Here is a 114,186-nt window from a genome sequence, read left to right on the forward strand (position 1 = left end):
CCAGGATGTCGTAGTTTTCGGCGGCGGCCTTGTAGCCGGTCATCATCGCGCCGCCGACACCTTGGTTGACCTCGTGGAAAATCACCGTGACGTTCTGGCCGCTAAATTCTTTCGCAATTATTTGACCGCTGTTTTGCGGGCATTTATCGTCGACCACAAAGATATGGTCTACTCGATCCTTCAAATTGCGTACCACAGTTTCAATGTGTGCCGCGACTTTGAAACAGGGGATTATGACTGCAACGGTCGGGCGCGTGTACTGCTCTTGAATTGTCGCGGGTTGAGAAGCCTCGGTCGCGCCCTGGAATTTATCTTGTGTCATTCATCTCATCCCTGTCAGTCGCTCCGACTGAACACATTGATCGATCTTGAACAATTTGGCGCCTGGAACACCTAGGTTCAGGACAAAACCTCAACGTCATTGGCCAACCCGCCAACGCCATCTCGCAGCATTCGGGTGCGATGGGCGCTGTCATGAAGAGCGCCTGTCATAACGTATCCTGCGTCTCCCGGACCAGAACAACGTCACGACTTTCCGGGACCAAACCCCTGCCTCCGGTTCGCATTGGTCGATCGAATATCTCGAACTCAACGCGCTTTGAAAGTCGCCCCGATCTATTTCTGAAGGCACAGGACAAAAACGCCGCCGCAAGTGTTGGACGCGATGCCGTGGTATGCCGACTGGATCAGTCGCCAAAAGGCCCTCGAAAAACCGATGGCCTTCGCGCGCGCAAGCACGTCCCAGCCTGGAAGTTCGAAAACCAGCGAACCTTCTTCGCTCATCGGATTGCCGTGCCACTCCGGTTCGGTCACGTGGACAAGCCGGCCGTTTTCCAGGCGCGCCTTAACGATCGAATCATGCTGGCCGAACAGGAACGGGCACGTCCCGACATGCCAACCCCCGGGCTTCAGAACGCGGAAAATCTCTGACAAGGCCCGATCGATGCCCGGCACATGTTCAAGGACTTCCGTGGTCAGGACAGCGTCGAAGGCGTCGGACGCGAGGGACAGGGCGGTTAAATCCTCGCTGTTGATCGGATAGAGCCAGTCCTTGACATGATGGTTTGACGCATATTCGGAGCCGATATACTTGGCAAAGCGACCCCTTAGGAGGAATGCGAGTTCGGTGATTGCTTCCGGCCCGTAGATCTTGGATTCGTAGCGGTCGAGGTTTGGTACACACTGAGACATGGCCAGAAGAGCGGCGCGATGGCGTGAGATCAGGCCGCCCGCCAGCCCCGACTCCCGGTAGTTGTCCGGGTTCCAATCGATCTCATCGGGAGCAAAGCGCCTTCCCGTCAGTGGCTCGACGATGCCGTTGGCCTTAGACCACTGCCTGATCGAGTCCGTGATCGCGTCGTCGAAGAAGCGCGGATTCGCAGCCCTCCAGGCAAGCCATTGGTCCAGGCTGCTGAAATCCACTTCCGTCGTGCTGCTCTCGGCGCTCGAGCTGGTCATCGGGACTTCCTAAACATGTTCGGTTTGCGGTCAATGATCTGAAACACGGCCGCGTGATCTCGCCACCTTGTCCAAATGGGCTCTAAGATCCCCATACGAAGCGGTAGCCGGAATTCCTGAGTCGGTCGCCCCGATAGACCCATGCCATTCCAAAGCCGCGATAGCGGACCACGAAATCCGGCGGAATGGTCGGAAAGGTCGTCAGCAATCCACCGACGACCAACTGCCGGTTCAAGACATAATATGTTCCGGGACTGGGCGACCAGGCATCATCGGCAAAGAAGCCGCCGCCGTGCTGTTTCACGCCCAATCGCGAGCCGGGAAACCACCTGCCATTATAGACCGACCAGATGCCGATATCCGCGCAGGCCACACCTGCTAGAGAGCCCTGCCTTGCGCATTCCCTGTCAAGAAACTTGCCTGCGAGGATCGTTTCCTCGCCCCACCCGGTCCAAGAGAAATTGAGGTGACCCGCGACGGGGCGATCTGCCTCAGGGTAGTCGATCGTTACAGGCCTGAATGCTGCGTAGAGTGGGCGGAATGGAGCGATCTCCGCGATGATCAATGCAAGGCCGACAGGCAGCGCCAACGAAATCCAGCGGCGCTTGTGCACGAGCGGCAGCCAGACGCTGACGATCCGGATCACCATCACGATCGCGGCCAGAACGATCGGCAGGTTGAGATAGCGGTTGAAGGTCGGCGTATTGAGGAGAGCCAGCAGCCCCGGTGTCACTACGGCTATCGCGAAGATCAGGTCAAAGAAGGGTGCCGCACGCGGCCGCCATGCCAGCCTCAAAGCCGTCGCTCCCGCGGCGGCGATCAACGCGGTGGGAAATGCCGCGACGAAAACGCCGTAGGCGAAGCCGATCGCTGCCACGCGGTGTGCTGTCGCGCTGGATGTCCCGAAATGCAGTTGCACCCCGTTCATCACGCCGATGCTCATCACCGACGGGTCGAGAGGAACAAGCGGCGCCCAGAACGGCGTGACGAAAACCAACCCTAAGACACCGACGATCACGATGAGCAGCATACCAATCGGGAAAACATATGCCGATGATAGCCGAAGCCCGCGCGGGATCGCGATGCGGTGGGGCCAAGCTGCGACCACGATCGCCGCAGCAAGCGGCAGCAAGGTGAACGTCAGTGCTGCTGCGACCCACGCGTATAGGAAGCGGGCGGCAGGGTCGGCAAGTGCGTTGCCGATGCCGAAGACGAAGCGCAGCGGTGCATAGATCCAGACGGTCAGCAGCTCCATGAAAAGCGGCAGAGTCTTGAGGAGAGTCTGCAGCGCCGGCTCTCCCAGCAGACTGATCGCGGCGATGCCGTAGGAAACTAGGCTTACGACAAGCGCCAGAGCCATTGCTTTTACCGTCGACAGCGCGGCGGTCGCTGCCGGCCGATGCCGCTCGGCGCTGCCCTCGATAACCCCGACGACGAAACACAGCACCAACAGGATCAACGACGCGTTGAGCTTCTCTTGAGCGGCGAGTGCCGCCACCAATAGGCCCAGCCGTAACAACCGCGGCTTTGCTTCGAAATGGCCCCGTGCGACGAGCAGGACACCCGTGATGCTGCCGAAAAGCGAGATCGAATCATAGTTCAGCGTCTTCAGGGCGAGATTGTCGACCGGCAGCAGCAGCAAGACGCCGGCCAGCGCCAGACCGAGCCAAACACGATCCCGCTCCTGCCCTGGGGCCAACGCCAGAAGATTGCCGATCATGCAGGCGATCAGCCCGATTCCCACCAGCCAGTGAATTGCCTTCAGCAAGGCATCTATCCTGGCGGCCGGAACCGACAGCAACTGGAGCGCCCGTGTGACGGGGATCCAGATCAAGTTGGCAGTATGGGATGCACCTTGCGACCAGTTTGACGCGATATTGCGGTCAGCAGGACTCCGCAGAACTTCGCCGAATGCCGTTTCATCCAGCGTCATGAACTGCGTCACTTCGCTGACCGAAAGCAGGAGCGCCAGCGCGATGGTGAGGCAACACAGCAAGACCTCGGGCCTGGTCCACACATCCTCCCGGGCGACGCTTGCGGACGCGGGGGCGATGCGAGCGCGACGAGCGATAAGGACAGCCGCCAGTATCACGAGCAGCGCGAGCGCTGTCTCGAAAGGATTGATCTCAGTCAGGAACTTCACCGGGCGCTGCCAAGGTCGGTCAGTCGCGGCGTCGGCGTCGCCGCTCGATGCGAAGCGGAGTCGTGCACAGCACTATGCGCCAGCCCGCCTGTTTCCGACGGCCATGACATCTGTCGAGCCGTAGTTGTCATGAAGTGCCCCTGGTCCCGCCCGTTCTCAAGACGCTCTGATAGACACTCGCACTGGCCATTGGCAATGCAGCAGCGGTGTGAGCCGGTGTGTCGATCCAAGAGGTGCGGATGCAGATGTTTTCAACGATGGTCGGCCGCGCTTAAACAGTCTGGGCGAGACGAAATGCGGTTTTTGCGCTACGCGATCCCGATAGACGCAAGCAGGCGCGGGATGCACCGATGAACTTCAAAAGCCGCTGGCACAACGCGTGCTCAGACACCATAGGCACGGACATGTTTTGGCGGATCGCCGTAGACCACCGATCTTTGGCCGATGAATTGCTGCCGCTCATTCAGACCTACACCAGAGGCATCGTGCTCGACGCTGGAGCAGGGCGGATGGCTTGGCGCTCCAGCTTGCGGCCCTTGGCTACCGAATATCTATCCACGGACTATATCGTCGAGCATACGGATTTGACCTTCTGCGCGGACCTTCAAGGGGCGGTTCCCCTGCCGGATAAGTCCGTCGATACGATTTTTTGCTGCTCGGTGCTGGAACATACCCCCGAGCCCTGGCGTGTGCTTCCCGAGCTTCACAGAATCCTGCGCCCAGGAGGGCACATCATCCTGTCGGTCCCTTTCATGTATTATTTGCATGGCTGGCCGCATGACTATTTCCGCTTTACGCGCTTCGGCTTGACCCGGTTAGCAGAACAAGCTGGGCTGCGGGTCGTTCGCCAGATCAATGGTGGGGGCTTCGTGCGCATGGCGTGCCAAACGGTTTCTATGGCGGTCACCGCTATGATGTGGACGCCATCCGCGCCGTGGCTTTCGACAATCCCGACTAGCTTGCTCTATCGGGTTGGTCGGCTGTTCGATCGCCTCGATCGCAATGGTTTGTTTTCGCAAAATATACACGTCGTTCTCACTCGCGACTGATAGAAAGCCCCATAGGCAGGTTCTATCAAAAAATGAGTGGTGCGATTTGCCGATTAATCGACGGGCGGTAACTGTCTTGCCAAGAATATCTCTATTTGTTGCAGGGTTGAAAGGTCTGAATCTTCTTCGGGGCCTGATCGTCGATGCGGAAATTGGCGCCGTGTGTTCATATGCGAGTAAGGGTACACTTTGCAATTCGTATGAAGAAATCCAAAATTTATGTAAACTACATGCCATCCCATTTGCGAGCAGGGATCAATTTCAACCAGATTCGCTTGATGGATCGGATTTGATCTTCTGCGCAGGCTGGCAATTCATCATGCACGAGATCGATTCGCGCTTCATCGTTTTTCACGACTCTCTGCTGCCGAGATACCGGGGCTTTGCGCCGACCGTCGCAGCGCTCATTGTCGGCGACACAAGGATTGGCGTCTCTGCGTTCCGGCCGGAGCCTGGCGTCGATACCGGCGCAATAATTGACCAGGAGCCGCTCGATATCGCCTACCCCGCCACGATCCGCGAGGTCTACCAGCAGCTCGGCGGCGCCTATGCCAATCTGGCGAGGCGGCTGCTAGCGCAAGCAGAACGGCATCCGCTCGCGGGCGTCGCGCAAGTCGACGCCCTAGCGACCTATTCGCTCTGGCGCGACGAGGACGACTACGCCATCGATTGGACCCAGTCGTCGACCCAGATCCGCCGCTTCATCGATGCGGTCGGCTGGCCTTATCTTGGCGCAAAGACTCGATATCTCGGTGAAGAGATCCGGATCGGCCAGGCCGAGCCCCTGCCGGACCTCACATTCGTCAACCGACAGGCCGGCAAGCTGTGGTCAATCGGACCGACACGATCGACGGCCGAGGTCGTTTGCGGCGATGGTGTGCTGCGCATTGCAGAGGCCAAATTCGCCGATGGGCGTCCTGTGCTTTTCACGTCATTGCGACAGCGTCTCGGGCGATAAGGCGCCTTTTACGGCCTCAGGACGCGCTTGACGACGTCGGCGACGATATCCACGTCCTCGCCGAGGCCGATCCAGAGCGGCAGTCGCACAAGTCGCCCGCTGAGATCGTCTGTCTTGGCAAGATCGCCGACGGCACGGCCGAAACGTCTACCAGCAGGCGCGCTGTGCAGCGGAATGTAATGGAAGACGGCGTTGATTCCCTCGGCGCGCAACGCCTTGATCAGCCCATCCCGCTTCGCCTGATCGGGCAGGAGCAGGTAGTAGATATGGCCGTTGGCGACGACATCATCCGGAACAATGGGTCGGCGCAATATGCCCTGCTGTTCCAGTTCCGCAAAATGCGCGTGATAGCGATTCCATAGTGAGAGCCTCTGGGCAGTCAGGTCCTGGGCAATTTCCAGCTGCGACCAGAGGAAGGCGCTGATGATCTCACTCGGCAGGTAGCTCGAGCCCAGGTCGACCCACGTGTACTTCTGGATCTCGCCACGCGCGAAAGCAGTCCGATTCGTTCCTTTTTCCCGAATGATCTCAGCCTTCTCAATGATGTCGGGATCGTTGATCAACAAGGCGCCTCCCTCGCCCGCGATGATGTTTTTGGTTTCGTGGAAACTGAGCGCGGCGGTCTGTCCGATTGAGCCGAGCGGCCGGCCCTTGTAGCTGGACAGGATTGCCTGAGCCGCGTCCTCGATCACCGACAATCCATGACGGCGCGCGATATCCATGATGGGATCCATCTCGCAGGCGACACCGGCGTAGTGCACCACCATGATCGCGCGTGTCCTTGGGGTGATCGCGGCCTCGATCAAACGCTCGTCGATGTTGAGTGTGTCTTCGCGAATGTCGACAAAAACCGGCACCGCGCCACGCAGCACCATCGCGTTCGCCGACGAGCTGAAGGTGAACGAGGGCATGATGACCTCATCCCCCGGCTGAAGACCGGTTAGGATCGCTGCCATATCCAGCGCGGACGTGCCGGAGGTCGTGAGAAGCGCCTTGCGGATCCCGAGATGGCTCTCAAGCCATTCATGGCACTGTCGTGTAAAACGGCCATCTCCCGAAAGATGCCCCTCCTCGCATGCATCGGTCAGATGCTTGATGGCCCTGGCGCCCGCCAGCGGGCGATTGAACGGAATCCTGTATGCCATCATCCTGCTACCGTTGCCTCGACACAGCTGCCAACCATTCAGCGTCCCCGGCTCGTCGACATATCTACTGTCACGCCGGTGGCCGAGATTTGGCCGGACAATGTCGCAAAGAGGCGCGCAGCGCCAGTGGGGAGAAGCAGGTGTGACAGCCGGGCCCAATGCCTGGCTCGCACGATTTGACACGATCAGGCCCGTTCTCCAGAAGGTGCAGCCGGCATCGCAGCCAATCACTCGTGTCGAGAGCCCACGCCCATGGCCATCGAAAAGCCCGCCTCGCGAAGGGGGCTGCGCAGTTGGAGCCAAGCGCGTTTCCAGCTGACTTTTCTCGTCGCAGCTACCGTGTTCGCGTTTTTCTACTATCGGGACGCCTACAGGCTAGGCTTCGACTGGGGCGATATGGGGTCCTATGCCCTGTATGTCCGCGAGCTGACACTCGGTGCGAAATTTGGCGATGCCGTTGGATATGGGCCGCTCTGGTACTTTTTGGGCGTCGGCGTATTCCGCGTTTGGGGCGTCGACTTCGACGCCTTGCTGGCAGTGTTCCAGCTGATCATCTTTGCATCTGCAGTCTTGATCTGGCTGGCGACACGCGAGGCGACCGGCAGCGCGGTTGCGTCCGCTGCCGTCTTTCTGTGCGTATTATGCGTTCCACCCTTCCACGCATCGACGATGCGGATGCTCAGCCTGGCCCTGTTTGCCTATCCGCTGATCTGTCTTGCGAAAGCTGGCGCCGGACGGGAATTACGGCCTCTCATCGCGACTTCGGCAGCCATCGGCCTGAATTTCGCGATGCGGCCTGATTTCGGCTACCTCTACAGTGCAGCGCTCGGGCTATTGTTGCTCGTGCGCGCCTGCCAGCTTCAAGGCGAACAGGGCAGAACACTTGGTCTTCCCGGACGCCTAGGGTCTTTGCTGCGCAGCATCGGCATCAGCGCGGCTGTGATCCTGCTAAGTTTGGCGCCAGTTGTGGTCCACGCGGCGCTAAAAGGCTATCTGGCGGCGTTCCTGTCAGACCTGCTCAGCTACCCGGCGCGCCTGCTGTTCTTTCTGCGTCAGTCCGGCGGCGTAGGGGATCTGCTCCAGGACTCGTCGACCGCCGCCACCTTCCTCCGAATCCTTCCGGTTTCTGCGCTGGTAACGGGCACATTCTCTGAACAGATTTTTGCGTTCCTGATCCATTCGACCATAGCAGTCACGGTCCTGTGTTGCATCGCGCTGCTCTATCAAGTGGCCGTTGCCCGGACGCTCGCGGCGACGGAGACGCGCCTTCGCCTGGCGGTCGTGATGGTCGCGGTGCTCCAGTGGCCTGGGTTCGCTCTCTTCCGACCAGACTGGATTCACTTCATCAGTTTTATGCACGCCTACCTGATCCTCGCGGGCTGTGTCGCGGTTTGGCTCACACGCGATTTGCCGAGGGCATCGACAACAGAAAGGGCAATCAGGACAGCAGGCATTGTCGTGGTCTTGGCCCAGATGGGTCTATTTGTGGGTTACGGCGTATTCATCGACCCCAATGGATGGGGGGCCAAGCAGTCCCGGCGTGATGCGATTTTTACAGCCCGTTACGGCATCTCTCAACGGGTCTCGCGCGACGAAAAGCAGCTATTCGACAACCTGTCGGATTTGATCGAGCGGAACTCGAAGGACAGAGACAGGATCGTCTGTGTGCCATATTGCGCCGGGTTCGCCTTTATGACGGACCGCCGGATCCTGTTTCGGGAGCACTATGTCGATGATGGCACGCCGCTGCTCTACCCAGGTTGGATCGACCGTGCGCTGGCCCTCACACAAGAGGTTCGCCCGCCCATCGTGATCGTGCTGGACTGGGCTCCGAACGGTTCGCAGGCCTCGCGTTTCGACATTTGGGCAGCGCGCTACATGGACTATGTGCGGCAGACCTACGCCCGTGCCGTGCCGATCGGCATTGGTACGGCCTGGCTTCGGGACCCGGCGGCGCCGATGCAGGAACGCCTCGAGACCGTCTTGGCGTATGGCCCCGAGCGTGCAACGCAAGGCGAGCCATTCAACGTTCAGCCAGGGGGCGAATCGGCCTTGTGGATCAAGCTGTCGGTTCCTGCGGGTATCGGCGCAACGATCGTGTTTGACGATCTTCCCCTCAAGACGGTAGCGGATGGAGCGGTGGTCACCGCGCTCGTGCCAGCTGAGCGGCTGTCCAAGCCGGGTCGCCACTGGCTGAAGGTCGTGAACACCGCCACAGGTCTCACGACCTCGCCTGTGCCGTTCGACGTCGTGGCTGGCCAACGCTGACACGGAGGCTTTGAGGGCATCAGATGCTGATAAACGTCCCGGCCGACCGCTGACGAACTGCAGCAAACCGCCTGAGGCGCATCGACAAGGCTCGCCGGTGGGATTACTGAGCCTCGTCCTGGCCTTTCCAACGGAAAGCCGGGCTGGTTGTCTTGGCCCGTTCGACTGCTCGCATTGAGAACACCGCTGCGGCGATAGAGCTCGGCCATCCCGTTCGACATCCGAGCAGAGCGATATGGCGGCGACGGATGTCGCAGGTACTTGATAAGTGGGGAAGTCTCGATGGTCACCGCGATTCCGGATGTTTTTGTCAAAGATATCGAGGCATTTCTCCACGACACCCATGTCTCGGATTTTTGCAAAACTCCCATCGACCGCCTCGCGCGCGAATTCCTATCCGTCGAGCGGAGCGGAGAGCAGGTGCGGGAACTCAGCCGCTTTGCTGCGATCACGCCGACATCCCGCGTTCTGGAGGTCGGATCTGGCTTTGGCACCTTCGTGTATTATTGCCGCGTGAACGATATTTGCGACTGTCACGGCCTCGAACCGGGCCTGCCGCCCTACGCGGCCACGCTCGACATCTCACGCCGCCTGTTGGACTCGGCGGGCATACCAGCCTCGGTGATCGAGGAAGGCATCGGCGAGTCGATGCCTTACGCTGACGCCAGCTTCGATGCGATCTATTCGGTTTCCTGCCTCGAGCACACTCAGGATCCCAAGGCTGTCCTGTCGGAGGTCGCGCGCGTCCTGAAGCCTGGCGGCGTCGCAGTGATCAATTTCCCGAACTACGGCTCATGGTGGGAGGGCCACTACAACTTCTTCATGCTTCCCCACACGCCGAAGTGGCTGTTCAAGATCATCGCCCGTCTTCGCGGCCGTTCCCCGGATTTTGCCGATACGCTCCAGTTCATTACATATGGCAAGCTTATGGGCTGGCTCGCGCCGCTAAAGGATAAGGTCGACATCGTCTCGACCGGCCAGGAAATCTTTCGCGAGCGGGTCAACGGCCTGCAATTCTCCGAATGGAACGGGCTGGGCGCTGTTAAGCAGGGCGTAGGCTTGTTGAAGCGCCTGCATCTCGATCAACTGCTGATCAGGATCGGGATCAAGCTGCATTGGGAAACACCTTTCGTGCTTGTGCTGCGACGCAAGGCCTGACCTGCATTTTTACAACGCCCCGCGATTGCTGCCGTCGCGTCGGATCCCGAATTAATCAATGCGTCTTATCCGAAGTCCCGCTTTCAAGATCCTGACGACACTTGCGTTCTTCGTGCTGATCAGCCTGAAGGTAGACGTGGCGGAGGCGGGGCGACGCCTGCTCTCACTGGATCCGTTTCTGGCCATCGCCGTGACGGGCATGTCGTTCTTCGCCTTGCTTGTCCAGGCTTGGAAAACCAGTCTTCTTCTGCGCGAAAAGACCGTCGCGTCCATTTTGCGTGTCAGCATCATCTCGCAGATCTACAGCGTGCTGTTCCTCGGACAGTTTGGTGGCGACATCGCCAAAGCGGGTTATCTCCTACGCTCGGCGAGCGAGTTGCACCGGATTGTTGCCGCAGTCCTGTTCGACCGCATCACAGGCTTAATCGGACTCCTGCTCATCGGGCTCGCCGGATTGCTAGTAGACAAGCAGCAATTTGACCCGGTTATCGCGCCTACGCTGGCTCTGGCGATGGCAGCTTTACTGATGGCGCTCCTGGCATTGTTCGTGTTGACCGATACAAGCAGCGCACGTCTCATCAAATGGCTGCCTAATCGCGTCGGAAGGCACCTTTTCGACATCATTGGAGCCGTTCGAGTGTTTTCGTCGAGCTTGCCGACGCTGCTCGCGTCTATTGCGATGGGAGTGGCTTTCCAGGGCGTCGTGTTGATCAACTGCTCATGGCTTGGTTCCGGCCTAGGCATCAATCTGCCGCTGTCGACGTGGGCGGTCGTCATTTGTGTGATGTCGCTGGTCCTGCTTCTGCCGATCTCGATCGGCGGCATCGGTCTGCGTGACGTCACCCTCGTCGGCCTTCTCGGCAGTTGCGGCGTCGCCAGTGACCTGGCTCTGGCACTTTCGCTTGCCTTGCTGGGACTCCAGCTTGTTATGGTTGCGGTTGGCGGCATCCTGATGCTCTTGCCGCAACCGGAACTTCCCCCTCCCTGACAGGCACGGCAATCCAGTGGTCATGGCGATTATCCGGGCCGGCACTACATTGCGGCGCGGGCTCAACAAGCAGGATACGCGGCTGTCCCGCAGCTTCCTTGCAATCGTCCAGTCAGTCTTCTAGTAGCCTCCCATCATGCAAAAAGAGCCGATGTCACATCACCTTGTCGCGCCAGATGCGGAGCCGCCGCGCGCGGCATATAATGATGGGACAACTTCCATGATTTCCGTCGTGATCCCGATGTACAATGAGGCGGAAAGCGTCGAAGTGCTGTGCGACCAGTTGCGCGCGGCCCTGTCGACCGCCCCTTGGAGTTGGGAAGTCGTCTTCGTCAATGATGGGAGTAGCGACGAGACGGTCGCGCGATTGACCGATCAGGTTCAGCGCTTCCCGGATAGGTTCCGCCTAGTCGATCTCCAACGCAATTTCGGCCAGACGGCCGCTTTGATGGCCGGCATCGATCACGCGAAAGGCGATATCATCGTCCCGATGGATGGCGATCTCCAAAACGATCCGAAGGATATCGCTCGGCTCGTTGCCAAGATCGGCGAAGGTTTTGACGTCGTGTCGGGATGGCGCCGTGATCGTCAGGATGCGAGCTTCAGCCGCGTGCTGCCAAGTCGGATCGCCAACAAGTTGATCTCAGTGATCTCCGGCGTGCATCTGCACGATTACGGTTGCTCGCTGAAAGCTTATCGGTGCGACGTGCTTTCGGGTTTCCGCCTTTACGGCGAGATGCACCGTTTCGTGCCGATCTTCGCGCGCTGGCAGGGTGCGAAGATCACCGAGATGGTGGTCGATCATCACCCCCGCAAATTCGGAACGTCGAAATACGGGCTTGAGCGGATATTCAAGGTTCTCCTCGACTTGCTGCTCGTCAAGTTTCTTACGCAGTACGACACCAAACCGATATATGTGTTCGGTGGGGTTGGGGCCATGTTCTTTGGCTTGAGTGGGATTGGCGCGATCTATGCGATCTGGCTGAAACTGTTCAACAACATCTCGTTCATCCAGACACCGTTGCCGCTCATGGTGATGTTTGGCGCCATGACCGGAATTATGTGCATTCTGCTGGGCCTGCTGGCCGAAGTCTTGGTGAGGATCTATTTCGAATCCCAGGGAAAGACGCAGTATGCCGTCCGTAGTGTCATCGGCGGTCATGACGCCGCCCGGCAACCGGGTGGCGAGAGGACAGTTTGAATGTGCGGCATTGCCGGCTTTATCGGGCGGGGGGACCAAGCCGTCCTGACGGCGATGACCAATTGTTTGGCCCATCGCGGGCCCGACGGAGAGGGACGCTTCGTCGACCACGATAACTCGGTTTATCTCGGACATCGCCGTCTCGCGGTGATCGACATTGCCCTTGGGCAACAGCCAATGTGGAACGAGGATGGGCTCGTCGGCATTGTCTTCAATGGCATGATCTACAACCACGGCACCTTGCGGACAGAGCTCGTGGCACGGGGCCATGTCTTTCGCAGCCACCACAGTGACACCGAGGTCCTGGTACATGGCTGGGAGGAGTGGGGTCTCGGCCTCCTCGAACGGCTGAATGGCATGTTCGCGTTTGCGCTGCTCGACAGGCGAACATCGCGGCTGATCCTGGCCCGCGACCGCTTCGGCGAAAAGCCCTTGTTTTACGCGAGCGGTTCTGGTGGGACGGTGTTCGCATCCGAACTGTCCGCGATCCTGGCGCATCCGGACTATACCGCCGCGCCGATGGATCCGGCCGCCATTCGCAAATACCTAGCCTATGGTTTCTTCCCCGCTCCTTTGACACCTTACCGGAGGATCGCCAAGCTCCCGCAGGGCCATGTGCTAGAGGTCGATATTAAGACACACGAGACGCGGCTGCACCGCTACTGGCGCTTCGCAATCGAGGCCGAGGCGGCGCCGGCCGGGAGCCCCGAGAGTTGGGCGGAAGAGCTCGACAGCCTGTTGACCAGTGCCGTTTCTCTAAGACTTGATAGCGATCGGCCACTTGGTATTTTTCTGTCGGGCGGCGTCGACAGCAGTACGATTCTCAGCCACGCGGCGCAACTGCGGCCGCCAGAGAGCATCGAGACCTTCGCTATCGGCTTCAACGAGGCAAGCTTCGATGAATCTCGTTATGCCACGCAGATGGCCGCCCACGTCGGCTCTCATCATAACACGGAGATGTGCGACCTAGACACTGTCCGCTCGCTCATGGCGGAGCTCCCTACGATCATCGATGAACCGTTAGGCGACAGTTCGATCCTCCCGACCTACATGTTGTGCAAATTCGCGCGAAGGCACGTCACTGTCGCCCTGTCGGGAGATGGCGGCGATGAACTCTTTGGTGGCTACGACCCGTTCAAGGTTCTCGGCAAGGCTAAGCTGTACAACCGAATCGTTCCAAGGCCCGTCCATGCCGCGATCGCTGCGATAGCTGCGAGGCTGCCTCCATCGGACCGCAACATGAGCCTCGATTTCAAGCTGAACCGAGGACTGCGCGGCCTTGGGCTCCGACCGGCTCTGTGGAACCCTGTATGGCTCGGCCCGGCCTCGCCGTCGGATATAGCCGCCCTCATGTCCGAGCCGGTCAACGTCGAGGAGCTTTACAGCGAAGCGGTGACAGCATGGGATAGCTCCGCCAGTCCTGGCCTCGTCGACCGAACGCTCGAATTCTATACGAACTTCTACCTGGCCGACGACATCATGGTGAAAAGTGACAGGGCTGGCATGCGCAATGGCCTCGAAGTCCGCGCACCCTTTTTGGACAACCATATTGCAGACTTTGCGCGGCGCCTGCCTTCCTCGGCAAAGCTTCGGCGTGGCGAGACGAAGTGGGTTTTGCGGCAATCGGCTGCGAACCGGTTACCGGCAAATCTGCTGGGGCGACGGAAGAAGGGCTTTGGTATTCCATTGTCGCGGTGGCTGCGCGACATGCCCGAGGCCGCAATCGGCCAGCCAGCTATGCTGGACGCCGGCACGCTGCACCATCTCTGGCAAGAACATCACGACAGGAAGCGCGACCACCGTGGCGTGCTCTGGTGCGCGCTGACACTGCGCTGATCGAGCGCTTCGCCACGACACATGATTGTCGGCGCTTGGCTCAATTTGCCAGATAGCACACTAAATTGCGGCGCGTTGATCGCAACGTCAAAAACCGGCTTTCGGGAATCTGATTTTGCAAAAGAGTGTCTGCTTCATCCTCGATCACCTCGGCGTCGGCGGTGTGCAGGAGTTCATTTTGAATTACTGCAAGTTCGTGCGCACCAGGATCCAGGTCACGGTCGTTTCGATCTTTGGCAATGACATCTATTCTGAACGGCTAAGAGCGGCCGGCGCCGAGGTGATCGTCCTGACCGGTCGTGCCTATGGCTATGCAGCCGTCCTAGACCCTCGCTCTTTCCAAGCCTTCTCAACCTTCTACCGCAAAAATGCCTCGCGTTTCGACGAGATTCATCTCAAGCTCTTCGCAGCATTCGCCTATGCGTCGCTGATGGGCCAGTGGCGTTCCCCCAAGGTTAGTGCAGGGCTCGATTGCAATCGCAGCCAGCTTCCGTTTCCGATCCAGGCATTGTTCTGGATCTTTGCGCGTCGCTATCGGCGGTTCTACCTCAGCAAGCTGCTTTGGAACGATTACTCCGCTTTCGGCCTGCGGCGCGATCGCTTGCGGGACCAGCAATATCCCGTTACGCGGCGCAACAGCAAAACGCCTCGCATCTACCCAAAGGGTTCAGCCTTTCTGTCGGTTGGACGCGGCATTCCCCAAAAGGGGCACGCCGAAGCGGCCGCGCTGTTCGCCGAGCTCCAGCGCAATCTGAGTGGAGACGCTTGCCTGGTCATACTTGGTGAGGGCCCGGCCATCGATGCACTCAAGGCAACACACTCTGCAGCAGGCGATGATGCGATCAGCTTTCCCGGCTCCGTCGATGACTATGACGACTGGCTTGTCGGCGCGACAGGAATCATTCGCATGGCCGTTGGAGAGGACACGAACTCGGTCATCCGGGAAGGTATTCTCGCAGGCAAAATAGTCGCGACAACACTGGAGGGCCCAGGTTGCCGTGAACTTGCAGAACGGGGCCTGGTCGTCGCGATCGATCGGAAGGACCTGCCTGCCAGTGCCGTGCGATTGGCCGAGGCGGTGACGGCCACGACCCCGGAGAAGCGCGAGCAACTCAAGCTCGCAGCACAGAAACTCTGGCCGGAAGAGCAGGCCTTTGCGATGTATGACTGAAATAGCGTCTTGAGGCCCAGCGTTGTAACGCTGTGGATTTCGCGTTCGTCGATCCACTCGCGAAGATCAGGGAATTGTTCGAGCCCGCCATCATCGGATTGACAAATATGCGCCTGGGTGGCGAGGCATTCGTGACATTCGGCTTGCTCTGTGGTCTGGCCAACCGCTAGCGGTTGGCGCCTGTTCACGGCCGCGGTTGTAAAGCTCGAGGAATAACTATGTCGGCCTTCTGGCGATCCATATCCCGGCCTCTCATCCTGGACGTGGTGGTGTTGGCTTCGCTTGCGCTCGTGGCCATGGGGCTTGCCACGACAGATGTGCTTTCGCCGGTAGGCTGGTCGGCAACGACGCTGAAGGCCCTCTACGCGGTAGGGGCTGTCGCGCTCGTTGTGGTCGCCGCCACGCAGCTCCTGCAGCGTCGGTTTTTGATCTCAAGTGGGATGGTTACCGCGCTCGCTGGCGTTTTTCTGGCGGGGGCGCTGTTTGGTCCGGCTGCGACTGCGATCGTCGCGATGCTCCTGGCGGCCTCGGCGATTGCCGGCACGGTTGTCACCGGCGCGGCGTCCCCGGTCGCTCCGGCCTGGCCGATGGCGCAGCGGCTGAGCATTGGCCTTGCCCTCGTCACCATTGCCGTCACGTTCCTGAGCCCTTTTCGCGTCAACTTCCCGCTGACGCATCTGGCCATGCTGGCTCTTTTCGCTGCACCCATCCTGCACGCCGATATCCGTAGGCAGCTCGGGGCGGACTGGGCGGACATGGTGCGTCCAGCGGTGGTCCCGCAGGACCGGACGCGCCAGGGTTGGGCGCCGCAAGGCTGGATGCTGCTATGGCGCGTCGCGGCGGTCGCCCTCGCGTTGTTCTTCATGCTTCATGCGGCATTGCCCGAACGGTATCACGATGCCTTGGCGGTGCATCTCTATGTAGCCTCCTATGTCGCGGCCCACGGCGAATGGTCCTATGATCCTGGCCTGTTCGTGTTCGCGGTTATTCCGCTCGCCGCCGATTTCCTTTACGCCCACGTTTATCTGTTCGCCGGGGAGCCGGCGGTCAAGCTTCTGAACTACGTGACGTTTCTGGTCATCGTCGCGCTGATCCGCGGCGCGGTCGCGCGGCGCTATGGCGCGTCTGCAGGTCTGATTGCGGCGCTGCTGTTCGCATCGATGCCGCTGACCCTCGTCGAAAGCGCGTCGAGCTTCATCGAAAATCCGCTGACGATGTGGGTGACGGCTGCTGCGGTCATCATCCTTGACCGAGGCCGCGGCCTGACCCTGCGGGCGATCGCCGGGATCATGATCATTCTCGCGGCAGCCGCGCTCAGCAAGGTTCACGGCGCTATCGCCGCGACACTGCTCGGCCTGTTGGCAACGAGCTTCTATCTCGCAAGGCGTCGCCGCGCGATCGAATTGCTGGGCCTCGCCGGTTGCCTCGTCGTAGCCGCAGTGACGGCCCTGTCGATCTACATCCATGCTTATTGGATCACGGGTAATCCCGTCTTCCCCTTCTTCAACAATGTGTTCAAATCTCCCTTCTTTCAGCCGATCCAATTTGTCGACGGGCGCTGGATCAACCGGTTCAAGCTCGATCTTCTCTATCAGGCGACATTCCACTCTGATCATTTTCTCGAAGCCTATAACGGGGCGCTCGGGTTCAGTCTGATGGCGTTCCTCGGCGCGGGGCTGGTCGCGGCCGTGATCTACAGGCAGATGCGCTGGCTGGCGCTCGTCTTCCTGGCTTTCATCTGTGCGATCGGCTTCAGCACGCAGTATCTGCGCTATTTCTATCCAGTCCTGCCGGTTGCGTTCCTGCTGATCGGGCTCGTGGCCTCGCTCTATTTGGCCCGCCCGCGCATGGCTCTCGTCTTCAACCTGGCCGTCGTCGTGGTCCTTTGCCTCAACGTCTACAAACTGAATGCCGGCGGCTGGATCATGGCGAGCTATGATTTCAGGGTCCTCTTCGATCCCGAGAAGGCCAAACGATACGAGCAGGCGTTCGTGCCGGAAAAATCGCTCTTGCGGCTGGTCAACCAGCTTCAGGGCCGAAGCTCGCGGGTGTTGCTCAGCGGCGTGAGTTCGGCCGCTCCGCTCGAAGGCACGGCGCTCTATACCTCATGGTACAGCAAGGATTTCTCCGACTCCGGCGCTGCGGCCAAATCCGGCGCCGATGTCGAGGCCTATCTACACCGCGTCAAGCCGACCTATATCGTTCATCGGTCGCCGCCGGAGCCGAGTTACGCATTCCATGGTCTGCTGGATGCCGAAATCGGCCGCTTGGGACGCAAAGTCGCCACGATGGGCTCGGTCACGCTTTACGAGGTCCGTCTCCCTTGACGGTCCTTGGGCGGAGGTTCATCAACGCGCCTCACTTCAACCGGAGCCTCTCCATGATGGGATTGACCGAATAATGGGACTCGCCGATCTCCTGCGAGAACCCGCCTTGGCCGGCATCGATGTCGACGGTGTCGAGCGCATGCGGGCACATCGTGCGATCATCGACCGCAAACCGATGATCCGCGCGGTTTTCACGGAGATACATCGGCTCATGCTGGGGCTGGAGGCGCAGCATCTGACGGCTCAGGGCGTGCGCCTCGAAATCGGAGCAGGCGTGTGGCCGATCCGCGAAAGCGATCCCGGCGTGCTGGCCACGGATGTCGTCCCGGCTCCCCATCTTGATCGCGTCGTGGATGCCCAGGCGATGGATTTCGCCGATGGCAGCGTCAGGAGCGTGTTCGGACAGCATTGCTTCCATCACCTGCCCGATCCCGAGGCGTTCTTCTCAGAATTGTCGCGCGTCTGTCCGCCGGGCGGCGGAACGGTTCTCGTCGAGCCCTATTGGAGCCCGGTCGCCAACCTGCTCTTCAAGCGCCTCTTTGCCAGCGAGGACTACGACAAGTCGGCGCAAGGCTGGATAACCAGCGGCAGCGGCGCGATGAGCGGCGCGAACCAGGCGCTGAGCTACATCGTCTTCGAGCGGGACAGGGAGCGCTTCGAGCGCTTATTCCCGCAACTCGAGATCGTGTATCAAGCGCCTGTCGCCAACCATGTCCGCTATTTGCTGTCTGGCGGACTCAATTTCCGGCAACTTGTTCCCGATGTCCTGACGGGGCCGCTCAAGGGTGTCGAAGCGCTGCTTGGTCCGCTGAACCGCATCCTGGCGCTGCATCACGTCATCGTCCTGCGCAAGCGCTAGGCGGTCGGATGAGGGCTGCCGCACTTTACGTCATCGTCCAGCTCCTCGCTTACGGGCTCGATATCGGGACGTTCGCTTTACTCGTCGAGCGCTTTGCCGTGGCGCCGCTCTGGGCGAACATCAGTGCCAAGGCCGTTGCCGGATGCTTCGCCTTCTTCACGCATCGCCACGTCACCTTCGATGCTGCTGCCGGCGGGCGCCTATCGGATCAGGCGCTGCGGTATGTTCTGCTCCTGATTGCCAACAGCGTGGCGTCGTCGGCGATGCTGGCGCTGTTCATGCGCGTCGTCCCTTCGCCCGTGATGGCCAAGATCATTGCAGACGTCATCCTGATCGCGGTCAGTTTCAGCCTGTCAAAGTCGGTGGTCTTCCGCGGCGCCAAATCCGGGCAGGGGAACTGACCACGTGGAACCGGTGAAGACGGTCGCCGTCACGGGCGCGAGCGGCTATGTCGGGGAGGCGGTCTGTCGCGCATTGACGAAACGCGGCATCGCGGTCCGGGCACTTTCGCGACGCGATCCCGGCATCGCCGGTACGCGCTTCATGGCCTACGATCTCCGGCATGAGCTCGAACCCGGCTTGCTCGCCGGTGTTGATGCCGTCATTCACGCTGCAGCCGAGACCTCGCGCGGCGCGGAGCCTGACATCGGGGCTGAAATCGCGGCGCTTCATCGCCTCGCAGACGCGGCCGAGGCTGCATCGGCTCGTCTGATCTTCGTCTCGAGCCAGACCGCGAGGTCCGATGCTCCAACCGGCTATGGCCGCCTCAAGGCAAGCGCCGAACGGATCGTGCTGGACCGTCTCGGGGCCGTCGTCAGGCCCGGGCAGGTCTATGGAGGCCCTGAAAAGGGGCTGTGGGGCACCCTGGCGTCTGTGGCGCAGCGCGCGCCCGCGATTCCCCGCTTCGTGCCCGAGCCGCGGGTCCAGCCGATTCATGTCGATGATCTGGCGGACGCCTTGGTCGTACTCGCCTGTGAGGCTCGACCGAGCCCGCGCGTCTACGCCATAGCGGATTCGCGCTCCGTCGCGTTCTCGCGTTTCATCCAATTGGTGGCGATCCGCCGGTTCGGGCGCCGGCCGTTCCGTCTTCCCGTGCCGTTGGCGCCGATTCTCTGGACTCTTCGCGGTGTCGAGAAACTGGGTGTCCGGCCGGCCTTCGCAAGGCGTCTTGCCTCGCTGAACGACCTGCCTGCGCTCGACAGTGCAGCGGACATGGCTGAGCTGATCCCGCATCATCGGCGCTTTCCCGACGGCGCCTGTCGCGGTGCGCTCTGCCGCCACAGGGACCTGATCCGGGAAGGGGCCGTCCTGCTCCGTTATGCGACGGGCAGGAAGCCTGGCCGGTGGCTGCTGCGCAGCTACGCGCGTGCGGTCTCGTCCGTCGGCGAAGCCGGGCCGCTGGAGTTGTCCGGCCTGACGCGCCTGCTGCCAAGGGGGTTGACGCTGTTTGACCAGCCTGCCGCCCGTCGCCGCAACGGCGAACAGGATGCCCTGTCGCGCCGCATCGATCTCGCGCTGCTTCTTGGCGAGAGTTCGGCGCAGCATGTCGACGGCTTTCTGATGTCGTCCCATACGCCGACACGGCTTGCCCAGATCTTGCAGCTTGGACTGGCGCTGCCGCTCGAGGCTGTGGGCCGGCTCGCCGATACCGTGGCCGGGCCGTGGCTCGATCGTGTCAGGCCCCGGCCGATCGAAGGCTCAGACCATGCCGCATGATGTCGTGATCATCGGCACTGGCCCGGCGGGCGTCTCGGCGGCATGGCCCCTGGTGCAGGCTGGGCGGGACGTGCTGATGGTCGATGCGTCAGTCGGGGCGGCCGGGGTGCCGCCCCATGGCGAGTATTTCGACCTCCGCCGGCATGACGGCCATCAGCGCGACTGGATGTTCGGCCCCGATCTCGCGGTCTGGATCGATCGGGCCGCAACCTCGCCGAAGCTGCGTGTGCCAACCCTGCGGGCGGTGTTCGATGGCTTTGCGGAGGCAAACCGGATCGAGACGGTTAATTTCGCCGCGGTCGGTTCGCTGGCGAGCGGAGGCCTGTCGAATGCCTGGGGTTGCGGCGTGGCGCGCTATGATCGTGATGAAATGTCGGAGTTCCCCTTCGCGCATGCCGATCTCGACGAATCGTTTGCAGCTGTCAGCCGGCGCGTCGGCCTCTCGGGGCGAGCTGACGATGATCTGAGCGGGTATTTTGGACTGGATGACTGGGCGGATCCGGCGCCGGCACTGGACAACAACGCGCAGGACCTGATGCGGCGTTACGATGCGTTGCGCGCCGGCAAGTCTCTGCATGGACTGCGTCTGGGGCGCGCACGCCTGGCATTGCTGGCATCGGATCGGGCGGATCGGCGCGCCTGCGATCTGTCGGGGCTCTGCCTTTGGGGCTGCGCGCGGGGCGCGCTCTATTCCGCGTCTCAGGACTTACCCGGCCTCGCGCGAGCGGGGGCCGGTTTCCGCAAGGGCTTCGTTGCCGATCACATCGAGAAGATCGAAACGGGCTGGCGTGTTCACGGCGTCGAACGGGATACGGGTGCGTCCGCGACGATCGACGCGCGGCGCGTCGTGCTGGCTGCGGGAACACTCGCCACCACGGCGATCGCCTGGCGGACGCTCCGTCATTTCGAGACGCCGCAGCGCGTCATGTCCAACCCCACAGCGGCATTCCTGCTCCTGCGAATGGGCTTGCCCGGTCGGGCGCCCGTGGCTGGTCCGGCATTCGCGCAGCTGTCCTTCGCCCACCAGTCCGCGGCCGGTCACCTTGCGCATGGTGCCTTGTTCTCGCCACGACACCTGCCGGCCTTCGAATTCATCAAGCATATCCCGACGTCGCGCTCTGCTGCACGTCTGATCTGGCGGCTGCTCAATACCGCCACTCTCGTCGGGAATGTCTTTCTGCCGGCCAGCCTGACGCGACACAGCGCCATCCTCGGCCGCGACGGCAGGTTGCGTGTGACCGGGAAGGCCGGCGACGATCTCCCCGCAGCCATTGCCGGTATCGCCCGGGATTGGCGAAAGGCGGCGAGACGGTTGGGGTTTCTCGTGATGCCCGGGAGTTTCGCCATGGGCGAGCTTGGCTCGGATATCCACTATGCCGGCACGCTGCCCATGCGCAAGGACCCTCGGATTGGCGAAACGAATGCTGTTGGCGAACTGGCCGGACAGCCGGGATTGTTCGTCGCCGATGCAGCGACGTTTCCGGAATTGTCTGCAAAGCCGCATACGCTGACGATGATGGCGATGGCGGACCGCCTCGGTCGCCATCTGGCGCAACTGTGAACAGCTCAAGCGATCGGTTCCAAGACCCTGGCGCCAATAACGGCTTGGTCTTCGCACCCAGCGACAATACCACAGCAGCCTCATCGGCTTGCCCGACACGAAGGTTGCGATAGTAGATGCCTCTGGAGGCCAAATGGTTGCCGACTACGTTCGCCAGCGAAAGTTTCTATGATGGATAAGATGTCAAAGAGCGGAGCTGTCGCGACGCCGATGAATGTCAGCGGCGAGAAGCTGCAATCGGCGAGTTCGGGTGAGGGGGTGATGGAGCATCATCGCTATTTCCTGGCGCGCGACTTCTGCAATGATCTTGATGTGCTCGTTGTCGCCGCCCGGGAAGGCTATGGCTCTGCGCTGCTGGCGCAGGTGGCGCGATCTGTGGTGGGAGTCGAGACCGACCCGACCATGGTAGACGCCGCACGCGCGGCGTTCGTTCGCCCCAACCTGCGTTATATTCAGGGCGATGCACGGGCAATTCCATTGCCGGACGCCTGCGTCGATGTTGCGGTGTCTTTCGAGACATTCGAGCATTTCGGCGAAAACGAACTCTTTCTGGCGGAGTTGCGCCGGGTCCTGCGCCCGAATGGGCTCCTCGTCATCGGCACGCCGGATCGCGACATCGATTCCGGCCCCGGGGCGGCGCGGAACCCATCACACGTCAAGGAGGTTGACCGGCCCGGGTTCGAGAACGCGCTGCTCGCCTATTTCGGGAATGTACGGATCGCGCGCCAACGTTCGCTGATAGGATCCTCCATTGAGGGGGATCAGGAGAGCCTACCCATACGACACTTCGAAGCTCCAGGCAGTGGGCAGGTTGAAGCGGGCGAAACGATGACGCGGGCGCCATATCTTATCGCCCTCGCCTCTCACGCTGCACTGCCATCGCTGCCTTGCAGCCTGTACGTCTATCCAAGCGACTTCGATACGGACTCGCAGGGCCGTCAAGCGGCGCAAGCCCAATTGCAGAGCGTCAAGCAGTCGCACGCAGCGACCATGGCGCGCGAAGCCGAGCTTCATCGGACGACCAGAGAACTCGAAATGCAGCTCGCGGCGTCGATCGCTGCATTCGACGGCGCGCAGCAACAACTGGCGCTGGTCAAAGCATCGCTCAGTTGGCGTGTCTCGGCTCCCCTGCGGTATGTCATGACTCGCTATCCAGGCCTCGCCCGCCGCCTACGCCAGGCTACAAAGCTCACCTACTGGACCGTAACCGGCCAACTCTTCCGGCGCTTGCGAGCGTCGATCGCTTACCGCAATTCGCCGCCATCCGCCGACATGGCGGTCCCAGCCAGCGCCCTGGGAGGTTTGTCGCACGACGGGCTGCCGCGGTTTCTGGCAAATTACCTGTCCAGCCGCTGGAGTGGGCGGGATCTCGGTGCGGTCAAGAGCGCCTACCGTTTCGTTGCCGAGCGGCCTGCGGGTCCTATCGGCGAAGCGGAGTTGTCGGGTGCCGAGCTTGTCGCATTGCTTGATCGCCTGCGCGTCTACGCCGAAGAGCCGGCCCAGGCACCACGTCCCGAAGTGTCGATTATTGTTCCCGTCCACAACGCTTTGGCCCACACCCTGGCCTGTCTTTTGAGCCTGCTGGCGCAACCGACCAGGTACAATTTCGAGATACTCGTCGCTGACGATGTTTCGAACGATGCTACCGCGGCCGCCATATCTGCCATCGGCGGCAAGGTCCGTCTCGTGCGGCAACCGACGAATCTCGGTTTCGTCCGAAACTGCAATTCCGCAGGGGCGGAGGCGCGTGGCACCGTCCTTGTTTTCCTGAACAACGATACGATCGTCCTTCCCGGTTGGCTGGACGAACTGGTCGCCCCCCTGCAAGCGGATGAAGGCATCGGCTTGACCTGCTCTAAACTGCTCAATGCGGACGGCACATTGCAGGAGGCCGGCGGCATTTTCTGGCAGGATGGCTCGGCCTGGAATTACGGCCGGAGCGCCGATCCTCGTGCCTACCCGTTCAATTTCGTGCGCGATACCGACTTCGGATCCGGTGCGGCCATTGCGGTGCCAAGCCGCCTCTGGAACGAGGTCGGCGGCTTCGACGACAGGTTTGCCCCAGCCTATTGCGAGGATGCCGACCTCGCTTTCACGCTTCGGGCGCGCGGTTACCGCACGGTCTACATCCCGTTCGCAGAGGTGATCCACCACGAAGGCGTCAGCCATGGGCGGGACGACCGCTCTGGCATCAAGGCCTACCAGGTAACCAACCTCGCGAAACTCAAGGAAAAATGGTCCTCGACGCTCGCCGGCCATTTCCCAAGCGGCAGCAACCTTGCCCAGGCGGCCTCACGGAGCAGGTCCAAGACCCGCGTTCTAGTGATCGATCACTACGCCCCGCAACTCGACCGGGACGCAGGCTCGCGCTCCATGGATTGCTATATCCGCTTGCTGCTCGAAAGCGGTTTCCATCTCACATTCTGGTCTGAAAACCGCGCCTTTGATCCCGTCTACACCCCGCTCTACCAGCGGCTGGGAATCGAAATGGTCTATGCCCATCCAGGGCGCATCGAGTTCCGGGACTGGATCGCCCAGCGTGGCGGCGATTTTCAATATTGCTTCGTCAGCCGGCCACACGTGGCCGAACCCCTTCTCGCCGATCTCAGGCGGCTCACAACGGCCAAGCTCCTCTTCAACGGCGTGGATGTTCATATCATGCGGCTGCGAGCGGAGCGGGACTTGCGTGCATCCGCAGAACTCGACCAGGAAATCGCCAGGGTTGAGGCCATGGAACGCGCCGTTTGGGGCGCTGCCGATGCGATCTACTACCCGTCACAGGAAGAAGTCGACTTCGTCGTATCACAAGGTGTCAAAGTTCCCGTGCGGTCACTGCCTCTTTATCTCTTTGAGGAGAGCGACATTCGGCTACGCGATATCCGTGACAGCAACGGAGAAGGGCATTTGCTGTTCGTCGGCGGCTTTTCCCATCGCCCCAATGTCGACGGCATACTTTGGTTCGTCGACCAGGTCTGGCCCATGGTCAAGGAACGGCTTCCAAAGACCAAGCTTACGATTGCAGGGTCGAATCCATTGCCGGAGATCGTCAAGCTCGGCTCAGACGATATCAAGGTCGTGGGCTTCGTGAGCGACGAGACCCTTGCCCAGCTCTATGACGAGGTTGACGCGGCGATTGCTCCCCTGCGCTTTGGAGCCGGCGTCAAGGGCAAGGTGCTCGAGGCGCTAAGCGTCGGAACTCCCATCGTCATCACCTCGGTCGCAGCGCAGGGCATACCTGACATTCGCGACGTCTGCCCGGTGACGGATACTGCCGAAGCATTTGCCGAGGCCGTGATCGCCTTGTTGGAATCGCGAAGCTTGCGCGTGAGCACGTCCCGCAATGGCCAGGATCTCATCCGCCGCCATTTTTCGATCGACGCGGTGCGTGATGTTTTCTCCCGAGACATTCCCGAAATTCGACTCCCCAGCGCGAAGGCTGCTCCACCAATGCCATAGTCGATCGGCGGAGCCGTTGGTTTGAGTCATCGGCCAGCGGCTTCGCTCAATCGTGACTGCCGGCCTTTGGGTGAGCCGGCTTGGCCGGCTTGCGCTCGATGCCCTCGGCTATGCAGGCAGGTTCGAACATGCGCGCCATGACCGAGCGACGATCCTGCAGCGCAAAGAGCAATCTGCATATCAAGCTAGCCATCACGCCGTCCGTGCCGAGCCCGATGCCGGCAGCGCGAGGCTTGCGCAGCGGCCTGTGACCCCGTACGGATGTCGCGGAACAAGCCACAGCGCCATTTTCGATCAAGAGGGCGTGAATAGACGGTAGAAACGGCATGAAAAAGCGCGCACTGATAACCGGAATTACTGGCCAGGACGGCGCCTATCTGTCTCAGCTTTTGCTTTCAAAAGGATATGAGGTTTCCGGCCTTGTCCGGCGCTCGAGTACGGCCGACGTCAATGACGTTCGCTTGAAGTGGCTGGGGATTGCTGACAAGGTCAATCTGATCGATGGCAACCTGCTTGACCTGTCGGGGCTGATAAGGACGCTGCGGGACGTCAAGCCTGACGAGATTTACAATCTCGCAGCACAGTCCTTCGTGAAGTCGTCGTGGCAACAGCCGATTTTGACCGGCCAAGTGACCGCGCTTGCGGTGACGAATGTCTTGGAGGCGATCCGCCTCGAATGCCCGCATGCCCGTTTCTACCAGGCGTCATCCTCCGAAATGTACGGCCTGATCCAGGAAAGCATGCAATCTGAATCGACGCCATTTTACCCTCGCTCCCCCTATGCCGTCGCCAAGCTTTACGGCCACTGGATCACTATCAATTACCGCGAAAGCTATGGCATTCACGCGTCCAGCGGCATTCTATTCAATCACGAGTCGCCCTTGCGCGGCATCGAGTTCGTGACCCGGAAAGTCACGGATGGCGTGGCGCGCATCAAGCTCGGCCTCGCCAAGGAACTCCGGTTGGGCAATATCGACGCCAAGCGCGACTGGGGACACTCGCGCGACTATGTCGAAGCGATGTGGCTCATGCTTCAGCAGGACGTCGCTGACGACTATGTCGTGGCGACCGGCAGGACGACGACGGTGCGTCAGATGTGCCAGATCGCGTTCGACCATGCCAGGCTGAACATAGACGAGCATCTCATCATCGATCCGCAATTGTTCCGTCCTGCCGAGGTTGACGTTCTGCTCGGCAATCCGGCGAAGGCGAAGGCCAAGCTGGGCTGGCAGGCTACGACTTCGCTGGAGGACATGATCGTGGAGATGGTCGAGGCCGATCTCAAGCGTCTCTCCTGAGCTCTGGCGCCTCGCTGAAGACAAGCTCGCAGGACACACGGAGCCAGCGATGAACTCCAGACCTTGGCGGATTGCGGTCACGGGCGCCGCCGGCTTCGTGGGCTCCGTTTTTCTGAGGCATGTCGCCGAACTGGATATGCCGGGTATCGAAGCCGTTTCGATTTTCGGTTCTGCCGCCGGCGACATCCGAGATTTCGGGCAGGTCTCGCGGGCCATTGCGGCCATGCGTCCAGATGTCGTGCTGCACCTGGCCGCGGTTGCAGCGCCATCGGCTGCACGCGCTGACCCCAGCGAGGCTTGGCACGTCAACGTGATGGGCACTCTCCATATTGCGCAGGCCATTCGCGAGCAGTCGCCAAAGACCCGCCTCTTGTTCGTCGGCAGCTCCGAGGCCTATGGCGGCAGCTTCCTGACGTCGCCTTCCCCTGTCGCCGAGACGGCTGCCCTTTTGCCGCGCAACACCTATGCCGCAACCAAAGCCGCCGCCGACCTGATGATCGGACAGATGTCCGTGGATGGGCTCAATGCGATCCGGTTTCGCCCGTTTAATCACAGCGGACCGGGCCAGACCTCGGAATATGTCCTGCCGGCGTTCGCGCAACAGGTCGCCCGGATCGAGAAAGGGCAGCAGCCCCCGGTCCTCAATGTCGGCAACCTCGATGCCGAACGCGATTTCCTCGACGTTCGTGACGTCGTTCACGCCTATTTTCAGGCTGCGCTCCCGGAGACGCAGATTCCGATGGGCGCTGTGTTCAACGTTGCGACAGGTCATCCCGTGCGCATCGGGCAGATACTGAGCCTACTCCTCGATCAGGCGAAGGTGCCGATCGACGTCAAGCAGGACGCCGCCAAGTTCCGGCCCAATGATATTCCGCGCGCGTCTGGCGATTCGCGAGTGGTTCGCGAATCCTTGGGCTGGTATCCCACGATAACGCTCGAGCAAACCGTCGCCGATGTGCTGGAGTTCTTCCGGAGCCGGCCTTGACATTGATTGGGTGCTGGCCTGCCCAAGCTGAATTCGTCCACTCGAACACCCTGTCGTGAAGCGAGCGATTGCGCGGGCGATGGGGATGTGGGCAACCGGCCTGGCATCGGCCATTTCGGCGCGCGATAACCATGTCGATCACGCGGGCAGGTTTCTTCGGCTGTCCTTGGCATCAATTCAGGTGGCGAATGGACCAGTCGTGGCGAGGCTGGAGCGCAACTATCGTTCGGCTCGGATGGCGATCTGCCGAACAATGACATGCGAAGGAGCCAGCCTCGATCGGTTAACTTGAGCGAGTGCCGCGGAGGGCCTGCGCCAACGCCCGGAGCGGCCGCGTAATTTTCCAGCTGGTTGACTGCAGGAGGCGCTCGACATTTTGTTGTTCGTCTTCGAGAAGTGACTTAATTTCAAGTATCACGGATTTTAGGTGATCTTGCTCTCTGCGGTTATCTGCGTTTTGATCGCGAATAACACCCAAGAGATGCTCGTGTTCATTCTGAGCGCGCCCCAGGTCGCCCTCTAGTCGAAGTGTCATGCCTGTCGCGCTACACGCCGTGCCGAGCCGCTCGAAAAAGCTTTGAATGAAAGTCCAGCTGTGGGCGTCCTTCGTCAGAAAATTCTTTACGTCTTCGTCGAGAGAAGCTCCATATCCAAGTATGCCAAGTCCATTGCTATGCGTAAATTCTTGCGTGGGATACTTTGGCGACAGCTCGTCCCATAGCTTCCAGACCCCAAAATCCTTTTCTCGAATCTGCGTATCGTGAAATAGAACGACTGAGCGACTGCTCAATTTTGGTTTCCAGGTTTCAAAATCAGATTTTACGGCTTCATAAGTATGGAGTCCGTCGATGTGAAGTAGATCGATCGAATTGTCGTCAAATTTCTCTACCGCGTCTTCGAATCTTGCGCGCAGCAACGTCGAGAAATCGGAAAAGTTTTCAGAATTAAACTGAGACAAAGAATTGTAAATCTCGTCGCTGTATTGCCCCGCGTGGTCGTCGCCCTGCCAAGTATCGACCGCAAAACAGCGTGTCTGCATGCCGAGCGTCTGCACCGTCTGGCAAAATGCGCTGTAGGAATCGCCTTTATGCGTTCCCAATTCGACAAGCGTATGGGGCTTCAGCAAACTCACGAGAAAGTATGCGAATGGGATATGTCCCTGCCAGGACGGCACATCGCTCAGCCTGAGAGGCTTGGCAAAAACGTGCTCGCGGATGAGACTGCCAATCACTTTTTCGAACTCGCCTTGCATCCGAAATCCTATCGATTGTTAACGCCACGGTGGCGTGTGGAGCTTATCGGAGTCTGAGGCGGGCTGTCTCAAAACCGTGCAATCGAGGCAATCTGCGCCGCGGCAGAAAATCTGCATGAACGGATATCTTGAGAAAGGCGCAGAATTGGCGCTCAAACGCAATGCAAAGCCGTCCATATGCAGAGGAGGCGTTGCCATGCCGTTGAGTGACAGTTTCGAAATTCCGACGTAGTGCTTCTGTCATTTGCGGGCGTCGCGTGCGACCTGCAGGAGATACTTGCCATAATCCCCCTTTGCGAGCTTTTCTCCGAGCGCGGCGATCTGTTCGCGCGAAATCCACCCGTTCCGGTAGGCGATTTCCTCAGGGCAGGCGATACGTAACCCCTGCCGCGATTCAAGCGTGCGCACGAACTCACCGGCTTCGAGCAGGCTGTCGGGCGTGCCGGTGTCGAGCCAAGCGAAGCCGCGTCCCATGGTTTCGACCGAGAGTTCGCCGCGCTCGAGATAGACCCGGTTGACGTCGGTGATCTCGAGTTCACCACGCGGCGAGGGCTTGAGATTCCCTGCGATCTCGACGACCTGGGCATCGTAGAAATACAGCCCCGTGACAGCCCAGTTCGACTTCGGCACCTTCGGCTTCTCTTCGATCGAGTTCGCCTTGCCGTCGGCGTCGAAATCGACCACGCCGTAACGCTCCGGGTCGCGCACATGATAGGCGAAGACGCTGGCGCCCTTGGCGCGCGCGGCGGCCGAGGCCATCATTTCCGGGAGCGTGTGCCCGTAGAACAGGTTGTCGCCCAGGATCAGCACCGAGGGTTCGCCGGCGACGAAGTCGGCGCCGATGATATAGGCCTGTGCCAGCCCGCCGGGGTTGGGCTGCTCGGCATAGCTCAGCGTCATGCCCCAGTCCGAACCGTCGCCGAGCAGGCGCTTGAAGTTAGGCAGGTCGGTCGGGGTCGAGATGATCAGCACGTCGCGGATGCCCGCCAGCATCAGCGTGGTGAGCGGATAATAGATCATCGGCTTGTCGTAGACAGGCAGGAGCTGCTTCGACATCGCCAGCGTCATCGGGTGGAGCCGCGTTCCGGAACCGCCGGCCAGGATGATGCCCTTCATCGTCGTTTATCCCGTCTGTTCTGTCATGAGCCGCGTCAGGCAGCTCGAAAGCGATCCGCGCCACTCAGGCAGCGTCACGCCATGGATGGTAGCAAGCTTGGTGCAATCGAGCCGCGAATTTGCCGGGCGCGTTGCTGGTGTCGGATAGTCGCTGGTCGCGATGCGCTTGACCGCAACCGGGGCGGCCCCCATGGCGGCGCGCTGCGCGAAGATCGCCTCGGCGACATCGGCCCAGACGGCTTCGCCCTGGGCGCTCATATGGAAGACGCCGCGCAGGCGCCCATCCTGCGGCTGGGCCAGCAGGTTCCTCGCAACAGTGAAGACGGCGTCGGCAATGTCGAGCGCATTGGTCGGACAACCCCACTGATCGGCGACGACGCCGACTTCGTCGCGGGTCTCGGCCAGGCGCAGCATGGTGCGGACGAAATTCTTGCCGAAGGGGCTGTAGACCCAGGCCGTGCGCAGGATGGCGTGGTTCGAGGTCGCGGTCGCGACGGCCACCTCGCCGGCGAGCTTGCTGCGGCCGTAAGCCGAGATCGGCCCGACCGCGTCATCCTCGCGATAGGGCCGGTCCAGCGCACCATCGAAGACATAATCGGTCGAGATCTGGATCACCGGCACACCGAGTGCCGCAGAGGCCCTGGCCACCTCGCCGGCAGCCTGTCCATTGATCAGCATCGCGGTCTCGGCCTGGCTCTCGGCGAGGTCGACGGCGGTGAAGGCAGCGGCGTTGACGACGATGTCGGGGCGGCTGGCCGCAATAGTTGGCGCGATCGTCTCGATCCGCTCCAGGTCGAAGCCGGGGCGGCCGAGCGGGATGACGACATCACCTGCCGGCGCCCGCTCCAGCATGGCGAGCACGATTTGGCCGGCCTGTCCGGTGACAGCGATCCTCATGGCGCCTCAGCCGAAATAGCGCGGCAGGTCGGCAAGGCGCGGATGCTTGCGGTCCTTGTCGGACAGGACGAGCCGATCATGGGGGATGCGCCAGTCGATGCCCAGAGCCGGATCGTCGAAGGCGATGCCATGGTCGTTCTGCGGGCCATAGAGCGCGGTCACCTTGTAGAGCACTTCGGTATCCGGCTCGAGCGTGATGAAGCCATGCGCGAAGCCGACCGGGACCAGGAGCTGCTTCCAGTTCTCGGCCGAGAGCTCGACTGCGACATGGCGGCCAAATGTCGGCGAGGAGGCGCGGATATCGACGGCGATGTCGAGGATGCGGCCCTTGGCGACACGCACCAGCTTGTCCTGTGCGAAGGGCGCCGATTGGAAGTGCAGCCCACGCAGCGTGCCGACGGTCGCGGACAGGGAATGGTTGTCCTGCACGAATTCGAGGTCGATGCCGGCTTCCTTGAAGCTCGCGCGGTTATAGGTCTCGGAGAAGAAGCCGCGATGATCGCCGAATTTCTTCGGCGAGATCAGCTTCACATCCGGGATAGCGGTGGCTTCGACGCTCAACATGGGCCGGGTCTCGATCCTGTTCGTGGCTGAAATCAGGCCTCGCCGAGGCGCTCGCCGCGATAAACGCCACTGCGTATGTCTCCCCACCATCCAGAATTGGCCAGATACCATTCGACGGTCTGGCGCAAGCCGGTCTCGAAGGTCTGCTTCGGCTTCCAACCGAGTTCGCGGCCGATCTTCCCGGCATCGATCGCATAGCGCGCATCATGGCCAGGCCGATCGGTGACGTAGGTGATCAGGCGCTCGCGCGAACCGGCGGGATCGGGCCTGAGTTCGTCGAGCAGGGCGCAGATGCCCTTGACCACGTCGATATTGGCCATCTCGTTATGGCCGCCGATATTATAGGTCTCGCCGACGACGCCCTTTTGCGCCACCGTCAGCAGCGCGTCGGCATGGTCGTCGACATAAAGCCAGTCGCGCACATTCAGGCCGTTGCCGTAGACCGGCAGCGGCTTGCCCTCGAGCGCGTTGATGATCATCAGCGGGATCAGCTTCTCCGGGAAGTGATACGGCCCGTAATTGTTCGAGCAATTGGTCATCAGCGTCGGCAGGCCATAGGTGTGGTGCCAGGCCCGCACGAGATGATCGGACGCCGCCTTCGAGGCGGAATAGGGCGAGTTGGGCTGATAGGCCGTATCCTCGCGGAAGAAGCCCTCAGTGCCGAGCGAGCCGAAGACCTCGTCGGTCGAGATATGGTGGAAACGGAAGGCGGCTTTACGTGCTTCGTCGAGACCGCGCCAGTGCCGCAGCGCCTCCTGCAACAAGGCGAAGGTGCCGACGATATTGGTGTCGATGAAGGCCGAGGGGCCGTCGATCGAACGGTCGACATGGCTCTCGGCAGCCAGATGCATGACGATGTCTGGGTCGAAATCGGCGAAGATCGATCGCATGCGCTCGCCATCGCCGATATCGGCCTGTTCGAAGCGATAGCGATTGCTGCCGGCGACGGGAGTAAGCGAAGCCAGGTTGCCGGCATAGGTCAGCTTGTCGACGACGCAGACATCATGCCCGGTCTCGCCGATCAGCTTGCGGACGACTGCCGAGCCGATGAAGCCGGCGCCGCCGGTGACAAGGAATTTCAGTGACAAACCGTTTCGCTCCGGGGGCAGAGTGTTGAATACACGCCATCAGGCGCAGGGAAGAAACAGCCCCCCTATGATCTGTCAAGCATTTGCCGTCGCCGCGGCCGGTATCGGAAGTTCTGCGCTTCAATCCGTGCGGTCATTTTGTCGGCCATCGATCGAGTGCGATCGCACTTTGACCGAGGGCGCGAGCGATTGCGGCCCAGAGCGGCGCGTCAGTGCGCGTTCAAGCCACGCCCGCGGGGGCTGGGCCAAGCCGGCCCCTGAAACCATCGATGATCCCGGCGCGGACAGGGCATAGCGACCGTGGTGGACCTTTGAGCGCGAGCAGGCTGATCTGGGCGACGAGCCCTGCGCATGATTTGAACCGCCAACCCAGCGGCACATGGCGAAGGCGCGCCGTCGCGATCACATTGCGGGCGTAGTAGTAGTTGCGGATCGGCGTATGCCGTAGGATCTGGGGCTTGCCCAGCTCATCCTGGCCGACGCTTTCCCCCCACCGATGCGGGACCGCGAGATCGGTTGCGACATAGGATCCCCAGCCGCGATCCCAGGCCCGGAAGCCCCATTCGACGTCGATGCCGGCGATGAAGAAGTCATCCCTGAAGGGGCCGATCGCCTGATAGGCGGCGACACTGACCAGCGAGCCGGAGGTTGGCGCGAAGTCGACTGCGGCAAGCCCAGTCGCGTCGGCCTTGCCGCGCCATTCATAGCGGATTTGCTTGTAGAAACCCTCCTGCGGTGGGACGAGGTGAGGGGCCAGAACGGCAATCATGTTGCCCTGACGCTCCAGCGCGAGGGAGCGTTCGGTCAGCGTTTCTAGAATGCCGACCGGCGGTTCGCTATCCTGGTCGAGCAACATCACATGGGTGAAGCCCTGCTCCGCAGCCGCTTCCATCACGGCATTCAGGCCTCGCCCCAGGCCGACATTCTCCGGGCTGGATATCAGCCGCAGATCGGTCGGCGCCAGGGCCGCAATGGCATCGGAATCGACGGGCCCATTGGCAAAGGCGAAAAGGGCGCACCCGCGCAGCCCCTCGGCCTGATGCGCGAGCAAGACCGTGTCCGGGTGGTACAACACCACCGCCGCGCAGGCCCGCCCGCCGCGCTTTTGCACCTCTTGCGGTGTCATTCTGCCGTTATCCTTGTCGAGAGCATCACGCCATATCCCCATCCGCCACGCGACATCAACCTTGCCGCGCCACGCATTGAAGACGGCGAGGGCTTGCGCGCCTGCAGGGGACAGCGCCTCTCATCAACCCTTCGCGGTCTCGGGTGAGAGCGAGGTTGATATGGAGCGCGCAATCAGCGCTAACCACTAACGCTGCTCTTTGAGCCACTTGAATTGCCAGCCGCGTCCGCGATCGACAGATACTCCGGTGCAGCCGCTTACCGCGCCGCCTGCGCGACGCCCGATAATGGGCGGCGGCTGCCCTTGCCCGGCCGCTCCTGCCTGCGCGATAAGATATTCGGCCTTGGGCTCTCTGCCTTGGCGGATTGGATCGGCGATGAGTTTCTTCAACATTCACACCCATGGCTTCGTGCGCATTGCCTGCGCTGCGCCGCGCCTGAAGGTCGCCGATCCCGCCTTCAATGTCGCCGAGACGGTCCGTCTGCTGCGTCGTGCCGATGCGCAGGGCGCTGCGCTTGCTCTGTTTCCCGAGCTCGGCATCAGCGCCTATGCGATCGACGATCTTCTGCAGCAGAACGCTCTGCTCGATGCCGTGCTGGCGGCGCTTGGGGTGCTGGTCGAGGAGAGCCGTTCGCTGCAGCCTGTCGCCGTCGTCGGCGCGCCGCTGCGCATCGACGGGCGGCTGTTCAATTGCGCGATTGCGATCCATCGCGGCCGTATTCTCGCAGCCGTGCCGAAGACCTATCTGCCGAACTACCGCGAATTCTATGAGCGCCGGCAATTCGCCTCGGGCGAGCGGGCGGCGGTGGAAAGCGTCGTGCTCAATGGCCAGGATGTGCCCTTCGGCACGGACATCCTGTTGAAGGCCGCCGACATTGCCGATTTCGCAATTCATATGGAGATCTGCGAGGACGTCTGGACGCCGGTGCCGCCGAGCTCGTTTGCGGCCCTGGCCGGCGCGACCGTGCTGCTCAATCTCTCCGCCAGCAATGTCACCATCGGCAAGTCCGATTGGCGTCATGCCTTGTGCAAGGCTCATTCCGGCCGGTGCATCGCGGCCTATGCCTATTCCGCGGCGGGGCCTGGCGAATCCACCACCGATCTCGCCTGGGACGGCCAGGCGATGATCTATGAGAGCGGGGTGCTGATGGCCGAGGCCGAGCGCTTCGCGGCCGAGCCGCAGCTTGTCGTCGCCGATATCGATCTCGAGCGGCTGGTGATGGACCGCATCCGCCAGAACACTTTTGGTGACAATGCCGACGCGCTGCGCGACCGGTTGAATTTCCGCACCGTCAGCTTCGAGCTCGCTCCCGATCGCGTCTCCGACCTCGGCCTGGAGCGCACTATCGAGCGCTTTCCCTTCGTGCCGAATGATGATGCGCGGCTGAACGAGCTCTGCTTCGAGGCTTACAACATCCAATCGCATGGCCTGCGCAAGCGGCTGGAGAGCGCACGCGTCGAGAAGATCGTCATCGGTGTCTCGGGTGGCTTGGATTCGACGCAGGCGCTGATCGTCGCCGCGCAGACTTTCGATGCGCTCGGCCTTCCGCGCAGCAACATCCGCGCCTACACATTGCCGGCCTTTGCCACGAGCAAGGGCACCAAGGCCAATGCCTGGCGATTGATGACGGCGCTCGGTGTCTCGGCGCAGGAAATCGACATGACGCCGGCCTGCCGGCAGATGCTGGTCGATATCGGCCACCCCTTCGCCAAGGGCGAGCCCGTCTACGACATCACCTTCGAGAACGTTCAGGCCGGCGCGCGCACCTCCGTCCTGTTCCGCCTCGCCAACCAGAATAACGGGCTCGTGCTCGGCACGGGCGATCTCTCGGAACTGGCGCTTGGTTGGTGCACCTATGGCGTCGGCGACCACATGTCCCACTACAACGTCAACGGCTCGGTCTCGAAGACCCTGATCCAGCATCTGATCCGCTGGGTGGCGCAATCCCAGCGCTTCGGCGCGGATGCCTCGGCCGCAATGCTGGACATCCTTGCGACCGAGATCTCGCCCGAGCTCGTGCCGGGCGAAGGCGACGGGCCGAGCCAGAGGACCGAGGATTTCGTCGGCCCCTATGCCCTGCAGGACTTCAACCTGTTCTACATCACCCGCTTCGGTTTCCGGCCGAGCAAGGTCGCGTTCCTCTCGCAGCACGCCTGGTCGGATGCCGCGCGCGGCGACTGGCCGCCCAATATCGAGGCGGATAAGCGGGTTGGGTATGACCTGCCGACGATCAAGCGCTGGCTCACGGTCTTCGTGCGGCGCTTCTTCGAGACCAGCCAGTTCAAGCGCTCGGCCGTGCCCAATGGTCCGAAGGTGTCCTCGGGTGGCTCGCTGTCGCCGCGTGGGGATTGGCGGGCGCCCAGCGATGCATCGGCTGCCGCCTGGCTCATGGATCTCGATCGCATTCCGTGATGCGTGCTGACGACGCGCTCGCTGAGTGCCGATCAGGGTAGCTCTCCTGAGCGGAGGGCTTTCGGGTGCGCGCGCTTTGCCCTTGTGCAGCGCAATGCTAGAGCAGGATCCGAAAAAGTGGGAACCGGTTTTTCGCAGTGATCCGGCTCTAGACCCCTTGGAAATTCTGACCAGCCGCCGGGACTGACCGGTGCGCGGCGTTTGGGAGATGGTGGATGCGCCTTGTCATGGTGGGGTCGGGCTATGTCGGCCTTGTTTCGGGTGTCTGCTTCGCCGATTTCGGCCATGACGTGGTTTGCGTCGACAAGGATCCCGCCAAGATCGCGCGGCTGAAGAACGGCGAGGTGCCGATCTTCGAGCCGGGTCTCGATACGATGCTCGAGGCGAATATGCGCGCCGGGCGTCTCTCCTTCACCACCGATCTCACTGAGGCGGCGCGCGATGCCGATGCGATCTTCATCGCTGTCGGCACCCCGACGCGTCGCGGCGACGGCCATGCCGATCTGACCTATGTCTATGAGGCGACCCGTGAGATCGCGGTGCTCGCCGCGGAGAACGCCGTCATCGTCACTAAATCGACGGTGCCGGTCGGCACCGGCGACGAGGTCGAGCGGATTCTGCGCGAGGTCCGCCCCGGAGCCAATATCAGCGTCGTCTCCAACCCCGAATTCCTGCGCGAAGGCGCGGCGATCGAGGATTTCAAGCGCCCTGACCGGATCGTCATCGGCACCGACAGCGACCATGCCCGCCATGTCATGACCGAGATCTACCGCCCGCTCTACATCAACCAGGGTCCGCTGCTCTTCGTCAGCCGCCGGACCTCGGAGCTGATCAAATACGCCGCCAACGCCTTCCTCGCGATGAAGATCACCTTCATCAACGAGATGGCCGATCTCTGCGAGAAGCTCGACGCCGATGTCCAGGACGTGGCGCGCGGCATCGGCCTTGATAATCGCATCGGCGCAAAATTCCTCCATGCCGGCCCCGGCTATGGCGGCTCCTGCTTCCCCAAGGATACGCTCGCGCTGGTCAAGACTGCCCAGGACGCGAAGAGCCCGACCCGCCTGATCGAGACGGTGGTCGAGGTCAACGGCAGACGCAAGAAGCGCATGGCCGAGAAGATCATCGCGGCTTGCGGCGGCTCGGTCGTCGGCAAGCGCATCGCCGTGCTGGGGCTGGCCTTCAAGCCCAACACCGACGACATGCGCGATGCGCCCTCCCTCGACATCATTCCGGCCTTGCAGGCGGCAGGCGCGGAGATCATCGCCTACGACCCTGAGAGCATGGAGCAGGCGCGCCAGGTTCTGAATGTCGGCTTCGCCGAGGGGCCCTATGACTGTGTCGAGGGGGCTGATGCTTTGGTGATCATCACCGAGTGGAACGCCTTCCGCGCGCTCGACCTGAAGCGCGTCAAGACGTCCCTGAAGAGCCCGGTCGTGGTCGATCTGCGCAACATCTACCGGCCCCAGGAGATGAAGGCGCTGGGCTTCACCTATCACGGCATCGGCCGCGGCGCCTGACGCTTCCGCGCAGGACGCTTGCCGTCATTCCCGGCTCTTCGCGGAGTTTATCCTTGGGCCGACCAAAGGTCGGACCCGAGGGCGAAGCCCCGGAATGACAGGTGAGGCGCTCCAAGCCAACAAAAAGCCCGCGGCATCGCTGCCGCGGGCTTCTGTTCTTCACGGGGCTCGGAAAGTTCAGGCGGCGATGCCCTGCACGGTGGGCTTCTCCCACTCCTCGCCCCAGATCATCACGGCGTGACCGGGCGAGACTTCGCGGTACTGCCGGATCGGCGGGATATAGTCGGCCGCGCGCACCGGGCTCTTGATCTCGTCGTTGGAGACCGGGTTCTTCTCGTGACGGCGCGTCGGATCGGCGATCGGCACGGCGGCGAGCAGGCGCTTGGTATAGGGGTGCTGCGGATTGCCGAAGATCGCCTCGCGCGGGCCGATCTCGACGATCTCGCCGAGATACATCACCGCGACGCGATGGCTCACCCGTTCCACCACCGCCATGTCGTGCGAGATGAAGAGATAGGCGAGCTTCATCCTGGCCTGGAGCTCGAGCATCAGGTTGATCACCTGCGCCTTCACCGAAACGTCGAGCGCCGAGACCGATTCATCCGCCACGATCAGGCGCGGCTCGACCGCGAGCGCGCGGGCGATGCAGATACGCTGGCGCTGGCCGCCCGAGAATTCGTGCGGGAAGCGGCTTGCCATATCGGGCTGAAGGCCGACGCGGCGCAGCAATTCGGCGACCTTGTCGCGCGCTTCCGAGCGGGTCGCGAGCTTGTTGATCAGCAGGGGCTCCGCGATCGCCGCGCCGACATTCATGCGCGGGTTCAGGCTCGCGAAGGGGTCCTGGAAGATCATCTGCATGCGCTTGCGCTGCTCGCGCAGGTCATGCTGGTTGAGCTTGAGGACATCGACGCCGTCGAGCAGGACGGAGCCCGCCAGCGGCTCGATCAGGCGCATCACCGAGCGTCCGGTCGTCGACTTGCCGCAGCCGGACTCACCGACCAGGGCCAGGGTCTCGCCGGCCTGCACGCTGAAGGAGACGTTCTCGACCGCATGGACGCGGCCCTGGACCTTGCCGAGCAGGCCGGAGCGGATCTCGAAGCGCGTGGTCAGGTTGCTGACCTCGATCACCGGCCGCTCGCTCGCCTCGACCGTATCGGGCGTCTCGGTCGGCACATCGGATTCGCCGGTCAGGCGATCGACGACGGGGAAGCGCATCGGCCGCCGACGCCCGGTCATCGAGCCGAGCTTCGGCACGGCCGAAAGCAGGGAGCGGGTATAGGGGTGGTGGGCGCGGGCGAAGATGTCTTCCGTCGTGCCGGTCTCGACCGCTTCGCCATTATACATCACCACCGTGCGGTCGGCGATTTCGGCGACGACGCCCATGTCGTGGGTGATGAAGAGGACGGACATGCCTTCCTCCTCCTGCAGCAGCTTGATCAGCTCGAGGATCTGCGCCTGGATCGTCACGTCGAGCGCGGTCGTCGGCTCGTCGGCGATCAGGAGCTTGGGCTTGCAGGCCAGCGCCATGGCGATCATCACGCGCTGGCGCATGCCGCCCGAGAAGCGATGCGGATATTCGTGGAAGCGCGACTTGGCCGCCGGGATGCGGACCTTCTCGAGCAGGCGGATCGTCTCGGCCTCGGCTGCCGAGCGCGACAGGCCGCGATGCAGGATCAGCGCCTCGGCGATCTGGAAACCGATGGTCAGCACCGGGTTGAGCGAGGTCATCGGCTCCTGGAAGATCATCGCGACATCATTGCCGCGGATCTTGCGCATGTCGGCGTCCGGCAAGGTCAGCAATTCCTGCCCGCTCAGCTTGATCGAGCCCTCGATGCGGCTGTTGCCCGATGGCGTCAATCGCATGATCGAGAGCGCCGTCACGCTCTTGCCCGAGCCCGATTCACCGACGACGGCCAGCGTCTCCTTCGGCGCGATATCGAACGAGACGCTCCGCACGACCGGCTTCCACAGACCCTCGACGCGGAAGGACGTGGTCAGGTTGCTCACGGACAGGATGGGAGGGGTTGTCATGAGGGCTGCCTTCTAAGGTTTGTGTCAGATGACGCGGCGCGGATCGAGCGCGTCGCGCAGGCCGTCGCCGATGAAGTTGATCGAGAGCACGGTGAGGAAGATCGCAGCACCCGGGAACAGAGCCCAGTGCGGAGCGGAATCGAGATGGTCCTTGGCGTCGAAGAGCAGGCGCCCCCAGGTCGGGATGTCGGGCGGGAAGCCCAGCCCTAGGAAGGAGAGCGTCGATTCCGCGATGATCGCCGAGGACACCTCGATGGTCGCCGCCACGATCACGGGGCCGAGCGCGTTCGGCAGGATGTGGTGGACCATCTGCCGGAACCGGGTCGCGCCCTGGGCGCGCGCCGCCTCGACGAACTCCTTCTCGCGCAGCGACATGAACTGGGCGCGCACCAGCCGCGCCACCGGCATCCATTTCAGCCCGCCGATGACGATGACGATCAGCACGAAGACGCCGCCCTCGACGCCGAAGGCCGCCTTGAGCTGCTCGCGGAAGAGATAGATCACGAGCAGCAGCAGCGGCAGCTGCGGCAGCGACAGGAACAGGTCGGTCACCCACATCAGGAAGGAGTCGACATAGCGGCGCGACATGCCCGCCAGCGCGCCGACGACGACGCCGACGAAGGTGGCGACGAACATGGCCGCGAGACCGACGGCGAGCGAGATGCGGCCGCCATAGATCATCCGCGCCAGAATGTCCTGGCCGAGATCGTCGGTTCCGAAGGGATGGGCCCAGGACGGGGTCTGGAGCTGGGCCGAGAAGTCGATCTCGTTGATCGCAATCGGCCAGAGCCAGGGGCCGATGACGACGCCGAGCACCAATATGGCGAGCACCACCGAGCTCGCCATGGCGAGCCTGTGGCGACGGAAGCGCCGCCAGGTCTCGCGCCCCGGCGAGACCGCAGCGCTCGTTTTCGCTGCCACCACCACGGGTTCAGCTGAAGGAGATGCGAGGGTCGAGCCAGCCATAAAGGAGATCCGCGATGAGATTGAAAATGACGACGAGGCAGGCGAAGACGAAGGTCACGGCCATGATCACAGGTGTGTCGTTGGCGAGGATCGCGTCGATCAGCAGCGAGCCGATGCCTGGAATGCGAAAGATCTGCTCGGTGACGATGGCGCCGCCGAACACGGCCGGCATCTGCAGGGCAACGAGGGTGACGACCGGGATCAGCGCATTGCGCGTGATGTGGCGAAGCGTCACTTTCCTCTCGCTCAGACCCTTGGCACGGGCGGTGGTGACGTAATCCAGCCGGATGACGTCGAGCACCGCCGAGCGGACATAGCGCGTGTAGGAGGCCGCCTGGAACAGGCCGAGCACCATGATCGGCATGATCGCCTGGCGGAACATCTCCCAGTACCAGCGCCAACCCGTGGCGGCGATGTCGGAGCGGTACACGAAGGGGAACCAGTCCAGCGCCACCGAGAAGACCAGGATGAAGAGCAGGCCGGTGAAGAAGGTCGGCAGCGAGAAGCCGACGAAGGCCAGCGTATTGGCGATCTGGTCGAACACCGAATAGGGCCGCGTCGCGGCATAGATGCCGACGGGCAGCGCGATCAACAGCGCCAGGATCTGCGAGGAGCCGACGACGAAGAGGGTGGTCGGCACGCGCTGCAGGATCAGCTTGTCGACATTGATGCGGCTGGCGAAGGAGAAGCCCCAGTCGCCCTGCATCATCGATGTCAGCCAGCGCAGATAGCGCACCATGATGGGATCGTTGAGGCCGAAGCTGGCGCGCAGCGCCTCACGCACCTCAGGCGGCACGTTCGGGTTGGTCGCCATTTCCGAGAACGGGTCGCCCGGCGCCATCGCGAGCACCGTGAACAGGATAAGGCTGATCCCGAGCAGGCTGGGAATGGCGATCAACAGGCGCCGGAGCAGATAACTGGCCATGAAATGGTCTCTGTGAGCACGCGGTTGGCCCGCGGACGAAAATGGCTCGCCGCCTGCCGGCACGCTGGTGCCTGCAGGCGGCGAACAGGCCCTTCACGAAGCACTAGCTCCGCGAAGGACCAGGGTCTCAGCTACGATACCAGGCCGCGAGGTTCCAGGTGTCGACGTCCCAGCCGCTGTGATCGTGCACGAGATTATGCACGGACGCGGCGACGCGGGTGCGCGACAGCAGCGGCAGGATCACATTGGCCTCGCAGAAGATCTCGTTGACCTTGATCAAGAGCGCTGCGCGCTTGGCCGGGTCGAGCTCCTTCTGGGCGGCCTTGAAGGCCGCGTCCGCTGCCGGATCGGAGTAGCGCGAGACGTTGCGGCCCAGCCACTTGTTCTCCTTGTTGGCGATCTCCTCGGTGGTGAACTGGTTGAGGAAGCGCTCCGGATCGGGCTGCGGCTGCGTCGTGGTGTACATCTCGATGTCGACATAGAGCTTGGTGTAGGTGTCGGGGTTGGCGACGTCGGAGGAGAAGAACACCGAGGCGGTGACGGACTTCAGCTCCAGCTCGATGCCGGCGCGCTGGCAGGCCTGCTTGATGATGGCCTGGGTCTTCTGGCGCGGGGCGTTGATCGAGGTCTGGTAGACGTATTTCAGCTTCTTGCCATCCTTTTCACGGATGCCGTCCGCGCCGCGCTTATAGCCCGCGTCGTCGAGGATCTTGTTCGCCTTGTCGACGCTGAACTCGTATTTGAGCTTCTGCGACTTGAACATCTTCGGCTCGTTCACGAAGCTCGCGGTGGCGACGCCGCCGCGGCCATAGATGAACTTCTGGATCGAGTCGCGGTCGATCAGCAGGTTGATCGCCTCGCGCACCTTCGGGTCTGACAGCGTCGGGTGCTTGGTCTTGACGCTCGAGCGTTCGCCATCGACTTCGGTCCACGGATCGGTGGTGTTGAGGATGATGAACTCGATGTCGCCGGATGCGACGGCGCTGATCTTGCCGCGGCCGCCGGTCTCCATGCGCTTGAGGACCTCGTCCTCGACCTGCAGGTTCCAGGCATAGTCGAATTCGCCGGTCTGCAGCACGGCGCGAGCCGCCGAGACCGCGTCACCGCCGCCCTTCACTTCGAGCGTGTCGAAGTGCGGCTGGTTCTTGACGTGATAGTCGGTGAAGCGCTCGCCGGTGAGAATGTCGCCCGGCTTGAAGTCGACGAATTTATAGGGGCCGGTGCCGACAGGCTTGAGGTTGGCCGGCGCATCGCGCGACTTGGCGCCGATATAGTCGGCGAAATGATGCTTCGGCAGGATCTGGCCGGCCGTGCCGACGAAGGGGTCAGCCCAGAACGGCGTCGCCTCCTTGAAGATGACCTTGATGGTCAGGTCGTCGATCTTCTGGACAGTGATGTCCTTGTAAGAGCCGGTGGTGTAGGCGGCGGTCGCCGGATCCTTGGCGTATTCCCAGGTGAAGACGACGTCGTCGGCCGTGAACGGCTTGCCGTCATGCCACTTCACGCCAGGCTTCAGCTTCCAGATCACTTCCTTGCCGTCGGCGGAAAGACCGCCATTGGCCTTGCTCGGGGTCTCGGCCGCAAGCTGCGGGATCAGGTTGCCTTCCTTGTCCCAGCCGGCCAGCGGCTCGAAGAAGATGCGTGAGGCGATCTGGTCCTTGGTGCCGCTGGCGAAATGCGGGTTCAGCAGCGTCGGCGCCTGCCAGAGCAGGATCTTGAGCGGCCCACCGCCGCCAGCCTTGCTCGGCTTGTATTCAATGGTGGCGTTCTGCGCCATCGCGACGCCGTTGAATCCAAGCAGCTGGTTCGCGAAGGGAGCTGCCAGGCCGACAGCCGCCGCCTTCTTGATGAAGGATCGCCGCGACAGGCCACCGGTTTTGACCCCCTCGATCAGTCGTCGCAGATCATGATCTTTCATTCGTTACCTCCACTTCAAACGACAGAAATCGACAGGCGGCGCTTACCGCACCGCTCTTTCCCCGATCGCCCTGAGCAAGGCATGTGCCAATCGATGCGTCAACCGTGCAGCGCAACGGCGGATGCGGAGGACGCTGCCTTCGCGCGGAGCGCGCATGTCATCGCATGCGCGGAACGCTGCGATACGTTCGCGATTAGCGGGGAAAACGCAATTTTATGCCGCTCAATCGGTGAAGACGACGGTCTTCTTGCCATTGAGGATGACGCGATCCTCCAAATGATGGAGGACGGCGCGCGCCAGCACGCGCCGTTCGATGTCGCGGCCCTTGCGGACCAGATCGTCGGGCGTATCGCGATGCGAGATGCGCTCGACGTCCTGCTCGATAATTGGGCCTTCATCGAGATCGGGCGTGACGTAATGCGCTGTCGCCCCGATCAGCTTCACGCCGCGCTCATGGGCCTGGTGATAGGGCTTGGCGCCCTTGAAGCCGGGCAGGAAGGAGTGATGAATATTGATGCAGCGGCCGAGAAGCTTGGCCGAGAATCCGTCAGACAGGATCTGCATATAGCGCGCGAGCACCACAAGATCGGTCTTGGTTTCCTGGACCAATCGCCAGATTTCGGCCTCCTGTTCCATCTTGGTCTGGCGCGTCACCGGCAAGTGATGGAACGGTAGATCGCCGATATCGGTCGAGGCGATGCTGTCGCGGCCGTGATTTGAGACGATGCCGGTGATCTCCATCGGCAATTCGCCGATGCGCCAGCGATAGAGCAGATCGGCCAGGCAATGGTCGAATTTCGAGACCAGCAGCATGACGCGCTTCTTCGCTCCGCGCTCGCGCAGCGTGAAGGCCATGCCGAAGCGCTTGGCCAATTCGTTGACCGAGGCGGCGATCACTGCGGGCTGTTGCCCGTCCTCGAGACGGTTGAAGACGACACGCATGAAGAAGCGGCCGGTCTCGGTGTCGTTGAATTGCTGGGCATCGAGGATGTTGCAGCCGGCCTCGAACAGCAGGGTCGAGACGGCGGCGACGATGCCGGGGCGGTCCGGGCAGGAGAGGGTGAGGATCGCGGTACGGTCGAGCATGATTGACGCCGCCGGGCGGCGGCCCTTCAAATCGAAACAGGAATGGCAGGAAGAGAATGGGGAGAGGTGAGGCGGGCTGCGCGCGACGCGCTGCGCTCAACCTCGTCCGACGTGAACCGAGTAGCCGAACTCGGCCGCGGAGGCGGAGAACCAGGACCAGAAACTGCCCGCCATGCTGCGCGCGACCATGAACTCGAAAACCGCCCCGTTGGGACCATTGTCGGCCCGCCAGAGATGCACACCGATATGGGCGATGCTTGTCAAGGCCGCGCTGCCGACCGGGAAGGCGGATGGATGCAGGTCGATCATGCAGCCCTTGGCCAGCGCGGTGCGGATTTTGCCGCCCGACAGGGTCAGGACGGCGCGTCCGTCGCTCTGGTCGGCGATCGCAGCCAGCCCCGACAGCGCCTGAAGATCGCTGGCGAAACCGGTCCGGTTCTCCGTCACGAGCAGCCATTGGCCCGGGCCGGCCCAGACCAGCGCGCGGCCGGCTAAGACGACTGTCCGAGGCGTTGTCGGCAGGTCGAGCCCGAAGCGCGTCTTGACGACCTGGCTCAAAGCCGCTTCGCCGTCCTCCGGCGCGATCAGGCTGGCGATGCCGAGGTCTTCCCTGGCGGTTGCGGTAACGCCTGCCGGCCCCTTCGCGCCGAAAGACCCTTCGGACAGGATGCCGGCCCAGGCGCTCCTCGGCGTCCAGCCCGGCTTCATCGCTGCGTCAGACTTCGTCGCTGCGTCAGACATGCAGGCGCGTTCCTTCGGGATCGACGAAGACGGGCGAGCAGATCTCGACCTCGATATCGCCGTTGCGGACGGGGTCGACCGCGCGGATGCGCTCGCCGATGCGGCTCGCGCCGTTCTTGAGCAGGCCGAGCCCCATCCAGTGCTTCAGGTTCGGGGAATAGGCGACCGAGGTCATGTAGCCCTCGTCGTTCTCCATCGTGGCGGGCCGGCCGATCGCGATGAAATGCGCTCCGGCGCGCAGTCGCTGGCCGGGGTCGACTGCCTTGAAACCAATGAGGCCCGGCCGTTCCGCCTCGACCAGCGCCTCGCGCTTGGCCATGACACGGCCGATATAGTCCTTTTTCGAGGACATCATCTTGCCAAGGCCGAGATCGCGCGCCGTGGTCTGGCCGCTGAGCTCATTGCCGGCGACATGGCCCTTCTCGATGCGCATCACGCCGAGCGCCTCGGTGCCGTAAGCGCAGATGCCATGCGGCTCGCCCGCCGCCATCAGCGCCCGCATCATCGCGTCGCCGTAATCGGCCGGCACGGCGAGCTCATAAGCGAGCTCACCCGAAAACGAGATCCGGAACAGTCGCGCCGCAATGCCGCCGCCGACCGTGATCTCCCGCGCCGCGAGATAGGGGAAGGCCTCGTTCGAGATGTCGTGCTGCGGATCGACCACGCCCTGCAGCACCTGGCGCGCCTTGGGGCCGGCGATCGCCGCTTGAGCCCATTGCTCGGAGACCGAGACCATGCGGACATCGAGCGAGGGCCAGAGCACCTGGTGGCAGAATTCGAGATGCTGCATCACCTTGCCGGCATTGGCCGTGGTGGTGGTCATCAGGAAATGCGTCTCACCCAATCGCGAGGTCGTGCCGTCATCCATGACGAAGCCGTCCTCGCGCAGCATCAGCCCGTAGCGCGCCTTGCCGACAGGCAGGGCCTTCCAACCATTGATGTAGACACGCTCCAGGAATTCGGCGGCGTCCGCTCCCTGGATATCGATCTTGCCCAGCGTCGAGACGTCGCAGAGGCCGACGCCGTTTCGCACCGCCAGAACCTCGCGGTTCACAGTGGTCAGCCAGTCGGTCTCACCGGGTTTGGGATAGTATTGCGCCCGCATCCAGGCGCCGCTCTCGACGAAGATCGCGCCCTGGTCCTGCGACCATTGATGCGTCGGAGCGAGCCGCGTCGGCCTGAAGTCGCGGCCGCGATGATGGCCGCCGAGCGCGCCGATCGCCACCGGCGTATAAGGCGGGCGGAAGATTGTCGTGCCCGTCTCGGGGATGGTCTTGGCCGTGAGCTCGGCCATGATCGCGAGGCCAGCGATATTGGAGGTCTTACCCTGGTCGGTCGCCATGCCCAGCGTGGTGTAGCGCTTGAGATGTTCGATCGGCTTGAAGCCCTCGCGCGCGGCGAGCTCGACATCCTTGTCGGTGACGTCGTTCTGGAAATCGACGAAGGCTTTGCCTTTTCCGTCCTTCACCCGCCAGACGGGAGAGAGTGCGAGGCCTTCCGGATCGGTCTTGCGTGGCGGAGGCTCCGCTTTCGCCGCAAAACCGCAATCGACGACGGCCTCAACGCCCAGCCGCGCGCCGTCCTCCAGCGCCTGCGCCAGCGAGAACCGCCCGGCCGCACTGCCGGCGACAGAAAGGCCCGCCGGCATCTGGCCCGGTACGAAGGCGTGGATGGCCTCGTCCCAGACCGGTCGCGTATTCTGGTGCGAGGTCAGGTGCAGCGTCGGGTTCCAGCCATTCGAGACTGCAAGCAGGTCGCAGGCGATGGTCTGCTCGCGCCCCGAAGCATCCCGGATGGTGACGCGGTTGAGCGCTCGGCCGCCCGAGGCACTGCTGACCACGCCGCTCGCGAACACGCGCGCGCCGATCTGACCTGCCAGCGCCATCAGCCCGGCATCGATCTCGGCGCGCGGATCGACGATCGCTGCGACCTTCGCCCCGGCTGCCGCGAGGTCGCGGGCTGTGACCCAGCCATCGTCGCCGCTGGTGAAGACGACAGGCTCGCGCCCGGGCAGCACGCCATAGCGGTTGAGGTAGGCGCGCACTGCGCCGGCCAGCATCACGCCGGGCGTGTCGTTGCCGGCGAAGACGATTGGCCGCTCGATCGCACCTGCCGCCAGAATCGCGCGTTTGGCGTTGATGCGCCAGGCGCGCTGGCGCGGCTGATGTGCTGGCGGGACCGGCAGATGGTCGTTCACGCGCTCGACCACGCCATAGATGCCATGGTCGTAGACGCCGTAGACCGTGCTGCGCGGCATGATCGTCACATCCGGCAGGCTGGCGAGTTCGGCCAGCGTCGCCGCGAGCCATTCGGCTGCCGGCTTGCCGTCGATCTCGCGCTTTTCGGCAAGCAAGGCGCCGCCCAGCCGGAAATCCTCGTCGCAAAGGATGACGCGCGCGCCGCTGCGCCCCGCTGCCAGCGCGGCGGCAAGGCCTGCCGGCCCGCTGCCGATCACCAGCACGTCGCAGAAGGCGAAGGCCTTCTCGTAATGGTCGGGATCCTCATGGGGCGCGGCCCGCCCGAGCCCTGCCGCCCGGCGGATCAGCGGTTCGTAGAGCTTCTCCCAGAAGGCCGCCGGCCACATGAAGGTCTTGTAGTAGAAGCCCGCGACCAGGCCGGCGCCGAAGAGCGAGTTGACCGAAAGCAGGTCGAAGGCGAGCGAGGGCCAGCGGTTCTGGCTGCGCGCCTCCAGCCCATGATAAAGCTCGGCGACTGTCGCGCGAGTGTTGGGCTCGCGCCTTGCGCCGGCGCGCAGCTCGACCAGCGCATTGGGCTCCTCCGCTCCGGCCGAAAGGATGCCGCGCGGGCGGTGGTATTTGAACGAGCGGCCGACGAGCCGGACGCCATTCGCCAGGAGAGCCGAGGCGAGCGTGTCGCCGGCATAGCCCTCGTAGCGCTTGCCGTCGAAACGGAAGGATTGCGCCTGCGTGCGGTCGATCTGGCCGCCGGTGCCGAGACGGAAGGGTTGCGTGCTCATGCCGCGGCTCCGGCCTTGGTCGGCTTCGCCGGCTCGGCGGCCTCGATCGCGTGGGTTCTGGTGTCGCGCGTCACCACGAGCCAGGCATGGCAGCCGGCGCCGTGATACCAGAGCTCGCGAAGCCGGCCAGCCGGGTTGTCGCGCAGATAGACGTAATCGAACATCGCCGCTTCGGTCGCTTCCATCCCGTCGGGACGCTTGGGATTGGCGTCGCCGAGATAGGTGAATTCCTGGGCGTCGCGGGCGCCGCAATGGGGGCAGGGGATTCGCATGGCTGTGTCTGGGACCCCGTCAGTGCAGGTTCGGCTGGGCGCCGACGCCCTTTTCGTCGATGACGCGGCCCGTAGTGAAACGGTCGAGCCGGAAGGCGGCAGCATTCGGGTGGGGCTCGTCGCGTGCGATCAGATGGGCGAAGCACCAGCCTGAAGCCGGCGTCGCCTTGAAGCCGCCATAGCACCAGCCGGCATTGAGATAGAGCCCGTGGATGGGGGTGTGGTCGATGATCGGCGATCCGTCCATCGACATGTCCATGATGCCGCCCCAGTGCCGCAGCACACGCAACCGTCCGACACCGGGCCACAGCGCCATGGCCGATTCCATCACATCCTCGATCACCGGCAGGTTGCCGCGCTGGGCGTAAGAGTTGTAGCCGTCGATGTCGCCGCCGAAGACGAGCCCGCCCTTGTCGGACTGGCTGACGTAGAAATGGCCGGCGCCATAGGTCACGACATTGTCGATCAACGGCTTGATGCCCTCCGAGACGAAGGCCTGCAGCACATGGCTCTCGATCGGCAGGCGCATCCCCGCCATGGCGGCGAGCCGCGAGGAGTTGCCGGCGACCGCGAGCGCGATCTTCTTCGCCTTGATCGGCCCGCGCGAGGTCTCGACCCCGGTGATGCGGCCATTCTCGATCGAGAGACCCGTGACCTCGCAGTTCTGGACGATGTCGACGCCGCGCTGGTCGGCGGCGCGGGCATAGCCCCAGGCGACGGCGTCATGCCGGACCGAGCCGCCGCGCCGCTGCAGCAACCCGCCCTGGATCGGGAAGCGTCCGGTCTCGTAGTTGAAGAAGGGGACCATGGCGCGCACCTGCTCGCGGTCGAGCAGTTCGGCATCGACGCCGGCGAGCCGCATCGCGTTGCCGCGCCTGGCATAGGCGTCGCGCTGTGCATCGGAATGGTAGAGGTTCAGCACGCCGCGCTGGCTGACCATGGCGTTGTAGTTGATGTCCTGCTCCAGCCCTTCCCAGAGCTTCATCGAATGCTCGTAGAAAGGCGTGTTGCCGGGCAGGAGATAGTTCGAGCGGATGATCGTGGTGTTCCGGCCGACATTGCCGGAGCCGATATAGCCCTTCTCGATCACCGCGACATTGCTGATGCCGTGCTGGCTGGCGAGGTAATAGGCCGTCGCCAGCCCGTGCCCGCCGCCGCCGATGACGAGCACGTCATATTCGAGCTTGGGCGCGGCGTCCCGCCAGGCCGGCTTCCAACCCTTATGGCCGGCCAGCGTCTGGGCGAGCAGCGAGAAGACGGAATAGCGCATGAGCGGTCAGGTCCGGAGGATTTGTCCGGCGGCCAGCGGCACTCCGGACTTGTCTTCCTGAGATTGACGATCATAGGCTGGTCAACATGACCGCCAGCGACGCAAGGTTGACTTTTAGCGACGGGGCGCAGGGCCAGGGCCCGGCCCATATCGGCTTCCTGCTGATTCCGGATTTCGCGCTGCTCGCCTATGCCTCGGCGGTCGAGCCCTTGAGGGCGGCCAACCGCCTCTCGGGGCGCGATCTCTATCGCTGGAGCCATGTCTCGATCGACGGTCTGCCGGCGCCGGCCTCGAACGGCGTCAGCATCCAGGCCGATTATGGTCTGGGGGACGAGATCCGCTTCGACTATGTCTTCGTCTGCGCCGGCGGCAATCCGGCCGCCTTCCAGCATCCGGCGACCTTCGCTTGGCTCAGGCAATTGGCGCGGCGCGGCGTCAGGCTCGGCGGCGTCTCGGGCGGGCCCTATATCCTGGCGCGGGCGAACGTGCTCTCCGGCTACCGCTTCACCTTGCATTGGGAGCATGCCCCGGCCTTCCTCGAGGACTATCCCGATCTTGATCTGCGCCGCTCGCTCTACGAGATCGATCGGGATCGTCTGACCTCGAGCGGCGGCACTGCACCGCTCGACATGATGCACGCCGTCATCGCCCGCGAACATGGCAGCGAACTCGCGCTCGCGGTCAGCGAATGGTTCCTGCAGACCCATGTCCGGGAAGGCGAGGGGCCGCAGCGCATGCCCCTGCGCGAGCGGCTCGGCATCGCCCATGCGCCGCTCCTGCGCGTCGTCGCCCGGATGGAGCAGAACCTCGAGAATCCCGTCCCCCGCGCCGAGCTCGCCCGCACGGCGAATGTCTCCCTGCGTCAGCTGGAGCGGCTGTTTCGGCTGCATCTTGGCCGCTCGCTCGGCGAGCATTATCTGGCATTGCGGCTCGACCGGGCCCGCGACCTGCTGCGCCAGACCAGCCTCTCGGTGCTGGAGACCGGGCTTGCTTGCGGTTTTGCCAGCGCGAGCCATTTCTCGCGGGCTTATCGGTTGCGTTTCAGCCATTCGCCGCGCGCCGAGCGGGCTCCGGAGGCGGCGCGCATGCCGCGCTGAGGCGCGGCTGGCTCGCCTTGCGCCAACCGCAATTCCGATGCGCAAAACTTCACCGATCCTGCCGCATTGTCAGCATGTTTTGCCGTCATTAAAGATAAGTTGGCTAATGAAAAACTAGGAATTTTGCGCTATAGTTTTGGCCTGAATCGGAGAAAGACCCCACGGCGATGACAAGCAGCGAGAGCGCCACCACAGTCCTGATCCACCTCGCCGGCGGCGTCGCGCTGCTGATCTGGGCGGTCAGGCTGGTGCGCACGGGCGCGATGCGGGCTTTCGGGGCCTCGCTGCGTCATGCCCTGGCGAGCTTCACGCGCAATCGCTTTGCCGCTTTCGGCAGCGGCATCGCGGTCACCATGGTGCTGCAGAGTTCGACGGCGACGACGCTGCTGGTCTCCTCCTTCGCCGGTCGCCGCCTGATCGTGCCGGCAATGGCGCTGGCCGTGTTGCTCGGGGCCAATCTCGGCACTTCGCTCGCCGCTTTCGTGATCTCGATGGATCTGGGCTGGATCTGGGGCCTTTGCCTTGCGATCGGCGTCGCGCTTTATCTGGCCAACGAGGCGATGGACCGCGCCCGCAATATCGGCCGCGTCTTCGTCGGCATCGGGCTCATCCTGCTCTCGCTGATCGAGCTGAACGCGGCCGCAGCTCCCCTGGCCCAGTCGCCGGTCTTTCGCACGCTCCTGGGCGCGATCGGCCATGAGCCGCTGCTGGCGGTCCTCGTTGCGGTCGCCGCGACCTGGCTGACCCATTCCAGCATCGCCGTCATCCTGCTGATTGCGACCTTCGCGGCGTCCGGCCTGTTTCCGCCCGCGACCGCCCTGACCCTGGTCATCGGCGCCAATCTCGGCAATGCGCTGATCCCGGTGCTGGACCAGCTCGGCGCGCCCGCGCTGCAGCGTCAGGCGGCCGTCGCCAATCTGTTCACCCGGCTCGTCCTGGCGCTGCTGGTGCTGCCTTTCGTCGCGCCTCTGGCAGGCTGGCTCCAGACGCTGCCGACGCTCGATTCGCGGCTGGCCATCGAGTTCCACGTCGCGCTGAATCTCGTCGGCGCGCTTGTGTTCCTGCCCTTCGTCGCGCCGGTGGCGCGGCTGGTCGAGCGCTTGATGCCGGGCAAGGAGGCGCCTGACGCGACCGTGCGGCCGCGCCATCTCGACCCCTCCGTGCTCGACAGTCCCTCAGAAGCTCTGGCTTGCGCGATGCGCGAAGCGCTGAATCTCGGAGACCGCGTCGAATTGATGCTGCGCGATACGATGACGCTGCTTGAAAAGGACGAGTTGAAGCTCTCGCGCGCCATCGCCCAGGCCGATGACGGGGTCGATGCGATCCATGAATCGATCAAGCTCTATCTCGTCCAGGTGTCGCGCAACGAGTTGACCGAGGAGGAGGGCCGCCGCCTGCTCGAGATCATCACGCTGATCACCAATCTCGAGCATATCGGCGACATCATCGACAAGAACCTGCGCGAACTCGCGGAGAAGAAGATCCGCAAGCGCTATGCCTTCTCGCCCGAAGGCCTGGCCGAGATCCGCGACTTCCACCAGCGCGTCTCGTCGGGCCTGGTGCTGGCGCTCAACGTCTTTGCCAGCCGCGATCTCGCTTTGGCGCGCCAGCTTTTCGCGGAGAAGGCGACGATGCGCGATGCCGAGCGGCGCGCGACCGAGAGTCATTTCCAGCGGCTGCGCAGCGGGCGGGCTGAATCGATCGAGACCAGCGCAATCCATCTCGACATCATCCGCGACCTCAAGCGCATCCACGGCCATGTCGCTTCGATCGGCTATCCCATCCTGGAAAGCGCCAATGCCCTGCGCGAGAGCCGCCTGCGGGAAGCGCAGGAGGCGCAGGCCCAGCAGGAAGGGCGATTGATGCCGGCCCCGCAATCGGGCCTCTGATCAGCCCTGTACTGGTGCGGCCAGCTTGCGGATGGCCGTGCTCAATTCGGGCTCGTCGACCAGATCGGCGGCGTCTTCGGGCTTGAACCACTGACTGCGCCGCTGGCCCTGCTCGGCCCAGCTTTCGAGCTGCCGCTCGACTTCGAGCAGATAGAGCTTCACCGTGCACAGCACGAAATGGTCGCGCATGCGCTTCCAGTAGATGTAGCGGCCAGCCGGCTTGGGGCTGATCTTGCCGATCACCCCGGCTTCCTCAAAAGCCTCGCGCGCTGCCGCCTCATGGTTCTTCAATCCCTTGATCGGCCAGCCCTTGGGCACAATCCAACGCTGCGTCGTGCGCGAGGTCACGAGCATGATCTCGGTCGAGCCGTCGTCCATGCGTCTGATCGGCATGGCAGCGATCTGTAAGCGAGCCTCGCCGGGCGTGCGCTTGGCCTTCTTCATCGTGGGGTGGCGTCTCCATGGCTGCGCGAAATCAAGAGCGCCCAGCGCGAATCAGGCGCGATCGAAGCCGGCAGAGTGTCACGCATCCCAGGCCGATTGGCGACGCCCTCGGTTCCAGTGCGGCCATTCGACAACAGCTTTGTTGTATCTGCCGTGGCAAGGCCCGCCAGGGGCGGATCTGGCGATCCTTTGCCGGAGCAGGATCGCGTGCGCGTTTGCGGCGCTTCAGCCGCTCACGGCCTCGACACCGCACCATTCCGCCACGAACAGCGCCATCGATCCGGTGATGCGCTTCAGCGAGGCCAGGCTGACGCGCTCGTCGAAGGCGTGGATGTTCTCGCCCATCGGGCCGTAGCAGAGCGCCGGAATCTTGTCGTAGAGCGCGTGTACGCGGGTATCGAGATAGGCTGCCGTCATGAAGCTCTTCAGCGGCGCTCCGAGCGCGGCCTCATGCGCGCGGCCGAGCACGGCCTCGGCTTCGCTGCCGGGCGCGAGCACATAGCCCTCCGCCCAGAAGCCGTTGAAGGTCACCTTCGGCGGGTTGTTGGCGAGGAAAGCATCGGCCCGCGATGCGGCTCGGATACAATCCTCGATGCGCCTGGCGGTTTCTTCCGCGGTCACGCCGGGATAGAGCCCGACGCGGCAATCGACCCGGCACCAGCACGGCACCGAGGACGCCCAGTCGCCGCCCTCGATCTTGCCGATATTGAGGTTGATCGGGTGGGGCTGGTCCTCGAAATGCTCGCGGCCGGCCTTCTCGGCGTTGAACTCCTCTTCCAGCTTGCGCAGCGCCGCGACGACGCGGTAGGCGGCGTCGATGGCGTTGGCGCCAGCGCCCATCTCGCGCACATGCACCGGCACGCCGCGGACCTCGAACTGGAACCAGAGCACACCGGCATTGGCCCGGGCCAGCATCTCGTATTCGGGCTCGGGGATCAGCGCCGCATCGGCGCGGTAGCCGCGTAAATGCGTCATCAGCGCGCCGTTTCCAGTCGATTCCTCCTCGACGACGGACTCCAGATAGAGCGTCGCCGCCGGCTGCAGGCCGATGCGCTTCAGCGCGTCCAGGCAGTAGAAATTGGCGCCGGCGCCGGCCTTCATGTCGGCGCTGCCGCGGCCATACATCCAGTCGCCCTCGATCACCGGGTCGAAGGGGGCATGCGTCCACTGGTCGGCAGGGCCGGTCGGGACGACGTCGACATGCGCCTGCAGGATCAGCGAACGGCCGGTCTCGGCGCGCGGATGATGGATGCCGACGACGATCGGTGCATCGGAATGCGTGTCGGAGAAAGGCGCGCCGCCGGGATGGGCGGCGATCGCCGCCCTGTCCATCGCAAAGCGGTCCATGGTGAAGCCGCGATCCTTCAGCGCCCGGAAGACGAAGTCCTGGCAGGTGTGTTCCTGGCCCCGCAGCGAGGGAAAGCGGATCAGTTCCTGCGTGAAGGCGATCTGCTCGGCAAAGCCGGCCTCGACGGAGGCGAGAATTTTCTCACGTAGCGCGGGATCGAGAGGCATGGGCTGGGCTCCGGAGGCTGTTGCCGTCATGCTCGGCCTTGTGCCGAGCATCCACGTCTCGCGACGCGGGTGAAGGGAAGACGTGGATGGCCGGGACAAGCCCGGCCATGAGGAGGAACGGGGCTGCAATCTCTCATCAATGCCCGAACCGCCCGCCGCCGGGAACGGCCGCCAGCAGTTGCCGCGTATACTCGTGCTGCGGGGCGGCGAACAAAGCCGCCGTCGGGCCGGTCTCGACGATGCGGCCGCGCTGCATCACCGCGATGCGGTCGCAGATCTGCGCGGCGACGCGCAGGTCGTGGGTGACGAACAGGATGGCGAGACCGAGCCGGCTCTGGATATCCTTGATCAGCGACAGGATCTGCGCCTGCACGGAGACATCGAGCGCCGAGACCGCCTCGTCGGCCACCAGCACATCGGGCTCGAGGGCGAGCGCACGGGCAATGCCGATGCGCTGGCGCTGGCCGCCGGAGAATTCATGCGGGTAGCGGTCGACCGCATTGGCGGAGAGGCCGACGAGTTCGAGCAATTCGCGCGCCTTCATCAGGGCGGTCACGCGCGCCACGCCATGCGCCACCGGCCCGTCGGAGATGATGCGGCCGACGGTCTGGCGCGGGTTGAGCGAGGCGAAGGGATCCTGGAACACCATCTGGATGCGCTTGCGGTGCTGGCGCAACGCGGCCGGGCCGAGATCGCTGAGCACGAGATCTGCCGAGCCTTGGCCGCTCAGTACGATCCGCCCGCTATTGGGTTCGATCAATCTGAGGCAGCAGCGCCCGACGGTCGATTTGCCGGAGCCGGACTCGCCGACGAGCCCGAGGGTCTCGCCCCGGACCAGCGAGAACGAGATGTCCTCGGCTGCCCTGACCTCGCGCCCCGTGCCGAAGAAGGAGCGCTTGCGATAGATCTTGCCGAGCCCCTCGACGCTGAGCACGGGCGGGCTCTCTGGCAAGGCCGGTCGCACGGGCGGCACGAGCGAGGGCACGGCGGCGAGGAGTTTTTGCGTATAGGCATGGCGCGGGGCGCCCAGCACCTGGTCGGCCGTGCCTTCCTCGACCAGCACGCCCTTCTCCAGCACGGCGATGCGGTCGGCGATCTCGGCGACGACGCCCATGTCATGGGTGATGAACAGCACCGCCGTGCCGTGCTTATGGCGCAAATTATCGAGGAGCTTGAGGATCTGCGCCTGTGTGGTGACGTCGAGCGCGGTCGTCGGCTCGTCGGCGATCAGGAGCCTGGGTTCGAGCGCCAGCGCCATCGCGATCATCACGCGCTGGCGCTGCCCGCCCGAGAGCTCGTGCGGATAGGCCTTGGCGAGGCGCGGCGGGTCGGGCAGACCGACCTCGGCCAGGAGCGCGATGGCGCGCGCGCGCCGTTCGGAGGCCCCGTGCAGCCCATGCGCCTCGAAGGTCTCGATGATCTGGTCGGCGACCCGCATCACCGGGTTGAGCGAGGTCATCGGTTCCTGGAAGATCATGCCGATCTCGCGCCCGCGGACATCCTGCATGGCCTCCTCGTCGAGGCTGAGCAGGTCGCGTCCGGCGAGCCTGATCGCGCCGCCCACAGGCTTCACCGCCTTGGGCAGGAGGCCCATCACGGCATGGGCGATCATCGATTTGCCCGAACCGGATTCGCCGACGACGCAGAGCGTCTCCCCGGGCGCGATCGCAAGCGTCACGCCCTCGACCGCATGCGCCCGGTCGGCCAGCGCCGGCAGGGCCAGCGTCAGGTTCTCGATGGACAGGACGGGCGGGGCCTTTGGAGGGATATCGCTCATTCCCGGCCTCGTGCGAGGCGCGGGTTCAGCGCGTCGTTCAAACCTTCGCCGGCGAGGTTGAGGGCGAGCACGGTGAGAAAGATCGCGAAACCCGGGAAGAAGCTGATCCACCAGGCGTCGAGCAGGCGGGTGCGCCCCGCCCCCACCATATAGCCCCAGCTCATCAGGTTGGGGTCGCCCAGGCCCAGGAAGGAGAGGGCGGATTCGAGCAGGATCGCCGAGCCGATCATCAACGAGCCCATCACGATGATCGGCGCCACCGTGTTGGGCAGCACCTGGCTGAAGATGATGCGCGGCGTCGATTGGCCGATCGTGACGGCCGCCTGGACATATTCGCGCGTCCTGAGCGAGAGCACCTCGCCGCGCACCAGCCGCGCCACCGGCGGCCAGGAGACGACGCCGATGGCGAGCACGATCGAGCTCAATTGCGGCTGCAGGATCGCAACCAGCACGATCGCCAGCGCAAAGGAGGGAATGGTCTGGAAGAACTCGGTGAAGCGCATCAGCGCGTCGTCGACGAAGCCCCCGGCATAGCCGGCGACTGCCCCGAGCGGCACACCGATCAAGAGCGAGACGATCGTCGAGACGACGCCGATCATCAGCGAGACGCGTGCGCCATGGACCATGCCTGCCGCGATGTCGCGGCCGAGCGTGTCGGTGCCGAGCGGGAAGCGCTCCAGCGCGAAGGGCGCCATGAAGGGCCGCCCGACCATGCGCCAGGGCGAGCTCGGATAGAGCGAGGGCGCCAGCAGCGCGAAGGCGACGACCGCGAGCAGGATCACCAGGCCGAGGACCGCGCCGCGATTGCGGCAGAAGCGTTTGAGGAAGTTCATGCTCCCGCCTCGATGCGCGGATCGGCGATGCGGTAGACCAGATCCGTCAGGATGTTGAAGCCGACGACCATGGCCGAGGACATGAAGAAGACGCCGAGCAGCACGGAATAGTCTCGCTGCACCAGCGCGTCGAACATCAACCGGCCGATACCGGGCCAGGCGAAGACCGTCTCGGTCAACACCGCCCCGCCGACGAGCTGGCCGGCCTGCAATCCTGCCAGCGTCACCACGGGCAGGATCGCGTTGCGTGCCACATGCCGCCGCGAGACGATGCCAGGCGAGAGACCCTTGGCCCGCGCCGTCTTGACGAAATCAGCCCCGGCGACCTCGAGCATCGAGGCGCGCATCATCCGGGCATAAAGCGCGGTGAAGAACAGGCCGAGCGTCAGCGCCGGAAGGATCAGGTGGTGGCCGATGTCGAGCGCCCGCGCCAGCCCGGTGTAATTCGCGCCAATCGTCTCGTACCCCACATTGGGCACGAGGCCGAGCTTCAGCGAGAAGACGATCTGGCTCATCAACGCGATCCAGAACAGCGGCGTCGCGTAGAAGACGAGGGACAGCGTCGTGATCAGGCTGTCCGACCAGCGCCCGGCCCGCCTTGCGGCCAGCGCGCCCATGACGATGCCGAGCGCGAGCGAGACGACGAAGGCCGCTCCTGTCAGCAGCAGCGTCGCGGGCAGCCGGTCGAGCACGAGGCTGAGCACGGGCTGCTGCTGGCGATAGCTGAATCCGAGATCGAAGGTCATGTAGCCCTTGATGTAGATCCAGAGCTGCGTCGTGATCGGCTCGTTCAGCCCGAAACGCTGGCGCAACTGTTCGAGCAACTGGGCATCAGCGGCGCCCGCTTCGCCGGCCAGCACCTGGGCCGGGTCGCCTGGTGCTGCGCGGATCAGGAAGAAGTTCAGCACGGCGATGGCGAAGAGCACGAGAACGCCCTTCGCCAATCGGCCGGAGAGAAAGTGGAGGAGATTCATTCAGCGGTGTCCGGAATGGCGTGCTTCCCTTCTCCCCTGGCGGGAGAAGGTGGCGCGAAGCGCCGGATGAGGGGGCGCCGTGTCCTTGGTCAATGTGGCATCTGAGATGTCGCGAGACCCCTCATCCGTCAGCGCTTCGCGCTGCCACCTTCTCCCGCAAGGGGAAAAGGGGCGCGGCCCAGGTCACTCCTTCCACGCATCCCGGAAGCCGTCATTCACGCCGACCGCGCTGTTGACGAGGTTCTTGATGTTGCAGCGATAGATCGTCGGGAAATCCATCTCGAGCTGCCAGAGCACGGGCACATCGTCGGCGAGGATCTTCTGCACTTTCGTGTAAAGGTCCTGACGAGCGGCGTCCGAGGGCGCGATCGCGGCGTCGGCGAAGAGCTTGTCGACCTCGGGGTTCACATAGGCGCCCTGGTTGCCGAAGGGGTTGCCCTTGACGATGTTGGTCGAGATGTAGTTGCGCGCCACGCCCGTCGCCGGGTCGCCGAGCTGGTAGAGATAGTTGAAGGTCATGTCGAAATCGCCGTTGCTGGCCTTCTGGGTCCAGCCTGGCACGTCGGTGGTCTCGATCGAGACGTTGACCCCGGCATCGGTGAGGTTCTGCTTGATCGCCTCGGCCCAGCGGCTCCAGACCTCGCCATAGGGCAGGGCGAGCAGCTTGATCGGCTCGCCCTTATAGCCCGAGGCCTTGATCAGCTCCTTCGCCTTGGCGACGTCGTAGGTATATTTGGGCACGTCGGCCGAGTAGAACTTGGTCTTCGACGAGATCGGCCCGGTCGGCAGCTTGCCGAGCCCGCCCCAGACCACGTCCTTGCCGAATTCGCGGTCGATCGCGAACATCATGCCCTGGCGGAACTGCTTGTTGGCGAGCGGGCCGCCCTTGGCGATGTTGGGCGTCAGCCAGGCATGGGGCGCAAACATCTCCCAGCCCTTGGTGGTGACGCAGCTATTGGGCAGCTTGGAGAGGCGGGCGACGTCGTAGACGTCGACCGAGCCGCCGGTCAGCACATCGATCTTGCCGGTCTCGTAGGCGACGGCGCGGGCAGCCGCATCGGGGATGATCTGCCAATAGATCTCGTCGAGGTTCGGCTTGCCCTTCTGCCAGTAGCTCTCGTTCTTGACGAGGTGGATATAGGAGCCCTTCTTCCACTCCTTGAACTTGAACGGCCCGGTGCCGATCGGCGTGTTGTTGGCCGGGTTCGCGCGGTAATCCGTGCCGTCATAGATGTGCTTGGGGATCATCGGCGCGCCGCCGACCTCCTGCGACAGGATCAGCGGGCCGAAGGGCTGCTTAAGGGTGATCTTGACGGTGAGGTCGTCGATCTTCTCGATCTTTTCGACCTGGCCGTTGGCGATCGGGCGCCAGCGTGGATGCACCTCGCGCAGGAACTTGTCGAGCGAGAACACCACATCGTCGGCGGTGAAGGGCTTGCCGTCATGCCAGGTCACGCCGTCCTGCAGCTTGAAGGTATAAACCTTGGAATCCGGCGAAATCTCCCAGCTCTTGGCCAGCGAGGGCTGCGGGTTGAGCTTCTCGTCATAGCGCAGCAGCGATTCGTAGATGTTGCCCGCGACCATGTTGGTCGGGCCGTTCTGGTTCAGCCCCTGCATCAGCATCGGCGGTTCCGGCTGCACCACGACGTGGATGCTGCCGCCCGTCTTGGGCGTCTGTGCCGGCGCCATGGACGGCGCCAGCACGAAGGCTGCAAGCGCGGTCGTCACGGCGAGATGCCGGCGGAATGCTGAACTCGTCATCATTGTCTCCCACTGCCTCGATTGTCTTAATCGTCGGTCGCATCTTTTTCGCGATCCGCCCCGCCTCGAACTAGATCATAGCTTGGTCGTGCCGCACAGGGTCTGATCGGCCGCCGGCATCGGATATGAGAACTCCTCGCGGATGGCCTCCAGGGTCCAGCTCGCAAGGGAACGATAACGAGGCAGCACTTCGATCGTCCAATAGCCTGTGCCTATGTTACCGATAGCCGCCCGAGCGGCCTTTGCAGGCAGTTGCGGCGGCTTTCTGCCCGCTGCGATGCAGCTGCTGTCGTCCCTGTCCATTTTTGCCGCAATGCAGGCAGGAAAACAGGAACGATGCCGCAAGCCGTCCGCCGTCAGCCTGTCAGCGATAGCGCGAAGGCGCCCGCCGCATCCGCCGGCATCGCCTCGCGCAGAGCGGTGACGAAGCCCGGCTGCGCGATCACCGCCAGCGCCTTCATCGCATCGGGGCCGGTCTCGCGATCCTCGACCAGCATCGGCACGCTCTCGCGGATCGCCTCGTAGAGCACGCTGGTAGCGGGGGCGAGCCGGGGCCGCTTGCCGATATCGACGGCCTGGGCCGCGACCACGGCCTCGATGGCAAACAGCATGCGCAGGGGCACGAGCTGCTCTTCCAGTTTGCGGACCGTCAAGGCCGTCTGCGGCGCATGGTCCTCGACGCTCTCCGAGACCGGCAGCGCATCGCAGCTCGCAGGCGCTGCCTTGAGGCGGATCTCGCCATGCAGATAGGAGGCGGTCTTCTGCAGCGAGTTGTAGCCGTTCGAGGCGCCGCCGATCGGCGAGAGATATTTCGGCAGGCCGGAGAGATGGTGGTTCATCATCTTGATGGTGCGGTAGGCCGAGGCTGTCGCCAGATGCGTGTTGACGATCGCCATCATGTCGAAAGCCAGCGCGATCGCCGGCGTATGAAAATTCGCCGTGGACAGGATCAAATCGTCATCGGTCATGACCAGCGGGTTGTCGGCCGCCGCGTTGATTTCGGTCTCGACGCTCTCGACCGCCGTCTCGAAGCTCGTCAGCGCCGGCCCGTAGATCTGCGCGAGCACGCGGAAGGAGAGCGCGTCCTGGATCGAGCGGGCCGCGCCTTCGTCATGGAGATAGCTGCCCGCGAGAACCGCGCGGAACATCGCCGCCGCCCGCTCCTGGCCGCCGGCGGGCCGCGCGGCTGCGAGCCTGGCGTCGAATATCTGCGGATTGGCGGCATAGCCCTCATCCGTCAGACCTGCGATCGCGACGGAAGTGAACAGGATGTCGGAGAGCTCGGCCAGTACCTTGGCGGCGTGGCCGCAGCTGACCGCGCTCGCATTCAGGATCGCGAGCCCGTCCTTGGCGGCAAGCGTCGCCGGCTGCAGCCCGGCCGAGGTGAGCGCCTCCGTGGCGGGGCGCTTTTCACCCTTCACGAAGATCTCGCCGAGCCCGATCACCGCGGCGCCGAGATGGGCGCAGAGCCCGAGATCTCCGGCGCCGATCGAGCCGCGTCCGGGAATGACCGGCGTCAGCCCGGCATTGAACATCGCCACCATCGTGTCGAGCACAGGCGGGGAGATACCCGAGCCGCCCTGGGCCAGGCCGATCAGGCGGCACAGCCACATCGCGCGCGCCGTCGCCTCGGGAAAAGGCTCGCCCATGCCGATGCAGCGCCCGCGCACCATCTGGACCTGGAACGCCTCGATCTGAGCCTTGTCCAGGCGGAAGGCGACGTTGCCGCCGAGCCCGGTGTTGAGCCCGTAGATCGGCGCGTCACCTTGCGCATAGCGCTCCACCACCCTGCGTGCCGCGACCACCTTGTCGCGCGCTTCAGGCGCAAGCGCGACCGTCGTGCCGGGTCGGCTGGCGGCCATGACGAAGCCGAGCCCGACCGGCGCAGCGCCCAGAAGGAATTCGCTCACGCTGAAGGATCTCCGTCGATGTCTGGCGATGTGCAGGCGGTGGCGTGCGGCGCCGGCGGCGCTACAGCTGGAACGGTAGCCGCAGCCTCAACAGCGGCGCAACAGGCCTCTCATCCGCAAAAGGCGCGAAGATGTGAGCACTGCCGTTGCGATTGCTGACAGAACTGGCAGCGCGGCCCTTTACCTCACCCCTCGATCCGGCTGACGATGGCGGTGAGGGGGATCTTCCCGACCGCCTGCTCGTTTGACGACGGACGCCGTCTGAAGATCGATGGACAGAGGAGAGCGATGATGCAGAACGATCTGGAGCTCAGCGTGTCCCGGCGCGCCTTCGTGGCAGGCTCGGTCGCCGCCACTGCAAGCCCTCTGCTCGGCGCGATGCCGGCCCTGGCGCAGGCCAAGACCAGCATCGCCGTGCGCATCGAGCGCGACATCACCGTGCTCGATCCCGCCTTCCGCGGTGGCCCGCATGACGCCAATGTCATCCGTTGCGTCTATCAGCGCCTGATCAAGCAGAAGGACGGCTCGGTCGAGACGGAGCTCGATGCCGCAGCCGAGCTGAAGCAGGTCAGCCCGACCCTGATCGAGTTCACGCTCAAGCCTGGGCAGATGTTCACCGACGGCTTCGGCGAGATGACCGCCGAGGACGTGAAGTTCTCCTTCGAGCGCTTCGCCGTCGCGCCCGTCGACGGCAAGATCTCACCCTATAAGGGCGACTGGACCGGCCTGACCGGCGTCGAGGTCACCGGTACGTATACCGGCAAGATCAACCTCTCGCAGCCCAATGCCGGCCTGCTCGCCATCGCGATCGCCGATGCCTCGGGCTGCATCGTCTCGAAGAAGGCGGTGATGGCGCGCGGCGTCGAACACAACACCAAGCCGGTCGGCTCGGGGCCCTATCAGGTCGTTTCGGTCGAGAAGCAGCGCGGCGCGGTGCTGAAGCGCAATCCGACCTATTCCGGCGCGAAGCCGACCTTCGAGGAGATCAAGGTCAACTTCATCCAGGACCCGAAGACGGCGGAACTGGCGCTGCGCTCGGGCGAACTCGATTTCGCGGTGCTGCCGCCTTCCGTCGCCGAGCCGATGCGCTCGGCGCAAGGCATCGTCGTCGATCAGTCGCCGGGGCTGGCCTATGTCTGGCTCGGCATCAACATGGAAAAGGCGCCCTTCACCGACCTGCGCGTGCGCCAGGCGGTCAGGCTCGCCCTCGATGTCGACCAGATGCTGCTCGCCGGCTTCAACGGCAAGGCGCCGCGACTGAACACGCTGGTCATGCAGCCGATCCTCGGCGCCTGGACGGAGGCGCCGGTCTACAAGCGCAATGTCGCTGAAGCCAAGAAGCTCCTGGCGGAAGCTGGCCAGACAGCGATCAAGACCCGCATCACCATCCTGAACCAGCCGGCCTACCAGACGATGGCGCTGGTGGCGCAGGCGCTGCTGAAGGAGGTCGGCATCACCGCCGAGCTCGATGTCCAGGAAGGCGGCACCTATTGGGACGCCGGCAAGGGCGATGCCGGCAAGAATCTCGATCTGTTCATGATGCGCTTCAACGGTAAGCTCGACCCCAACTTCCTGATGCAGTGGTTCGTTTCCAGCCAGATCGGCACCTGGAACTGGCAGCGCTTCAACAGCCCGGAATTCGACAGGCTTTATCAGGAGGCGATCGTCGAATCCGATCCGGCCAAGCGCGCCGCGATCGTCATCAAGGCGCAGCAGGAAATGGACAAGTCGGCCGCCTTCGTCTGGCTCACCAACGACGTCGCCTTCGCCGTGCGCCGCGCCTCGGTGAAGCCGGCCTATCTGCCCGGCGCGCTCGACTGGCAGCTCGACCGCTTCACGAGCGTTTGAGCCGCAGTTTTGGAAACTGTGCCGGTCGTTTCAACCGCGCCGTCATTCCGGGCGCAGCGAAGCGGAGACCCGGAATCCATCGGAGAGCGCTGCCGCCCTTCGATGGATCCCGGAGCGGCGCGGCTTTGCCGCTTGTCCGGGACGACGGTGGTGGCTCCGCTGTGAGGGGGCTATCGCCGCCATGAGCGATACCGCGCGCTACCTCCTGAGCCGTCTCGTCACGACGCTGCTGATCGTGCTCGGCGCGATGCTGCTGCTGTTCACGCTGTCGGCGATCGTGCCGGGTGATCCAGCAACCGCTCTGCTCGGTCCGCAGGCGACGCCTGAATATGCGAAGCGCTTCATCACCGAGATGGGGCTCGACCAGCCCTGGTATCGCCGCCTGCCGACCTTCCTCGGCCATGTCCTGACTGGCAATCTCGGCACCGACGTGCTGTCGGGCCGGCCGGTCGCGGGCATCGTCGGTGCGGTGCTGCCCTACACCTTCATCCTGACCTTCGCCTCGATCGGGCTTGCGGTCGTGATCGGCGTACCGCTCGGCTGTTATGCCGCGACGCATCGCGGCTCGGCTCTCGACCATGCGCTGGCTTTCGTCAGCGTCGCCTTCATCGCGATCCCCTCCTTCGTCATCGCGATCTTCCTGCTGCTGATCTTCTCGATCTGGCTGGACTGGCTACCCGTGCTCGGCGCCGGCCAGCCCGGCGATTGGCTCGACCAGGCCAAGCGCCTGATCCTGCCGACGACAGCGCTGAGCGTCGGCTGGATCGGCTTCATCGCGCGCCTCATGCGCAGTTCCATGCTGGAGGTGATGGGCGAGAACTATATCCGCACGGCGCGCGCCTACGGCCTGCCGAACCGGATGGTGACCTATAAATACGCGCTCAAGAACGCCTGCATCCCGACCATTGCCGTGCTCGGCATGGGCATCGGCCGTTTGCTCGGCGGGGCCGTGCTGGTCGAGATCGTCTTTGCGCGGCCGGGCCTCGGTCGCCTGATTTTCGATGCGATCGCGACCCGCAATTTCCCCGTCCTGCAGGGGGCCGTGCTGGTCGTGGTGCTGATCTTCGTCGTCACCAACCTCCTCGTCGATCTCAGCTATTCCGCGATCGACCCGCGCATCCGCCGCGATGGCGCTCCACAGGCGGCCGGGCAATGAATGCGCTGGCAGTGATAGCCGGCACCGTCCGGCGCATCGGTTCGCATCTCGGCGGTGCGGTCGGGCTCGTCATCGTCGCGGTCGTGGTGCTGTCGGCCGTGTTTGCGCCGCTGGTGGCGACGCATGATCCCGATGCGCTCGACGTGCTGAACCGCTTCTCCGGCCCCACAGCCCAGCACTGGCTCGGCACCGATCATCTCGGGCGCGATCTCTATAGCCGCCTCGTCCATGGCGCGAGCGTCGCCATGGCGGTGGCTTTGACCGCGATCTCGACGGCGCTCATCGCCGGCACGCTGCTCGGCATCCTTGCGGCCTCCCTGCCGACGCGCTCCGAGCGCCTCATCCTGATCCTGTTCGACGTGGTTTCGTCCTTCCCCAGCCTCGTATTGGCCCTGGCGGCCGTCGCGGTCTTCGGCCCCTCGACCATGCTCGTGGTGATCATCGTTGCGGTCACGCTGGTCCCGCATTTCGGCCGTGTCGCCCGCGCCCAGGTGCTGACCGTGCGCAATGCACCCTATATCGAGGCCGAACGGCTGCTCGGCGCCTCCTCCTGGCGCATCGTCTTCTCGCATATCCTGCCCAATATCGCCGGGCCGCTCGTCGTGCTCGCCTCGATCGACATTCCCGTGGTCATCACCATCGAGGCCGGGCTGTCCTTCATCGGGCTCGGCGTCAGGCCGCCGCTCGCGAGCTGGGGCACGCTGATCTATGACGGCTATGCCTATCTCTCGGATTCCAAGCTCCCCGTGGTGATCGCCAGCAGCGCGCTCGGCCTCGCCACCCTTGGCTTCACGCTCTTCGGCGAGGCGCTTCGCGACGCGGTCGATCCGCGCCTCGACGGGGAGCGCTGACATGATGGTGTCGGTCCCCGCTGTCATTCCGGAGCAGGCCGCAGGCCTGAACCCGGAACCCACGACCGGCCGAGCGTTTTTCGGTTGCCGAACCGTGCCACCCGGTCGTGGGTTCCGGTTTCTTCGCGGAGTTTATCCTTGGGCCGACCAGAGGTCGGACCCGAGGGCGAAGCCCCGGAATGACAGGGGAGGGCGGCATGACTGACGCATCTCCCCTGGTCAGCATCCGCAAGCTGACGCTCGACGCCACGACCGAGAGCGGTCCGGCGCATATCCTGCGCGGGCTCGACCTCGAGATCGGGCGCGGCCGCATTCTCGGCGTCGTCGGCGAATCCGGTTCCGGCAAATCGACGCTCGCCTCCGCCTTGCTGCGCTTGCTGCCGAGCAATGTCAGCCGGCTCGACGGCGAGATCCGCTTCGACGGCATCGATCTGCTCGCGCTCCCGGCCAATGAGATGCAGGCCTGGCGCGGTGTACGCATCGCCATGATCTTCCAGGATCCGATGACGGCGCTGAACCCGCTCTTCACCGTCGGCACCCATATGGTCGATGTGCTGCGGCGGCGCTTTCCCGAACTCTCGCGGCGCGAGGCGCTGGCTCGCAGCGAGGCGATGCTGGTCAAGGTCGGCATCGCCGATCCGCATCTGCGCCTGAAGGCCTATCCGCACCAGCTATCGGGCGGCATGCGCCAGCGCGTGATGATCGCCATGGCGCTCTCGGTCGAGCCCGACCTGCTGCTTGCCGACGAGCCGACGACGGCGCTCGACGCCACGGTCGAAGCCCAGATCGTCGCGCTGTTCGACCGGCTCAGGCAGGATTTTTCCGGCTCGATCGTCTTCATCTCGCATCATCTCGGGCTCGTCGCCGAGCTCTGCGACGATCTCTGCGTGATGTATGGCGGCGCGATCGTCGAAACCGGCCCGGTCGCTGAGGTGCTGCGGGCTCCGCGCCATCCCTATACCCGCGCGCTGCTCGACTGCGAGATCGAGGATGGTGACGAGGGCAGGCTCGCGACGATTCCCGGCGAGGTGCCCAATCCGCTCAGCGAATTGACGCAATGCATCTTCGCCAGCCGCTGCGCCCACACCGCCGATATCTGCCTGGAGCGGCATCCGCCGCTTGTGGCCATGGGACAGGGCCGGCAGGCGGCCTGCATCCGCTCAGCCGAGGTTCTGCCATGCGAGGTGCTGCCGTGAGCGCACCAGGGGCAGAGCGCGCGCCATTGATCGCCTTCGACGATGTCTCGCTCGTCTATGATGGCAAGGTGCGGGCGCTCGACGGCGTCTCCTTCGCGATCGAGCGCGGCGAGATCGTCGGCCTCGTCGGGGAATCCGGCTCGGGCAAGACCACGCTCTGCCGTGTGCTGATGGGGCTGCTGCCCGCCTCATTCGGGCGCATAGCGATCGCCGGGGAGCCGTTGGCGGCGCGGCTCGCGCGCGATCCGCTCGGCTTCCGCCGGCAGGCGCAGATGCTCAAGCAGGAGGCGGTCGCCTCGCTCTCGCCACGCATGCGCATCCGGGCGCTGGCCGAGGAGCCGTTGAAGATCCACCGATTGCCGATGACCGAGGGCCGCGCCCGTCTGCTGCGCCTCCTCAAGCGCCTCGGCCTGCCGGAGGCGACCCTCGACAAATTTCCGCATCAGGTCTCGGGCGGACAGGCGCGCCGCGTCGCGATCCTGCGCGCTTTAGTGCTGGAGCCTGAGATCATCGTCGCCGACGAACCGACCGCGGGCCTCGACGTTTCCGTGCAGGGCGAACTGCTCAATCTGATGCGTGACCTGCATGAAGAGTTCGCGCTGACCTATCTCGTCGTCAGCCACAACCTCAATGTCGTGCGCCGGCTGACCGACCGGACGATCGTGATGTATCTCGGCCAGATCGTCGAGGAGGCGCCGACCCGGGCGCTGTTCGAGGCTCCGGCCCACCCCTATGCGGCAGCCCTGCTCTCGACCAATCCCTCGGTCGATCCGGCCAGGCGCCGCGAGCGCATCATCCTGAAGGGCGAGATCCCGAGCCCGGTCAATCCGCCGTCCGGCTGCCGCTTCCATACGCGCTGCCCGCAGGTCGCGGAGCGCTGCAAGATCGAGATGCCGGAGCTGCGCGAGACGGGCTCGGGCCGCCGCGTGCGTTGCCATTTCCCGCTGACCGAATCCACCGGTCGAACGGCCTGATCCCGAGGAGCAAGAGCCATGTCCGCGCCCGCTGCCATGCCGCCGATCTACATCACCTATATGAACCGCCTCGACATCGAGGCGCTTGCCATCACCGATGACGAGATCCTGGCCGCGATCGAAGGCTCGCTCGCGACGCAAGGGCGCGGCGAGGCGGTGATCGAGCCGCGCATGCATCTCGAGCCCAAGGCGGCGAACGGCCATTTCAACGTGCTGCGCGGCGCGCTCGGAGGCGAGATCGACGCGGCCGGCGTCAAGGTCGTCGGCGACTTCGTCGAGAACTACAAGATCGGCCTGCCGTCGGAACTCGCGGTGCTGACCCTGTTCGACCGCTTCAATGGCAGCCCCAAGGCGATCCTCGACGCGTCGGGCATCACCGACATGCGCACCGGTGCGGTCACTGCCATCGGCGCGAAATATCTCGCCCGCAAGGGCTCCAAGGTGCTCGGCCATATCGGCGCGCGCGGCACCGCCTATTGGAATGTCCGTCTGCTCGATCATCTCTTCGACTTCGACGAGATCCGCGTGCATTCGCGCCGGCCCGAGAGCCGCGACGGTTTTGCAGCAAAACTCTCCGCAGATCTCGGCAAGCGCGTCATCGCCACGCCGGATTGGCAGTCCTGCGTCGAGGGCGCCGATATCGTCGTCGAAGCCTCGCGGCTCGACCAGCCCGAGCCGATGCTGAAGACGCAGTGGATCAAGAAGGGCGCCTTCGTCGTGCCCTATGGCACGATGAGCGCGGTCGAGTTCTCGCTGACTGACATCATGAGCAAGCTCGTCGTCGATGATTGGGGCCAGTGCAAGGGCGGCAAGTTCGGAAGCCTGCGTGCCCATGTCGAGGCCGGCAAGCTCTCGGAGGCGACACTGCATGCCGAGATGGGCCAGATCGTCGCCGGGCTGAAACCTGGCCGCGAGAGCGAGGACGAGACCATCCTGTTCTGGCATCGCGGCCTGTCGCTGTCGGATATCGCGCTCGGCCACGCCATGCTGGAGAAGGGCAAGCGGCTGGGCATCGGCCAGCGCCTGCGCTTCGCCTGAGCGGGATCAGGCCGGTGCTCGTCGCCAATGCGCGGATGTATGCGGTCAATGCCGGTGTTCGCGCCGCCTGGGCGAAACTGTTTGCTCTCGTCTCGCAGAAGGCCGGCGTGCCGCTCGCAGTGATCGAGCATGCCGCGCCCGCGCCGCTTGAAGCGCTCTGGCGGCGCGAGGACCTTGGCCTCGCCTTCATCTGCGGCTTTCCCTTCGCCGGTGGCGGCTTTTCCTTGCAGCCGATCGCGGCCCCCATTCCCGCAAGCCCGCTCGCATCCGGAAAACCTCTCTACGCCAGCGATCTGATCGTGCGCGCCGACAGTCCGCTCCAGACGCTGCAGGATACGTTTGGTGGCCGCATCGGCTGGACGACCAGGCATTCGCAATCCGGCTTCCAGGCGCTGCGCCGGCACCTGCTGCCTTATGTCAAATCTGGCGCATCGCTCTATCGCGAGAGCATCGGTGAATTGATGACGCCGCGCCGGGTGATCGAGGCCGTGCTCGACGACCGCATCGATATCGGGCCGCTCGATTCCTATTTCCACGATCTACTGAAGCGGCATGAGCCCGGGACGGCGGCAAGGCTGCGCGTCGTCGCGACGACGCAAGCAACGCCGATGCCGCTGCTGGCTGCTTCGAACGGGATCGACCCCGCGATCGTTGCAGCCTTGCGCGGCGCGTTGCTGGCGCTTGGTGCGGCCTCGGCGGCAGAGCCTGTCCTCGCCGAATTGTGCCTCACCGGCTTTGCCACTGTGGCGCTTGACGACTATCGGCCTTTGCTGGCGCAGGCCGCAGCCCTCGACGAATCCGGATATGGCGAGCCGGGATAGGGCGCGCTCAGTCGTTCCAGAGGCCGCCGGTGATGCTGATCGTCTCGCCGGTGATGTAGTCGGCTTCGTCAGAGGACAGGAAGGCGACGGCCTTGGCGATATCGTCGGGAACGCCCGGCCGCCGCAGCGGGATCGCCTGAGCACGCTCATAGGCGTCGGGCAGTCCCTCGGCCTTGCGCTTGATCTCGGATTCGTCGCGCATCTTGGTGTCGACAATCAGGCCCGGCCCGACGGCGTTGACGCGCACGCCGTGCTCGCCGAGTTCGGTCGCGAGCGATTGGGTGATGCCGATGATCGCGAATTTCGAGGCGCAATAGGCACTATAAGAAGCCACTCCCGATTTTCCCATCCAGGAGGCGATGTTGACGATGGCGCCCTTGCGGTTCGCAACCATTTCGGGCGCGACGGCGCGCGTCATGTGGAAGAGCCCGTCGACATTGACCGAGAAATGCGCCTTCCAATCCGCCTCGCTGGTCTCAAGCAGCTTGCCGACCTTCAGGATGCCGGCATTGTTGACCAGGATGTCGATGGGGCCGAGCGCCGCGCGCAGCTTTTCGACGGCGGCCTCTACCTGAGCGCTCGACGAGACGTCGCCGGCCGCGACCGCGACCTTGCCGCCATCCTTGCGCAGGCTTTCAGCCGTCGCCTCGGCGGCCGCGAGATCAAAATCCAGGATGCCGACATCGCAGCCCTCAGTGAGCAGCCGCGCCGCGATGGCCCGGCCGATGCCATGGGCGGCGCCGGTGACGATCGCCTTGCGTCCTTCAAGTCCGTACATGCGCGGAAATCCTGTCGATCGGAGTCTGGAGAGCGAGCCGCTCTCTATAATATATCAGCGTGCTGTCCAACCACCATCGGCAACCAGCGTCGTCCCCGTGCAGAACGACGACTCGTCGCTGGCGAGAAAGAGCATCGCCCTGGCGATCTCGACGGGCTGCCCCAGTCGCTCCATGGCCTGGCGCTGCTCGAGGCCGCGTCGGAGTTCGGCGCCGTCGGGTCCGCTCAGGATCTTGGCGAAATAGGGCGATTCGATTGTGCCCGGCGCGACGCAGTTGATCCGGATCTTCGCCGCGACATGGTCGATCGCCATCGCCCGCGTCAGCGCGGCGACCGCGCCCTTCGAGGCGACATAGGCTGCGCGGTCGGTGATGCCGACATTGGCGACGGCGGACGCCGTGTTGACGATGACGCCGCCGCCCTGCTTTTCCATCACCGGGATCGCATGCTTGCAGCCGAAGAACACGCCCTTGACGTTCACCGCCATCAGAGCGTCCCAGTCGGTTTCCGAAGTGGTGACGACCGTGCCGGCGAAACCGAAGCCGGCATTGTTGACGAGGATGTCGAGCCGGCCATGATCGGCGACGACCCTGTCGATCATCGCCTTGATCTCGGCTTCCTTGCTGACGTCGACAGTATATGCGGTCGCCTTGCCGGAAACCCTCTCGATCTCGGTCGCGACGCGTTCCGCGGCGGCCCCGTCGCGGTCGGCGACGATCACGACTGAGCCCTCTGCCGCGAAGAGCTTCGCCGCCTCGTGGCCGATGCCTGAACCGCCCCCGGTGATGATCGCGATCTTGCCAGCAAGCTTCATCCTGTCCGTCCTTCGTCTCGTCACGGGATTGCGCCGTATTTATATATCAGGTGCGAAAGGCCGTCACAGCATCATCACCGGAGCGAAGAACTGCTCGATCGCCGCCAGCAGCGAGCGGCCGACGATCCAGGAGGATTTCGGATTGCTCGGCGAGGGCCGGTTGGCGATGGCAAGATGCATCGTGCCGAATTCGCTGCGCGCGGTCACGACATGGGTGTTGCCGGTCGCGGCGGGGTCGCAGATCACATCGACGCCGGTCGCCTCGAAGCCCGGCCCCGCCAGCGCCAGCGCGGCCGCGACATTGAGGTTTTGCGGATAGGCCGCCGCCGCCTCGCGCGCATTGCCCGAGAACAGGGTCACCGGGGCATCGAGCCTGTCGGGATCATGGCCGAGCGCCTTGAGCTCCGCGCTCCAGGCGGCGGGAGGCTTGCGCGATTCATAGCGCAGCGTCAGCTCGCTTGCGTGCCGAACCGCGCGGACATAGTCGAGCGCACCGAGCGCGCCCGAGGGCAGCAGCAAGCGCCCGCCATGCTCGCGCGCCGTGGCGACCAGGCTCGCAAGCAAGGCCTCGTCATGCAAGGCGCCGATCGAGGAGATCAGCACGGGCAGGCCAAGCGCAAGACAGCCCGGAACGTTGCCGCGCACCGCCTCATGTCCCGCGGCCTCGACGACGAGGTCGGGGGCAAAGGCGGTGAGCTCGGCGAGGTCCGAGAGCGGGGTACAGCCCTGCGGCAGGCGCTGGCGCGAGGCCGATCCCGGCCTCAGCAACACACCGAGCGCATAACCCGGCTGCGACGCGTCGAGCAGCGCAGCAGCGAGATCGCCGGCGATCGCGCCGAAGCCGATCAGGACGAGGCGGCGCGGCTTCATAAGAGCTCGCCGATCCATTCCGCGACATTCGCGGTGAAGGCGTCGGGCCGCGAGACCGGGAAGAAATGCCCGCCCGTGTCGAGCATCGTCTTGCGCGATCCAGGCAGTGCTGCCGCCAGCTCCTCCTGCAGGAAGGCTGGCACGATCATGTCGTCGCGCGCGCCCAGGACCAGGATCGGCATCATCAGCGAGGCGGTGCTGGCGGAGCCGTCGAAGGACATCAGCGCGTCGATGCGCTCTCGCACGACCTGCCGCGCCTGCGCCGTCACCGGGGCGGTGGCGAGGGCGGCCTCGTAAGTGCCCCAATTCGCCTCGATCCAGGCTGGCGGATAGGCCATCAGCGCAGCGGTCGCGGCATAGGCATGCGGGTTCTCGTCGAGGATCGCGCGACGGGTGCCGAACAGGCTGGTCATGTAGCGGCTGGGCTTGAGCCAGGTCGCGCTCAGGATCAGCCCGTCCAACCGTTCGGGCGCGAGCCGGCCGAGCGCCTGGCCGATGCAGCCGCCAGTCGAATGGCCGAGCAGGACAGTGCGATCGGCGCCGGCGGCATCGAGCACGCTGAGGCAGTCCTGCGCCAATTGGTCGATGGTGCAGGCGGCGGTGCCGCGCGTGCTCGCGCCGATGCCGCGCTGGTCGAAGCGGATGACGCGGAAGGAGCGCGCCAGCGTCGCGGCATTGCTCTTCCAGAAGCCGGCTGTGCCGCCCAGCCCGCTGACGAGCAGCAGCGTCGGGCCCTGGCCCTCGCTGGTCACGTGCAGTACGGCGCCGTCGGGAGTCTCGGCGGTGAAATGTCCGGCCATACCGGATTGCGATGCGGTGCTCATTGCAGTGGCGAATAGGAAACGGGGGTGAGGATGCGCGTGTTCTGGATGTCGATCAGCCCATCGACACGCTTTAGGTAGTCCTGCCAGCGCGGATCGGCCAGCATCGTCTTGCGTTTGGCCGTGCGCTCGTCGAGGCTCTGATAGCTCCAGAGCGCGACGACATGGTTCAGCTCGCCGATCTCGGTGGTGAAATAGGCGATGAAATTGCCCAGATGTTCCTTCTGCAGCGGCAGGCCGTGCTCGCCATAGATCTTGACGAATTCGCCGAGCTTGCCGGCCTTGATGCGATAATCGCGCTCTTCATAGATCATCGGGCGATCCTCCCCTCTCGCGCATCGGGCATGAGGATTTGCACCCTCGTGCTCATGCGTCTGCTGCATCACGCTGAGCCGTTCGCCGCAACTGCGGCGTCGGTCATGCCCGCTAAGCATGGCCTAGCTGGCTCGCCGCCGCCATGCACGCAAAGACGGGGCCGGGACGCAGGCCATGCAGGTCACCGGTCGGGAAGCAGGGCAGGCGGCGGCCCGGCTAAGACCGTCGCAGAGCCCGGTCTGGACTGCGTTCTCGGGTGGGAGCGGCTGTTCCGGAGCGGCGGCGGCAGCCTTACGCGGCGTGTCGTCGGGTCATTTACGGCTGTGGACCGGCCGGCGAAGCCGGGGCCGCGGGGATCTCACCGGTGGCCGGGGCAGGCGCGTTGGGACCTTCGAGCCCGACCAGCGCGATCTTGAGATAGCCTGCCGCGCGCAGCGTGTTCATCAGCTTGACGACCTCGCCATAGGAGACCGACTGGTCGGCGCGCACAAAGATGCGCTGCTCGCGGTCGGACTTGGTCTGGGCGTCGAGCGCCTGGGCGAGCTGCTCGGTGGCGACGGGTTGTTCGCCCAGCACCATCGCGAGATCGGCCTTCAGCGTCAGGAAGACCGGCTTCTCCGGACGCGGCTGAGGCTTGGCGGTCGAGACCGGAAGCTCGACTGGTGCGTCGACGGTGGAGAGCGGGGCTGCGACCATGAAGATGATCAGCAGCACCAGGATCACGTCGATGAACGGCGTGACGTTGATCTCGCTGGCCTCGGGCAGGTCGTCGTCGCCGAAGCCGCCATTCGCATTGATGCCGCCGGCCATGGCCTCACTCCGCCGCGCGCTGCAGCGCGCTGCGGCCGCGGTCGAGATCGCGCGAGACCAGCCGCGCCACGGTCGCGGCGGCGTCGCCGACCTCGGCGCGGTAGCCGGCAATACCGCGGCTGAACAGGTTGTAGATGATCACGGCGGGAATGGCGGCGACGAGGCCGATCGCGGTGGCGAGCAGCGCCTCGGCGATGCCCGGAGCGACCACGGCGAGGTTTGTGGTCTGCGCCTTGGAGATGCCGATGAACGAATTCATGATGCCCCAGACGGTGCCGAACAGGCCGACGAAGGGCGCAGTCGAGCCGATCGTCGCCAGCCAGCCCGTGCCGCGCGCGATCTCGCGGCTGGCGGCGAGCTCGATCCGATGCAGCCGCGAGACGACGCGCTCCTTGATGCCGTCCTTGTCATAGGCCTGCTTGGAAGCCTGCATCTCCTCCACACCGGCCTCGATCAGCTTGCGGCCGAGCCTTTGCGCCTTGCCGAGCGCCAGCGAAGCCTCACCGAGGGTGGTCTGCTTTGCCAGGATCCGGGTCGCCTGCCGCAGCCGGCGCTTGGCGGCGCTCAATTCGAGCGTCTTGGCGAGCCCGATCGTCCAGGTCACGACCGAGGCGAAGGCCAAGCCCACCATCACCGATTTCACGACGATATCGGCGGCCATGAACATCGACCAGGGCGAGAGGTCGTGCGGCATGGTCGAGGCCTGCGCATGGGCAAAAGCGGGGATGAACAGGAACGTCACAGCGGCTGCGAGGCGCAGCGCCCGGCGATGTCCGGTGGTTGATTGGCGCGTCATGGTCACATCTCGGCCCAGTGGCGAATGAGGTTGTGGTGGCTTCCCGTCAGGCGGCCGCTGGCCCACGCCGCGGTGGTTGCTCGGGTTCGGCGATCTGGGTGGCCGGGGGAGCCGTGGCGGCCTGTCGCGAACGGGCTTGTCTTTAAGGCGCGATGTTGGCGAGTCAATGGCTCGAATGCAATGCAGCATGCGAAATATATATTCAATATCAGTATCTTAGAGAGATTCTAAGGAAAGGCCGAGCGGCCGGGAAGGGGACTTGCGTGGGCTGCTTTCGTTCATCGGCCGTTCATGTCAAGTTCATTCGGTCGCGGCTAAGTGTCTGTTAAGGCTCGCTTGCGGCGGGACGATCCGGTTGCGTGGTCTGGGGGGATCCGTCGCTGTTGCCGAGCTCGGACGACATGCAAGGCGTGGCCGGGCTGCCGAGTGACCGGCAGGTCGCCTGGCGTTTCGCAGCGTTGACCGGCGGCTTCTGGCGAGGCGCGAGCGCCCGCCGCGCCTGGTTCTGGTCGCTCCTCCTCGCAGCTGCGATCATTCTCTCCGTTTTCGCCAATGTCACCGTCAATCGCTGGAACGGCTGGTTCTTCGACGCGCTGGAGAAGAAGGACAGCGAGAGTGCGCTGATTGCGATGGCGGTCTTTCCGGTGCTGGTTCTGATCGCGGCCGGGCTCGGCGTCGTCATCCTCGTCGCCCGCGAGACCTTCCAGGTGCATTGGCGACAATGGGTCACGGGCAAGCTGGCCGATGGCTGGATCAATGAGCGCCGCTTCTTCCGACTAGGCCTCTCCGGCTACGAGCCGGCCAATCCCGAATACCGCATCGCCGACGATGTCCGCTGGGCGACCGAGCCGGTGGTCGATTTCGCCATCGGCCTGCTCACGGCGGTCATCACCATCATCACCTTCATCGAGATCCTCTGGGAGATCGGCGGCGCGCTGCAGATCGCGACCAGTGGCGGCCGGGTCACGATCCCCGCCTATATGGTGCTGGCGGCGATCGTCTATGCCGTGCTCGTCTCCCTCCTCATCAGCATCGTCGGGCGCCGCCTGCCGCGCCTGATCGCGGCGCGCAATGAGGGCGAGGCGCGATTGCGTTTCTCCCTGATGCGCATCCGCGACCATGGCGAGACGATCGCGCTCGCCCGTACCGAGCCCAGCGAGCGCCGCGCCGTGGCGCAGACCTATGACGGTCTCGTCAGGCGCTGGCTTGCGATGATCCGCCAGCGCGGCCGTTTGACCTGGATCACCAATGGCAGCGGTGCGCTCGTGCCGGTGGTGCCGCTGCTGCTGGCCGCGCCGAAATACCTCTCCGGCGAGATGTCGCTCGGTGGCGTCGTTCAGGTCGCGGCGGCCTTCGTGGCGGTGCAGAACGCCTTCAACTGGCTGCTCGACAACTTCATGCGCATCGCCGAATGGCTTGCGGCCGCAAGGCGCGTCAATGAACTCGCCGATGCGCTGCAGCGCGTCGACGGCGAGCCTCCGGGCGACCATCTCAGCGTGACGCCGAGCTCCGACGGTCTGCTGCGGCTGCATGAGGTCACGCTGATCGACCGCGACGGCCGCACGCTCGCCGCAGATATCGGCCTGTCGCTGCCGCCGGGCGCGACGCTGCATCTCTCGGGCGAACTGGGCCTCGGCAAGGCCGCCCTGATCCAGGCGATCGCCGGCCTCTGGCCCTGGGGACGGGGCGAGATCGCGCTGCCGCGGGAGGCGCTGGTGACGGTCGTGCCGCAGAAACTGCATCTGACCGAGGGCAGCTTGCGGGCCGTGCTCGATACCGGGCTGACCCGGCCCTCCGAGCCTCTGCTGGAGGCCCTGCGCCGCTATGGCCTGTCGGCTCTCGCGCCGCGGCTCGACGAGATCAGCGACTGGGACAAGGAACTCGCGACCGGGGACCGGCAGCGCCTCGCGCTCGCCCGTGCCGAGCTGGAGGCGCCCGACATTATCCTGCTCGACGAGGCGACGAGCGCGCTCGAGACCGACATGGCGCTGGAGCTGATCGAGGAATTGCGTGCGGCACGGCCGGACGCGATCATTCTCGCCTTCGGCCAGAGCGCCGGCTTCGCCGAGGCCGCGACGCATCGTCTGGTTCTGAAGCGGGCCGGCGGCGTCGTGCGCATGGCCGGTGCCGACAAGGCGCGTTCGGGCGCGCATGCCGAACTGGCGGAATAGGGCGCGCGATGAACCTCCTCCCGTGCCTGCGACCCCATCCTTCCCCAAAGCCGCCGGTGGGAGCGCCGGCGCTCATGCCAAGGAGCCGACATCGATGACAGCCGCGACGATGAACATCTGGGACGTCTATTGGGGCCTTCGCGTCGACCAATGCCCCTGCGACGTGCATTTCGTCGAATGGCTGGAGGAGGAGGGGCTCACCGACAAGCGCATCTACCATTTCGGCACGGGCGGGCATCATTATGTCGGCATCCGCTGCGCCGAGCCGGAATTGAACAACACCGTGCTCGGCATTACCGCCTCGCCCAAGGAATATGACGCCTTCGTCAAGCTGGCGACGGCAAGCCCGACCATCACCAAGACCTATTCAGCCTATTTCGGCGACATCTACACGAGCAACGCCAAGCTGCTGCCGCGCTTCGACATCGTGACGCTGTTCCATGCCTGCGAGTTCAGGACGCAGGCCAACGACGCCTATGGCGCGCTGACCGACCGCGAGGTGATCGACCTCTTCACCGCCCAGACCGATATTGGCGGCTATCTCCTGTTCTACACCGGCTCCTTCGCCTACGCCTCGGCCGAGCCGATTATCGCAGACTGGGCCGCCACCGCGCAGGTCGACGAGGTCGCGAGCTTCAAGACGCTGCGGGTGTTCCGGAAGACCGGCTGAGGGAGGTGAGGGCGGGTGCGGAGCACAACGCCTTCAACGAACCAGGGCGTCATTCTCGGGCTTGTGCCCTGAGAATCTCATGACCAGAGTGCTCTGATTTACGAGATGGTGGGTCAAGCCCGACCATGACGCGCTTCGGATCCCGGATCAGCGCCGCGGAGCCTGTCCTTGGGCCGGCCGAAGGCCGGACCCGAGGGCGGCTTGTCCAGGATGACGGCGTGGTTCCGATCCAGGACAACATGCCCGAAGCGGTAAGGATTGCTCACGGCGGCGCGTGGCGTTACGTTTGTTCTGCAACTCGTCGAGAAAGGAGGGCCGCGTGATCACGTTTGTTCGTCACCATCATACGCGTGGCCCGGTCAACGCCCTGCAAAGCTGTTTGCAGGGCTGACCAGAGACGATTGCTTCACGGTTCTCTTCCCGGTCTGCCCTTCGTGGTAGCGCGGCGTTGAGCCTGCACAGGCTCGCGGCCCGCGCCTCTTCATACCATACCGAGCTTGGGAGGCTGCGGCCCCCAGTCCCGCATCGCGCGGCAGCAAAACGGCCTGCTGCGCATGCGGCCACGGCTCGGGCAGAGCAGAGGCCGACAATGGCATTGATCAATCTGAGGAATCTCGGCGTCACCTTGGGCACGCCGCTCTTTTCGAATCTGGACCTGACGATCGGGGCGAATGACCGCCTCGGCCTCGTCGCCGCCAATGGCCGGGGCAAGTCGACGCTCCTGCGCGCTATCGCTGGCGGGTTCGAGCCCAGTACGGGCGAGATCACGCGCTCGCGCGGCTTGCGCGTCGGGTATGTCGAACAGGACATTCCGGCCCGGTTCGCAGAGACGGCCTTCCATGACCTCGTCCGCCAGGCCTTGCCGGCGGAGCAGGCCGACAGCGAAGGCTGGCGCGTCGATGTGGTGCTCGACTCGCTCGAGGTTCCCGAACTGCTGCGCCAGCGTCCGCTCTCGCATCTGAGCGGCGGCTGGCAGAGGCTGGCGATGCTGGCGCGCATCTGGGTGACCGAGCCCGATCTGCTGCTGCTGGACGAGCCGACCAACCATCTCGATCTCGCCCGGATCAGCCAATTGGAAGACTGGCTCAACGCCCTGCCGCGCGAGGTGCCCGTGGTCATTTCGAGCCATGACCGCGCCTTCCTGGACGCGACGACCAACCGGACGCTGTTCCTGCGCCCGGAGCGCTCCCAGGTCTTCGCCCTGCCCTATACGAGGGCGCGCATGGCGCTCGACGAGGTCGATGCTTCGCAGGAGCGCCGGTTCCAGCGCGATCTGAAGACCGCCCAGCAATTGCGCCGGCAGGCCGCGAAGCTCAGGAATATCGGGATCAACTCCGGCAGCGACCTCCTGGTGGTCAAGACCAAGCAACTCAAGGAAAGAGCCGAGCGCCTGGAGGATGCCGCCTTGCCCGCGCATCGCGAGCGTTCGGCGGGGGCGATCAGGCTCGCCAATCGCGGCACCCATGCCAAGGTCCTGGTCACGCTCGACGATGCGGCCATCGCGGCGCCTGACGGGACGCTGCTGTTCAAGACAGGCAAGCGCTGGATCAACCAGGGCGATCGCATCGTCCTGCTCGGAGCCAACGGGACCGGCAAGTCGCGCCTCGTCGGCCTGATCCGGCGCGCGATCGTGGAACCTCAGGGAGCGCCGGAGGCGATCAGGGCGACGCCGTCCCTGAAGCTCGGCTATAGCGACCAAAACCTGTCCGAGCTTGCGCCTGACGATACGCCAGGGGCGGCGATTACCCGGCGGTTCGATGTCGGCGATCAGCGCGCCCGCTCGCTGCTGGCCGGCGCGGGCTTGACCATCGAGATGCAGGACGGCCCCATAGGCCGCCTCTCCGGCGGCCAAAAGGCGCGCTTGATGATGCTGGTCCTGCGCCTGGCCAATCCCAACTTCTACCTGCTGGACGAACCGACCAACCATCTCGACATCGAGGGGCAGGAGGCGCTGGAGGGCGAGTTGATGGACCATGAGGCGAGCGGCCTGTTGGTCTCGCATGACCGCAGCTTCGCCCGGACCGTCGGCAATCGCTTCTGGCTGATCGAGAAGCGGCGCCTGGTCGAGGTCGAGGGGCCGGATGCGCTCTTCGCGTCCGTTGCCAGGCGGGATGCTTGATGCATGGCACCAGGATCCTCGCGCTATAAGGCGGCCGCAAAGGCGGCCTCATAGCGCGGGGCCGTGTCCCGGAAAAGCCGCCGGGCGCGACCTGCGTCAGCCTCATGGCGCGCATTCGCCGCGCCGTTCCGGCTTGTGCATCCCGGTCGAGGCGTTATCTGTCGGGCAAGGTCGCGTCCTGTGGCCTGTCGCCCCGCCCCGGGGATCTGGCGCAGCAGTGCGCGGTCCCGATTAGCCTTCGAGCGAGTTCGCATATGTCCTTCGGCCCGCATGAGCCAGGTATGCCCTTGCGCAGGCGCAGCCGTTGGTGGTGGCTCGGCCCGCTGGCGAGCGCGACGATCTTTGCCGCCTCGCTGGTGGTGCTCTGGTTCATCATCCGGGAGATCGAGCCCGGCGCGCTTGCCGGGGCCTTCGCCAATGCCAGCCAGCGCCAGCTCGGCCTCGCGCTCGGCTTCACCGCGCTGAGCTATCTCCTGCTCACCGGCTATGACGCGCTGGCGCTGAAGCGATTGGGGCTCTCCATCCCCTATCGCACCACGGCGCTCGCCTCCTTCACCAGCTATTCCGTCTCCTTCACGCTCGGCTTCCCGATCGTGACCGGCGGCACGGTGCGCTACTGGATCTATTCGCCCAAAGGCGTGCGCGCCTCCGAGGTCGCGAGCCTGACGGTGATCGCGGGCCTGACCTTCTGGCTCGGCCTCGGCGCGATCCTGTGCGCCTGCCTGTTCTACGATTCCGAGGGCGTCGCACGGCTGGCGCGGACCTCGCCGCTGGTGGTGCAGGGCGTCGGCGCGGCGGTGGCGCTCGGCACGCTGGGCTATCTCGCCTGGATCGCGAGCGGTGAGCGCACCATCCGCGTCAGCGGCTGGAACCTGCCGCTGCCGGGCTTGGGGATCACGCTCGGCCAGATGTGCCTCGGCGCCTGCGAGGTCTGTGCGGCGGCGGCCGTGCTCTTCGTCCTGCTGCCGGGCGGGCACAATATCGACTATCCGAGCTTCCTTGCGGTCTATGTCTTCGCCTGCCTGATCGGCATCGCCAGCCACGCACCCGGCGGCCTCGGCGTCTTCGAGGCGACGATGCTGGTCGCGCTGAGCCGCCTGCCTTACGAGGGCGTGCTCGGTGCGCTGCTGCTCTTCCGCATCATCTATTACCTGCTACCCTTCATCCTGGCGCTGGTTCTGCTGGCGCTGAACGAGATGATCAGGCGGATCAGGCGGCGGGAGCGCTGAATCGCTCCAGCCTTCCTGGGTGTCGCCTATTTCTCCCCGCCCTTGTCGAGATAGCGCGTCGCGCTCAGCGCGATCTTGTGGTCGAGTTCGCCGATCGCCGCCTCATCCTTGTCCTTGTAGGGAATGGCCTGGAGCACGAGGCGGATGGCGTTGAGCCGGGTGCGGAACTTGTCGTTGCCGCGCAGCACGCTCCAGGGCGCCCATGCCGTCGAGCTGCGCTCCAGGATCTCGTCGAAGGCCTCGGAATAGGCGTCGAAGCGCGGGATCGCCTCGAAATCGATCGGTGACAGCTTCCAGCGCTTGAGCGGGTCGTGCCAGCGCGCATGCAGCCGCGTCATCTGCATCTCGCGGCCGATGGTCAGGAAGATTTTTATCATGCGGATGCCGTCGCGCGTCAGCATGCCCTCGAAGACGGGGGCCTCGCGCAGGAAGGCGTCGGTCTGGTCGGGCGTGCAGAAGCCCATCACGCGCTCGACACCGGCGCGATTATACCAGGAGCGGTCGAAGAAGACGATCTCGCCCGCCGCCGGCATCTCCGCGGCGTAGCGCTGGAAATACCATTGTCCCTTCTCGGTGTCGGAGGGCTTTGGCAGCGCCACCACGCGCGCCTGGCGCGGGTTGAGATGCTGGGTGAAGCGGGTGATAGCGCCGCCCTTGCCGGCGCCGTCGCGCCCTTCGAGCACGATGGCGATGCGCTCGCCGCTCTCGCGCACCCAGGCGAGGAGCTTCTGCAATTCGATCTGCAGCGGCTCCATCTCCTTGTCGTAGTGCTTGCGCTTCATGCGCTTGTCATAGGGGTAGCCGCCGCTGCGGAAGGCGGCGTCGATGATGTGCTGGGGCAAGGTCTCCGCTTCGATGTCGAAGGCGTCGGATTTGTTCGCCGGTTTATCCGAGGCGACCCGCTTTTTGGCGGAGGCCTTGGACCGCCCCTTCGCCTTGGGCGGGAGCTGGATGGCCCCCTTCAGCTTGTATCCGGAAAAGCTCTTCGCCATCTGTTTTCTCCTGATCCTTGGCTGGCAAGCTAACCCGTGCGCGCGGTCAGGGGAATTGACGTGCGCCGGCGATCCGATCAGGAAGGCTTCCTCTCGCATCGTCCGGCTCTCGCGCCTGCCTCGGTGGCGAGAGGACAGCGCAAGGTGCCGCGCCCGATGTTCGAGACTGTCGACCCCAATGCCCCCGCCACGCTTGCCCTGATCGGGGCGCTCGGCTCGGCCGTCGTCCTGCTCGATGCGCAAGGCGTCGTCCAGGCGCTGAGCCCGGCGATGAACGCGCTGATCCCGGCGCTCGACAAGGGCCGGCAGCTGACGCTCGTGATGCGTGATCCCGATCTGATCGGGGCGATGGAGCAGGTCTCGAGCCAGGGTGGGCGCCGCGTCATCGAACTGGTCGAGCGCGTGCCGGTCGAGCGCACCTTTCGGATCCATATTGCGGCGTTGCGGACTGCGGGCGGGCGCCGCTCCTTGCTGCTGACCTTCGAGGATCTCAGCGAGCAGCGCGTCACCGAGCGCATGCGGGTCGATTTCGTTGCCAATGCCAGCCATGAACTGCGCACGCCTTTGGCCTCGCTGCTCGGCTTCGTCGAGACGCTGCAGGGCCCCGCCCGCAACGATGCCGGCGCGCGCGACCGCTTCCTGACGATCATGCGCGAGCAGGGCTTGCGCATGGCGCGCCTCGTCGACGATCTGCTCTCGCTCTCGCGCATCGAGCTGCGCGCCCATCTGGCGCCTGAAACCCCGGTCGATCTCGCCGGTATCTCGCGCGAGATCGTCGATTCGCTGACGCTGATGGCGCGCGAGCGCAATGTGAATCTGCGCCTGTCGCTGCCCGAGCAGCCGGTCAAGGTCGCCGGCGACCGCGACGAATTGCTGCGGCTGATGGAGAATCTGGTCGAGAACGCCATCAAATATGGCCGCAAGGACGGCGAGGTCGCGATCGATGTCATCGACGGCGCGACCGAGGCCAGCGTCAGCGTGCGCGACGACGGGCCCGGCATCGCGCCCGAACACCTGCCGCGCCTGACCGAGCGCTTCTACCGGGTCGACACCGCCGCCAGCCGCGAAGCGGGTGGAACCGGCCTTGGCCTGGCCATCGTCAAGCACATCGTGCTGCGCCATCGCGGGCGCCTCACCATCGAGAGCCTGCTGGGGCAGGGCGCGACTTTCAAGGCGATCTTTCCGCGCCTCGGCCCGGCGCCGCGGAGCGCGTCCTGAAGCGTTTGTGACAGCTTTGATGACAGGATGTCATCCGTCTGTCACACAGAAGGTGTTCTGACGGGGCCGCTGAACGTGCGATCCAGAGAGGACATCTCAATGCGCAAAATTCTCATTCTCGCGGCCGCTTCGATCGGTCTGTCCGGCGCCGTCCAGGCTGCCGACATCACCGGCGCCGGCGCTACTTTCCCCTTCCCGATCTACGCCAAATGGGCTGAAGCCTATAAGAAGGAGACCAATATCGGTCTCAATTACCAGTCGATCGGCTCGGGTGGCGGCATTCGCCAGATCAAGGCCAAGACTGTCGCTTTCGGCGCCACCGACGCCCCGCTGAAGGGCGAGGAGTTGACCAAGGAAGGCCTGATCCAGTTCCCGACCGTGATGGGCGGCGTCGTTCCCGCGATCAACGTTGCCGGCATCGAGGCCGGCAAGCTGAAGCTCACGGGCCAGCTCATCGCCGAGATCTATCTCGGCGACATCAAGAAGTGGAACGACCCCAAGATCGCCGCGCTCAATGCCGGCGTGACCCTGCCCGACGCCAGCATCAACCCGGTCTATCGTTCGGACGGCTCGGGCACGACCTTCGTCTGGACCGATTACCTGTCGCGCGTCTCGCCCGACTGGAAGACCAAGATCGGCGCCAACCAGTCGGTCCAGTGGCCGGTCGGCATCGGCGGCAAGGGCAATGAGGGCGTCTCGGCTTCGGTCAAGCAGGTCGCGAACTCGATCGGCTATGTCGAGTACGCCTACGCCAAGCAGAACAAGCTCGCCTTCGCGCTGGTCCAGAACGCCGACGGCAACTACCCGGCCCCCGACGACAAGGCCTTCCAGGCCGCTGCCGCCAACGCCAACTGGAACGAGGCTCCCGGTTTCGGCATCTCGCTGAACAACCAGAAGGGCGCGCAGGCCTGGCCGATCACCTCGGCGACCTTCATCCTCGTCCACGCCAAGCCCGAGAAGCCGGAAGAGGCGCAGGCCGCGCTGAAGTTCTTCGACTGGGCCTATAAGAGCGGCGACCAGCTCGCGACCGGCATCGACTACGTGCCGCTGCCGAGCAACGTCAAGGACATGGTCCGCGCTGCCTGGAAGGGCGTCGTCGACAACTCCGGCAAGCCGATCTTCTGATCGCTCGCCGTCATGGCCGGGCTTGACCCGGCCATCTCATTCAGGAGGCGCAGCCCCGGGCTTCTCGGGTCTGCGCTTCGCTCCGCCCAGGAATGACGGACAACCCACGCTACCGGAGCCCCGCGGATGACCGCCGTGACCCAGATGATGCCCACTGCTGCTGCGCCGCTGCGCAAGACCCCCAAGGGCACGTTCGACATCGTCTTCCGCAATGCCAGCTTCCTGGCTGCGCTGTTCGTGCTGGTGCTGCTCGCCGGCATCATGCTGTCGATGGTCATCGGCGGCTGGCCGGCCTTCCGCGAATTCGGCTTCGGCTTCATCACCTCCAGCGTCTGGGATACCCAGAACGACCAGTACGGCGCCTGGCCGGCCATCGTCGGCACGCTCTCGACCGCGCTGATCGCGCTCGTCATCGGCGTGCCGCTGTCGCTGGGCATCGCGGTCTACCTGACGCAGCTCGCCCCGCCCTGGTTCAAGCAGCCGGTCGCAACCGCCATCGAGCTTCTCGCCGCCGTGCCCTCGATCATCTACGGCATGTGGGGCCTGTTCGTCTTCGTGCCGCTCTTTGCCGCCTATGTTCAGGTGCCGCTCTCCAACATCGTCGAAGGCTTGCCGCTCGTCGGCACGGTGCTGTATTCGCGCTCGCCCTCGGGGCTCGGCATCTTCACCGCCGGCATCATCCTCGCCTTCATGATCATCCCCTTCATCGCCTCGATCACGCGCGACATGCTGGAGCAGATCCCCTCCGTGCTGCGCGAGAGCGCTTATGGAATTGGGGCGACCACCTGGGAGGTCGTGCGCCATGTCCTGGTGCCCCAGGCCGGCGTCTCGATCATCGGCGCGGTCATGCTCGGCCTCGGCCGCGCGCTCGGCGAGACCATGGCGGTGACCTTCGTCGTCGGCAACGCCAACCGGCTCTCGGCCTCGATCCTGGATCCGGGCTCGACCATTGCCTCGCGCATCGCCAATGAGTTCAACGAGGCGCTCGGCCTGCAGCTCAACGCGCTGATCGCGCTCGGCTGCATCCTGTTCTTCGTCACCTTCGTCGTCCTCGTCATCGCGCGCATCCTCGTCTCGCGCGTCAAGACCTACTGATAAGGCAGGCCGATCATGAGCATGACGACCCCCTCCATCGCCTCCCAGACGCCCCATGCCGAATGGGGCCGCGTGCGCCCCGCGCGCCGCACCGCCGACAGGGCGATGAAGCTGATCGCCTCCGGCTTCACCTTCCTCGCCATCTTCGTGCTGTTCTGGATCCTCGGCATGCTGATCGTGAAGGGCGTCGGCGGGCTTTCCCTCACGACCTTCACCCAGGTCACGCCCGGCCCCGGCTCCGATGGCGGCGGCCTTGCCAACGCCATCGTCGGCTCGATCGTGCTGACCTTCCTCGGCATCGCGGTGGCGACGCCGATCGGCGTGCTCGCCGGCACCTATCTCGCCGAATACGGCAAGGGCTCGCAGCTCGCCAATCTGATCCGCTTCATCAACGACATCCTGCTCTCGGCGCCTTCGATCCTGATCGGCCTGTTCGTCTACGTCATCCTGGTCGAGCCGTTCCGCGGCTACTCCGGCTGGGCCGGCGGCGCCGCGCTCGGCATCATCGCGATCCCGGTCATCGTGCGCACCACCGAGGACATGCTGCGGCTGGTTCCGGGGCCGTTGCGCGAGGCTGGTGCTGCGCTCGGCGCCCCGCCCTCGGTCGTCATCACCAGCGTCACCTGGCGGGCGGCGAAATCGGGCATGGTCACCGGTATTCTGCTGGCGCTCGCCCGCATCGCCGGCGAGACCGCACCATTGATCTTCACCGCGCTGAACAACAATTTCTGGTTCTCGCCGACGCTCTCGGGCGGCGTCTCGAACCTGCCGGTGACGATCTACCAGTTCGCCTCCGCCCCTTACGAGAACTGGCAGCAGCTCGCCTGGGCCGGTTCGCTGATCATCACCGTCTCGATCCTGCTGCTCTCGCTGATCGCGCGCCGTATCGTGCGCGGCAGCAAGTGAACGGCTACCCTGAACCCTCGTCGCGTTCGATCTGAAGGAAGAAGTCGATGCTTTCGACGCTGGAACTGAGCCCGCAAACGCTCGATGCCGAAGCCCCGGTCAGGATCGCGGTCAAGAACCTCGATTTCTACTACGGCGAGCACAAGGCGCTGAAGAACGTCAATCTCGATTTCCGTGACCGTCACGTCACGGCGCTGATCGGCCCCTCGGGCTGCGGCAAGTCGACCCTGCTGCGCATCTTCAACCGCATCTATTCGCTCTATCCCGAGCAGCGCGCCACCGGCGAGGTCATGCTCGACGGCCGCAACGTCATCTCCAACGATGTCGACGTGAACGAGCTGCGCTCGCGCATCGGCATGGTCTTCCAGAAGCCGACGCCCTTCCCGATGTCGATCTACGACAATGTCGCCTTCGGCATCCGGCTCTATGAGAAGCCGCCGAAGTCGGAGCTCGACGACCGCGTCGAGGGCGCGCTGCGCCGCTCCGCCCTCTGGGACGAGGTCAAGGACAAGCTCAAGATGTCCGGCATGGGCCTCTCGGGCGGCCAGCAGCAGCGCCTGTGCATTGCGCGCACCATCGCGCAGAAGCCGGAGGTGATCCTGTTCGACGAGCCGACCTCGGCGCTCGATCCGATCTCGACCGGCAAGATCGAGGACCTGCTGGAGCAGCTCAAGACCGATTTCACCATCGTCATCGTCACCCACAACATGCAGCAGGCGGCGCGTATCTCGCAGTACACCGCCTTCATGTATCTCGGCGAGGTGATCGAGTTCGCGCCGACCAACACCATCTTCATGAACCCGCACAAGAAGCAGACGCAGGACTATGTCACCGGCCGCTTCGGCTGACTGTCGAACCCTGTTTTCGCTCCCAGAGGATCCGCCGCGATGACCGAACATATCGTCCGCTCCTACGACGCCGAACTCGAGGGGCTGCGCCGCAGCCTCGCCGAGATGGGCGGCATGTCCGAGCGCATGCTCGGCGATTCCACCGTGGCGCTGGTGCGCCGCGACACCACGCTCGCCCAGAAGGTGATCAGCGCCGACCAGCGCCTCGACAACCTCCAGCGCGATGTCGAGGAGCGCGCGGTCCTGACCATCGCCCGGCGCCAGCCGCTGGCGAACGACCTGCGTGAATTGATCTCGGCGATCCGCATCGCCGCCGACATCGAGCGCGTCGGCGATCTCGCCAAGAACATCGCCAAGCGCGCGGTCGCGATCTCCGGCCAGTTCCAGCCGCCGCACCGCGCCGTGGTCGGGCTCGAGCATATGAGCCGGCTCGTCCAGGCCCAGCTCAAGGACGTGCTCGATGCCTATGCCGCGAGCAACGAGCAGAAGGCCATGGAGGTCTGGCGCCGCGACGACGAGATCGACGCGCTCTACACCTCGCTCTTCCGCGAATTGCTGACCTATATGATGGAAGATCCGCGCAACATCACCTTCTGCACGCATCTCCTGTTCTGCGCCAAGAACGTCGAGCGCATCGGCGATCACACCACCAATATCGCCGAGACGATCCACTATCTCGTCACCGGCGAGTCGCTCGACCTCAACCGCCCGAAGCTCGACACCACCGACATCAATGTCGAGGCCACGGCCGGTCAATAACGTTCGTCATCGGAAACGCACATGCCCGCACGCATCCTGATCGTCGAGGACGAGGAGCCGCTCACCCTGCTCCTGCGCTACAATCTCGAAGCCGAGGGTTTCGAGGTCGACAGCGTCGCGCGCGGCGACGATGCCGAACTGCATCTGCGCGACCACACGCCCGACCTCGTCCTGCTCGACTGGATGCTGCCGGGCCTGTCGGGCATCGAGCTCTGCCGCCGCCTGCGCACGCGCAGGGACACGGAGCGCGTGCCGATCATCATGCTGACCGCGCGCGGCGAGGAGACCGAGCGCGTGCGCGGCCTCGCCACCGGCGCCGATGACTACGTGGTCAAGCCGTTCTCGCTGCCTGAACTGATCGCGCGCATCCAGGCGCTGCTGCGCCGGGCGAAGCCTGGCCATGTCGCGGGGCTGCTTGCGGCCGGCGATCTCGAGCTCGACCGCACGACGCGCCGCGTCCGCCGCTCCGGCGCGGAACTGCATCTCGGCCCGACCGAATTCCGCCTGCTCGAATTCCTGATGCAGGCGCCTGGCCGGGTCTATTCCCGCGCACAGCTTCTCGATGCCGTCTGGGGTCGCGACGTCTATATCGACGAGCGCACGGTCGACGTTCATGTCGGGCGCCTGCGCAAGGCGATCACGCCCGGCGACGCAAAGGACCCGCTGCGCACGGTGCGCGGCGCGGGCTACGCTTTCGACGAGACCTTCGCGCGGGGGTGATGCTACGTCATTCTCGGGTTTGACCCGAGAATCTCCATTCGCATAAAGCACCATTCGGTTCGGCATGAGATGCTCGGGTCAAGCCCGAGCATGACGATCGCGCTTGACCCGCGCCCCTGCCGGCTCCAAGCCCTCCCGATGCAAAATAAATCCATCGCGATCATCGGCGCAGGCCCCTCCGGCCTGATCGCCGCCGAGCGGCTGTCCGCCGCCGGCCACGCCGTTACGGTCTATGACCGCATGCCCTCGCCGGCGCGCAAATTCCTGCTTGCCGGCCGCGGCGGGCTGAACCTGACCCATTCCGAGCCGCTCGATCAGTTCCTGACGCGCTATCGCGGCGCGCAGGCCTGGCTCGAACCGGCGATCCGCGCCTTCCCGCCGCAGGCTTTGCGCGATTGGGCCGACGCTCTCGGCGCCGACAGCTTCATCGGCACGAGTGGGCGCGTCTTCCCCAGGGTGATGAAGGCCTCGCCCCTGCTGCGCGCCTGGCTGCGCCGGCTGGAGGGGCAGGGCGTGACATTCGCTCCGGGCAGGCTCTGGACCGGCTGGAGCGCCGATGGCGCGCTCGCCTTCCAGACCCGCGATGGCGGCGTCGAAACGATCCGGCCCGGCGCGACCTTGCTGGCGCTCGGCGGCGCGAGCTGGCCGCGCCTTGGCTCGGATGGCGGCTGGGTGCCTCGGCTCGCAGAGCGTGGCGTCAGCGTCGCGCCGCTGCTGCCGGCCAATGGCGGTTTCACCGTCGCCTGGTCGGCGATGATGCGCGAGCGCTTCAGCGGAGCGCCGTTGAAGCGCATCGTCATCCGTTTCGGTGAGCGTCAGGCCACTGGCGAAGGGATGATCGATGCCGACGGCATCGAGGGCGGGGCGGTCTATGCGCTGTCGGGCCTGCTGCGCGAGGCGATCCTGCGCGAGGGCAGGGCGGCGGTCACGCTCGACCTGCGGCCCGACATGGAGACGGCGCGTCTCATCGAGCGTCTGGCGAAGCGCCGCAAGGGCGAGACGCTGAGCAACCATCTGCGCAAGGCGGCGGGCCTGTCGCCGGCTGCGATCGCGCTCCTGCGCGAGGCGAGCCCGGGCCTGCCTGAGGACGCAGCAGCCTTGGCGGCGCTGATCAAGGCTGCTCCCCTCACATTCACCGGCCTCGCCCCGATCGCGCGCGCGATTTCGAGCGCCGGCGGCATCGAAGCCGGCGCGGTCACCCCCGATTTCATGCTGACGGCGCTGCACGGCGTCTTCGTCGCCGGCGAGATGCTGGACTGGGAGGCCCCGACCGGCGGCTACCTGCTGCAGGCCTGCTTCGCCACCGGCGTCGCGGCGGCGGCCGGGCTGGAGGCTTGGCTGAAACAGAGACAAGTCGGGCGCGGGGAACCCTTCTCCTGTAAGGAGAAGGGCAGGGATGAGGTGTCGGCCCCTTGACTAGCAAAGCGCCGAGCTAACCACGCGCGGCGGTGAGGCTGTGCTCCACGCGGATAACGGCCGACACCTCACCCTACCCTCTCCTTACAGGAGAGGGTTCTCTGTCGAGGTTCCGCCCCCCACCAACACAGGAGAGGAGCTCTCCGCAGGCCCCCGAAGCCGGACCTCACGCGTCGTGAGGTGAGGCCATCCCGCGCTCGCGGTCCCGGGTCAGCTCATAGATGGCGCCGAGATCGTGGCTCACCAGCATGACGGCGTCCTGGCTCAACGGCTTGGCCTGGACCGCTCCACTGGTCAGCAGGAAGAGCTGCACCAGCGCCGAGCGCCCGGCATCGTCCAGGCTCATGACCTGCGTCAGCAGCCAGAGATCGTCGGGGAGGTCGAAATGGGACGCGACTTCCAGCAGCGGGGCGTAGCGTGGGTGCCGATTCATCAGCGTCGCTAGGGTCGCTAGCGCGTTTCCGAGGTCTTGCCGTTCCTGGGAGGACAAGGGCGAATAGGCGTGCTCGTCATACATGGTTGGTTCGCCTTTCCTTGATGATGCGCGGCCCATGCCGCCGGTCGACCAGTGTCGGGGCCGCAATCCGCTTGAATGCGAGCGTGTTGCGCCAGGCCTCTTCGGTCACGCTGATCATCGTGCCGATGCAGGACATGCCGTCGATCATCGTCGGCAGACCAAGCGGCTTGACCTCCCAGCCGAGCTCCAGGAAGCGCGGCATCCACCAGGTTTCCATCACGACAGTGATCGCGCTGAAATTCTGCTCCAGGCAGTATTCGAGCATGCCGGCGAGGACGGTGTGCAGCACGGCGGATTCGCGGCCGCGATACTCGGGAACCACGAAGATCCGGGTCCATTCGACGATGTCGGGGCCGCGCTGCAGGCCGCGGATATTGGCGAGGTAGGGAAAGACCTCGCTCATCAGATGCGGGCAGAGCGTCGGCACGAGGCGGGAGCCCCCGATGACCTTGCCGTCCTTCAGCGCCAGCAGATAGACCGCGTCGTCGGTGTCGAACTGGTCGACCTCGCGTCCGTCGGGGCGCTCCAGCTCCATCCAGCGGCGCTCCTCGACATAGATGCGGTGCCGGATGCGGAAATGTTCCTCGATCTGCTCGGCATAGAGCCGGCGATTGGAGGCGTCGATGATGTGAATCATGTGCTCTTCCCCAGCGGCGTGAGGAAGAATTCTCTGCCTATCCGCGCCGGGCGGAATCCCGGTTTTCCGGGAGTGCCGATGCTTTCGCGGGTCTATAGACTAAAGTTGGATCTCGCCGCGCAGATGCGCCTCGACCACCGTGCGCGTGCGGCCCCGGGCGCCGAGCTTGCGGGCGGCGTTCTGGTAATGCGCCTCGACAGTTCCGGCGCGGATATTGAGCACCTCCGCGACGCCCTCGGTCGATTTGCCGACAGCCATCCAGGTCAGGACCTCGCGCTCCCGCACGGTGAGGCAATGGCCCTGGGTGCCGTGCATGGCGGCCTCGGCCTTGGCATGGGCATAGAGCGACATCAGGTGGATGGCGGAGCGGGACGGCCGCGACAGGTCGGGCTTGTCGCCGGCCATGGTGACGACGGCCTTGAAGCCGTCCTCATTGTGGATCGGCACGCAGAAGCCGTGGATCATCTTGAAGTCGCTGGCGCGCCGCATGATCTCCTGCTGGCGCGCGCTGGCGACCTCCTGGCGATAGACCTCGTCCCAGACGAAAGGGTTTATCGTAGTCTTGCAATGCGCCGCGATCGGGTCGTCATCGGCATAGTTCTGCCGGACATAGAGCTCGAACCAGCCATCGGGCCAGCCATTCAGCAGCACGAGCGGGGCGATCCTGTCGCCGGTCTCCGGCAGGCCGGTGATCAGGAAGGCGTGGAAGCCGAAGCTGGCGAGCTTGTCGCGCAGCGAGGTGATGATCGTCTGGGGATCGTTGAGGCGCGTCAGCACATCGATGAAATCGAGCGCGTCTCGTCCGGCGTCGAAGTGCTGTCCCGACATGAACGGTCCCCAATGGCCGTATTATAGCCGCATTCTTGCAGCGCGTCTCGGGGAGTCAATGCCTCCAGCAAGACCGGGCCTTTCGGGGGAGTTCGGCTCTGCGCGCAAGGCACGGCAAGGTGCGCCGCACAGCAGAGCCGTCTCCTCCTGCCATCTCCTGTCAGCTATGCGGCCCGCCATGCGCCTTGCCCTCTCGCGCTTGGGCGGCTTCCGCCCCATATTGCTGCCATGTCCAAAACCTCCGCCCCTGACGCCAAGACGACCGACGCCAAGACGACCGACGCCAAGACGGCCGACGCCAAGACGACCAACGCCAAGACCAAGCCCGCGAAAAAGCCGGCCAGCGCGCGCACGCCCAATTCCAAGGCCTCGCGCCAGGAATTGAAGCCACTGGAAGGCTATCTTGCCGATCTGCTCAACCCCGCGATCAACCGCGGCAATGCGGTCCCGGGCGGCGCCGCCGGCTTCAGCGACCAACCGCAGGCCGGTTACGAGCCCGCGGCCCGGCCCGGCGATGGCGCCCCCAAGCGCAAGATCGGCAAGAAGGCCGATTCCGCCTTTGACGGCGTCGAGGGCGAGACCGCTGCGAGCCTGACGGCGCAGTCGCTGCAGATGCTGCTGGAGACCGGCAGCCCCTTCATCGATCCCGGCAAGGCCTGGACGCCGCATCGTCCGCCCCGCCCGGACAAATCCGAAGGCGGTATCCGCTTCCGCATGAATTCGGAGTACGAGCCCGCCGGCGACCAGCCGACCGCGATCGCCGATCTCGTCGACGGCATCTCGCGCCAGGAGCGCGACCAGGTCCTGCTGGGCGTCACCGGCTCCGGCAAGACCTTCACCATGGCGCAGGTCATCGAGAAGACGCAGCGTCCCGCCCTGGTCCTGGCGCCGAACAAGACGCTGGCCGCGCAGCTCTATGGCGAGTTCAAGAGCTTCTTCCCCGACAACGCGGTCGAGTATTTCGTCTCCTATTACGACTACTACCAGCCCGAGGCCTATGTGCCGCGCTCGGACACCTTCATCGAGAAGGAAAGCTCGATCAACGAGCAGATCGACCGGATGCGCCACTCCGCCACGCGCTCGCTGCTGGAGCGGGACGACGTCATCATCGTAGCCTCGGTCTCCTGCATCTACGGCATCGGCTCGGTCGAGACCTATACGGCGATGACCTTCGGCATCAAGCTGGGTGAGCGCATCGAGCAGCGCCAGCTCATCGCCGATCTCGTCGCCCTGCAGTACAAACGCACCCTTGGCGATTTCGCCCGCGGCTCCTTCCGCGTGCGCGGCGATGTCATCGAACTCTTCCCGGCTCACTATGAGGACCGCGCCTGGCGCATCGGCCTGTTCGGTGACGAGGTCGAGCAGATCTCGGAATTCGACCCGCTGACCGGCCAGAAGACCGCCGACCTCGAATTCGTCAAGGTCTACGGCAATTCGCACTACACCACGCCGCGCCCGACGCTGACTCAGGCCGTCAAGTCGATCAAGGAGGAGCTGCGCGGCCGCCTCGACGAGCTCAACAAGATGGGCCGCTATCTCGAGGCGCAGCGGCTCGACCAGCGCTGCACCTTCGACATCGAGATGATCGAGGCCACCGGCTCCTGCAATGGTATCGAGAACTATTCGCGCTATCTCACCGGCCGCAAGCCGGGCGAGCCGCCACCGACCCTGTTCGAGTACCTGCCCGACAATGCGCTGGTCTTCACCGATGAGAGCCATGTCACCGTGCCGCAGATCGGCGGCATGTATCGCGGCGACTTTCGGCGCAAGGCGACTTTGGCGGAATACGGCTTCCGCCTGCCCTCCTGCATGGACAACCGGCCGCTGCGCTTCGAGGAATGGGACGCGATGCGGCCGCAATCGGTGCATGTCTCGGCGACGCCCGGCAATTGGGAGATGGAGCGCACCGGCGGCGTCTTCACCGAGCAGGTCATCCGCCCCACCGGCCTGATCGACCCGCCGGTCGAGATCCGCCCGGCAAAACATCAGGTCGCCGACCTGCTCGACGAGATCAAGGAGGTCTCGGCCAAGGGCTATCGCACCCTGGTCACCGTGCTGACCAAGCGCATGGCCGAGGACCTGACCGAGTATCTCCACGAGAACGGCGTGCGTGTCCGCTACATGCACTCCGACATCGACACGATCGAGCGCATCGAGATCCTGCGCGATCTCCGCCTTGGCGCATTTGATGTCCTCGTCGGCATCAACCTGCTGCGCGAGGGCCTCGACATTCCCGAATGCGGGTTCGTCGCCATTCTCGACGCCGACAAGGAGGGTTTCCTGCGTTCGGAGACCTCGTTGATCCAGACCATCGGCCGCGCTGCCCGCAATGTCGACGGCCGCGTCATCCTCTATGCCGACCACATCACCGGCTCGATGGAGCGGGCGATGGCCGAGACCTCGCGCCGCCGCGAGAAGCAGGAGGCCTACAACGCCGCCCATGGCATCACGCCGCAATCGATCAAGCGCGCCATCGGCGACATCCTGGGCTCGGTCTATGAGCGCGACCATGTCACGGTCGATGCCGGCATGGGCACGCCGGTCGCGGGCCACAATTTCAAGGCGGCGCTGGCCGATCTCGAAAAGCGCATGCGCGAAGCCGCTGCCGACCTCGAATTCGAGACTGCCGCCCGTCTGCGCGACGAGATCAAGCGCCTCCAGGCGACCGAGCTCGCCATCTCCGACGACCCGCTCGCCCGCCAGGGCGACGTCGAGGCCTCAGCCGGCAAATACAAGGGCGAGCGCTCCTATGGCGCCAACGCCAATCTGCCGACCCGCGCCAGGAAGCCGACCGATGCCGATATGGGCCCGCATAACTGGGGCGGCGGAGAGGCCAAGCCGGTGGCGCGGCCGAAGAAGCCGACGCTCGACGAGATGGGCCCAAGGCCGGATTCGCGTCCGCTGGGGGCTGGAGAGGGGCAGGGGAAGCGGCGGGGGAGGCGGTAGGGACGAAGCCTTTCCGCGCGCTTCCCGCCATGCCCTCCACAAGGGCGAGCATAGGAGGCGCGGGGAACCCTTCCCGCATCGAACTCGGGTCTACCCGACTTCGACACTTTGAGTGCTGAACTCGGGCAAGCCCGAGTTCAGTGAGAAGGGCAGGGATGAGGGCCTGCCGCTGATTATTGGAGTTTGACTGCGCCGCTGCGCCTTCTATGCCGCTGCGCCTTTTACTGAGAGGGCACACCCTCATCCGCCCCTGCCGGGGCACCTTCTCCCATCCGGGAGAAGGAAGACGGCGTTGCGGCTCCCGCACCACTCCCCCAAAACAAAAAAGCCCGGCCTTTCGGCCGGGCCCTTCATCAAATCTGGAGCTTACCAGCGGTCGCGGTCGCGGCGACCATGGGCCGGGGCCCAGGGCGGCGGGCCGCCACGGTGGCGGCCATAGCCGCGATCATAGCCGCGATCGTGATGGCGGTAGCCGCGCCGGGCCTGCATCTCCTGGGTCCGCTGGATTTCCCACATGCGATGCTCGCGGTTGTGCCTGGCATAGCCGACCTCGACCTTGTCGAGCCCGCTCGCGCCGGTGAAGGCCTCGCTCGCTGCCGCTGGCGTCACGGCCGCCCCCAGCGCAATGGCTGCGGCGATCAGAAATAGACGCATGAATTCCTCCTGGTTTTTCTTGATACTGCAATAGAGCAGGCCACGTTGAAACGAAGTCTGAACGAAAAAGTTCAGTGCCGTTCATCTTCGCGGTGGGGCCGCGCCTCAGCGGCAGGCCTCGCTGCGACGACGCTATCTCCCCCGGGGAATTGACGCGCCGCCTCCAGCTCGGCCAGCAGTGCCGCGCCGGACCAGACCGGGCGCTCGGTGCTTGCTTCCGCCGCATGGATCAGCGCCACCAGGCGCGCATTCACCGGGGCCTTGCGACCATGGCGCGCGGCGAGGCCGACGACCTCGCCATTGATCCAGTCGATCTCGCTCGGGCGCCCGGCGGCGAGATCGTCCGACATCGAGGAGCGCGCCGTCGGGTCGATCGCGAGCATGCGGGCGGCCAGCCGGGCGAAGAGCCAGTCGGGCGTGTCGAGCAGGCGCGGGATCCAGCGCGCCGGCAGCGGCGTCAATCGGGCCGGACGCAGGCCGGTTTCGTCGAGCAGCGCCAGCGCTTCCGCCTGGGCCAGCGCCAGGCAGCGCCGATAGGCCCGCAGCGAGAGCTCCTCGCGCAGCGGCCGATCCGCCAGGGCGTTGACGGCATTGTTGAGATTGAGGAGCAGCTTGGCCCATTGCACCGCCAGCATATCGCGGTGCTGCTCCAGCGGCAGGCCCGCAGTGGCGAAGGCTGGCAGGAAAGGCGCCAGCGCCGCGTCCTCGGCGACGACGAGCCTGCCCGCCGAGGCCTGGTGGAAGGCGCCCGGTCCGGGCGAGACCACGTTGAACGGCACCATCCCGGCGAGAACGGTCCGGTCGGGCAGGGCGGCGCGCAGTGTCTCGGCATGGCCGAGCCCGTTCTGGAAGCTCACCACCACCGCACCTGGCCGCAGCACCTGCGCGAGCTCCGCCGCGACCGTGCCCGTCGCCGTCGATTTCACCGTGACCAGCACGAGATCGGCCGTGGCGGCGCCCTCCGGCCCGGTCGCGAAGGCGATACCTGCTGGCGCAACGCGCCAGCGCCGGCCATGGAGATCAGTCAGCGTCAGCCCCTGCTCAGCCAGTTCGTCGGCGCTGCGCGATCGGCCGACGAAGCCGAGATCGGCCCCTTCAGCCAGCAGCCGCCCGCCGAGATAGCAGCCGATCGCGCCGGCGCCGTAGACGCAGATCCTGGCCATGCGCTCCCCCGCCCGTTGCGCGATGATGGTGCTTCCGGGGGGCGAGCGCTACGCCTCAGGCCCGCCCTCGATCTCGCTCGCCCAGGCCAGGGCCGCGTCGAACTCCGTCGGCTTGAAGCATTTCAACTCGACATGTGGGATGATCGGATTGGCGATCGCCATGAAGCTTTCGATCCAGCCCTTGTCGGTGACCACCGCCTCACGCGGAAAGCGCTTCAAGCGCCGCACCATGCTGAGCCCATAGCGCGCATCCTTGAGCCCGGCTCGGAAGGTCATGTCCTCGAAACCGGTCAGATCGGCCAGGATGCCGAGCTTTTCGTGGCGCGACAGCCTGCCCTCGAGATCGGCAACGACGCCGTCGAGATCGGCCTCCGTCAGCGTGCCCGTCAGGCGATAGGCGGCGACATGGTCCGGCGCGGCGAGAATTTCGAACATGATGGCCTCCCCAAGAGAAAGGGAAACGCGCCGGCGCGCGAGAGGTTGCGTGGGGTGGGCGGGAGGTGCGGGGAACCCTACTCCCCTCGGGGGAGAAGGTGGCAGCGCGCAGCGCTGACGGATGAGGGAAGTCTTGTTCCGGCTCGCTTCCTTCCCTCATCCGACCCGGCTTCGCCGGCCCACCTTCTCCCCCGAGGGGCGAAGGAAGAGGCGCAGGGATGACTTTCTCGCTCGTCTCCTGCCTCTCGAAACCATGCCTATTCTGCTCACTCCATATTCCCGAGCAGCGGAAACGCTGGAGGGTGTGTGGCGCGCGATCATATTTCCCCCATGAATACCGGCCCGGCAATTATCATAGCATCAGTGATTGACCGCCGGTCCGGGCAGGCGCTTCCTCCAACCCAAGCTGCGAGCTGATAAGGGGATAAAAAATGGCACGTTACGGGAGAGTTCTGGTCGGGTTCCTGCTGGCGATGGGCCTGTCATATGGCGGTCAGGCTGAAGCCCAGACCCTGAAGGCGATCAAGGCACGCGGCGTCCTGAATTGCGGCATCGGCACCGGGCTCGCGGGCTTCGGCCTCGCGGATGCGTCCGGTACCTGGAAGGGGGTCAACATCGATTTCTGCAGCGGGCTCGCCGCCGCGATCTTCGACGACGCCAGCAAGGTCAAGTTCGTCTCGCTTTCGTCCAAGGACCGCTTCACCGCGCTGCAATCGGGCGAGAGCGACCTGATCGCGGCGACGACGACCTGGACCATGAGCCGCGACACCATCCTCGGCCTGAATTTCCGGGCGGTGTTCTATTATGACGGCCAGGGCTTCATGGTGAAGAAGGCCCTGAACATCAAATCGGCGCGTGAGCTGAGCGGGGCCTCGATCTGCATCCAGCAGGGCACCACGACCGAGCTCAACACCGCCGATTATTTCCGCAAGAACAACATGAAGTTCGAGCCGGTGACCTTCGCCACCAACAACGAGGCGACCGAGGCCTATGAGAGCGGCCGCTGCGACGTCTTCACCACGGACCAGTCCGGCCTCTATGCCGAGCGGCTGCGCTTCAAGAACCCGTCCGAGCATCTCGTGCTGCCGGAGACGATCTCGAAGGAGCCGCTCGCCTATGCCGTGCGCCATGGCGACGATCAGTGGTTCGATATCGTCAGCTGGGTCCAGTATGCGCTGGTCACGGCCGAAGAGCTCGAGGTGACGCAGGCCAATGTCGACGAGATGCGCAAATCGACCAATCCCGACATCCGCCGGCTGCTCGGCGTCGAGGGCTCCTTCGGCCAGTCGCTCGGCCTCGGCAATGACTGGGCCTATAAGGTGATCAAGACCGCCGGCAATTACGGCGAGGTCTTCGAGCGCCATCTCGGCCAGCAATCGTCGATGAAGATCGCGCGCGGGCAGAACGCCCTGTGGAGCAATGGCGGCCTGCAATACGCCCCGCCGATCCGCTGAGGCAAGCCTATCCTCTGAGGCAAGTCTATTTGCTGATGATCGTGGCTGGCATTACTTCAACGCGGCCACGATCATCAGGAAGACCAGCACCAGCGCGATCTGCTTCAGGCTCCAGTTCAATCGCGTCAGCGCCTCGGTGACCGTTTCCTCCGGCTCCTCTTCGGCCGGGGCGAGTGCGGGCGCCGGGGCCGCTGCGCTCCAGGCGATGCGCTCGACCAGGCCGCGCGCCGGGGCGCTGCCCTCATCGTCGGCCCCCGGCCCGAGCCGCCAGGCGACGCGGTGCTCGCCAGGCGCGTCGCGCTCCGCCTCGTCGAGCCAGAGGCTCGTGGTGGCGACGAGGGAGAGCCGCCCGGCGCGGCCGGCCTCGACGTCCTGCTTCAGGCTGGAAAAGATCTCGTCGGGCAGCCAGAGCGTGGCGTGATAGCCCGGCTCCTCCTGGCCATGCGCCAGCACGAGCAGCATGCGCACCGCCGTGCCGCCTTCGGGCAAGGGCCGAATCGCAAGCGGCATCTCACCGGCTTCGTCGCTGAGGCCGGCCCGGCCGAGGCTGTCCTCGGGCAGCCTCGCTTGCGCGGTGATCCGGCCGTCATTGGCCAGCGCGCCGTCGCGCAGCGCGTAGCCCGAAAGCGCGGCAAGTCCGCTCGCCTCCACCGTGAGCCGGCGCGCAGGCGCCTGCACGAAGTGGGCGGACACGCCGGCGAGGGTCATTCGGCCATCCGCGACCGTTGCGCGCTGCGCTGTCGATAAATCCATGAGGCCCCGCGCCGTGTTCGCCGGCGAGGATAGAGCATCGGCCTGAAAAGTGGGAACCGGTTATTCGGGATAAGCCGATGCAAGCTGCAGCAAATCGCTGCTGACATGGTCGCGCCATCTAGTCGGGCTATGCTCGTGGCAACGACAAGACCAGGGAGAACGCCATGTCCGACGAGCTCGTGCTCTACACCAACCCGATGTCGCGCGGCCGGATCGCGCGCTGGATGCTGGAGGAGGTTGGGGCGCCCTATCGCGCCGAGATCCTGGGTTTCGGCCCGCCGATGAAGGGCGCCTATAAGGCGGTCAACCCGATGGGCAAGGTGCCGGCGCTGAAGCATGGCGACATGGTCGTCACCGAATGCGCCGCGATCTGCGCCTATCTCGCCGACGCCTTCCCGCAGGCCGGCCTTGCGCCGGAGCCTGGCAGCAAGCTGCGCGGACCCTACTACCGCTGGCTGTTCTTCGGCGCGGGACCGACGGAGGCGGCGGTGAGCAACAAGGCGCTGGGTTTCGAGGTCCCCGCCGACAGGGCCCGGATGATCGGCTATGGCAGCTTCGCCGACGTCATGGACACGCTGGAGCAGGCCGTGACGGCGGGCGAATATCTGCTGGGCGACCGCTTCAGCGCGGCCGATGTCTATCTCGGCTCGCAAATCCTCTGGGGCCTGCAATTCGGCTCGATCGAGAAGCGCCCGGCCTTCGAGGCCTATGGCAAGCGCATCTCCGGCCGCCCGGCGGCGCTGCGGGCCGATGAGATCGATAATGCCCTGATCGCCGAGCAGCAGAAGCAGGCCTGAAGCGTTTTCGAGCGAAGTGGGCACCGGTTCGCGTGAGGAAAACGCGCTGAGATAAAGCGGCTGGAGCCATTTCCGATTCAACCGGATCGGAAATGGCTCCAGCGCGCTTCCCGTTCGGTGCATGACGCGCTGCAGCAAAGCCGGGTTGTCCTGCGTTGGCGGAGGGCATAAAACTCGGCGCTCCAGGGGGCAATCGAGCTTTTCCAAATCCGCCCTGCGCGGATGAGCGCCCGCACAGGCTGACATGACCGCAATCGCAGACCCCGCCCTGCCGCGCCACGGCATGAGCTTCCGTTCCTTCGTGACGCTGACGGCCGCCTTGATGGCGGTGAACGCGCTCGCGATCGATTCGATGCTGCCGGCTTTGCCCGAAATGGCCGAGACGCTCGGCATCATGGAGGCGAATCACCGGCAATGGATCGTCACGGCCTATCTGCTCGGATTCGGCGTCTCGCAGATCGTCTACGGCACGCTGTCGGACCGCTTCGGCCGCAGGCCGGTGCTGCTCTTCGGCCTCGGGCTCTATGTGCTGGCGAGCATCGCGGCGGCCTTCGCAGGCTCCTTCGAGGCGATGATGTGGGCGCGCGTCGTCCAGGGCATCGGCGCGGCGGCGACGCGCGTGCTCGCGGTCTCGATCGTGCGCGACTGCTATTCCGGCCGCGACATGGCGCGGGTGATGTCGCTCGCCATGATCGTCTTCCTGGCGGTGCCGATCCTCGCGCCCTCGATCGGCCAGGCCATCCTCTGGGTCGCGCCCTGGCGCTGGATTTTTGGCGTGCTGACGATCTTCGGCGCCTCGGTGATGCTCTGGGCCGCGTTCAGGCTGCCCGAGACGCTGCATGAGGAGGATCGCAAGCCGATCGAGTTCCACAGCGTCGTCGCCGCCTTCCGCACCACGCTGACGACGCGCATCGCGGTCGGTTACATGTCGGCCATGGCCTTCGTCATCGGTGGGCTGTTCGGCTTCATCAACTCGGCCCAGCAGGTCTTCGTCGATGTCTTCGCGGCGCCGCAGCTCTTCACCATCATCTTCGCGCTGATCGCGGGGTTCATGGCGGTGGCCTCGCTGGTGAATTCGCGCATCGTCGTCAGGCTGGGCATGCGCCGGGTCTCGCATGCCGCGCTGCTGGGCTATATCGCCTTCACCGGCACGCATGCGCTGATCGCGCTGGCGGGGCATGAATCGCTCTGGAGCTTCACGGCCCTGCAGGGCGGCGCGATGTTCTGCTTCGGCCTGCTGGCGCCGAATTTCGGCGCGCTCGCCATGGACCCGCTCGGCCATGTCGCCGGCACGGCCTCCTCGGTGCAGGGCTTCGTCACCACGGTCGGCGGCGCGCTGATCGGCTTCTATATCGGCCAGCATTTCGACGGCACGGTGGTGCCGCTGACGCTGGGCTTCTCGCTGTGCGGGTTGGTCGCGCTGGGGATCGTGCTGGTGGCCGAGAAAGGCCGGCTGTTTCGGCCGGCGCCAGGTCGCACCTAACAAGAGGTCGCAGCTAACGAGAAGCCGCTGCGGAAATCGGGCCATTGGGGCTGGCCCTTGCCCTTCGACCGCCGCCTCTTGGCGACGGGCATGCCGGGAATCGTCTTCAGTCCTGGTAGATCGATAGAGATTCGCATTGGCTCGGGAAGCGACGCCGCCGATCGGCCTCCCGTCTAGGGGGTATCTCACGCAGTCTTGAGATTGACCGCCGAGGACTTGCCGGTCTTGCGGTCGGCCTCGAGATCGTAGCTGATCTTCTGACCTTCGTTCAGGCCGCGCATGCCAGAGCGCTCGACCGCGCTGATATGCACGAAAACATCGCTGCCGCCCTGATCAGGCGTGATGAATCCGTAGCCCTTGGTTTCGTTGAACCATTTCACGGTACCCGTGCTCACGTGCTGTTCCTTCAGTCTCAGTTCAGGCCGGCACATGCCGACCCGGCCTTACTGTAGGGGGCAATCCGCTAAGGTTGCAATGATGCGCCGCAAAACGCCCTTGCGCCGGTCTTTGCGATGTCGCAGATGCAGCCCCGTCCCGAGAGTCGAGGCCCTTGCCCCGCACGCCCCACTCCCGCATGAACGGCAGCGGAAATATCCGAAGGAGCCCCGAGCCATGACGAATTACGTGATCGATCCGCCTGCCGTCACCGCGGTGCCGGTCGCCGGCGGCGGGCTCTTCCCCGTGCGCCGGGTCTTCTGCGTCGGCAGGAACTATGCCGAGCATACCCGCGAGATGGGCGGCGATCCCGATCGCGAGGAGCCGTTCTTCTTCACCAAGCCGGCCGACGCGCTGCTGATCAACGGCGCCGACATGCCCTATCCGACCAAGACCGGGGATCTGCACCACGAGATGGAGCTGGTCGTGGCGATCGGCACCGGCGGGCATGACATCCCCGAGGCCGAGGCGCTGAACCATGTCTATGGCTATGCCGCCGGGCTGGACATGACGCGGCGCGACCTGCAGGCCGCGGCCAAGAAGACCGGCAAGCCCTGGGACATGAGCAAGGGCTTCGACCTTTCGGGGCCGATCGGCGAGATCGCGCCCGCGAGCCATATCGGCCATCCCAGCGCCGGCAAGATCGAGCTCGTCGTCAACAGCGTGCCTCGCCAGAGCTCGGACCTCGCCAAGATGATCTGGAGCGTGCCTGAGACGATCGCCTATCTGTCGGGCCTCGTCGTGCTCGCGCCCGGCGACCTGATCTTCACCGGCACGCCCGAGGGCGTCGCGGCGGTGGTCAAGGGCGACGTACTGGAAGGCGAGATCGCCGGCGTCGGCAGCGTGCGCACCAGGATCGTCTAGCCCCACGAACCTCAGCGTCATCCCGGACAAGCTGCGTTAGCAGCGCCGATCCGGGATCCATCGTAGAGTTCAGTTCCCTATGATGGATCCCGGATCTCCGCGGACTTTATCCTTGGGCCGATCAAAGATCGGACCCGAGGGCTGCGTCCGGGATGACGGGGACTGTGTCATCAGCGTAAATTCCACAGAGCCAGTTGGACGAAAGCCAAAACCATGAGCCTGACCCCCGACGCCAGCGGCGTCTTCCCGATCGCGCCGACGCCGTTCAATCCCGACGGCACGATCGACTGGACCTCGACCGAGCGGCTGTTCGCATTCTACGACGGCATTGGCTCTGACGGCACGACGGTGCTCGGCATCATGGGCGAGGCGCCCAAGCTCGAGCCGGAGGAATCGATCCGCATCGTCAAGATTGCCGTGGCCAAGATGCCGGGCAAGCCGGTCATCGTCGGCGTCTCCGCGCCGGGCTTCGCCGCGATGCGCTCGCTGGCGCGCCAGTCGATGGAGCTCGGCGCTGCCGGCGTGATGATCGCGCCGCCGCCATCCCTGCGCACCGACGACCAGATCACCGGCTATTACGCCCAAGCCATCGAGGCGATCGGCACCGACATCCCCTTCGTCATCCAGGACTACCCGCTGACGCTTTCGGTGATCATGACGCCGGCGGTGATCCGCAAGATCGTCATGGACCACCCCTCCTGCGTGATGCTGAAGCATGAGGACTGGCCGGGGCTCGAGAAGATCTCGACCTTGCGCAAGTTCCAGGCCGAGGGCTCCTTGCGGCCGATCTCGATCCTGACCGGCAATGGCGGCATGTTCCTCGATTTCGAGATGGAGCGCGGCGCCGACGGCGCGATGACCGGGTACGCCTTCCCGGAATTGCTGATCGATGTGGTCAAGCTGCAGAAGGCCGGCCAACGCGACGCCGCACACGACATCTTCGACGCGCATCTGCCGCTGCTGCGTTATGAACAGCAGCTCGGCGTCGGCCTCGCGGTGCGCAAATACACCATGATGAAGCGCGGCATCCTCGCCAGCGACGCCCAGCGCAAGCCGGGTTCGTCGATCTCGGCCAAGGCGAAGACCGAGGTCGACTACCTGCTGGCGCGCGTCGCCAGGATCGATCCGCGCGCCAAGGTGTGAGGCATCAAGCACGGGGAACCCCTCTCCTGCATCGAAGTCGGGTCTACCCGACTTCGACACTCTGAGTGCTGAACCCGGGTATACCCGGGTTCAGTGAGAGGGGCAGGGGTGAGGTGTAGGCCGTTTGACCAACTGCGTGGAAACCTCACAGCGAGGCCGCGGTGAGGGCACGGCCAAAGCGTTCAACGGCCGGCCCCTCACCCTGCCCTCTCCCTCTGGGAGAGGGTTCCCCGCGCTCTTGCTTTGCGGCCTGTGCCTCAGTGCGTGTGCGCGCCGGGGGCAGGGGCCTTGGCGCCCATGGCCTCGACCTTGAACGCGACCTCGACCGTGCCGGCCTTCTCGAAGGTCAGCATGCCCTTGAGCATCTCGTCCTGCTTCAGCGGCTGCTTCAGATCCATGAACATGATGTGGTAGCCGCCGGGCTTGAACTCGACCTTGGCGCCGGGCGCGATCGCGAGACCGGTTTCGAGCGGCCGCATGGTCATGATGCCGTCGACCACAGCCATCTCGTGCATCTCGACGCTGTCCGCAAAGGGCACGGAGATCGAGACCAGCCGGTCGGGCGTCGAGCCTGTATTCTCGATCGAGAGATAGCCGCCGCCGACCTTCGCGCCGGCGGGCGTGGCGCGCGACCAGGGATGGCCGATCTTGAGCGGGCCGGCCTTGTATTCATGGGCGAAGGCGGCGGCGCTGCTCACTATCAGCGCGATGGCCGCGAGCGTGCGCATGATCTTGTTCATCGAAATTGTGTTCATCGAAAAATCCTGAATGGCTGCATCGACCATGCCCGGGCGGGCAAGGGATGCGGAGCGGCGAGGCGATCTGGGGCGCCTGCCCTAGTGAAAGCGGGATAGGAGCCGTCAGAGACGGAGGAGGGCCGCCGCCGGTGGCGCGCGCGATTGCGGCAGGCCGAACGCGGCCATGCGCGGCGGCGCTGGGATGATGGTTCGAACGGCAGGAGCCCGAACGGCCAGCCTGACGATCATGCCGTGTAGGGTCGGCGCGGGGCCGGCGATCACCGGATTGACCGGGCAGCCCTTGCAATGCGTCAGCTCGCCGGCAGGCTCGGGAGCGTCAGGTCCGGGAGCGCTCAGTCCGGAGCAGAGCAGCGCGCCGTCGAGGCCGGGATGGGCGAGCGCGGCGGAAGGCGCCAGTCCCGCAGCCAGCACCGCCAGCGTATAGGCGACGGCGAGCCAGGCTCCGAGCGCGGAGCAGCGCAGTCGCGCGAGCAGGGGGGCGAAAGCCGGCATGCCGGGCAGATGCACCCGCATTCCCACGCCCGTCAAGCCGCGCCAGTGAGGCCGCGCACTCGCGCAGCGACCGGCGCAGTGCTTCGGCGAAGGATGTTTCGCCCCGCTGCCGCTTGCGGGAAAATCCTTTTCTCCAGCCTCGTTTCTTTAAAAGAACGATTGGGTTGACAAAGAGGATATCTCCGGCCAAATTACGGCTTGTCATCGGGCTTGGTTCGATGGCCGCGGGGATTTGAGCGAGCAGCTTGCGCCGCGTCACCAAACGCTAAAGCGCCACGACGTGGTCGTGGGCTCCAGTTATGAGGAGAAGACCATGGCCATGCTGACCGTTCGACCTGACGAACTCCGCCTCGCCCACGACATGGGCTGTTGTCGACGCTGATCCTGCGCTGAAGGCCGGCTTGCCGGCTCTCTTCCATCAGATGTCCATCAAGCGCCGCAAGAGCGGCGGAGGCAGAACCATGTCGCATACTCATTCCAGTCACGGCCAGCAGCCCGAGGTCCAGGCGTCGCAGGCTTATGTCATCGAGGTCGGCGAGACCCAGGCGGGTCTGGTCAATCGCCGTCCCGACGAGCGCTATTTCACCTTCATCGCTGCATCCGCCGCGTTCCATGCGCTCGAGGGCCATCGCTTCGCCACGCCGAGCGCAGCCGAGCTCGCCGCCCGTCAGCTCGCCGCTCCGCGTCGCCACAGTGCGACGCGGCTGGCAGCCTGACGAGGTCGCGATGGGACCGCTCGCCTTTCTCTGGCGCTGGCTGTCGTCCTGGTTCGCCAGGGCGGTGCCTGCGCAGACGGGTTGCGATCCCGCGGCTGATGAGGCCCTGCGCCAATCCATCCATGATGTGACGCGCGAACAGCTCGGCATTGCCCACTGGTCCTGCCACACCCATTTTTGAGGCCATGATGAACGCCCCTTTGAAGCCCGACGCCTTTCGCGTCGGGATCGGTATCCCGCCATTGCCTGAGCCGATCATCCGCTTCGAGCGGGTCGGCAAGGTCTTCGCCGGCCGTCGCGGCCAAAGCGAGGTCGAAGCGCTCGCGGGCATCGACCTCGATGTGCCCAAGGGCGCGATCGTCGGCGTCATCGGCCGCTCCGGCGCCGGCAAGTCGACCTTGATCCGATTGGTCAACGGGCTGGAGCGCGCCAGCTCCGGCCGCATCCTGATCGAGGGCGAGGATGTCACCGGCCTGAGCGAGGCTGGCTGGCGGGCGCGGCGCCGCACCACCGGCATGATCTTCCAGCATTTCAACCTGCTCTCCTCGCGCACGGTGTTCGACAATGTCGCGCTGCCGCTGGAGATCGCCGGCACGCCCAAGGCGGAGATCACGGCCCAGGTCGAGCGCCTGCTCGATCTCGTCGGCCTCGCCGACAAGCGCGAGCGCTATCCGGCCGAGCTCTCCGGCGGGCAAAAGCAGCGCGTCGGCATCGCCCGTGCGCTTGCGACCGAGCCGAAGGTGCTGCTCTGCGACGAGGCGACCTCGGCGCTCGATCCCGAGACGACGCAATCGATCCTGGCGCTGCTCAAGCAGGTCAACCGCGAACTTGGCGTCACCATCCTGCTGATCACTCACGAGATTCCCGTGATCAAGGAAATCTGCGACCGCGTCGCGGTGATCGAGGGCGGCCGCATCGTCGAGGAGGGCGACACCTTCTCAGTGCTGACGCAGCCCAAGCACCCGACCACGGCGCGTTTCGTCGAGGCGGTGACCGGCGTCGACCTGCCGGCTCATCTCGCCAGCCGCCTTCGCACCCAGCCGCGATCGGGCGACGCCGCGGTGCTGCGCATCACCTTCACCGGCGAGAACGCGACGGCCCCGGTGATCAGCCGGTTGAGCTCGATCATCGGCGTCGACGTCAACATCCTGGCCGGGCGCATCGACGCCATTGCCGGCAAGCCCTTCGGCAGCCTGCTGGTCTCGGTGCCGGCGCGCGAGCCTGAACTCGGCGCCGTGCTCGGCGCGCTGAAGAGCCTTGAACTCAAGGTGGAGGTCATCGGCCATGTCGCCTGACATCATCCGGCTCATCCTCCAGGCCACGGCCGACACCCTGACCATGGTCGCGGTCGCGGCCGGGATCGGCACCTTGCTGGGGTTGCCGCTCGGCGTCTTCCTGGCGACGAGCAAGCGCGGCGAGTTGTTTGCCGCGCCCTTCGCCAACGCGGTGCTCGGCGCGCTCGTCAACGCCACGCGCTCGACGCCCTTCATCATCCTCGTCGTCGCGATCATCCCGTTCACGCGCCTGCTGGCGGGAACCTCGATCGGCACAGCGGCTGCGATCGTGCCATTGACGGTCGCCTCCACGCCCTTCATCGCGCGGTTGATCGAGGGGGCGATCCGCGAGGTCGATCAGGGCCTCGTCGAGGCCGCCCGCTCGATGGGCGCGACGCCGGTCCAGATCGTGCGCAAGGTCTTGGTGCCCGAGGCGCTGCCCGCGATCGTGCTGGGTCTCACGCTCGCCATCGTCAGCCTGCTCGGCTTCTCCGCCATGGTCGGCGCGGTCGGCGGCGGCGGGCTCGGCGATCTCGGCATCCGCTACGGCTATCAGCGCTTCATGCCCGATGTCATGGCCGCCGTCGTCGCCGTCCTGATCGTCCTGGTCCAGACCGTCCAGAGCATCGGCGACCGGCTCGCTCGCCGCCTCAACAAGCGCCTGCGCCACGCCTGAACCGCTTCACCCAACGCAACCCCAGGACCCATATATCTCAGCCCTCATCCTGAGGAGCGCCGCAGGCCCGTCTCGAAGGATGGTCCAGGATGCTCCGCAACCTCTGGAGCATCCTTCGAGACGCCGCTTCGCGGCTCCTCAGGATGAGGGCTGAAATCGAAACGCAAACCTTCATCATCCTCACAGGAACCCATCCCATGTCACTCATCACCCGTCGCGCTGCGCTGGCAGCCTCTGCCGCTCTTGCCCTGACCCTCGCCATGCCGGCGCTCGCCCAGCAGAATCAGGTCGTCCGCATCGGCGCCTCGCCCGGCCCCCATGCCGAGATCCTGGAGAAGCTGAAGCCGCTCGTCGCCAAGCAGGGCATCGAGCTCAAGATCATCGAGTTCTCCGACTATGTCGTGCCGAACCAGGCGCTCGACGCCGGCGAGCTGGAGGCCAACTCCTTCCAGAACCAGCCCTATCTCGACAACCAGGTGAAGGATCGCGGCTACAAGATCGTCAGCGTCGGCCTGACCGTGAACTTCCCGCTCGGCATCTATTCGGCCAAGTACAAGAGCTGGGGCGAGGTGCCCGACGGCGCCACCATCGCCATCCAGAACGATCCGACCAATGGCGGCCGCTCGCTCCTGCTGCTGCAGGACAAGGGCATCATCAAGCTGAAGGACGGCGTCGGCTTCAAGCCGGGCCCGGCCGATATCGTCTCGAACCCGAAGAAGCTGAAGGTCATCGAGATCGAGGCGGCGCAGACCCCGCGTTCGCTGGCCGACGTGGCCGCTGCCGCGATCAACACCAACTATGCCGTCGACGCCAAGATCGAGCCGACCTCGGCGATCCTGCGCGAGGACCCGAAGGGTCCCTACGTCAACCTCATCGCGGTCCGCGCCGCCGACAAGGACAAGCCCTGGGTCAAGACCCTGGTCGACGCCTATCACAGCCCCGAGATCAAGGCCTTCGTCGCCGAGCGCTTCAAGGGCGCGGTGCTCGCCGGCTGGTAACGCTTCCTCCCCACCTGGCCCCGATCGCGGTCAGGCACCTGCCCCGGATGCGTCGCGCATCCGGGGCTTTTTCGTATCGGGGTGAGGCTGTGGCGATTACGCCGCGAGCCCGCCTGCCGGGGCCGCCCCCGAGCGCTTCAGGCCGATGACCTCCAGCTCCGTGATCACCGCGACCGCTGCGGCCTGCGCCAGGACGAAGGCGATGCCGAGCCCGCTTGGCTGGAACCAGCCCGCGACGAGGATCGCGATGCTGTCGGCGACCCAGAGGATGTTGACGCCGATCACGGCGTGGACGGCCAGGCGCGGCAGGGTTTCGCGGCTGCAGAACCAGGCGAGCAATGCCGCACAGGGCAGCAGCACGAGGCCTGCCCCGCGCAGGAAGCTCGCGGGGAACCCGAGCAGGCTGGAAAGCGGACCGGCAGCCGCGGCAAGCAGCAGGCCGGTCGCGGCGCAGGCGGCGGCATCTGCGGCAAGGGCGTTCCGCAGGAAGCGCGAGGATTGGATCATGGACATCGCTCTGGTCTCCTTGGTTGTGGCCGGGGCGGTCTTGAGCCTGGGGCCGTGGTCGATGGAGGCCATGCTGACGGGATCGTGTCGGCGGGTCGATTAAGCGCGAGGTAATTGAAAGCCGGTCGCTCTCGGATAGGTTTGCCGTCATGAACAAGCATCATCAGCCCATGGTCGGCTCGCTCATCCGCGACTGGCGGCAATTGCGACGGCTCAGCCAGCTCGATCTCGCGCTCGAGGCCGAGATCTCGCAGAAGCATCTCAGCTTCCTCGAAAGCGGCCGTTCGCAGCCGAGCCGCGACATTGTCCTGCTGCTGTGCGAGCATCTTGGCGTGCCGCTGCGCGAGCGCAATGCGCTGCTGCTGGCGGCGGGCTATGCGCCGGTCTATCTGGAGCGCTCCCTGGAAGATCCCGGCCTGCAAGCGGCGAAGGCTGCGATCGACCTCGTGCTCAAGGGCCACGAGCCCTATCCGGCGCTGGCGGTGGACCGCCACTGGACGCTGCTCGCCGCCAACGCTGCGGTTGCGCCGCTGCTTGGCCTGATCGCGGATGCCGATCTGCTGCGGCCGCCGGTCAATGTGCTGCGGCTCTCGCTGCATCCGGCGGGGCTCTCCCCGCTCATCGTGAATCTGGGGGAGTGGCGGATGCATCTGCTCGCGCGCCTGCGCCAGCAGATCAGGGCCACGGCCGATCCGGTGCTGGCCGATCTCCTCGCCGAATTGCTGACCTATCCCGCACCCGCCCAGCCCGCTCGCAAGGGCCATGCGCAGGAGCTCGAAGCGGAGCCTGCCATCGTGGTGCCGCTGCAATTGCGGCTGGGCGAGACGGTCTTGTCCCTGATCTCGACCACGACGGTTTTCGGCACACCGGTGGACATCACGCTGTCGGAGCTGGCGCTGGAGACCTTCTTCCCCGCTGACGCTGCGACGGGTGAGGCCTTGCGTGCATTGGCGGCGCAGAGCGCTTCCGCAGAGTTGCTGGGTGTTCCGTAAACAGAGGAAAAAAATTCCGGGGAACCTTCCTCCGGCCCGTTGGTTCCTTTGGCTCAGGCCGCAAGGACGGCGCGATTTTGCAAGAAGGATCAAGATGATGGGCAGCACCGCCGACAAGATCAAGGGCATGGCCAATGAGGCCGCCGGCAACGTCAAGCAGGCCGCCGGCAAGGCGCTGAACAAGCCCGACCTCCAGGTCGAGGGCATTGCGCAGGAGCGCAAGGGCGAGGCTCAGCAGGCGCTCGGCAAGGGCAAGGACGCCGTCAAGAAGGTGATCGACAAGGCCTGACGGATGTCAGAGCCTGATCAGGAACGGGCTGCCGGAAGGCGGCCCGTTTTTTTGTGTGCTTTACCGCTGCCCGTCATTGCGAGCACAGCGAAGCAATCCAGCGGCTGCCGTGCCCTACGAGGCTGGATTGCTTCGCTGCGCTCGCAATGACGTCAGGGTCAAGCCGCGCCGCCGAGCCCGCCCAGGAAGTCCTTCACGCGGCCGAAGAAGCCGGCGGCTTCGGGATGAGTCGAATGCGAGCTCTCGCGCTCGAACTCCAGCAGCAGTTCGCGCTGGCGGGCGGTGAGCTTCTGCGGCGTCTCGATCAACACCTGGATGTAGAGATCGCCGACCTCGCGCGAGCGCAGCACGCTCATGCCCTTGCCCTTGAGGCGGAACTGCTTGCCGGTCTGCGTGCCCTCGGGAATCTTCACCCGGGCCTGCTCGCCGGTCAGCGTCGGCACCTCGATCTCGCCGCCGAGCGCCGCCGAGGTCAGGCCGAGCGGCACGCGGCAGAACAGGTCGGCGCCGTCGCGCTGGAAGATCGCGTGCGGCCTGATCGAGAGGAAGATGTAGAGATCGCCCGCAGGTCCGCCGCGTAGGCCGGCCTCGCCCTCGCCGGCGAGCCGTATGCGGGTACCGTCCTCGACGCCGGCCGGGATGTTGACGGCGAGCGTGCGCTCGCGCGTGACCCGACCCGCGCCCTGGCAGATCTTGCAGGGGTCGTCGATGATCTCGCCGCGGCCATTGCAGGTCGGGCAGGTGCGCTCGACCGAGAAGAAACCCTGATTGGCCCGCACCCGGCCATGGCCGCCGCAGGTCGGGCATTGCCGCGATTTGGAGCCCGGCTTGGCGCCGGAGCCGGAGCAGGCCTCGCAGGCGATCGAAGTCGGCACGCGGATCGAGGCGTTCTTGCCGGTGAAGGCGTCCTCGAGGCCGATCTCGAGATTGTAGCGCAGATCGGCGCCGCGCTCGCGGCCATTGGCTGCGCGCGCGCCGCCGCGTCCGCCGCCCCTGGCATCGCCGAAGAACGAGTCGAAGATGTCCGACATGAAGTCGGAGAAATCGGGATTGCCGCCGCCCCCGCCGCCATTCTCGAAAGCCTGGTGGCCGAAGCGGTCATAGGCCGCGCGCTTCTGCTCGTCGGACAGGACCTGATAGGCCTCGTTCAGCTCCTTGAACTTGGCTTCCGCCCCCTTGTCGCCGGGGTGGCGATCGGGATGGCACTGCATCGCCTGCTTGCGGAAGGAGCTCTTCAGCTCCGCATCGCTTGCGGTCTTGGAAACGCCGAGGATCTCGTAATAGTCGCGCTTGGACATCAAACAGCCGCCCCTTCGCACTCCTCGAAATCATGGCCGGGCTCAGACCCGGCCACCTCCGACAGAAGAGCGATATCTTCCTTCAGGACGCCTTCTGCGAACGCAATGGCCGGGTCAAGCCCGGCCATGTCGCTCAGCGAAAGGAGTCGTGCAATCAGGCGCTCTTCTTCTTGTCGCCCTTGTCGTCGCTGACATCCTTGAAGTCGGCGTCGATGACGTCGTCCTTCTTGGCTTCAGCCGCATGCTCGTCGCCGCCATCGGCCGCCGCGGCGCCCTCCGTCTGGCTCGCCGCATACATGGCCTCGCCCAGCTTCATCGAAGCCTGCATCAGGTCGGTGGTGCGCGCCGAGATGGTCTCGGCGTTGTCTTCCGCCAGGGCCGCCTTCAGCGCGTCGAGCGCGGTCTCGATCGCCGTCTTGTCGGCGGCCGTGACCTTCTCGCCATAGTCCTTCAGCGACTTCTCGGTCGAGTGCACCAGGCTTTCGCCCTGGTTCTTGGCCTCGACCAGCTCGCGGCGCTTCTTGTCCTCGCCGGCATTGGCCTCGGCATCCTTGACCATCTTCTGGATGTCGGCCTCCGACAGGCCGCCAGACGCCTGGATGCGGATCTGCTGCTCCTTGTTGGTGGCCTTGTCCTTCGCCGTCACCGAGACGATGCCGTTGGCGTCGATGTCGAAGGTCACCTCGATCTGCGGCATGCCGCGCGGAGACGGGGGGATGCCCATCAGGTCGAACTGGCCGAGCATCTTGTTGTCGGCCGCCATCTCGCGCTCGCCCTGGAAGACCCGGATCGTCACCGCCTGCTGATTGTCCTCGGCAGTGGAGAAGACCTGGCTCTTCTTGGTCGGGATCGTGGTGTTGCGGTCGATCAGGCGCGTGAACACGCCGCCCAGCGTCTCGATGCCGAGCGAAAGCGGGGTCACGTCGAGCAGGAGCACGTCCTTGACGTCGCCCTGCAGCACGCCGGCCTGGATCGCGGCGCCGATGGCGACGACCTCGTCCGGATTGACGCCCTTATGCGGCTCCTTGCCGAAGAACTGCTTCACGACCTCCTGGACCTTCGGCATGCGGGTCATGCCGCCGACGAGAACGACCTCGTCGATCTGGCCCGCCGAAAGACCGGCATCCTTGAGCGCCTTCTTGCAGGGCTCGATGGTGCGCTGGACGAGATCGTCGACCAGGCTCTCGAACTTGGCGCGCGAGAGCTTGATGGCGAGATGCTTCGGCCCGGAAGCGTCGGCGGTGATGTAGGGCAGGTTGATTTCGGTCTGGGCCGTGGTCGAGAGCTCGATCTTGGCCTTCTCGGCGGCTTCCTTCAGGCGCTGCAGGGCGAGCTTGTCCTTCTTCAGGTCGATGCCCTGCTCGCGCTTGAACTCCTCGGCGAGATATTCGACGAGGCGCATGTCGAAATCCTCGCCGCCGAGGAAGGTGTCGCCATTGGTCGACTTCACCTCGAAGACGCCGTCGCCGATCTCGAGGATCGAGACGTCGAAGGTGCCGCCGCCGAGGTCATAGACCGCGATCGTGCCGGCCGACTTCTTGTCGAGGCCGTAGGCGAGCGCTGCCGCGGTCGGCTCGTTGATGATGCGCAGCACTTCGAGGCCGGCGATGCGGCCGGCATCCTTCGTCGCCTGGCGCTGGGCGTCGTTGAAATAGGCCGGGACCGTGATGACGGCCTGGGTGACCGGCTGGCCGAGATAGGCCTCCGCGGTCTCCTTCATCTTGGTCAGGGTGAAGGCCGAGATCTGCGAGGGCGAATAGTCGGTGCCGTCGGCCTCGACCCA

100 protein-coding genes (2 of these 100 running past the window's edge) are annotated in these 114,186 nt (G+C 64.7%); 52 read left to right on the forward strand and 48 right to left on the reverse strand.

The features are described from left to right. The 3 genes from J2Y55_RS25760 to J2Y55_RS25770 form a co-directional block, all read right to left on the reverse strand. A protein-coding gene (locus tag J2Y55_RS25760; RefSeq protein ID WP_310159184.1) for a glycosyltransferase family 2 protein crosses the window boundary here: on the reverse strand, window positions 1-322 show its beginning. 719 nt of this gene lie to the left of the window's left edge; the window shows 322 of its 1,041 coding nt (coding positions 1-322); the start codon lies at window positions 320-322; its stop codon lies off the left edge, out of view. Window positions 323-615: 293 nt separating this feature from the next. Then, window positions 616-1,458, reverse strand: coding sequence for a class I SAM-dependent methyltransferase (locus J2Y55_RS25765; RefSeq protein ID WP_310159185.1), 843 nt, complete (start codon window positions 1,456-1,458; stop codon window positions 616-618). Window positions 1,459-1,540: 82 nt separating this feature from the next. Further along, entirely contained in the window at window positions 1,541-3,601 is a 2,061-nt protein-coding gene (locus tag J2Y55_RS25770) for a hypothetical protein (RefSeq protein ID WP_310159186.1), read from the reverse strand. 350 nt (window positions 3,602-3,951) lie between these two features. On the opposite strand from J2Y55_RS25770, the gene J2Y55_RS25775 reads away from it, so the two are divergent. Together J2Y55_RS25775 and J2Y55_RS30165 are read left to right on the forward strand one after the other, a co-directional pair. Continuing rightward, on the forward strand, window positions 3,952-4,650 hold the full coding sequence (locus tag J2Y55_RS25775) for a methyltransferase domain-containing protein (RefSeq protein WP_310159187.1): 699 nt from the start codon (window positions 3,952-3,954) through the stop codon (window positions 4,648-4,650). 319 nt (window positions 4,651-4,969) lie between these two features. After that, the gene (locus tag J2Y55_RS30165; protein ID WP_404979040.1) at window positions 4,970-5,608 is read left to right on the forward strand and encodes a methionyl-tRNA formyltransferase; all 639 of its coding nucleotides are present in this window, start codon (window positions 4,970-4,972) and stop codon (window positions 5,606-5,608) included. A gap of 8 nt (window positions 5,609-5,616) precedes the next feature. Here the strand turns inward: J2Y55_RS30165 and rffA are convergent, their stop codons facing one another. Continuing rightward, entirely contained in the window at window positions 5,617-6,753 is a 1,137-nt protein-coding gene (gene rffA / locus J2Y55_RS25785) for a dTDP-4-amino-4,6-dideoxygalactose transaminase (RefSeq protein WP_310159189.1), read from the reverse strand. 252 nt (window positions 6,754-7,005) lie between these two features. Between rffA and J2Y55_RS25790 the strand changes: the two genes are divergently transcribed. The 14 genes from J2Y55_RS25790 to J2Y55_RS25855 all read left to right on the forward strand — a co-directional run bounded on the left by J2Y55_RS25790 (window position 7,006) and on the right by J2Y55_RS25855 (window position 27,577). Further along, a complete protein-coding gene (locus tag J2Y55_RS25790; protein ID WP_310159190.1) occupies window positions 7,006-9,021 on the forward strand; it encodes a hypothetical protein in 2,016 nt (671 codons plus the stop codon). Window positions 9,022-9,303: 282 nt separating this feature from the next. Next, complete coding sequence (locus J2Y55_RS25795) at window positions 9,304-10,179, forward strand: class I SAM-dependent methyltransferase (protein ID WP_310159191.1); 876 nt, start codon at window positions 9,304-9,306, stop codon at window positions 10,177-10,179. A gap of 58 nt (window positions 10,180-10,237) precedes the next feature. Next, complete coding sequence (locus J2Y55_RS25800; RefSeq protein WP_310159192.1) at window positions 10,238-11,167, forward strand: lysylphosphatidylglycerol synthase domain-containing protein; 930 nt, start codon at window positions 10,238-10,240, stop codon at window positions 11,165-11,167. A 220-nt stretch (window positions 11,168-11,387) separates the two neighbouring features. Beyond that, a complete protein-coding gene (locus J2Y55_RS25805; protein WP_310159193.1) occupies window positions 11,388-12,368 on the forward strand; it encodes a glycosyltransferase family 2 protein in 981 nt (326 codons plus the stop codon). Continuing rightward, window positions 12,369-14,204, forward strand: coding sequence for an asparagine synthase (glutamine-hydrolyzing) (gene asnB, locus J2Y55_RS25810; protein WP_310159194.1), 1,836 nt, complete (start codon window positions 12,369-12,371; stop codon window positions 14,202-14,204). 115 nt (window positions 14,205-14,319) lie between these two features. After that, on the forward strand, window positions 14,320-15,375 hold the full coding sequence (locus J2Y55_RS25815) for a glycosyltransferase (protein WP_310159195.1): 1,056 nt from the start codon (window positions 14,320-14,322) through the stop codon (window positions 15,373-15,375). Window positions 15,376-15,593: 218 nt separating this feature from the next. Next, the gene (locus J2Y55_RS25820; protein WP_310159196.1) at window positions 15,594-17,702 is read left to right on the forward strand and encodes an ArnT family glycosyltransferase; all 2,109 of its coding nucleotides are present in this window, start codon (window positions 15,594-15,596) and stop codon (window positions 17,700-17,702) included. Window positions 17,703-17,775: 73 nt separating this feature from the next. After that, on the forward strand, window positions 17,776-18,561 hold the full coding sequence (locus tag J2Y55_RS25825) for a methyltransferase domain-containing protein (RefSeq protein ID WP_310159198.1): 786 nt from the start codon (window positions 17,776-17,778) through the stop codon (window positions 18,559-18,561). Between the two features lie 8 nt (window positions 18,562-18,569). After that, window positions 18,570-18,962, forward strand: a complete 393-nt coding sequence (locus J2Y55_RS25830; protein ID WP_310159200.1) for a GtrA family protein — start codon at window positions 18,570-18,572, stop codon at window positions 18,960-18,962. A 4-nt stretch (window positions 18,963-18,966) separates the two neighbouring features. Then, a complete protein-coding gene (locus J2Y55_RS25835; RefSeq protein WP_310159201.1) occupies window positions 18,967-20,277 on the forward strand; it encodes an NAD-dependent epimerase/dehydratase family protein in 1,311 nt (436 codons plus the stop codon). Continuing rightward, window positions 20,267-21,838: a GMC oxidoreductase gene (locus J2Y55_RS25840; RefSeq protein ID WP_310159203.1), complete on the forward strand. Its 1,572-nt coding sequence runs from the start codon at window positions 20,267-20,269 to the stop codon at window positions 21,836-21,838. The genes J2Y55_RS25835 and J2Y55_RS25840 overlap by 11 nt, the downstream gene beginning before the upstream one ends. 180 nt (window positions 21,839-22,018) lie before the next feature. Then, complete coding sequence (locus J2Y55_RS25845; protein ID WP_310159204.1) at window positions 22,019-25,294, forward strand: glycosyltransferase; 3,276 nt, start codon at window positions 22,019-22,021, stop codon at window positions 25,292-25,294. A gap of 326 nt (window positions 25,295-25,620) precedes the next feature. Further along, entirely contained in the window at window positions 25,621-26,592 is a 972-nt protein-coding gene (locus J2Y55_RS25850) for a GDP-mannose 4,6-dehydratase (protein ID WP_310159206.1), read from the forward strand. 49 nt (window positions 26,593-26,641) lie between these two features. After that, complete coding sequence (locus tag J2Y55_RS25855; RefSeq protein ID WP_310159207.1) at window positions 26,642-27,577, forward strand: GDP-mannose 4,6-dehydratase; 936 nt, start codon at window positions 26,642-26,644, stop codon at window positions 27,575-27,577. A gap of 283 nt (window positions 27,578-27,860) precedes the next feature. On the opposite strand, the gene J2Y55_RS25860 is transcribed toward J2Y55_RS25855, so the two are convergent. The 6 genes from J2Y55_RS25860 to J2Y55_RS25885 form a co-directional block, all read right to left on the reverse strand. Further along, the gene (locus tag J2Y55_RS25860) at window positions 27,861-28,829 is read right to left on the reverse strand and encodes a class I SAM-dependent methyltransferase (protein WP_310159209.1); all 969 of its coding nucleotides are present in this window, start codon (window positions 28,827-28,829) and stop codon (window positions 27,861-27,863) included. A 240-nt stretch (window positions 28,830-29,069) separates the two neighbouring features. Continuing rightward, entirely contained in the window at window positions 29,070-29,945 is an 876-nt protein-coding gene (rfbA, locus tag J2Y55_RS25865; protein WP_310159211.1) for a glucose-1-phosphate thymidylyltransferase RfbA, read from the reverse strand. 6 nt (window positions 29,946-29,951) lie between these two features. Then, on the reverse strand, window positions 29,952-30,842 hold the full coding sequence (gene rfbD, locus J2Y55_RS25870) for a dTDP-4-dehydrorhamnose reductase (protein ID WP_310159214.1): 891 nt from the start codon (window positions 30,840-30,842) through the stop codon (window positions 29,952-29,954). A 6-nt stretch (window positions 30,843-30,848) separates the two neighbouring features. Further along, a complete protein-coding gene (gene rfbC, locus J2Y55_RS25875) occupies window positions 30,849-31,406 on the reverse strand; it encodes a dTDP-4-dehydrorhamnose 3,5-epimerase (RefSeq protein ID WP_310159217.1) in 558 nt (185 codons plus the stop codon). A 32-nt stretch (window positions 31,407-31,438) separates the two neighbouring features. After that, complete coding sequence (rfbB, locus tag J2Y55_RS25880) at window positions 31,439-32,494, reverse strand: dTDP-glucose 4,6-dehydratase (RefSeq protein WP_310159219.1); 1,056 nt, start codon at window positions 32,492-32,494, stop codon at window positions 31,439-31,441. Between the two features lie 220 nt (window positions 32,495-32,714). After that, window positions 32,715-33,620, reverse strand: a complete 906-nt coding sequence (locus J2Y55_RS25885) for a glycosyltransferase family protein (RefSeq protein ID WP_310159221.1) — start codon at window positions 33,618-33,620, stop codon at window positions 32,715-32,717. Between the two features lie 376 nt (window positions 33,621-33,996). Between J2Y55_RS25885 and J2Y55_RS25890 the strand changes: the two genes are divergently transcribed. Next, window positions 33,997-36,033, forward strand: a complete 2,037-nt coding sequence (locus J2Y55_RS25890; RefSeq protein WP_310159223.1) for an NAD(+) synthase — start codon at window positions 33,997-33,999, stop codon at window positions 36,031-36,033. A gap of 215 nt (window positions 36,034-36,248) precedes the next feature. After that, on the forward strand, window positions 36,249-37,553 hold the full coding sequence (locus tag J2Y55_RS25895) for a UDP-glucose dehydrogenase family protein (RefSeq protein ID WP_310159225.1): 1,305 nt from the start codon (window positions 36,249-36,251) through the stop codon (window positions 37,551-37,553). 177 nt (window positions 37,554-37,730) lie between these two features. On the opposite strand, the gene J2Y55_RS25900 is transcribed toward J2Y55_RS25895, so the two are convergent. The 9 genes from J2Y55_RS25900 to J2Y55_RS25940 all read right to left on the reverse strand — a co-directional run bounded on the left by J2Y55_RS25900 (window position 37,731) and on the right by J2Y55_RS25940 (window position 49,739). After that, complete coding sequence (locus J2Y55_RS25900; RefSeq protein WP_310159226.1) at window positions 37,731-39,584, reverse strand: ABC transporter ATP-binding protein; 1,854 nt, start codon at window positions 39,582-39,584, stop codon at window positions 37,731-37,733. Between the two features lie 24 nt (window positions 39,585-39,608). Continuing rightward, window positions 39,609-40,550, reverse strand: a complete 942-nt coding sequence (locus J2Y55_RS25905; protein WP_310159228.1) for an ABC transporter permease — start codon at window positions 40,548-40,550, stop codon at window positions 39,609-39,611. Beyond that, a complete protein-coding gene (locus J2Y55_RS25910) occupies window positions 40,516-41,475 on the reverse strand; it encodes an ABC transporter permease (protein ID WP_092171144.1) in 960 nt (319 codons plus the stop codon). The genes J2Y55_RS25905 and J2Y55_RS25910 overlap by 35 nt, the downstream gene beginning before the upstream one ends. A gap of 127 nt (window positions 41,476-41,602) precedes the next feature. Continuing rightward, the gene (locus J2Y55_RS25915; protein ID WP_310159231.1) at window positions 41,603-43,393 is read right to left on the reverse strand and encodes a peptide ABC transporter substrate-binding protein; all 1,791 of its coding nucleotides are present in this window, start codon (window positions 43,391-43,393) and stop codon (window positions 41,603-41,605) included. A gap of 222 nt (window positions 43,394-43,615) precedes the next feature. Beyond that, complete coding sequence (gene purU / locus J2Y55_RS25920) at window positions 43,616-44,479, reverse strand: formyltetrahydrofolate deformylase (RefSeq protein ID WP_310159233.1); 864 nt, start codon at window positions 44,477-44,479, stop codon at window positions 43,616-43,618. A 96-nt stretch (window positions 44,480-44,575) separates the two neighbouring features. Beyond that, window positions 44,576-45,220, reverse strand: a complete 645-nt coding sequence (locus tag J2Y55_RS25925; RefSeq protein ID WP_310159235.1) for a sarcosine oxidase subunit gamma — start codon at window positions 45,218-45,220, stop codon at window positions 44,576-44,578. Continuing rightward, on the reverse strand, window positions 45,213-48,197 hold the full coding sequence (locus tag J2Y55_RS25930; RefSeq protein WP_310159236.1) for a sarcosine oxidase subunit alpha family protein: 2,985 nt from the start codon (window positions 48,195-48,197) through the stop codon (window positions 45,213-45,215). Before J2Y55_RS25930 ends, J2Y55_RS25925 begins: the two co-directional genes overlap by 8 nt. Then, window positions 48,194-48,469, reverse strand: coding sequence for a sarcosine oxidase subunit delta (locus J2Y55_RS25935; protein WP_310159238.1), 276 nt, complete (start codon window positions 48,467-48,469; stop codon window positions 48,194-48,196). Before J2Y55_RS25935 ends, J2Y55_RS25930 begins: the two co-directional genes overlap by 4 nt. A 19-nt stretch (window positions 48,470-48,488) precedes the next feature. Next, entirely contained in the window at window positions 48,489-49,739 is a 1,251-nt protein-coding gene (locus tag J2Y55_RS25940) for a sarcosine oxidase subunit beta family protein (RefSeq protein WP_310159239.1), read from the reverse strand. Window positions 49,740-49,825: 86 nt separating this feature from the next. On the opposite strand from J2Y55_RS25940, the gene J2Y55_RS25945 reads away from it, so the two are divergent. Both J2Y55_RS25945 and J2Y55_RS25950 read left to right on the forward strand, forming a co-directional pair. Then, a complete protein-coding gene (locus J2Y55_RS25945) occupies window positions 49,826-50,836 on the forward strand; it encodes a GlxA family transcriptional regulator (protein ID WP_310159241.1) in 1,011 nt (336 codons plus the stop codon). Window positions 50,837-51,003: 167 nt separating this feature from the next. Beyond that, window positions 51,004-52,725 (forward strand): Na/Pi cotransporter family protein, encoded by a 1,722-nt coding sequence (locus tag J2Y55_RS25950; RefSeq protein WP_310159242.1) that lies wholly within the window; start codon window positions 51,004-51,006, stop codon window positions 52,723-52,725. Here the strand turns inward: J2Y55_RS25950 and J2Y55_RS25955 are convergent, their stop codons facing one another. The 7 genes from J2Y55_RS25955 to J2Y55_RS25985 form a co-directional block, all read right to left on the reverse strand. Beyond that, on the reverse strand, window positions 52,726-53,118 hold the full coding sequence (locus J2Y55_RS25955; RefSeq protein ID WP_310159243.1) for an NUDIX hydrolase: 393 nt from the start codon (window positions 53,116-53,118) through the stop codon (window positions 52,726-52,728). 276 nt (window positions 53,119-53,394) lie between these two features. After that, complete coding sequence (locus J2Y55_RS25960; RefSeq protein WP_310159244.1) at window positions 53,395-54,684, reverse strand: ArgE/DapE family deacylase; 1,290 nt, start codon at window positions 54,682-54,684, stop codon at window positions 53,395-53,397. 136 nt (window positions 54,685-54,820) lie between these two features. Then, window positions 54,821-56,461, reverse strand: coding sequence for an ABC transporter ATP-binding protein (locus tag J2Y55_RS25965; RefSeq protein WP_310159246.1), 1,641 nt, complete (start codon window positions 56,459-56,461; stop codon window positions 54,821-54,823). Further along, window positions 56,458-57,294 carry an ABC transporter permease gene (locus J2Y55_RS25970; protein ID WP_310159247.1) on the reverse strand — a complete coding sequence of 279 codons (837 nt, stop codon included), beginning with the start codon at window positions 57,292-57,294 and terminating at the stop codon, window positions 56,458-56,460. The genes J2Y55_RS25965 and J2Y55_RS25970 overlap by 4 nt, the downstream gene beginning before the upstream one ends. Beyond that, window positions 57,291-58,268, reverse strand: a complete 978-nt coding sequence (locus tag J2Y55_RS25975; protein ID WP_310159249.1) for an ABC transporter permease — start codon at window positions 58,266-58,268, stop codon at window positions 57,291-57,293. Before J2Y55_RS25975 ends, J2Y55_RS25970 begins: the two co-directional genes overlap by 4 nt. A gap of 183 nt (window positions 58,269-58,451) precedes the next feature. Next, window positions 58,452-59,957 (reverse strand): ABC transporter substrate-binding protein, encoded by a 1,506-nt coding sequence (locus tag J2Y55_RS25980; RefSeq protein ID WP_404979045.1) that lies wholly within the window; start codon window positions 59,955-59,957, stop codon window positions 58,452-58,454. Window positions 59,958-60,385: 428 nt separating this feature from the next. Further along, complete coding sequence (locus J2Y55_RS25985; RefSeq protein WP_310159251.1) at window positions 60,386-61,939, reverse strand: HAL/PAL/TAL family ammonia-lyase; 1,554 nt, start codon at window positions 61,937-61,939, stop codon at window positions 60,386-60,388. A gap of 291 nt (window positions 61,940-62,230) precedes the next feature. On the opposite strand from J2Y55_RS25985, the gene J2Y55_RS25990 reads away from it, so the two are divergent. The 7 genes from J2Y55_RS25990 to J2Y55_RS26020 all read left to right on the forward strand — a co-directional run bounded on the left by J2Y55_RS25990 (window position 62,231) and on the right by J2Y55_RS26020 (window position 69,823). Then, entirely contained in the window at window positions 62,231-63,787 is a 1,557-nt protein-coding gene (locus J2Y55_RS25990) for an ABC transporter substrate-binding protein (RefSeq protein ID WP_310159253.1), read from the forward strand. 181 nt (window positions 63,788-63,968) lie between these two features. Beyond that, window positions 63,969-64,943, forward strand: a complete 975-nt coding sequence (locus J2Y55_RS25995) for an ABC transporter permease (RefSeq protein WP_310159254.1) — start codon at window positions 63,969-63,971, stop codon at window positions 64,941-64,943. Next, window positions 64,940-65,794 (forward strand): ABC transporter permease, encoded by an 855-nt coding sequence (locus J2Y55_RS26000; RefSeq protein ID WP_310159255.1) that lies wholly within the window; start codon window positions 64,940-64,942, stop codon window positions 65,792-65,794. Before J2Y55_RS25995 ends, J2Y55_RS26000 begins: the two co-directional genes overlap by 4 nt. Before the next feature lie 197 nt (window positions 65,795-65,991). Further along, on the forward strand, window positions 65,992-66,990 hold the full coding sequence (locus J2Y55_RS26005; RefSeq protein ID WP_310159256.1) for an ABC transporter ATP-binding protein: 999 nt from the start codon (window positions 65,992-65,994) through the stop codon (window positions 66,988-66,990). Further along, complete coding sequence (locus tag J2Y55_RS26010) at window positions 66,987-67,964, forward strand: oligopeptide/dipeptide ABC transporter ATP-binding protein (protein WP_310159258.1); 978 nt, start codon at window positions 66,987-66,989, stop codon at window positions 67,962-67,964. Before J2Y55_RS26005 ends, J2Y55_RS26010 begins: the two co-directional genes overlap by 4 nt. A gap of 36 nt (window positions 67,965-68,000) precedes the next feature. Further along, window positions 68,001-69,002, forward strand: coding sequence for an ornithine cyclodeaminase family protein (locus tag J2Y55_RS26015; protein ID WP_310159353.1), 1,002 nt, complete (start codon window positions 68,001-68,003; stop codon window positions 69,000-69,002). A gap of 14 nt (window positions 69,003-69,016) precedes the next feature. Continuing rightward, window positions 69,017-69,823: a phosphate/phosphite/phosphonate ABC transporter substrate-binding protein gene (locus J2Y55_RS26020; RefSeq protein ID WP_310159260.1), complete on the forward strand. Its 807-nt coding sequence runs from the start codon at window positions 69,017-69,019 to the stop codon at window positions 69,821-69,823. Window positions 69,824-69,830: 7 nt separating this feature from the next. On the opposite strand, the gene J2Y55_RS26025 is transcribed toward J2Y55_RS26020, so the two are convergent. From J2Y55_RS26025 to J2Y55_RS30170, 8 genes are all read right to left on the reverse strand, one after another. Beyond that, on the reverse strand, window positions 69,831-70,601 hold the full coding sequence (locus J2Y55_RS26025) for an SDR family NAD(P)-dependent oxidoreductase (protein ID WP_310159262.1): 771 nt from the start codon (window positions 70,599-70,601) through the stop codon (window positions 69,831-69,833). A 54-nt stretch (window positions 70,602-70,655) separates the two neighbouring features. Then, on the reverse strand, window positions 70,656-71,414 hold the full coding sequence (locus J2Y55_RS26030; RefSeq protein ID WP_310159263.1) for an SDR family oxidoreductase: 759 nt from the start codon (window positions 71,412-71,414) through the stop codon (window positions 70,656-70,658). 63 nt (window positions 71,415-71,477) lie between these two features. Continuing rightward, on the reverse strand, window positions 71,478-72,284 hold the full coding sequence (locus J2Y55_RS26035; protein ID WP_310159265.1) for an aspartate dehydrogenase: 807 nt from the start codon (window positions 72,282-72,284) through the stop codon (window positions 71,478-71,480). Then, window positions 72,281-73,108 (reverse strand): alpha/beta fold hydrolase, encoded by an 828-nt coding sequence (locus tag J2Y55_RS26040; protein WP_310159267.1) that lies wholly within the window; start codon window positions 73,106-73,108, stop codon window positions 72,281-72,283. The genes J2Y55_RS26035 and J2Y55_RS26040 overlap by 4 nt, the downstream gene beginning before the upstream one ends. Further along, window positions 73,105-73,419, reverse strand: a complete 315-nt coding sequence (locus J2Y55_RS26045) for an NIPSNAP family protein (protein WP_103720664.1) — start codon at window positions 73,417-73,419, stop codon at window positions 73,105-73,107. Before J2Y55_RS26045 ends, J2Y55_RS26040 begins: the two co-directional genes overlap by 4 nt. Before the next feature lie 316 nt (window positions 73,420-73,735). Further along, complete coding sequence (gene exbD, locus J2Y55_RS26050) at window positions 73,736-74,230, reverse strand: TonB system transport protein ExbD (protein ID WP_310159268.1); 495 nt, start codon at window positions 74,228-74,230, stop codon at window positions 73,736-73,738. Window positions 74,231-74,234: 4 nt separating this feature from the next. Next, window positions 74,235-74,924 carry a tonB-system energizer ExbB gene (exbB, locus tag J2Y55_RS26055; RefSeq protein ID WP_310159356.1) on the reverse strand — a complete coding sequence of 230 codons (690 nt, stop codon included), beginning with the start codon at window positions 74,922-74,924 and terminating at the stop codon, window positions 74,235-74,237. Between the two features lie 104 nt (window positions 74,925-75,028). Then, window positions 75,029-75,232: a hypothetical protein gene (locus J2Y55_RS30170; RefSeq protein ID WP_404979041.1), complete on the reverse strand. Its 204-nt coding sequence runs from the start codon at window positions 75,230-75,232 to the stop codon at window positions 75,029-75,031. Between the two features lie 177 nt (window positions 75,233-75,409). On the opposite strand from J2Y55_RS30170, the gene J2Y55_RS26060 reads away from it, so the two are divergent. From J2Y55_RS26060 to J2Y55_RS26075, 4 genes are all read left to right on the forward strand, one after another. Continuing rightward, a complete protein-coding gene (locus J2Y55_RS26060; RefSeq protein WP_310159269.1) occupies window positions 75,410-77,197 on the forward strand; it encodes an ABC transporter ATP-binding protein/permease in 1,788 nt (595 codons plus the stop codon). A gap of 94 nt (window positions 77,198-77,291) precedes the next feature. Then, window positions 77,292-77,867, forward strand: a complete 576-nt coding sequence (locus J2Y55_RS26065) for a hypothetical protein (RefSeq protein ID WP_310159271.1) — start codon at window positions 77,292-77,294, stop codon at window positions 77,865-77,867. Window positions 77,868-78,456: 589 nt separating this feature from the next. Next, the gene (locus J2Y55_RS26070) at window positions 78,457-79,986 is read left to right on the forward strand and encodes an ABC-F family ATP-binding cassette domain-containing protein (protein ID WP_310159272.1); all 1,530 of its coding nucleotides are present in this window, start codon (window positions 78,457-78,459) and stop codon (window positions 79,984-79,986) included. A gap of 281 nt (window positions 79,987-80,267) precedes the next feature. Continuing rightward, window positions 80,268-81,215, forward strand: a complete 948-nt coding sequence (locus J2Y55_RS26075; RefSeq protein ID WP_245928405.1) for a lysylphosphatidylglycerol synthase domain-containing protein — start codon at window positions 80,268-80,270, stop codon at window positions 81,213-81,215. A gap of 26 nt (window positions 81,216-81,241) precedes the next feature. Here the strand turns inward: J2Y55_RS26075 and ppk2 are convergent, their stop codons facing one another. Next, entirely contained in the window at window positions 81,242-82,207 is a 966-nt protein-coding gene (ppk2, locus tag J2Y55_RS26080; RefSeq protein WP_310159273.1) for a polyphosphate kinase 2, read from the reverse strand. 60 nt (window positions 82,208-82,267) lie between these two features. Between ppk2 and J2Y55_RS26085 the strand changes: the two genes are divergently transcribed. From J2Y55_RS26085 to J2Y55_RS26120, 8 genes are all read left to right on the forward strand, one after another. Further along, complete coding sequence (locus tag J2Y55_RS26085; RefSeq protein ID WP_310159274.1) at window positions 82,268-83,425, forward strand: ATP-binding protein; 1,158 nt, start codon at window positions 82,268-82,270, stop codon at window positions 83,423-83,425. 99 nt (window positions 83,426-83,524) lie between these two features. Beyond that, window positions 83,525-84,550 carry a phosphate ABC transporter substrate-binding protein PstS gene (gene pstS, locus J2Y55_RS26090; RefSeq protein WP_310159275.1) on the forward strand — a complete coding sequence of 342 codons (1,026 nt, stop codon included), beginning with the start codon at window positions 83,525-83,527 and terminating at the stop codon, window positions 84,548-84,550. Window positions 84,551-84,676: 126 nt separating this feature from the next. After that, a complete protein-coding gene (gene pstC, locus J2Y55_RS26095) occupies window positions 84,677-85,645 on the forward strand; it encodes a phosphate ABC transporter permease subunit PstC (RefSeq protein ID WP_310159276.1) in 969 nt (322 codons plus the stop codon). A 15-nt stretch (window positions 85,646-85,660) separates the two neighbouring features. Continuing rightward, on the forward strand, window positions 85,661-86,551 hold the full coding sequence (gene pstA, locus J2Y55_RS26100; RefSeq protein WP_404979043.1) for a phosphate ABC transporter permease PstA: 891 nt from the start codon (window positions 85,661-85,663) through the stop codon (window positions 86,549-86,551). A 47-nt stretch (window positions 86,552-86,598) separates the two neighbouring features. After that, window positions 86,599-87,399: a phosphate ABC transporter ATP-binding protein PstB gene (gene pstB / locus J2Y55_RS26105; RefSeq protein ID WP_310159278.1), complete on the forward strand. Its 801-nt coding sequence runs from the start codon at window positions 86,599-86,601 to the stop codon at window positions 87,397-87,399. Between the two features lie 39 nt (window positions 87,400-87,438). After that, on the forward strand, window positions 87,439-88,158 hold the full coding sequence (gene phoU / locus J2Y55_RS26110) for a phosphate signaling complex protein PhoU (protein WP_092171012.1): 720 nt from the start codon (window positions 87,439-87,441) through the stop codon (window positions 88,156-88,158). A gap of 21 nt (window positions 88,159-88,179) precedes the next feature. After that, entirely contained in the window at window positions 88,180-88,878 is a 699-nt protein-coding gene (phoB, locus tag J2Y55_RS26115; RefSeq protein ID WP_069689660.1) for a phosphate regulon transcriptional regulator PhoB, read from the forward strand. 138 nt (window positions 88,879-89,016) lie between these two features. After that, the gene (locus J2Y55_RS26120) at window positions 89,017-90,294 is read left to right on the forward strand and encodes a TIGR03862 family flavoprotein (protein WP_310159281.1); all 1,278 of its coding nucleotides are present in this window, start codon (window positions 89,017-89,019) and stop codon (window positions 90,292-90,294) included. A 166-nt stretch (window positions 90,295-90,460) separates the two neighbouring features. Here the strand turns inward: J2Y55_RS26120 and J2Y55_RS26125 are convergent, their stop codons facing one another. The 3 genes from J2Y55_RS26125 to J2Y55_RS26135 all read right to left on the reverse strand — a co-directional run bounded on the left by J2Y55_RS26125 (window position 90,461) and on the right by J2Y55_RS26135 (window position 92,276). Next, a complete protein-coding gene (locus J2Y55_RS26125) occupies window positions 90,461-90,811 on the reverse strand; it encodes a hypothetical protein (protein WP_310159282.1) in 351 nt (116 codons plus the stop codon). After that, window positions 90,804-91,448, reverse strand: a complete 645-nt coding sequence (locus J2Y55_RS26130) for an acyl-homoserine-lactone synthase (protein WP_310159283.1) — start codon at window positions 91,446-91,448, stop codon at window positions 90,804-90,806. The genes J2Y55_RS26125 and J2Y55_RS26130 overlap by 8 nt, the downstream gene beginning before the upstream one ends. 99 nt (window positions 91,449-91,547) lie before the next feature. After that, window positions 91,548-92,276, reverse strand: a complete 729-nt coding sequence (locus tag J2Y55_RS26135; protein ID WP_310159285.1) for a helix-turn-helix transcriptional regulator — start codon at window positions 92,274-92,276, stop codon at window positions 91,548-91,550. A gap of 228 nt (window positions 92,277-92,504) precedes the next feature. On the opposite strand from J2Y55_RS26135, the gene uvrB reads away from it, so the two are divergent. Next, a complete protein-coding gene (gene uvrB, locus J2Y55_RS26140) occupies window positions 92,505-95,222 on the forward strand; it encodes an excinuclease ABC subunit UvrB (protein ID WP_310159286.1) in 2,718 nt (905 codons plus the stop codon). A 366-nt stretch (window positions 95,223-95,588) separates the two neighbouring features. Here the strand turns inward: uvrB and J2Y55_RS26145 are convergent, their stop codons facing one another. The 3 genes from J2Y55_RS26145 to J2Y55_RS26155 form a co-directional block, all read right to left on the reverse strand. Next, window positions 95,589-95,876, reverse strand: coding sequence for a hypothetical protein (locus J2Y55_RS26145; RefSeq protein WP_310159287.1), 288 nt, complete (start codon window positions 95,874-95,876; stop codon window positions 95,589-95,591). 71 nt (window positions 95,877-95,947) lie between these two features. After that, complete coding sequence (locus J2Y55_RS26150; protein WP_310159289.1) at window positions 95,948-97,039, reverse strand: 2-dehydropantoate 2-reductase; 1,092 nt, start codon at window positions 97,037-97,039, stop codon at window positions 95,948-95,950. Between the two features lie 48 nt (window positions 97,040-97,087). After that, complete coding sequence (locus J2Y55_RS26155) at window positions 97,088-97,474, reverse strand: SpoIIAA family protein (RefSeq protein WP_310159291.1); 387 nt, start codon at window positions 97,472-97,474, stop codon at window positions 97,088-97,090. A 431-nt stretch (window positions 97,475-97,905) separates the two neighbouring features. On the opposite strand from J2Y55_RS26155, the gene J2Y55_RS26160 reads away from it, so the two are divergent. After that, complete coding sequence (locus J2Y55_RS26160) at window positions 97,906-98,928, forward strand: amino acid ABC transporter substrate-binding protein (protein ID WP_310159294.1); 1,023 nt, start codon at window positions 97,906-97,908, stop codon at window positions 98,926-98,928. A gap of 51 nt (window positions 98,929-98,979) precedes the next feature. On the opposite strand, the gene J2Y55_RS26165 is transcribed toward J2Y55_RS26160, so the two are convergent. Next, window positions 98,980-99,636, reverse strand: a complete 657-nt coding sequence (locus J2Y55_RS26165; protein ID WP_310159295.1) for a hypothetical protein — start codon at window positions 99,634-99,636, stop codon at window positions 98,980-98,982. Between the two features lie 209 nt (window positions 99,637-99,845). Between J2Y55_RS26165 and J2Y55_RS26170 the strand changes: the two genes are divergently transcribed. Both J2Y55_RS26170 and J2Y55_RS26175 read left to right on the forward strand, forming a co-directional pair. Beyond that, window positions 99,846-100,478 carry a glutathione S-transferase family protein gene (locus J2Y55_RS26170; protein ID WP_310159296.1) on the forward strand — a complete coding sequence of 211 codons (633 nt, stop codon included), beginning with the start codon at window positions 99,846-99,848 and terminating at the stop codon, window positions 100,476-100,478. A 244-nt stretch (window positions 100,479-100,722) separates the two neighbouring features. Beyond that, window positions 100,723-101,961, forward strand: coding sequence for a multidrug effflux MFS transporter (locus J2Y55_RS26175; protein ID WP_310159297.1), 1,239 nt, complete (start codon window positions 100,723-100,725; stop codon window positions 101,959-101,961). Between the two features lie 185 nt (window positions 101,962-102,146). On the opposite strand, the gene J2Y55_RS26180 is transcribed toward J2Y55_RS26175, so the two are convergent. Further along, entirely contained in the window at window positions 102,147-102,356 is a 210-nt protein-coding gene (locus J2Y55_RS26180) for a cold-shock protein (RefSeq protein ID WP_054210450.1), read from the reverse strand. A gap of 217 nt (window positions 102,357-102,573) precedes the next feature. Here J2Y55_RS26180 and J2Y55_RS26185 point away from each other — a divergent pair, with 217 nt between their 5' ends. Next, window positions 102,574-103,260: a fumarylacetoacetate hydrolase family protein gene (locus tag J2Y55_RS26185; protein WP_310159301.1), complete on the forward strand. Its 687-nt coding sequence runs from the start codon at window positions 102,574-102,576 to the stop codon at window positions 103,258-103,260. Window positions 103,261-103,473: 213 nt separating this feature from the next. Further along, window positions 103,474-104,403: a dihydrodipicolinate synthase family protein gene (locus J2Y55_RS26190; protein WP_310159302.1), complete on the forward strand. Its 930-nt coding sequence runs from the start codon at window positions 103,474-103,476 to the stop codon at window positions 104,401-104,403. A gap of 257 nt (window positions 104,404-104,660) precedes the next feature. Here the strand turns inward: J2Y55_RS26190 and J2Y55_RS26195 are convergent, their stop codons facing one another. Then, window positions 104,661-105,158: a copper chaperone PCu(A)C gene (locus J2Y55_RS26195; protein WP_404979044.1), complete on the reverse strand. Its 498-nt coding sequence runs from the start codon at window positions 105,156-105,158 to the stop codon at window positions 104,661-104,663. Between the two features lie 105 nt (window positions 105,159-105,263). Beyond that, window positions 105,264-105,674, reverse strand: coding sequence for a hypothetical protein (locus J2Y55_RS26200; protein WP_310159303.1), 411 nt, complete (start codon window positions 105,672-105,674; stop codon window positions 105,264-105,266). A 440-nt stretch (window positions 105,675-106,114) separates the two neighbouring features. Between J2Y55_RS26200 and J2Y55_RS26205 the strand changes: the two genes are divergently transcribed. From J2Y55_RS26205 to J2Y55_RS26225, 5 genes are all read left to right on the forward strand, one after another. After that, window positions 106,115-106,369 carry a hypothetical protein gene (locus J2Y55_RS26205; RefSeq protein ID WP_310159304.1) on the forward strand — a complete coding sequence of 85 codons (255 nt, stop codon included), beginning with the start codon at window positions 106,115-106,117 and terminating at the stop codon, window positions 106,367-106,369. A gap of 10 nt (window positions 106,370-106,379) precedes the next feature. Then, a complete protein-coding gene (locus tag J2Y55_RS26210; RefSeq protein WP_310159305.1) occupies window positions 106,380-106,550 on the forward strand; it encodes a hypothetical protein in 171 nt (56 codons plus the stop codon). 7 nt (window positions 106,551-106,557) lie between these two features. Beyond that, window positions 106,558-107,664 carry a methionine ABC transporter ATP-binding protein gene (locus J2Y55_RS26215; protein WP_310159306.1) on the forward strand — a complete coding sequence of 369 codons (1,107 nt, stop codon included), beginning with the start codon at window positions 106,558-106,560 and terminating at the stop codon, window positions 107,662-107,664. Further along, window positions 107,654-108,319 carry a methionine ABC transporter permease gene (locus J2Y55_RS26220; protein WP_103721224.1) on the forward strand — a complete coding sequence of 222 codons (666 nt, stop codon included), beginning with the start codon at window positions 107,654-107,656 and terminating at the stop codon, window positions 108,317-108,319. Before J2Y55_RS26215 ends, J2Y55_RS26220 begins: the two co-directional genes overlap by 11 nt. 197 nt (window positions 108,320-108,516) lie before the next feature. After that, on the forward strand, window positions 108,517-109,317 hold the full coding sequence (locus J2Y55_RS26225; protein ID WP_310159307.1) for a MetQ/NlpA family ABC transporter substrate-binding protein: 801 nt from the start codon (window positions 108,517-108,519) through the stop codon (window positions 109,315-109,317). 96 nt (window positions 109,318-109,413) lie between these two features. On the opposite strand, the gene J2Y55_RS26230 is transcribed toward J2Y55_RS26225, so the two are convergent. Further along, window positions 109,414-109,830 carry a hypothetical protein gene (locus J2Y55_RS26230; protein ID WP_310159310.1) on the reverse strand — a complete coding sequence of 139 codons (417 nt, stop codon included), beginning with the start codon at window positions 109,828-109,830 and terminating at the stop codon, window positions 109,414-109,416. 143 nt (window positions 109,831-109,973) lie between these two features. On the opposite strand from J2Y55_RS26230, the gene J2Y55_RS26235 reads away from it, so the two are divergent. Beyond that, complete coding sequence (locus J2Y55_RS26235; protein WP_310159311.1) at window positions 109,974-110,816, forward strand: MmyB family transcriptional regulator; 843 nt, start codon at window positions 109,974-109,976, stop codon at window positions 110,814-110,816. A 97-nt stretch (window positions 110,817-110,913) separates the two neighbouring features. Then, the gene (locus J2Y55_RS26240) at window positions 110,914-111,105 is read left to right on the forward strand and encodes a CsbD family protein (RefSeq protein ID WP_310159313.1); all 192 of its coding nucleotides are present in this window, start codon (window positions 110,914-110,916) and stop codon (window positions 111,103-111,105) included. A gap of 158 nt (window positions 111,106-111,263) precedes the next feature. On the opposite strand, the gene dnaJ is transcribed toward J2Y55_RS26240, so the two are convergent. Beyond that, on the reverse strand, window positions 111,264-112,403 hold the full coding sequence (gene dnaJ, locus J2Y55_RS26245) for a molecular chaperone DnaJ (protein ID WP_310159315.1): 1,140 nt from the start codon (window positions 112,401-112,403) through the stop codon (window positions 111,264-111,266). A 154-nt stretch (window positions 112,404-112,557) separates the two neighbouring features. Beyond that, window positions 112,558-114,186, reverse strand: partial view of a molecular chaperone DnaK gene (dnaK, locus tag J2Y55_RS26250; RefSeq protein WP_310159316.1) — the 3' portion only. It continues 303 nt past the right edge of the window; only the last 1,629 of its 1,932 coding nucleotides appear in the window; the start codon falls outside the window, past its right edge — the gene reads right to left on this strand; it ends in the stop codon at window positions 112,558-112,560.

The organism is Allobosea sp. BE125 (genome assembly GCF_031456075.1).
Classification (GTDB): Bacteria; Pseudomonadota; Alphaproteobacteria; order Rhizobiales; family Beijerinckiaceae; genus Allobosea.

What these genes read in the sequence shown, in the direction of transcription:
- J2Y55_RS25765 (WP_310159185.1), bottom strand. Translation starts at nt 1,458, where the DNA reads ATGACCAGCTCGAGCGCCGAGAGCAGCACGACGGAAGTGGATTTCAGC.
- J2Y55_RS25775 (WP_310159187.1), top strand. Translation starts at nt 3,952, where the DNA reads ATGAACTTCAAAAGCCGCTGGCACAACGCGTGCTCAGACACCATAGGC.
- J2Y55_RS30165 (WP_404979040.1), top strand. Translation starts at nt 4,970, where the DNA reads ATGCACGAGATCGATTCGCGCTTCATCGTTTTTCACGACTCTCTGCTG.
- rffA (WP_310159189.1), bottom strand. Translation starts at nt 6,753, where the DNA reads ATGGCATACAGGATTCCGTTCAATCGCCCGCTGGCGGGCGCCAGGGCC.
- J2Y55_RS25790 (WP_310159190.1), top strand. Translation starts at nt 7,006, where the DNA reads ATGGCCATCGAAAAGCCCGCCTCGCGAAGGGGGCTGCGCAGTTGGAGC.
- J2Y55_RS25795 (WP_310159191.1), top strand. Translation starts at nt 9,304, where the DNA reads ATGGTCACCGCGATTCCGGATGTTTTTGTCAAAGATATCGAGGCATTT.
- J2Y55_RS25800 (WP_310159192.1), top strand. Translation starts at nt 10,238, where the DNA reads ATGCGTCTTATCCGAAGTCCCGCTTTCAAGATCCTGACGACACTTGCG.
- J2Y55_RS25805 (WP_310159193.1), top strand. Translation starts at nt 11,388, where the DNA reads ATGATTTCCGTCGTGATCCCGATGTACAATGAGGCGGAAAGCGTCGAA.
- asnB (WP_310159194.1), top strand. Translation starts at nt 12,369, where the DNA reads ATGTGCGGCATTGCCGGCTTTATCGGGCGGGGGGACCAAGCCGTCCTG.
- J2Y55_RS25820 (WP_310159196.1), top strand. Translation starts at nt 15,594, where the DNA reads ATGTCGGCCTTCTGGCGATCCATATCCCGGCCTCTCATCCTGGACGTG.
- J2Y55_RS25825 (WP_310159198.1), top strand. Translation starts at nt 17,776, where the DNA reads ATGGGACTCGCCGATCTCCTGCGAGAACCCGCCTTGGCCGGCATCGAT.
- J2Y55_RS25830 (WP_310159200.1), top strand. Translation starts at nt 18,570, where the DNA reads ATGAGGGCTGCCGCACTTTACGTCATCGTCCAGCTCCTCGCTTACGGG.
- J2Y55_RS25840 (WP_310159203.1), top strand. Translation starts at nt 20,267, where the DNA reads ATGCCGCATGATGTCGTGATCATCGGCACTGGCCCGGCGGGCGTCTCG.
- J2Y55_RS25845 (WP_310159204.1), top strand. Translation starts at nt 22,019, where the DNA reads ATGTCAAAGAGCGGAGCTGTCGCGACGCCGATGAATGTCAGCGGCGAG.
- J2Y55_RS25850 (WP_310159206.1), top strand. Translation starts at nt 25,621, where the DNA reads ATGAAAAAGCGCGCACTGATAACCGGAATTACTGGCCAGGACGGCGCC.
- J2Y55_RS25855 (WP_310159207.1), top strand. Translation starts at nt 26,642, where the DNA reads ATGAACTCCAGACCTTGGCGGATTGCGGTCACGGGCGCCGCCGGCTTC.
- J2Y55_RS25860 (WP_310159209.1), bottom strand. Translation starts at nt 28,829, where the DNA reads ATGCAAGGCGAGTTCGAAAAAGTGATTGGCAGTCTCATCCGCGAGCAC.
- rfbA (WP_310159211.1), bottom strand. Translation starts at nt 29,945, where the DNA reads ATGAAGGGCATCATCCTGGCCGGCGGTTCCGGAACGCGGCTCCACCCG.
- rfbD (WP_310159214.1), bottom strand. Translation starts at nt 30,842, where the DNA reads ATGAGGATCGCTGTCACCGGACAGGCCGGCCAAATCGTGCTCGCCATG.
- rfbC (WP_310159217.1), bottom strand. Translation starts at nt 31,406, where the DNA reads ATGTTGAGCGTCGAAGCCACCGCTATCCCGGATGTGAAGCTGATCTCG.
- J2Y55_RS25885 (WP_310159221.1), bottom strand. Translation starts at nt 33,620, where the DNA reads ATGACACCGCAAGAGGTGCAAAAGCGCGGCGGGCGGGCCTGCGCGGCG.
- J2Y55_RS25890 (WP_310159223.1), top strand. Translation starts at nt 33,997, where the DNA reads ATGAGTTTCTTCAACATTCACACCCATGGCTTCGTGCGCATTGCCTGC.
- J2Y55_RS25895 (WP_310159225.1), top strand. Translation starts at nt 36,249, where the DNA reads ATGCGCCTTGTCATGGTGGGGTCGGGCTATGTCGGCCTTGTTTCGGGT.
- J2Y55_RS25900 (WP_310159226.1), bottom strand. Translation starts at nt 39,584, where the DNA reads ATGACAACCCCTCCCATCCTGTCCGTGAGCAACCTGACCACGTCCTTC.
- J2Y55_RS25905 (WP_310159228.1), bottom strand. Translation starts at nt 40,550, where the DNA reads ATGGCTGGCTCGACCCTCGCATCTCCTTCAGCTGAACCCGTGGTGGTG.
- J2Y55_RS25910 (WP_092171144.1), bottom strand. Translation starts at nt 41,475, where the DNA reads ATGGCCAGTTATCTGCTCCGGCGCCTGTTGATCGCCATTCCCAGCCTG.
- J2Y55_RS25915 (WP_310159231.1), bottom strand. Translation starts at nt 43,393, where the DNA reads ATGAAAGATCATGATCTGCGACGACTGATCGAGGGGGTCAAAACCGGT.
- purU (WP_310159233.1), bottom strand. Translation starts at nt 44,479, where the DNA reads ATGCTCGACCGTACCGCGATCCTCACCCTCTCCTGCCCGGACCGCCCC.
- J2Y55_RS25925 (WP_310159235.1), bottom strand. Translation starts at nt 45,220, where the DNA reads ATGTCTGACGCAGCGACGAAGTCTGACGCAGCGATGAAGCCGGGCTGG.
- J2Y55_RS25930 (WP_310159236.1), bottom strand. Translation starts at nt 48,197, where the DNA reads ATGAGCACGCAACCCTTCCGTCTCGGCACCGGCGGCCAGATCGACCGC.
- J2Y55_RS25935 (WP_310159238.1), bottom strand. Translation starts at nt 48,469, where the DNA reads ATGCGAATCCCCTGCCCCCATTGCGGCGCCCGCGACGCCCAGGAATTC.
- J2Y55_RS25940 (WP_310159239.1), bottom strand. Translation starts at nt 49,739, where the DNA reads ATGCGCTATTCCGTCTTCTCGCTGCTCGCCCAGACGCTGGCCGGCCAT.
- J2Y55_RS25945 (WP_310159241.1), top strand. Translation starts at nt 49,826, where the DNA reads ATGACCGCCAGCGACGCAAGGTTGACTTTTAGCGACGGGGCGCAGGGC.
- J2Y55_RS25950 (WP_310159242.1), top strand. Translation starts at nt 51,004, where the DNA reads ATGACAAGCAGCGAGAGCGCCACCACAGTCCTGATCCACCTCGCCGGC.
- J2Y55_RS25955 (WP_310159243.1), bottom strand. Translation starts at nt 53,118, where the DNA reads ATGCCGATCAGACGCATGGACGACGGCTCGACCGAGATCATGCTCGTG.
- J2Y55_RS25960 (WP_310159244.1), bottom strand. Translation starts at nt 54,684, where the DNA reads ATGCCTCTCGATCCCGCGCTACGTGAGAAAATTCTCGCCTCCGTCGAG.
- J2Y55_RS25965 (WP_310159246.1), bottom strand. Translation starts at nt 56,461, where the DNA reads ATGAGCGATATCCCTCCAAAGGCCCCGCCCGTCCTGTCCATCGAGAAC.
- J2Y55_RS25970 (WP_310159247.1), bottom strand. Translation starts at nt 57,294, where the DNA reads ATGAACTTCCTCAAACGCTTCTGCCGCAATCGCGGCGCGGTCCTCGGC.
- J2Y55_RS25975 (WP_310159249.1), bottom strand. Translation starts at nt 58,268, where the DNA reads ATGAATCTCCTCCACTTTCTCTCCGGCCGATTGGCGAAGGGCGTTCTC.
- J2Y55_RS25980 (WP_404979045.1), bottom strand. Translation starts at nt 59,957, where the DNA reads ATGGCGCCGGCACAGACGCCCAAGACGGGCGGCAGCATCCACGTCGTG.
- J2Y55_RS25990 (WP_310159253.1), top strand. Translation starts at nt 62,231, where the DNA reads ATGCAGAACGATCTGGAGCTCAGCGTGTCCCGGCGCGCCTTCGTGGCA.
- J2Y55_RS25995 (WP_310159254.1), top strand. Translation starts at nt 63,969, where the DNA reads ATGAGCGATACCGCGCGCTACCTCCTGAGCCGTCTCGTCACGACGCTG.
- J2Y55_RS26000 (WP_310159255.1), top strand. Translation starts at nt 64,940, where the DNA reads ATGAATGCGCTGGCAGTGATAGCCGGCACCGTCCGGCGCATCGGTTCG.
- J2Y55_RS26005 (WP_310159256.1), top strand. Translation starts at nt 65,992, where the DNA reads ATGACTGACGCATCTCCCCTGGTCAGCATCCGCAAGCTGACGCTCGAC.
- J2Y55_RS26015 (WP_310159353.1), top strand. Translation starts at nt 68,001, where the DNA reads ATGCCGCCGATCTACATCACCTATATGAACCGCCTCGACATCGAGGCG.
- J2Y55_RS26025 (WP_310159262.1), bottom strand. Translation starts at nt 70,601, where the DNA reads ATGTACGGACTTGAAGGACGCAAGGCGATCGTCACCGGCGCCGCCCAT.
- J2Y55_RS26030 (WP_310159263.1), bottom strand. Translation starts at nt 71,414, where the DNA reads ATGAAGCTTGCTGGCAAGATCGCGATCATCACCGGGGGCGGTTCAGGC.
- J2Y55_RS26035 (WP_310159265.1), bottom strand. Translation starts at nt 72,284, where the DNA reads ATGAAGCCGCGCCGCCTCGTCCTGATCGGCTTCGGCGCGATCGCCGGC.
- J2Y55_RS26040 (WP_310159267.1), bottom strand. Translation starts at nt 73,108, where the DNA reads ATGAGCACCGCATCGCAATCCGGTATGGCCGGACATTTCACCGCCGAG.
- J2Y55_RS26045 (WP_103720664.1), bottom strand. Translation starts at nt 73,419, where the DNA reads ATGATCTATGAAGAGCGCGATTATCGCATCAAGGCCGGCAAGCTCGGC.
- exbD (WP_310159268.1), bottom strand. Translation starts at nt 74,230, where the DNA reads ATGGCCGGCGGCATCAATGCGAATGGCGGCTTCGGCGACGACGACCTG.
- exbB (WP_310159356.1), bottom strand. Translation starts at nt 74,924, where the DNA reads ATGCCGCACGACCTCTCGCCCTGGTCGATGTTCATGGCCGCCGATATC.
- J2Y55_RS26065 (WP_310159271.1), top strand. Translation starts at nt 77,292, where the DNA reads ATGACAGCCGCGACGATGAACATCTGGGACGTCTATTGGGGCCTTCGC.
- J2Y55_RS26070 (WP_310159272.1), top strand. Translation starts at nt 78,457, where the DNA reads ATGGCATTGATCAATCTGAGGAATCTCGGCGTCACCTTGGGCACGCCG.
- J2Y55_RS26075 (WP_245928405.1), top strand. Translation starts at nt 80,268, where the DNA reads ATGCCCTTGCGCAGGCGCAGCCGTTGGTGGTGGCTCGGCCCGCTGGCG.
- ppk2 (WP_310159273.1), bottom strand. Translation starts at nt 82,207, where the DNA reads ATGGCGAAGAGCTTTTCCGGATACAAGCTGAAGGGGGCCATCCAGCTC.
- pstS (WP_310159275.1), top strand. Translation starts at nt 83,525, where the DNA reads ATGCGCAAAATTCTCATTCTCGCGGCCGCTTCGATCGGTCTGTCCGGC.
- pstC (WP_310159276.1), top strand. Translation starts at nt 84,677, where the DNA reads ATGACCGCCGTGACCCAGATGATGCCCACTGCTGCTGCGCCGCTGCGC.
- pstA (WP_404979043.1), top strand. Translation starts at nt 85,661, where the DNA reads ATGAGCATGACGACCCCCTCCATCGCCTCCCAGACGCCCCATGCCGAA.
- pstB (WP_310159278.1), top strand. Translation starts at nt 86,599, where the DNA reads ATGCTTTCGACGCTGGAACTGAGCCCGCAAACGCTCGATGCCGAAGCC.
- phoU (WP_092171012.1), top strand. Translation starts at nt 87,439, where the DNA reads ATGACCGAACATATCGTCCGCTCCTACGACGCCGAACTCGAGGGGCTG.
- phoB (WP_069689660.1), top strand. Translation starts at nt 88,180, where the DNA reads ATGCCCGCACGCATCCTGATCGTCGAGGACGAGGAGCCGCTCACCCTG.
- J2Y55_RS26120 (WP_310159281.1), top strand. Translation starts at nt 89,017, where the DNA reads ATGCAAAATAAATCCATCGCGATCATCGGCGCAGGCCCCTCCGGCCTG.
- J2Y55_RS26125 (WP_310159282.1), bottom strand. Translation starts at nt 90,811, where the DNA reads ATGTATGACGAGCACGCCTATTCGCCCTTGTCCTCCCAGGAACGGCAA.
- J2Y55_RS26130 (WP_310159283.1), bottom strand. Translation starts at nt 91,448, where the DNA reads ATGATTCACATCATCGACGCCTCCAATCGCCGGCTCTATGCCGAGCAG.
- J2Y55_RS26135 (WP_310159285.1), bottom strand. Translation starts at nt 92,276, where the DNA reads ATGTCGGGACAGCACTTCGACGCCGGACGAGACGCGCTCGATTTCATC.
- uvrB (WP_310159286.1), top strand. Translation starts at nt 92,505, where the DNA reads ATGTCCAAAACCTCCGCCCCTGACGCCAAGACGACCGACGCCAAGACG.
- J2Y55_RS26145 (WP_310159287.1), bottom strand. Translation starts at nt 95,876, where the DNA reads ATGCGTCTATTTCTGATCGCCGCAGCCATTGCGCTGGGGGCGGCCGTG.
- J2Y55_RS26150 (WP_310159289.1), bottom strand. Translation starts at nt 97,039, where the DNA reads ATGGCCAGGATCTGCGTCTACGGCGCCGGCGCGATCGGCTGCTATCTC.
- J2Y55_RS26155 (WP_310159291.1), bottom strand. Translation starts at nt 97,474, where the DNA reads ATGTTCGAAATTCTCGCCGCGCCGGACCATGTCGCCGCCTATCGCCTG.
- J2Y55_RS26160 (WP_310159294.1), top strand. Translation starts at nt 97,906, where the DNA reads ATGGCACGTTACGGGAGAGTTCTGGTCGGGTTCCTGCTGGCGATGGGC.
- J2Y55_RS26165 (WP_310159295.1), bottom strand. Translation starts at nt 99,636, where the DNA reads ATGACCCTCGCCGGCGTGTCCGCCCACTTCGTGCAGGCGCCTGCGCGC.
- J2Y55_RS26170 (WP_310159296.1), top strand. Translation starts at nt 99,846, where the DNA reads ATGTCCGACGAGCTCGTGCTCTACACCAACCCGATGTCGCGCGGCCGG.
- J2Y55_RS26175 (WP_310159297.1), top strand. Translation starts at nt 100,723, where the DNA reads ATGACCGCAATCGCAGACCCCGCCCTGCCGCGCCACGGCATGAGCTTC.
- J2Y55_RS26185 (WP_310159301.1), top strand. Translation starts at nt 102,574, where the DNA reads ATGACGAATTACGTGATCGATCCGCCTGCCGTCACCGCGGTGCCGGTC.
- J2Y55_RS26190 (WP_310159302.1), top strand. Translation starts at nt 103,474, where the DNA reads ATGAGCCTGACCCCCGACGCCAGCGGCGTCTTCCCGATCGCGCCGACG.
- J2Y55_RS26195 (WP_404979044.1), bottom strand. Translation starts at nt 105,158, where the DNA reads ATGAACACAATTTCGATGAACAAGATCATGCGCACGCTCGCGGCCATC.
- J2Y55_RS26200 (WP_310159303.1), bottom strand. Translation starts at nt 105,674, where the DNA reads ATGCGGGTGCATCTGCCCGGCATGCCGGCTTTCGCCCCCCTGCTCGCG.
- J2Y55_RS26205 (WP_310159304.1), top strand. Translation starts at nt 106,115, where the DNA reads ATGTCGCATACTCATTCCAGTCACGGCCAGCAGCCCGAGGTCCAGGCG.
- J2Y55_RS26210 (WP_310159305.1), top strand. Translation starts at nt 106,380, where the DNA reads ATGGGACCGCTCGCCTTTCTCTGGCGCTGGCTGTCGTCCTGGTTCGCC.
- J2Y55_RS26215 (WP_310159306.1), top strand. Translation starts at nt 106,558, where the DNA reads ATGAACGCCCCTTTGAAGCCCGACGCCTTTCGCGTCGGGATCGGTATC.
- J2Y55_RS26220 (WP_103721224.1), top strand. Translation starts at nt 107,654, where the DNA reads ATGTCGCCTGACATCATCCGGCTCATCCTCCAGGCCACGGCCGACACC.
- J2Y55_RS26225 (WP_310159307.1), top strand. Translation starts at nt 108,517, where the DNA reads ATGTCACTCATCACCCGTCGCGCTGCGCTGGCAGCCTCTGCCGCTCTT.
- J2Y55_RS26230 (WP_310159310.1), bottom strand. Translation starts at nt 109,830, where the DNA reads ATGTCCATGATCCAATCCTCGCGCTTCCTGCGGAACGCCCTTGCCGCA.
- J2Y55_RS26235 (WP_310159311.1), top strand. Translation starts at nt 109,974, where the DNA reads ATGAACAAGCATCATCAGCCCATGGTCGGCTCGCTCATCCGCGACTGG.
- J2Y55_RS26240 (WP_310159313.1), top strand. Translation starts at nt 110,914, where the DNA reads ATGGGCAGCACCGCCGACAAGATCAAGGGCATGGCCAATGAGGCCGCC.
- dnaJ (WP_310159315.1), bottom strand. Translation starts at nt 112,403, where the DNA reads ATGTCCAAGCGCGACTATTACGAGATCCTCGGCGTTTCCAAGACCGCA.